This is a genomic window from Salipiger marinus (genome assembly GCF_035481585.1).
Taxonomy (GTDB): Bacteria; Pseudomonadota; Alphaproteobacteria; order Rhodobacterales; family Rhodobacteraceae; genus Salipiger; species Salipiger marinus.
This window is the reverse complement of the sequence record NZ_JAYKSL010000013.1, coordinates 1-111,458: the sequence shown is the minus strand read 5'-3', so window position 1 is coordinate 111,458 and position 111,458 is coordinate 1. Positions and strand designations below refer to the sequence as shown.

The following is a 111,458-nucleotide window of genomic DNA, read 5'->3' as shown; positions in this document are numbered from 1 at the left end:
GCGCTGTCGGGCTACGACACAGAGACCTTTTCCAGCGCCGAGGAGGCGCTTGGCGCGCTTGGGCCGGATTACCCCGGAATCGTGATTTCGGACATCCGCATGCCCGGCATGGACGGGATCCAGTTTCTGAAAAAGCTCATGGGCAGCGACAGCGCCCTGCCGGTCATCATGATCACCGGCCATGGCGACGTGCCCATGGCGGTGGAGGCGATGCGGATCGGCGCCTTTGATTTCCTTGAAAAACCGTTCAACCCCGACCGCATGTCGGAACTGGCCAAGAAGGCCACCAATGCCCGCCGTCTGACGCTGGACAACCGCGCGTTGCGGCGCGAGCTGTCCGATGGCGGCCAGCTGATGCGCAAGCTGATCGGCCAGAGCCCCGCGATGGAGCGGCTGCGCGAGGACGTGCTGGATCTGGGTCAGGCCGATGGCCATGTGCTGATCGATGGCGAGACCGGCACCGGCAAGACGCTGATCGCCCATGCGCTGCATGCGGTGGGATCGCGCGCGGGCAAGAAATTCGTGCTGATCTCTTGTGCCGCGATGGATCAGGACGCGCTGCTGCAGCGGCTGTTCGGCCCGATGCAGCCCGATGACAGCCGTCTGCCCGCCATCGAGGAGGCCCGTGGCGGCACGCTGGTGCTGGAAGACATCGAATCGCTGTCGGATGCGGCGCAGGCACGGCTGCTGTCGGTGATCAACGATCAGGGCACGCCGCCCGAAACCCGGATCATCGCCATCTGCAACCTGCAGGACGAGGGCCGCACCTGCGAAACCGCGCTGCGCCCTGATCTGTATTACCGGCTGGCGGCGCTGAAGATCACCGTGCCGCCGCTGCGCCAGCGCGGCGAGGACATCCTGACGCTGTTCACCCGGTTTTCCGACCAGTTTTCCGATGAATATGGCTGCGACGCGCCGCAGGTCAGCGCACAGGAGGCGGCACAGCTACTGCAGGCGCCATGGCCGGGCAACGTGCGCCAGCTCATCAATCTGGCCGAACGCGCCGTGCTGCAGTCGCGCCGGGGCACCGGCACCATCGCCTCGCTGCTGATGAACGACCACGAGGACATGCAGCCGGTGATGACCACCGAAGGCAAGCCGCTCAAGGAATATGTCGAGGCGTTCGAGCGGATGCTGATCGACAACACCATGCGGCGGCACAAGGGCTCGATTTCGGCGGTGATGGACGAGCTTTGCCTGCCGCGCCGCACGCTCAACGAAAAGATGGCCAAGTATAACCTGCAACGCGCCGATTATCTCTAGCGGCGCAGGGGGGCCGTTTACCCTTTCTTAAGGCCTCGTCCCGCAGGCTTGCCCCGCGACTGGGGTCGGGAGGGAAGGCAGGGATTTGGGCGGTTCAGGGGCATCGGGGCATCAGGCCGACGCGGCAGGCATGGCCTTTGCCGCGGCGGAGCTGGAGCGGCTGGCGGCGATGATTCAGGCGGCGGCGGAGCCTTTGTGCGGCGCGTGGTTCTGCGCGCTGCGCCTTGCGCCACAGCCGGACCGGCTCTGCGCGCCGGTCACCTCCCGTCTGCCCGACTGCGGCACGGGGCGCGCTCTGGAACAGATGCTGGATCAGGTCTGCGCGCAGCCCTGCGATGCCGACAGTTCCGGCCTTGTGGTGCGCGAGGATCTGTCGGGCCATCCCCGCGTGCTGGTGGCGCTGCCGCTTTGCAGCGCGCGGGGCCGCGTGCTGGGGGCCATGGCGCTGGTGTTCGAGGCGGCCCGCTGGGGCGGGCGGGGCAGCGTGATGTGTCAGGAGGTGGCGCGGATCGCGGCGGCGCTGCTGGACGCCACCGCAGTGCGGCTGCGGCTGGAACGGGAACTGCGGGACATGTCGCTGCGCGTCGCCCGGCTGCAGCGGCTGTCACAGATCGACCCGCTGACCGAGCTGGAAAACAGCGCCTCTTTCGAGCGCAAGGTGCGGGACCGTCTGGGGGAGACAGCACAGCCTGCGGTGCTGATCCTGCTCGACATCGACCATTTCAAGCAGATCAACGATCTTTACGGGCATCAGTTTGGCGACCGCTACCTGCGGATGATTTCCGGCGCGCTGGCGGGCTGCGCGCCCGAAGGCGCCGTGGTGGGACGGATCGGCGGGGATGAATTCGGGGTCTTTGCCGATCTGGATCCCGGCGCGCTTGGCTGGTCCGAAGCGCTTATGCTGCGGCTGCGCGATGCGGTGCAGCGTGCGGCAAGCCTGACCGGCAAGCCCGATCTGGGGCGCGTCAGCATGGGGGCGAGCCTGTTTCCCGCGCAGGCCACCGACTATGTGACGCTGTTCAAGCTGGCGGATGCGGCTCTTTATGCGGCCAAGGATGCGGGGCGGGGCACCCATGCGATTTTTGACGCGCTGGCGCCGCAGCCTTTCGTGCCCCGGGATCTGTCGCGCCGCTTTGCCCGCGCCATGGCCGGGGACGAGGTGCTGCCGCATTTCCAGCCCATCGTCGACCTGCAGACCGGGCGCTGCACCGGCTACGAGGTGCTGGCGCGCTGGAAACAGCCGGGCCGCGATCCGCTGGCCGCCGGATCCTTCGCCGCCGTGTTCGAGGATCAGGATCTGGCCGCGACCCTGACCCGCAGCATGCTGCTGCAGTCGCTGGAGGCGGTGCGCGGCACGCCGGGATTCTGCGCCAAGGACCAGCGGCTGAGCCTCGGGCTCAACGTCACCTCTTTTGACCTGCTGAACCCCGGGTTCCTGTCCGATCTCGACACGGCTCTGGCCGCCGCCGCCATGGGCTGGGAGGCGCTGACCATCGAGGTGACAGAACGCATCATGCTGGGCGAACCCGAAGGGCAGGTGTTCCGCGCGCTGGCCGATCTGCGCCGCAGGGGCGCGCGCATCGCGCTGGATGATTTTGGCATGGGCTATGGCGGGCTGCGCCATCTGGCGGGCTGGCCGGTCGACGTGCTGAAGATCGACCGGCATTTTGTGCGCGATCTGGGCCGTACCCCGCGCGACGGCGCGGTGATCGAGGCGGTGCTGGGGCTGGCGCGGCGCATCGGCTGCCGTGTCGTGGCCGAAGGCATCGAAACCCCGTCACAGCTGGCCTGTCTGCGCCTGATGGGCTGCGATGCCGGGCAGGGCCATGTCTTTGCCGCAGCGCTTGACGCCGCAGCCTTGGCCACGGCGCCGCTGAGTTACGATCTGGACCGGCTGTCAGACCTGATGACGGCGGCTCAGTAGCCGCGCCAGATCCAGCCGCCGCCAAGGATGCGGGTGCCGCCGGTCTCATAAAACACGCAGGCCTGACCGGGGCTGACGCCTTCTTCCGGGGTCAGCAGTTCGACCTCGGCGGTGCCGTCGGGCCGCGCGCGGAGGATCGCCTCCCGCGGGGGGCGGGTGGAGCGCACCTTGACGGAGACATGCCATTCGGCGCGCGAGGCGAGCGGCACGTCGCCCAGCCAGTTGATCTCGCGCACGGGGACGGTGCGGGTCGACAGCATCTCCTTGGGGCCCACCACGACGCGGCGGCTGTCCACGTCCAGCTTGACCACGTAAAGCGGCTCGTCCAGCCCGCCGATGCCCAGCCCGCGGCGCTGGCCGATGGTGTAATGGATCACGCCCTTGTGATGGCCCAGCACCCGCCCGTCGGCATGCACGATCTCGCCCGGGGCCACCGAGCCGGGGCGCAGCTTCTCGATCACCCCGGCATAATTGCCGTCGGGGACGAAGCAGATGTCCTGACTGTCGGGCTTGTCCGCCACCGTCAGCCCGTATTTTGCCGCCAATGCGCGGGTTTCAGCCTTGCTCTGCAGATGGCCCAGCGGGAATCGCAGGAACTCCAGCTGGTCGGGCGTGGTGGAAAACAGGAAATAGCTCTGGTCGCGATTGGCATCGGCGGCGCTGTGCAACTCCGGCCCGTGCTCGCCCAGCTTGCGCTGGATGTAGTGGCCGGTGGCCATGCAGTCGGCGTCCAGATCCTTGGCCGTCTCCAGCAGATCCTTGAATTTCACCCGTTCGTTGCAGCGGATGCAGGGCACGGGCGTGGCGCCGCCCAGATAGCTTTCGGCAAATTCCTCGATCACCGCATCCTTGAAGATGTTTTCGTAATCAAGCACATAGTGCGGAAAACCCATCTGTTCGGCCACGCGCCGCGCATCGTGAATGTCGACCCCCGCGCAGCAGGCGCCCTTCTTGGCCAAGGCGGCGCCATGATCATAAAGCTGCAGCGTGACACCCACCACGTCATAGCCTTCTTCCGCCAGCATCGCAGCCACGACGGAACTGTCGACGCCGCCGGACATGGCCACGACCACCCGCGTTTCTGCGGGCGGCTTCGGCAGGCCGAGCGAGTTGAGCTTTTGCGTATCGAGGGGCATGGCAGTTACCTTTCGGGAATCCCGCAGGAATATAGGAAAATGCGTCCTACTCTCAAGAGTGGGTTTTAGACAGCGTTAAAGGCCGGGCGGTCAAATGACGTTCTGCGGGGCATCCCTGCATGAACAGGATGACGGCCATGTATCTGAAAAAAGTCGACGGTCCACGCGCGGTGACGCTGCCTGACGGCAGCATCATGACCCGTGCCGATCTGCCCCCGCCGGAGACGCGGCGCTGGGTCGCCTCGCGCAAGGCCGCCGTGGTGCGCGCGGTGCGCTACGGGCTGCTGTCAGAGGTGCAGGCGCAGGACCGCTACGGTCTGAGCGAGGAGGAACTGCAGGAATGGATGCGCGCCGTGACCGCCCATGGCGAGGAGGCGCTGAAGGCCACTCTGGTGCAGAGATTCCGCAGCGTTTCCGAGTAAATCGGCGCAAATCGGAAGGAAATCATTCCCGTCTCCGGTAAAGAAGCATTAACCTATTTCCGACAGGGTCGGCGTAACAGTTCAAAAGCGGAGACAGTCATGCGAATCCTCCTCGTTGAAGACGATCCGACCACGTCGAAAAGCATCGAATTGATGCTGACCCATGCCAACCTCAATGTCTATGCGACCGATCTGGGGGAAGAAGGCATCGATCTGGCGAAGCTCTATGATTACGACCTGATCCTGCTCGACCTGAACCTGCCGGATATCCATGGGCACGAGGTGCTGCGGCAGCTGCGGCTGGCCCGCATCAACACGCCCATCCTGATCCTGTCCGGCTCTGATGACACGGATAACAAGATCAAGGGCTTCGGCTTCGGCGCCGATGATTACATGACCAAGCCCTTTCACCGCGACGAACTGGTGGCCCGAATCCACGCCATTATCCGCCGCTCCAAGGGGCATTCGCAGTCGGTGATCCGCACCGGCAAGGTGTCCGTCAATCTCGACGCCAAGACGGTGGAGGTGGGCGGCAAGGCCGTGCATCTGACCGGCAAGGAATATCAGATGCTGGAGCTGCTGAGCCTGCGCAAGGGCACGACCCTGACCAAGGAGATGTTTCTCAACCATCTTTATGGCGGCATGGACGAACCCGAGCTTAAGATCATCGATGTGTTCATCTGCAAGCTGCGCAAGAAGCTGTCAGAGGCGACGGGCGACGAGAATTACATCGAAACCGTCTGGGGCCGCGGCTATGTGCTGCGCGATCCCGACCCGCGTGCCGACCAGCAGTTTGCGGTAAACGGCTGAGCGTCTGGACGCCGCGGGGCGCGCGCCCTATCACTCTGGCAAAACGACGTCAGCAAGGATGGGGCCATGGCGCAGGGAATGGCGGAAAAGCCGGTGGAGGCTCTGACAGAGGCCGAGGCGCGGGAAGAACTGGCCCGTCTGGCCCGGGAACTGGCGGAGGCGAACCAAGCCTATCATACCGAAGACGCTCCGAAGATCCCGGATGACGTCTATGACCGGCTGAAGCTGCGCAACCTCTCGATCGAGACGCAGTTTCCGCAGCTCAAACGCGAGGACAGCCCGACCGAACAGGTGGGTGCTGCTCTGGCCGAGGGCTTTGCCAAGGTGCGGCATGCGCAGCGCATGATGTCGCTCTCCAACGCCTTTGATGCCGAAGAAGTGCAGGCCTTTGATGCGGGTATCCGCCGCTATCTGGGCCTGTCTGGCAGCGACGCTCTCGCCTATACCGCCGAGCCGAAAATCGACGGTCTCTCGCTGTCGCTGCGTTATGAACAGGGCGTGCTGGTGCAAGCCGCCACCCGGGGCGACGGCGCCGAAGGTGAAAATGTCACCGCCAATGCCCGCACCATCGATGACATCCCCGAACGGCTCGACAATGCCCCTGACGTGCTGGAGGTGCGGGGCGAGGTCTATATGAGCCATGCCGATTTTGCCGCACTCAACGACCGGCAGGCGGCGGGCGGGGCCAAGACCTTTGCCAATCCGCGCAATGCCGCCGCCGGATCGCTGCGCCAGCTTGACGCCGCCATCACCCGCGACCGGCCGCTGCGCTTTTTCGCCTATGCCTGGGGCGAGCTGTCAGAGCCGCTGGCGCAGACCCAGATGGAGGCGATCGAGAGGCTCAACGCCTTGGGATTCCAGACAAACCCTCTGACCCGGATCTGCCCCGACACCGACGCGCTGCTGGCGCATTACGCCCGGATCGAGACGCAGCGCGCCACGCTCGGCTATGACATCGACGGCGTGGTCTACAAGGTCAACGATCTGGCGCTGCAGGGGCGGCTTGGCTTCCGCTCGACCACGCCCCGCTGGGCCATCGCCCATAAATTCCCCGCCGAACTGGCCTGGACCCGGCTGGAGGCGATCGACATTCAGGTGGGCCGCACCGGCGCGCTGTCACCGGTGGCGCGGCTGACCCCGGTGACGGTGGGCGGCGTCGTCGTCGCGAATGCCACGCTGCACAACGAGGATTACATCGCCGGGCGCGATGCCACCGGCACCCCGATCCGCGACGGCAAGGACATCCGTGTCGGCGACTGGGTGCAGGTCTATCGCGCGGGCGACGTGATCCCGAAGCTCGCCGATGTCGATCTGGCGCAGCGGCCCGCCGAGGCGGAACCTTACGTCTTTCCCGCCACCTGCCCGGAATGCGAATCCGAAGCGGTGCGCGAGCCCGGCGATGCGGTGCGGCGCTGCACCGGCGGGCTGATCTGCCCCGCGCAAGCGGTCGAAAAGCTGAAACATTTTGTCTCCCGCGCGGCGTTCGACATCGAAGGGCTCGGCGCCAAACAGGTGGAGCAGTTCTATCGCGACGGCTGGATCCGCGAACCGGCAGAGATTTTCACCCTGCAGGACCGCTATGGCTCCGGCATGCAGCAGGTGAAGAACCGCGAGGGCTGGGGCGAGAAAAGCGCGCAGAACCTGTTCGACGCCATCGAGGAACGGCGGCGCATCCCGCTGGCGCGGCTGATCTTTGCGCTTGGCCTGCGTCATGTGGGCGAGGTGGGCGCCGCCGATCTGGCCCGGCATTTCCGCAGCTGGGACGCGCTGCTGCTGGCAGTGGATGCCGCGCGCCCCGCGATGGAACGGCATCGCGCCGCCGAAGCCGCACTGCTGGAGGAACGCGCCGCCGCCGCCGCCGAAGGCCGTCGCGCCCGCATTGCGCCGGTGCGCGACGCGGTCTGGTCCGCCGATCCGCCGCTGCCCGAAGAGTCGCGCGCGGCTTGGGACGATCTGGTCGGGGTCGACGGCATCGGCACCGTGGTGGCGGAGTCGCTGGTGACCTCCTTCGCGCAGGAGGCGGAGCGCGCCTCCATCGCGCGGCTGGTCGCCCATCTGACCGTGGAGAAGGCCGAGCCCGCCGTCGCGCAGGACAGTCCGGTGGCGGGCAAGACCGTGGTCTTCACCGGCACGCTGGAAAAGATGAGCCGGGCCGAGGCCAAGGCGCGGGCGGAAGCTCTGGGTGCCAAGGTGGCGGGGTCGGTATCGAAAAAGACCGACATCGTCGTGGCGGGCCCCGGCGCGGGCAGCAAGGAAGCGAAGGCGCGGGAACTGGGCGTGCAGGTGCTGGACGAAGACGGCTGGCTGGCGCTGATCGGGTCATGAGCGGGCGGCCGGAACTGCTTTGGCCGCTTTTTGCCGAGCCGAAGGTGCTGGACGGCGTCGGTCCCAAGACGGCGCAGGCGCTGGCCGGGCTCGACATCGCCTCGCCGCGGGATCTGCTGTACACCCTGCCGCAGGGCTGCATCGACCGGCGGCCCCGCGCCAGCGTGGCGGGCGCCGATCTGCCCGGCGTCGCGACGGTCGAGGTGCAGGTGATCCGCCATCTGAAACCCGCCATGAAGGGCCGTCCATGGCGCATTCAGGTGGAAGATGCCGAGCAGAGCTTCCAGCTGGTCTATTTCCACGGGCGCGAGGAGTATCTGACCCGGCTGCTGCCCGAAGGGGCGCGGCGGCTGGTGTCGGGCAAGGTCGAATGGTTCGACGGCGCGGCGCAGATGGTGCATCCCGACCATGTGCTGCCGCTGGACGAGGCGGGGCGGCTGCCTGCCTTCGAGCCGGTCTATCCGCTGACCGGCGGGGTCACGCAGAAGCTGATGGCGCGCGCCGCCGCCGATGCGCTGGCCCGCGCGCCCGAACTGCCGGAATGGATCGACCCGGCGCTGAAGGCGCGCGAGGGCTGGCCGGACTGGCGCGCGGCGCTGGCGCTGGCGCATATGCCGCAGGGCGCGCAGGATCTGGCCGCCACCGCACCCGCGCGGGCGCGGCTCGCTTATGACGAACTGCTGGCGCATCAGCTGACGCTGGCGCTGGCGCGGCTCCACCGGCGGCGCGGCAAGGGGCAGACGACGGAGGGGCGCGGCCAGCTGCGCCGCCGCGTGCTGGCCGCGCTGCCGTTCCGCCCGACCGGCGCGCAGGCCCGCGCCATGGACGAGATCGCCGCCGACATGGCCGCGCCCGAACGCATGAACCGGCTGCTGCAGGGCGATGTCGGCTCCGGCAAGACGCTGGTGGCCTTCATGGCGCTGCTGATCGCGGTGGAGGCGGGCGGGCAGGGCGTGATGATGGCGCCCACCGAAATCCTCGCCCGCCAGCATCTGGACGGGCTCGCCCCGCTGGCCGAGGCGGCGGGCGTGGTGGTGGAGATCCTGACCGGGCGCGACAAGGGCGCCGAGCGCCGCGCCAAGCTTGCGGCGCTGGCAGCGGGTGACATCCAGATCCTCGTGGGCACCCATGCCGTCTTTCAGGACGATGTCGCCTTCCGCGACCTGCGGCTTGCCATTGTCGACGAACAGCACCGGTTTGGCGTGCGGCAGCGGCTGGAACTGGGGCGCAAGGGGCAGGGCGCCGATGTGCTGGTGATGACCGCGACGCCGATCCCGCGTAGTCTGGCGCTGGCGCAATATGGCGACATGGACGTGTCGGTGCTGGATGAAAAGCCGCCCGGGCGCAAGCCGGTGCGCACCGCGCTCGTCTCCACCGAACGCATGGAGGAGGTGGTGGAGCATCTGCGCCGCGCCGTGGCCGAGGGGCGTCAGGCCTACTGGGTCTGCCCGCTGGTGGAAGAAAGCGAGGTGTCGGATCTGACCGCTGCCGAAGACCGCTTCCGCCATCTGCGCGCGCTGCTGGGGGAGCGGGTGGTGGGGCTGGTGCATGGCCAGATGCCGCCTGCGGAAAAAGACGCGGCCATGGCGGATTTTGTCGCCGGGCGCACGCAGGTGCTGGTGGCGACCACGGTGATCGAGGTGGGGGTGAACGTGCCCAATGCCTCGATCATGGTGGTGGAGCGCGCCGAAATCTTCGGGCTGGCACAGCTGCACCAGCTGCGGGGCCGGGTCGGGCGCGGTGCTACGGACTCCACCTGCCTGCTGATGTACCAGCCGCCTTTGGGCGAGACCGGGCTGCGGCGCCTGACCACGCTGCGCGAGACCGAGGACGGGTTCCGAATCTCGGAGGTCGATCTGGAGATGCGCGGCGCGGGTGACCTGATCGGCACGGCGCAGTCGGGCCTGCCCCGGTTCCGGGTGGCGGATCTGGACCACCAGTCCGGGCTGATGGAACTGGCGCAGAGCGATGCGCGGACGCTGCTTGCCATGGATCCCGGCCTTGCGGGCGCGCGCGGCAAGGCGGCCCGGCTGCTGCTGTGGCTGATGAAGCAGGACGAGGCGATCCGGCTGATCAGCGTCGGCTGAATTTTTTCCTGTCTGACAGGCATTTGGCCGATTCTCCGCGACTGTTGTGTATTTGTTCGCGTATGTTCCTAAAAAGTGCTTTACAGCGGTTAAGAAATCTGGGAACAAAGGAGCAACAGGACCAGAGAGGACGACGCCATGCTCAAGACGATCAAATCCACACTCGCCCGTGACCACGCTTTGCTGGTGCAAGACCTCCTTGGTGTCGTTGCCCTGATTGTTCTTCTTTTGAGCGCGCTGCATCTGCCGCTGCTCTAGATCTGCCTGCGGTCTTGTTGCGATGCCGCCGCATCACCTGTCCGATGCGTGGCGCTGTCCCCGGTCCGGGCTGCCTGATCCCCGGACCCGCGCTGCGGCTCGCTGATCCCACAAGACTCGCACCTTGCCGCCGCCTCCCCCCGGAGTGCGGCGGTTTTTTTTCGGCCGGGCGGAAGTTCAGAACCGGTAGGCCAGACGCAGCCCGCCCCAGTGCCGGCTGTTGACGACGATGGGGGCGGAGAGATCCTTCATCATGGTGAATTTGCCGCCGCCCATGTCCCGGCGATAGACCTGAAGCAGGAAGGGCCGGGTGTTGCGCCCCGCCTTCAGCCCGACCCGGTCGTTGAACATCCGGCGGTTGCGGCAATGCGCGGCATTCCACAGCGGATCGGCGCTGAGCGGTCGGGAAAACTGCGCGTTATGGGTCGGCAGATAGCCGTTGCGGTCCACCGCCGCACAGAAGACAATTCGCGGATCCCGCGCCAGCACCGGCTCCTGCACGGCAGGCAGGATCTGGTCGGTGAGCCGGGTGAAGCCGGTCACGACCTGCGGCGGATCGCTGCCGGGCACGGGCCGGTAGCGGCTGTCGAAAAGATCGGCCTCGGTTATCCGCCGCTCTGCCAGCGCGGTGGCGAACAGGCCCGCGATCTGCCGCGCCAGATCCTGCACCAGCGTGATCATCGCGCTGTCGGCCCCGGTGCCCCCCAACGCCACCGCCTGCTGCAGGATCGCTTCGGAGAGGTCGATCAGCCCGTCGCAGCGGCGCGCGGCGTCATCGACGCCCTTGGCCACCCGTCCGATCGACTCATGGGTCGCATGCACCACCGGGCGCAGATGATCCACCGCCGCCCGCACCTCGCCCATATCCTCGGCCACCTGCCGCGTCCCCCGCCGCAGATGCCCGATCCCGTCACGGATGCCGCCCAGCGCGCGGTCGGCCTCCTCGGCCCCGGCGAGGATGCTTTCCGCCTCCCGCGAGGTGCGCAGCGCCCCGGTGTTCAGCCCGCCGATCCAGCCCGACATGCTGCGCACCGTTTCGGAAATGGCCGCCACCGCGCCGCTGGTCTGCTGGCTGAGATCGTTGATCGCCTCCGCCACGATGGCAAAGCCGCGCCCGGCTTCCCCGGCGCGGGCCGCCTCGATCTTGGCATTGACCGCCAGAATGTTCACCTGCGTGGCGATGGCGGAGATCTGGCCGTTCGACCGCTTCACCGCCTCCAGCATCTGCTCGACGCGGGCATTGTCGGCATGCACCGACTGCACCCATTGCGCCAGCGCGCGCGCTGCATCGCCGGACTGCGCCAGCAGGCCCAGCGATCCCTCGACCTGCTGCGCCGTCGCCTCCGCGCCTTCGGCCATGCTGGTGGTGGCGGCAAAGACCCGCCCGGTCAGCGCGGCGATCTGGTCGGTTGCGCTGGCGATCTCGGCCAGCCCGCCCAGCTGGTCCCGCGACCGCTGCTGCAGCGCCTGCAGGAAGGCGTCGATCTCCACCACCTTCTGGCCCAGCCCGCTGGCATCGCGGGTGATCTGTGACAGGGGATGCGAGCGCCCGGTCTTCGCCTGTTCCGCCTCGTCCTTCATGCTCTCCTCCGCGCTTGCCTCACGGGCATAGCGCGGGGAGGGTGAAGACAGGGTTTACGCGCGGGCGCGCGCCTCGATCTGCGCCGCGGCTTCTGTCGCGGCGTCAAGCGCCAGCAGGATCGAGGCATGGCGGTTCTTGTAGGCTCCCGCCGGGCGCAGCACCTCCAGCCCGTCAAAGGGCGCGGGCGGGGTGGGGCCATCCTCCTTGAGCAGCGCGCGCAGCGCATCGCGCGCCACAGCGATCTGATCCGCGCTGCAGCCGACAATCGCCGAGCCCACCACCGAGGCCGCCGCCTGTCCCAGCGCACAGGCCTTCACGTCCTGCCCGTACTCGGCGACCCGCCCGTCGCGCATCACCAGATCCACGGTCACGGTGGATCCGCACAGGGGCGAGCGCTTCTTCACCGTGGCCTCCGGCGCCTCCAGCCGGTCGGTCCGCGGGATGTCGGCCGCCAGCGCAAGAATGCGGGTGGAATAGAGCTTGATCAGATCGGTTTCGGCAGACATGGCTTTCCCTTTCGGCGCGTCCCCCATAGATAGGGTGCGCCCCCCGCTCCTGCAAAAGGGAATTTGCCATGACGTTTGATCCCGCCACCCTGACCTTCGACCAGAACGGCCTGATCCCCTGCATCGCGCAGGAGGCGGAGACGGGCGAGGTGCTGATGCTGGCCTGGATGAATGCCCAATCGGTGGCGCGCACGCTCGAGACGGGCCGCGTCACCTACTGGTCGCGGTCGCGGCAGGCATTCTGGATCAAGGGCGAAAGCTCCGGCCATGTGCAGACTCTGGTGGAACTGCGGCTGGACTGCGACCGCGACTGCCTGCTGGCGCTGGTGCAGCAGACCGGCCCCGCCTGTCACACCAACCGCCTTAGCTGTTTCTACACTGCCGTGCGCGACGGGCAGGAGACAGAGATCATGACCCCCCTGCGCGACGCCTGACCCGCCTGCGCGTTCCAGCGGCCCCAAATATCCCGGGGGAGTCCACGTCAGCGGACGGGGGCAGAGCCCCCTTTGACCTTACATGTCCGCCTGTGGCGGACGGGGGCAGAGCCCCCTCTGCCTGACCTCTCGGCGGCAGCCGAAACCGCGCTAGAGCCCGACCATGGCGCGGATGTCCTGTGGCGTGGCGCCTTCGGCCCGGAAACTGGCGATGGCGCGCGCGTCGTCGCGCTTGGCCAGCCGCTTGCCCCCGGCGTCCCGGATCAGCGCGTGGTGGTGCCATACCGGCTGCGGCAGGCCCAGCAGGTGCTGCAGCACGACATGGATGGCGGTGGCCTCGAACAGATCCCGCCCGCGCACCACATGGCTGATCTGCTGCGCCGCATCGTCAAGCACCACCGACAGGTGATAGGAACCGGGAAAATCGCGCCGCGACAGCACCACATCGCCGACCTCGGCCAGCAGGCGGGTGCGGGACAGGGCGATGCGCCCGGTCTGCCCTGATGGCCCCGCGCCGGTTTCGCAGAACCCGAGCCCGTCCCCCGCCAGATCCAGCGCGCGGGCCATGTGGAGCCGCAGCGCCACGCCGTCGGGGCGCGGCCCCGCGCCATAGCCGGGGGGCAGCAGGTCGCGGCAGGTGCCGGGATAGATCAGCCCGTCCGGGCCCATGGGCGGGGCCGCCCCTTCCTGCGGGGCGGAGGCTGCGGCGGCAATGTCGCGCCTTGTGCAATGGCAGGGATAGATCAGCTCGCGCCGCCACAGATCGTCGAGCGCCGCACCATAGGCGGCGCGCCTGTCGGACTGGCGCAGCACCGGCTCTGGCCAGTCGAGCCCCAGCCAGCGCAGGTCGTCGTAAATCTGCGCCTCCCATGCGGGGCGGGAGCGGGTGCTGTCGATATCCTCGATCCGCAGCAGAAACGCCCCGCCTGCCGCAAGGGCCATGTCCTGCGCCAGCAGCGCCGAATAGGCATGGCCCAGATGCAGCGGCCCGGTGGGCGAGGGCGCAAAGCGGGTGCGCATCGCTCAGTCGTCGCTGTCGCGCCGTCCGTAGCGCCGCGCCCGCCGGTCCTCGCGCGCCTGAAAGATCAGCACCCAAGCCAGCAGGATGAACATGGGATGCGTCAGCCCGCCCGAGAACAGGATTGCCGGAACCCAGATCACGAAGACGACGATGGACAGGAAAATCCGCCCTAGCAGCAGGATCGACAGCGGCGGCAGGAACAGGGCAAGCACATAGTTCATGCGGGGATCACCTCCTCCTGTGCCGCAAGCCAGTCGGCCCATGCGGCCTTGGCGCGGTCGGTATAGGCCTTGTAACGGTCCTTGCGGCCGCGTCTGCCGCCGCGCAGCCCGGTCAGCGGCTGGAACAGGCCAAAATTCACGTTCATCGGCTGAAAGCTCTTGGCCTCGGCGCCACCGGTGATGTGATGGATCAGCGCGCCATGGGCGCTGTCCTGCGGCACGGGCGGCAGCGGCTGGCCAAGGATTTCGGCCACGGCCAGACGGCCCGCGACCAGCCCCATGGCGGCGCTTTCCACATAGCCCTCGACCCCGGTGATCTGTCCGGCAAAGCGCAGATGCGGGCGCGAGCGCAGGCGCATCTGCGCGTCAAGCAGCGTCGGCGAGTTGAGGAAGGTGTTGCGGTGGATGCCGCCCAGCCGGGCGAACTGCGCGTTTTCCAGTCCGGGAATGCGGCGGAACACCTCGGTCTGGGCGCCGTATTTCATCTTCGTCTGGAAGCCCACGATGTTGTAGAGCGTCCCCAGCGCGTTGTCGCGGCGCAGCTGCACCACGGCATAGGGTTTCTGGTCGGGCTGGTGCGGATTGGTCAGCCCCACCGGCTTCATCGGGCCATGGCGCAGGGTTTCACGCCCGCGTTCCGCCATCACCTCGATGGGCAGGCAGCCGTCGAAATAGCCTGCGGTCTCGCCCTCGTGAAACTGGGTCTTTTCGGCGGCGAGCAGCGCGTCGATGAACGCCTCGTAATCGTCGCGGGTCATCGGGCAGTTGATATAGGCCTTCTGCTCGGCCTCGGTCTCGCCCTTGTCGTAGCGGCTCTGCAGCCATGCCTTGCCCATGTCGATGCTGTCATGGTGCACGATGGGGGCGATGGCGTCGAAAAAGGCCAGCGCTTCTGTGCCGGTTTCGGCCTGCAGCGCGCGCCCCAGCGCGTCCGAGGTCAGCGGCCCGGTGGCGATGATCCAGTGGCCCTGATCGGGCAGGGCGGTGATTTCCTCGGAGGAGACGGTGACATTGGGCAGCGCCCGCAATGTCTCGGTCACATGGGCCGAAAAGGCGTCGCGGTCCACCGCCAGCGCGCCGCCCGCAGGCAGGCGATGCGCGGTGGCGGCCTGCATCAGCAGCGAGCCCGCCTGCCGCATTTCCCAATGCAGCAGCCCTACGGCATTCTGTTCGTGATCGTCGGAGCGGAAGGAGTTGGAACAGACCATCTCCGCCAGATTGCCGGTTTGATGGGCGAAGGTTTCCACCTTGGGCCGCATCTCGTGGATGACCACGTCAAGCCCGGCCCGCGCCGCCTGCCAGGCCGCCTCGGATCCGGCCATGCCGCCGCCCACGATATGAAGTGTCTTGTCCATGAAGCGCAGATAGGACATCGCGCGGGCGCTGTTAAGAGGGCAGCGTGGCAAACGGGGGCTCTGCCCCCGCACCCCCGGGATATTTTCAGCCGAAGGAAGAGCCGGGATCAGTCGAGGCGGCCACCTTCGGGCAGGGCCTTGAGATAGGCGGCGACGGCGGCGCGGTCTTCGGCGGGAAGGGCGGCGAAATTGGTGATGACCTCGACCATATGGCCGCCCGCGCTGTCATAGTCAGGGGTGAAGCCCGATTCGAGGTAATAGGCGATGTCTTCCGCGCTCCAGTCCAGCTGGTCGGGGGTGAGGCCGGGGATGGTGCCGCGCCCCGACGGATCGGGCGCGCCGGTCAGCCATGCGCTGCGGTCGAGCCCGCCGAGCGCGGTGCGCGGGCTGTGGCATTCGCCGCAATGGGCCAGCGCTTCGGCCAGATAGCGGCCCCGGGTGAGGTCGGGCGTGCTGGGATCGGGCAGCACGAAGCCGCGATCCGCGTAAAGCAGTTTCCAGACGCCGACGCCGCGGCGGAGGCTGAACGGGAAGGGCAGATCATGCGGCTGGTTCGGGGTGGCATCGGCGGGCAGGGTCGCCATATAGGCCCAGAGATCGGCCAGATCCTGCGGCGCCATCTGCGCATAGGCGGTATAGGGGAAGGCGGGGTAAAGGTGCTGGCCTTCGGGCGAGATGCCGCGCGTCACCGCATTGGCGAATTGCGCGAAGCTCCAGCCGCCGATGCCATGGTTGGGATCGGGCGAGATGTTGGGGGCGCGGAAGGTGCCGAAATCCGACGGAAAGCTCTGGCCGCCCGCCAGCACCAGCCGGTCCTCGCTGTCGGGGGCATGGTGGCAGGAGGCGCAGCCTGCGGCGGTGAACACCGCCTCGCCCCGGGCGGCATCGCCGCTGAGCCCGGCCAGCAGTTCCTCTGGGACGGGATCGGGGGCTGTCAGCACCCATCCGGCCCCGGCGAGTGCGACACCCGCCAGAGCCACACCTGCAAGCAGCCTGCGCATGGCTTACTGCGGGGCGCGGTAGGTGTCGTGGCAGGCCTTGCAGGCGCCGCCAAGCCCGCCCATGGCGGGGCCGATCGCCTCCTGCCCGGTGGCGGCAACCTGCTGCATCGCGCTGGCCGCTTCGCCGAAGCCTGCCCATTTCGAGGCAAAATCGTCCATGTTGTCCCAGATCTCGGCCTTGGCCCGGGTGCCGTCCATGTCCATTTCCGACGAGCCTTCGGGCCAGAGCGGCGGCTGGTTGATGGTGGAGACGGCGACCAGCGTGTCAGCAGCGGCCTGGGCGGCTTCGGCGTCATATTCGGTCTTGCCCTGAGCCATGTCGCCAAGAATGCCAAGGTTGATGGCCATGATCCGGAACTGCCCCTGACGGGCCTTCACATTGCCGGACAGATCCTGTTCCTGCGCCAGCGCGCCCGTGGCAAGCAGCGCGACCCCCGCTGCGGCTGCAATCGTCATCTTCATCAGAAACTCCCTTGCTTGATCATGGCTGGGCGGGCGGATGCCCGGAAAAACCTTTGCCAGCGTAGCGTAACACCTTTGTGGATCAAGACTTTTGCGCGCGGCCCGCGCGGGCGACAGCCCGGCACGGGCGGCGGGAATTCCCTTTGGGAACAGGGGGGTTGCGGGGTGCTGCGGATCCTTTGGCACCGCGGTGGGGCAGGGGATCACGAAACCTTCATCATCCCCCTGCGGTCAGGGCCGCAGGGGCAGGCGCAGCCGGTCGGGCGACAGCGCCTCCGGCCAGCCGATCCAGCGTTCCACCGCGTAAAGCGCAAGGCAGAGCGCCAGCACGATCAGCACCAGCCTCACCCGCCCGGCAGAGGGCGGGTGGCGGACCCAGCGGGCCATGCGCAAAAGCCAGTGCAGCGGCATGTCAGGCGTCGGTGAAGCGCACCTTGCCGATGAAGGGCAGGTTGCGGTTGCGCTGCGCGAAGTCGATGCCATAGCCCACGACAAATTCATCGGGGATCTCGAAGCCGATCCAGTCGGCGCTGAGCTGCACCTCGCGCCGGGCGGGTTTGTCCAAGAGGGCGATGGTGCGCAGCTTGCGCGGCTTGCGGCTCTCGATCAGGTGGATGACATGGCTGAGCGTGAAGCCGGTATCGACAATGTCCTCGACCAGCAGCACGTCGCGGCCTTCGATGGGGGAGCGCAGATCCTTCAGGATCCGCACCTCGCGGCTGGTTTCCATGCCGTCGCCGTAAGACGAGGCTTCAAGGAAATCGACCTCCACCGGCAGGTGCAGTTCGCGCACCAGATCGGCGATGAACACGAAACTGCCACGCAGCAGCCCCACCACCACCAGCTTCTCGGTGCCGGCGAATTCCGCCTCGATGTCGCGCGCCAAGGCCTCGATCCGGGCGGCGATGGATTTGGCAGAAATCATCTGGTCTACCACATAGGGCTTGTCTGGCATGGTTCTCCCCTTGCAAAGCCGGGCGCAGCATAGGAAACCTGCGGGCGTTGTCACGCGATAAAGGGGCGTCATGCCAACCCATTCCGAGACGAAGCGCCTGCCGTATACGGCGCAGCAGATGTATGATCTCGTGGCCGATGTCGCGAATTATCCGCAGTTCCTGCCATGGACGGCGGCCGCGCGTATCCGCACGCGCGAGGACAAGGGCGATCACGAGGTGATGCTGGCCGATCTGGTCATCAGCTTCAAGGTGTTCCGCGAACGTTTCGGCAGCCGCGTCACGCTGTGGCCGGAGCCGAAAAAGATCGACACCGAATATCTGGACGGCCCGTTCCGGCACATGATCTCGAAATGGCATTTCGAGGATGCGCCGGAAGGCGGGGTGGACGTGCATTTCTTCGTGGATTTCGAGTTCAAGAACCGCATCCTGCAGGGCGCGGCGGGCATGTTCTTTTACGAGGCGATGCAGCGCATCGTGCGTGCCTTCGAACGGCGCGCGGCAGAGCTTTACGGCTGAGGCAGGGCGGCGAGGATCAGCGCCAGCGCGTGATCCGTGGCGGCACTGCGCACCTGCGCCCGGCCAATCGCGCCAAACTCCACCGTCTCGGTGCGGGTGCCGGTGGCGCTTGCCAGCGCGAAACACACCCGGCCTTCGGGCTTGAACTCCGACCCGCCGGGCCCCGCGATGCCCGAGATGGAGACGGCCAGATCGGCGCCTGCGGCGGCGCGCGCGCCTTCGGCCATCTCGCGCGCCACCTCCTCGGACACCGCGCCATGGGCGCTGAGCGTGGCGGGCGCGACGCCCAGCATGTCGGTCTTGGCGGTGTTGGAATACGTGACAAAGCCGCGCTGGAAGATCGCCGAGGATCCGGCGATGTCGGTCAGCGCCGCCGCCACCATGCCGCCGGTGCAGCTTTCGGCGGTGGTGACGGTCCAGCCTGCGGCGGTGGCGCGCTGCAGGATCCGGCTGGCAACTGTGTCGGTCACATCAGCACCCCATGCGCAAGCCCGGCCAGCAGGATGGTCACCACGGCGGCGAACACCCCCGCAATCGCGTCATCCAGCATGACCCCCATGGCGCCGCCCTGCCGGTCGGCCCAGCCCACGGGGCCGGGTTTCCAGATGTCAAAAAGCCGGAAGACCACGAAGGCCGAAATCCAGCCCGGCCACAGCCGCCACGGCTCCACCGACATCATCGCCGCGCCGTAAGCCACCGGAAAAAGGGCAATCCACTGGCCCGCGACCTCGTCAATCACGATCCAGGACGGGTCATGATTCACCATGCCCGCCGTCACCCGGTCCGTGGCGATCCAGCCCAGCACGAAGACCGCGACCGTGGCCGCCAGCAGCAGCCAGAACCCGCCCGCCAGCAGCAGCGCATAGGCCACGGGCAGCGCCGCAAGCGAGCCCCATGTGCCGGGGGCGGGCCGCAGCAGGCCCACATAAAAGAAGGTGGCGATCAGTTTCATGGCTTCACCAGCGTTGCGGTTGCAAGGGCGGCGATGCCTTCTTCGCGACCGGTGAACCCGAGCCGTTCCGAAGTGGTCGCCTTGACCGACACGCGCCCCACCTCCAGCCCCATGATCCGCGCCATTTCCGCCATCATCGCAGCGGCATGGGGGGTGATCTTGGGCTGTTCGCAGATCAGCGTCACGTCCACGTTGGAGATGGTGTAGCCGCGCGCTCTGGCAAGCTCTGCCGCGTGGCGCAGGAAAATCTCGGACGCGGCACCTTTCCACTGCGGATCGGAGGGCGGGAAATGCCGTCCGATATCGCCTTCGGCCAGCGCGCCATAGATCGCGTCGGTCACGGCATGCATGCCCACATCGGCGTCGGAATGGCCCTGCAGCCCGCGCCCGTGCGGCACGCGCAGTCCGCACAGCACCACATGGTCGCCGGGGCCGAAGCGGTGCACGTCAAAGCCATTGCCGAGGCGAATGTCCATCTTGGTCTCCAGTAAGGCTGCGGCGCGGGGGAAATCCTCCGGGCCGGTGATCTTGAGGTTGCGTTCCTCTCCCGGAACGATGGTGACGGGCAGGCCTGCGGCGCGCGCCACCTCCACATCGTCAAGCGCGCCGCCGGGATGGGCGGCATGGGCGGCGGCGATGGCGGCATAGGCAAAGCCCTGCGGGGTCTGCGCGCGCCAGAGCCCGCTGCGGTCGCGCGTGCCGGTGACCTGTCCCTGATCCCCGGTCCAGAGCGCGTCGGTCACCGCCAGCGCCGGGGCGGCACCGGGCGCGTCAGCCAGCGCCTCCAGCACGGCGCGGATCACCGTGCCCGACACGCAGGGCCGCGCCACATCGTGAATCAGCACATGGTCGGGCGGATCGCCTGCCAGCGCCGCCAGCCCCGCGCGCACCGATCCGGCGCGGTCCGCCGCCCCGTTCACCAGCGTGACGGGCAGGCCCTGCGCTGCGGCCTCGGCCTCGGGGCGGTCATCGGGATGGATCACCAGCACCATGGGGCCGAAGGGGGCAAACGCCTCCAGCGTCCAGCGCGCCACGGGCCTGCCTGCAAGCGGGCGCCACTGCTTGGGCACACCGCCCCCGGCGCGGCTGCCGCGGCCTGCGGCGACGATGATGGCGGCTGTTTTCATGCACGGTCCTCCGGCGTCCCTCTCTAGGCGCTGCATCGGGGCTGCGCAATCACCGGCGGGAAGCTGCCCATAAAACAGGCAAACGCGCTTGAGTGGCGCGCGGAATGGGGTCAAGAGATTGAACACCGGCAGGGGGCGCGTTACCTCCGAAGCATCTGCACAAGGAATAGGCGCTTGAGTTTCTCGCTGGGTGACAGGCTTGTCGATCCCCCGGTCCTGCTGGCTCCGCTGGCGGGAATCACCGATCTGCCCTTCCGCAGGCTGGTGGCGGGCTTCGGCGCGGGGCTGGTGGTGTCGGAAATGATCGCCAGCGGCGAATTCCTCACCGCGCGTCCCGGCACCCGCGAAAAGGCGGAACTGGGCGCGGGCATCGAAGGCACCTCGGTGCAGCTCGCGGGCCGCGCCCCCGGTCCCATGGCCGAAGCCGCGCGGCAGGTGGCCGACATGGGCGCCAAGGTCATCGACATCAACATGGGCTGTCCCGCCAAGAAGGTGACGGGCGGCTGGTCCGGTTCGGCGCTGATGCGCGAGCCCGACCATGCGCTGCGCCTGATCGAGGCGGTGGTGGGGGCCGTGGATGTGCCCGTCACGCTGAAGACCCGGCTGGGCTGGGATGGTGACTGCCTGAACGCGCCCGATCTGGCGCGCCGCGCCGAAGCGGCGGGCGTGCGCATGGTGGTGATCCATGGCCGCACCCGCTGCCAGTTCTACAAGGGCAGCGCCGACTGGGCGGCGATCCGCCGCGTGTCCGAGGCGGTGTCGGTGCCGGTGATCGCCAATGGCGACATCACGGATGCGGCAACTGCCCGCGCGGCGCTGGCGGCGTCGGGCGCGCAGGGGGTCATGGTGGGGCGCGGCGCACAGGGCGCGCCGTGGCGGCTGGCGCAGATTGCGGCGGAACTTTACGGAACACCGGCACCGAGCGTGCCGCAGGGAAAGGCATTTTTCCGAATGGTAGCAGAGCATTATGAGGCGATGCTAAGCTTTTACGGCAGCGATCTCGGAGGCCGTGTCGCGCGCAAGCATCTGGGCTGGTATATGGACCACGCCCATCCCGAACCCGCGCTGCGCAAAGAGGTGCTGACTGGTCGCGATCCGGCTCAGGTGCTGGCGCTGCTGGAACAGGCGCTGGACAGCGAACAGGCGGTGGCAGCATGAGCACCAATGCCGAACTGCTGATGCAGCTGTGGTCGTCGCTGCCGGTCCCCGCGATCCTGCTGGATGCCGAAGAACGCATCGCCGACATGAACCCCGCCGCCGAGGGGTTCATGAACAACTCCGCCAAATGGCTGGTGGGGCAGCCGATCTGGGACCGGCTGGCGGTGGACGCGCCGCTGGAGGAAAGTCTGGGCCGCGCCCGGCAGCATGGCACGCCGCTTTTTGTCAACGACGTGGATGTGGGCACCGGGGCCCGCCCGCCGCTGGTCTGCAACCTGCAGCTGGCGCCGGTGCAGAATTACCCCGGCTGGTTCATCATGCTGATTTCGCCGCGCGAACTGGCGGGGCGCATGACGCAGAGCCATTCGGTGAAATCCGCCGCCAAATCCGCCATCGGCATGGCCGAGATGCTGGCCCACGAGATCAAGAACCCGCTGGCGGGCATCGCGGGCGCGGCACAGCTGCTGTCCATGAGCCTGACCAAGGACGATCTGGAACTGACCGATCTGATCGTCGCCGAAACCCGCCGCATCGTGAAGCTGCTGGAGCAGGTCGAACAGTTCGGCAACCTGTCGGCGCCGGAAATGAAGCCCGTCAACATTCATGACGTGCTGGACCGCGCGCGGCGGTCGACCCAGCTGGGCGCGGGCGCGCATATGAAATTTGTCGAGGAATACGATCCCTCGCTGCCGCTGGCCTATGGCGATCCCGACCAGCTGCTGCAGGTGGTGCTGAACCTGCTGAAGAACGCCGCCGAGGCCGCCGACAGCAAGGCGGGCGGGGTGATCCGCCTGCACACCTTCTACGAACACAGCTTCCGGATGCGCCGCGCCGATGGCAGCACCCAGAAGCTGCCCCTGCAGGTCGAGGTGATCGATGATGGCCCCGGCCTGCCCGAAGACATCCGCGGCGACATCTTCGACCCATTCGTGTCGGGCCGCGAAAACGGCACCGGGCTGGGTCTGGCGCTGGTGTCCAAGATCATCTCGGATCACGACGGCTGGATTTCGGTGGATTCCGTCCCCGGCCGCACGGTTTTTCGTATTTCGTTGCCGCGCGCCCCGCGCGAGTCAGAGGAGAACAGGTAAATGGATGGCACGGTTCTTGTCGCCGACGACGACCGCACGATCCGCACGGTGCTGACACAGGCACTGACGCGGGCGGGCTGCAAGGTGCATGCCACCTCGTCGCTGACCACGCTCATGCGCTGGGTCAGCGAGGGCAAGGGCGACGTGGTGATTTCGGACGTGGTCATGCCTGATGGCAACGGTCTGGAAATGCTGCCGAAAATCCGCATGGACCGGCCCGATCTGCCGGTCATCGTGATCTCTGCCCAGAACACCATCATGACCGCCATTCAGGCCGCCGAGGCCGAGGCCTATGATTACCTGCCCAAGCCCTTCGATCTGCCCGACCTGATGAAGCGGACGGCCAAGGCGCTGGACAACCGCAACCGCACGCCGCGCCGCGACGAGCCGACGATCGGCGCCGATGCGCCGGACGAACTGCCGCTGGTGGGCAAGACCCCGGCGATGCAGGCGCTCTACCGGCTGGTGGCCAAGGTGATGAACACCGATCTGCCGGTGCTGATCTCTGGCGAAAGCGGCACGGGCAAATCGCTGATCGCGCGCGCCATCCACGACTTTTCCGACCGGCGCACGCTGCCCTTCATCACCGTGACCGGGGCTGACCTGTCGGATCTCGAAGGCCCGGCGCGGGTGCTGGCGCGGGTCAAGGGCGGCACGCTGCTCATCGACGAGATCAGCGACATCCCCGACGAGATTCAGGCCCGCATCGTGCGCATGATGGACATTCCCGGCGAACATGTGCCGCGCTTCATGGCGACCAGCCAAGGCGATCTGGCACAGGCGATGGAAGATGGCCGGGTCCGGCAAGATCTGTATTACCGTCTGTCCGGCGCCACCATCACCGTGCCGTCCTTGCGCGAGCGGGTCGAGGACATCGCGCTGCTGACCGAGCATTTCCTTGCCCGGGCCGAACGCGAGGGCGCCTCGAAACGCTGGCTCAGCAAGGATGCGGCGGAGCTCTTCCGCGCCTATAGCTGGCCCGGCAACGTGCGGCAGCTGGAAAACGCCGTGCGCCGCCTGAGCCTGACCAGCCGCACCGAAGAGATCACCCGCACCGAGGTGGAGGCCGTGCTGGGCAACCAGCCCGAGACCGGCCCGATCCTGCGCGGCGGTGACAGCGAAAAGCTGGGCACCTCGGTGGCGCGTCACCTGCGGCGCTATTTCGACCTGCATGGCAACATGCTGCCGCCGCCGGGGCTTTACACCCGCATCCTGAAGGAGGTCGAAGGCCCGCTGATCGAGATCGCGCTGGAGGCCACCGGCGGAAATCAGGCGAAATGTGCCGATCTTCTGGGAATCAACCGCAATACTCTGCGCAAGAAGATCACCGATCTGGATATTCGCGTGACACGCCGCCGCAAGCTGATGTAAAAGCGTCACAGGCCTGTGGCCGTTCTGCGTCGCTTCGGCGGCGCAGGGCGAAACGCCACAGCATATGGCGGTTGGCTGCATCCTGCAGCACATCAATGGTGAGGTGGGTCTGTGGCCACCAAGGCACGGAGCACGACTTGGGCGCGGCTGAACAGGCTGCGCCGGCAGAGACGCGTGCAGAACGTGGCCACGCTGGGACTGGTGCTGCTGGGGCCGGTTCTGGCCGGGCTGACCTTCATGGTGCTGGGGCCGCTGGATGGCGGCTCGGCGCCGCTGACCAGCCTGCGGCTGGTCCTGCTGGCCGATCTTGTCTATGTCCTGCTGATCGCGGCGCTGGTGCTGTTCCGCGTCGCGCGCATGATCGCGGACCGGCGCGCGCAGTCGGCGGGTTCGCGCCTGCATCTGCGGCTGACCGGGGTGTTTGCGCTGATGGCGCTGCTGCCCACGGTGACGGTGGCGGTCTTTGCGGTTCTGACCATCAATATCGGGCTGGAGACGTGGTTTTCCAGCCGGGTGCAGAACGTGGTCGGCGCCTCGCTGGCCGCTGCGGAAGCCTATGAACAGGAACAGCGCGAAGGCCTGACCGAGGATGTGGCCGCCCTTGCGCGCTTTCTGAACGCGGCGCGGCGGGCGAATTTTGCGCTGGATGACGGCGATCTGCGGCAGGTGCTGGCGCAGGGGCAGGGGCAGATCCAGCGCGGGCTGCGCGAGGCCTATGTGATCGACGGCGCCGGAGAGATCCGCGCGCGCGGCGAACGGTCCTATCTCTTCAACTTCGAACGCCCGGCGGAGCCGGATTTCCTGCGCGCCGAGGCCGAGGGCGCCGCGATGATCCCCGACTGGGACAATCACGAACTGCGCGCGCTGGTGCCGCTGGCCGCCTTTCCCGACCGCTATCTTTACGTCAGCCGCGAGGTGGACGGCAACCTGCTGAACCTGCTGGACGAAACGCAGGAAACCGCGCGCTTCTACCAGCAGCAGGAAAGCGAACGCGGGCGCAGGCTTTTCGATTTTGCGCTGCTTTATCTGGGCTTTGCGCTGCTGCTGATCCTTGCCGCCACATGGCTTGGCCTGTGGTTCGCCGAACGGCTGGCGCGGCCCGTGGGCCGTCTGGCCGGGGCGGCGCAGCGCGTGGGGGCGGGCGATCTGGACGTGCAGGTCATCGAGGAAGAGGGCGATGACGAAATCGCCATGCTGGGCCGCTATTTCAACCAGATGACCCGCCAGCTGAAAGGCCAGCGCGAGACGCTGCTGGAAAACACCCGCCAGATCGAACGCCGCCAGCGGCTGTTCGATTCCGTGCTGTTTTCGGTGACGTCCGGCGTGGTGGGGCTGGATGCGGATGGCAAGGTCGCCTTCGTCAACCGGTCTGCGCAGCGGCTGCTTGGCTGGTCCGAAACGCGGGCGGCGGTGCCGATCCCGGTGGCGGTGCCGGAGTTTGGCCCGCTCTTCACCCGGCTGCGCGAGGCGCGGCTGGAAACCGCGCAGGAAGAGGTCAAGGTCAGCCGCGAGGGGCGGCTGGAGCATCTGCTGGTGCGGCTGTCGGTGCGGCGGCGCGATGACGGCACGCTGGAAGGCTATGTGATGGCCTTTGACGACGTGACCGATCTGGTCAGCGCGCAGCGTATGGCGGCATGGGGCGACGTGGCCCGCCGCATCGCGCATGAGATCAAGAACCCGCTGACGCCGATCCGGCTCTCTGCCGAACGCATCCGGCGCAAGTTCGTGCGGCAGGTGCTGCCCGAGGATGCCGAGAAGCTGGAGCAGATGACCGAGGTGATCGTGCGCCAGACCGAGGATCTGCGCCGCATCGTCGACGAGTTCAGCAAGTTCGCCCGTATGCCCGAACCCGAACGCAAGCCCGAGGATCTGCGCGCGCTGCTGCGCGGGGCGGTGCTTTTGCAGGAAACCGGCCAGCCCGGCGTGCGCTTCGTGACCGATCTGCCGGACGAGGCAATGCCCGCCGAACTGGACGCCACCATGATCGGGCAGGCGCTGACCAATCTTATCAAGAACGCGGGCGAAGCCATTGAAAGCCTTGTGGAACATGGCGCGCCCGAAGGTCACGCGCCGGAAATCCGCATCAGCCTTGCCGCCGAAGATGACCGCGCCGTGATCCGTATTGCCGACAATGGCGTGGGCCTGCCCGAAGACCGGGCGCGGCTTTTCGAGCCCTATGTGACCACCCGCGACAAGGGCACCGGGCTTGGCCTGCCCATCGTCAAGAAGATCATCGAGGAGCATGGCGGCACGCTTGCCCTCGACGACGCGCCGCTTTTTGGCGGTGCGGTCCGTGCCGGAGCCATGGCGGTGGTGCGCCTGCCGCTTGGCGCCGCCGGGACGCGGCCGGATCAACTGCACAAGACCCATTCGGAACTGGAGAGGCAGACATGAGCGACATTCTGATCGTCGATGACGAACGTGACATTCGCGAACTGATCGGGGACATTCTCGAGGACGAAGGCTACACCACACGGCTTGCCGGGAATTCCACAGAGGCCATGGCCGAGGTCAACGCCGAACCCCCGGCCTTGATGATCCTCGACATCTGGCTGAAGGACAGCAAGATGGACGGGATCGACATCCTGAAAACCGTCAAGCGCGACAATCCCGATATTCCCATCATCATCATCTCGGGCCATGGCAATATCGAAATCGCCGTCGCGGCGATCAAGCAGGGCGCTTACGACTTCATCGAAAAGCCGTTCAACATCGACCAGCTTCTGGTGGTGATCCGGCGCGCGATGGAAACCTCGCGGCTGCGCCGGGAAAACCTGAAGCTGAAGCGGCGCGATACCGAAGTGGCACAGATGATCGGCGAAAGCGCTGCCTTCCGCGCGCTGGTGGGCCAGCTTGACAAGGTGACGCGCTCCAACGGGCGGGTGATGCTGACCGGTCCCGCCGGCAGCGGCAAGGAGGTGGCGGCGCGCTACATCCACGCCCATTCGGGCCGCGCGCAGGCGCCGTTCATCACCGTGAACTGCGCGGGCGTGGAACCCGAGAACATGGAAACCGTGCTTTTCGGGCGGGAAACGGCGGATCGCGGCGTAGAGCCGGGGCTGCTGGAACAGGCGCATGGCGGGTTGATCTATTTTGACGAAGTGGCCGACATGCCGCTGGGAACACAGTCGAAAATCCTGCGGGTGCTGGTCGACCAGAGCTTCACGCGGGTGGGCGGCACCGACAAGGTGCGGGTCGATCTGCGCGTCATCTCCTCCACCAACCGCGATCTGGACGAAGAGATCACGCTGGGCCGTTTCCGGCAGGAGCTGTTCCACCGGCTGAACGTGGTGCCGATCGCGGTGCCGTCGCTGGCCGACCGGCGCGAGGACATCCCCGTGCTGGCGCGGCATTTCATCGAAAGCTTCAACCGCAGTCAGGGCCTGCCGCTGCGCAGCCTGTCAGAAGATGCGGTGGCGCTGCTGCAGACCATGGTCTGGCCGGGCAATGTGCGCCAGCTCAAGAACCTGATCGAACGGGTGCTGATCCTTGGCGACAGTTCCGGCCCGATCGAGGCGCGGGAACTGCCGCAGGACGGTCCGGCCAGCGGCGACGAGGAAGGCCGCGTGGTGCTGTCGGGCACGCTGGCGACGCTGCCGCTGCGCGAGGCGCGCGAGGCGTTCGAACGCGAATACCTGCTGACCCAGATCAACCGGTTCGGCGGCAACATCTCCCGCACGGCGGCCTTTGTCGGCATGGAACGCTCGGCCCTGCACCGCAAGCTCAAGTCGCTGGGGGTGGTGACCGGGGCGAAATCCGGCGGGCGGCTGGCCTTTCTGGACGATGACGCGGTGCAGGAGGCGGGCTGACCGCCCGCACCGCCAATACGCCGCGCCTAGTGCGGGCGCGGGTCCTGCCGCCATGTCAGCAGTTCGCGCCCCTCGAAGATCCATGTCTTCTGCGGTTCGGGGCGCGGCCCGCGCGGCACCTTGGCCAGCAGCATCACCGGCGGGTCGATCAGCGGCAGCCCCCCCCGGCGGGTCAGCGCCTGACGCGCCGCCATGCAGGCGGCCAGCATCTCGTGCCGGTGATGCCCGCCGCCATCGTTGAGCCCGAAGCTGTGCCAGCCCCGTCCGGCTGCGCGCGCGACAAGCGCCAGCAGCACCGGCACGGCGGGATCCTCTGGGTCGCAGCTGTTGGCGGTCACGCCGCAATAGCGCCAGCCTTCGAGCCTGCAGAACGTGTCGGCGGCAATCGCCTCGGGGCAGAGCGGATGGCGCAGGATCCAGACCAGCAGCTCGGCATTGCCGGGCAGGTCCAGTGACAGATCCGCCGCAGTCTGGAACCAGATCTGCGGGTCTGGATGGTCTTCGAGCCAGTCGCGGGCACTGCCCTCGAACGTTAGCTGAAACAGAAAATGATGCGCAAAGGCGCTGCGGGGATCGGTCATAATGGGCACTCGTATACAGGTTTACAGCTTGGGTTTCCAGCATGGAGTTATGGCAGAAATCTGTCCGAACTGCGGTATTTTTGGGCGCGCCGCATTCTGCCGGGGCGAGGCGGGGCAAAAGCCCGCGCGGGCGGGCGGATTGACCGCTGCCGCAGGGCGTGTCATGCGGGTCGGACGTCTGGGGCCGAAGGGCAGGAGCGCATGAAAGTCATCATCTGCGGCGCGGGACAGGTGGGCTGGCAGATCGCCCGCCATCTGTCCGGGGAACGGAACGACGTGACCGTGGTCGACAGCAACGCCGATCTGGTCCGCCGGGCCACGGATTCGCTGGATGTTCAGGGGATCGCGGGCTTTGCCTCCTATCCCGACGTGCTGGAACGGGCAGGCGCCCGCGATGCCGACATGATCATCGCCGCCACCCATTCCGACGAGGTCAACATGGTCACCTGTCAGGTGGCGCATTCGATCTTTTCGATCCCGCGCAAGATCGCGCGGCTGCGGGCGCAGAGCTATCTGACCGCGATCTATTCCGATCTGTACCGCCGCGACCACCTGCCCATCGACGTGGTGATCTCTCCCGAGAAGGAGGTGGCAGAGGCCGCGCTGCAGCGTCTGTCGGCGCCCGCCGCCTTTGACACGGAGGTGTTTCTGGACGGGCGCGCGCAGCTTCTGGGGCTGACCATCGATGCCAACTGCCCGGTGGTGAACACGCCGCTGCGGCAGCTGACCGACCTGTTTTCCACCCTGCGTTCGGTGGTGGTGGGCATCCGGCGCGACGGATCGCTCTTCGCCCCCGAACCGCGCGACCAGCTGTTCGAGGGTGACAGCTGTTATGTGCTGGTCCATGCCGAGGACATCCACCGCACCATGGAGATCTTCGGCAAGGCGCAGCGCAAGCAGGAGCGGGTGGTGGTGCTGGGTGGCGGCAATGTCGGGCTTGCCGTGGCCCGCGCGCTGGAAGGCCGCGCCGACCGCATCCGCGCCAAGGTCATCGAAAAGGACCGCCGCGCCGCCGAACGTGCCGCCGACGCGCTGGAACGCACCATCGTGCTGCATGGCGACGGGCTGGATACCGCGCTGCTGCGCGAGGCGGGCATCGACAAGGCCGATGCAGTGCTCTGCGTCACCGATGACGAAAAGACCAACCTGCTGGCCGCCGTGCGCGCCAAGGCCGAAGGCTGCCCCATGGCCATCGCGCTGATCAACGATCCCACGCTGGTGCCGCTGATGGAGCCGCTGGGGGTGGACGCGCATATCAACCCGCGCTCCACCACGGTCAGTTCGATCCTGCGCCATATCCGCCATGGCCGGGTGCGGTCGGTCTATTCCATCGGCGATGCCGAGGCCGAGGTGATCGAGGCGGAGGTGCTGTCCACCTCCTCCATCTCCGGGCGCATGATCCGAGAGATCGACTTCCCCGAAGGCGTGCTGGTGGGCGCGGTAATGAAGCAGGGAAAGGTGGTCAAGATCACCGGCAATCTGCGCATCGAGGAAGGCGACCGCATCGTGCTGTTTTCCCTGACAAAAGACGTGCCGGAGGTCGAGCGGCTCCTGCAGGTCAGCATCGATTTCTTCTAGATCATGACGTCGCTGGCCCGCATGCCGCTTCTTCTGCTGCTGGCGGGGCTTGCCAGCGCGTCGATGATCGCGCCCGCCGCCGTGGCGCTGGCGGAGGAAAGCTTTCACGACGCGCGCAGCTTCTTTTATGGCGGCATCGTCGGGCTGGTGCTGACCACGCTCATCACCATCGCGCAGGCGACGCGGCGGCACAACCGCACCGCCTCGCGGCAGCTTCTGGCGCTGCTTGCCGCCTTCGTGGTGCTGCCCGCCGTCTTTGCTGTGCCGTTTCACGAGGCGGTGCGCACCACCAGTTTTCTCAACGCCTATGTGGAGATGGTGTCGAGCTTCACCACCACCGGATCCACGCTGTTTGCCCCCGACCGGCTGTCGGCGGCGGAACATCTGTGGCGCGCGCAGGTGGGCTGGCTGGGCGGGCTGCTGATGTGGGTGGCCGCTGCCGCCATCCTTGCGCCGCTGACCCTTGGCGGGTTCGAGGTGACGGCCTCGGGCGAGCCGGGGCAGTCGGTGGCCGCAGGCAGCGCGCGGCGCGACATGTTCGATCCGTCGCAGCGGCTGGCCACCACCGCCTCGCGGCTGGTGCCGGTCTATGTCGGGCTGACCGGGGCGCTGTGGCTCTTGCTGCTGATCGCGGGCGATCCGCCGCTGCTGGCGCTGATCCATGCCATGTCGACGCTGGCCACCTCGGGGATCTCCGCCGTGGCGGGGCCGTCGCAGGCGCCAAGCGGCATGGCGGGCGAGATGATCATCTTCTGCTTCCTGTTCTTTGCGCTGTCGCGGCTGACCTTTTCCGGCGACACGCGCGGCCTGACCCGGTCGCGGCTGCGCGACGATCCGGAATTCCGCATGGGGCTGCTGATCGTGCTGGCGCTGCCGCTGACGCTGTTCCTGCGGCACTGGATCGCGGCCTTTGACGTGGGCGCCGAACAGAACCTTGGCGCGGGGCTGCGCGCGCTCTGGGGCGGGCTTTTCATGTCGCTGTCCTTCCTGACCACCACCGGCTTTGAAAGCGGCGACTGGAGTGCCGTGCGCTTCTGGTCGGGGCTGGAAACGCCGGGGGTGATCCTGATGGGGCTTGCCATCATCGGCGGCGGTGTGGCCACCACGGCGGGCGGGGTGAAGCTGCTGCGGATCTATGCGCTTTATCTTGCGGGCGTGCGCGAGATGGAAAAGCTGGTGCATCCGCATTCGGTGGGCCGGTCCGGGGTGATGGCGCGGCGCATCCGGCGGCAGGGTGCCTTCGTGGCTTGGGTGTTCTTCATGATGTTCGCCATGAGCATCGCCGCCATTTCGCTGGCCTTCGCGCTGACCGGGCTGGATTTCGAGAATGCCATGGTCATGACCATCGCGGGGCTGACCAATTGCGGCCCGCTGATCCGGGTTGCGGCAGAACAGCCGGTTATCCTGAACGAACTTGGCGCCACGGCCAAGATGATCTATGCCGGAGCCATGGTTCTGGGGCGTCTGGAGCTGCTGGCGATCTTTGTGCTGCTGACCCCCGGCATCTGGCGCGACTGACTGCCCGGCGGTTGGGCACCCCCTGCCGCGCGGCGCAAGTTGCGTGATTTCGGGGATTTTTGCTCTGGAAGTTCCCTGACCCGCAAGACATACTCCCCCAGACGGGGGAATGCCGAGACCGGCAAAGACAAGAACAAAGGCTAGACTCAATGGCTTCGGACAGACAAAATCTTCAGGACGCCTTTCTCAATCACGTCCGGAAGACCAAGGTTCCGGTGACGGTTTTCCTGATCAATGGCGTGAAATTGCAGGGTGTCATCACCTGGTTTGACAATTTCTGCGTTCTGCTGCGCCGTGATGGCCAATCGCAGCTTGTGTACAAGCACGCGATTTCCACCATCATGCCGTCGCAACCCATCAACCTTTATGACGGCGACGACGCTTCTTGAAGGAACATGACACGCATGTGACCCGCGCATGGGTTCTGCATCCCGACCTCAAGGGGGACCGGGACCGTAGGGATGCCGACATGGCGCTGGAAGAGGCGGTGGCGCTGGCCGCCGCCCTGCCGGATCTGGAAGTGGTGGGCGCCACCGTGGTGCCGCTGCGCGATCCGCAGCCGGGGACGCTCTTTGGCTCCGGCAAGGTGGCCGAGCTGAAATCCGTGCTGAAAGAGGCCGAGGCCGAACTGGTGCTGGTCGACGGCCCGGTGACCCCGGTGCAGCAGCGCAATCTGGAAAAGGAATGGGGCGTCAAGCTTCTGGACCGGACCGGGCTGATCCTTGAAATCTTCTCCGACCGTGCCGCCACCCGTGAAGGGGTGCTGCAGGTAGAGATGGCGGCCCTCAGCTATCAGCGCACGCGGCTGGTGCGGGCATGGACCCACCTTGAACGCCAGCGCGGCGGGCTTGGCTTTGTCGGCGGCCCCGGCGAGACGCAGATCGAGGCGGACCGCCGCGCCATCGACGACCAGTTGGTGCGGCTGCGCCGTCAGCTCGACAAGGTGGTGAAGACCCGCGAACTGCACCGCAAGGCGAGGGCCAAGGTGCCGTTCCCGATCGTGGCGCTGGTGGGCTATACCAATGCCGGAAAATCGACGCTGTTCAACCGCCTGACCGGGGCGGAGGTGCTGGCCAAGGACATGCTGTTCGCCACGCTGGATCCCACCATGCGCGCGGTGCGTCTGCCCACCGGGCTTGACGTGATCCTGTCCGATACGGTGGGCTTCATCTCGGATCTGCCGACCGAACTGGTCGCCGCCTTCCGCGCCACGCTCGAAGAAGTGCTGGCGGCCGACATCATCTGCCATGTGCGCGACATCTCGCATCCCGCGACCGAGGAACAGGCGCAGGATGTGGCGACCATCCTGCGCTCGCTTGGCGTGGACCGCGACGTGCCGATGATCGAGGTCTGGAACAAGATCGACCTGCTTGATCCCGAAGAGCATGATGGCGCGCAGGCGCGGGCCGCACGCGAGGAGCATATCTTTGCCACCTCCGCGCTGACCGGCGAAGGGCTGGACGTGCTTCTGGAGGCGGTCACCGAAAAGCTGCAGGGCGCCGCCATCGAGGAGGATCTGCGGCTTGGCTTCAGCGAGGGCAAGCGCCGCGCCTGGCTCTTTGAGAAAGGCTTCGTGGTGTCCGAACAGCAGGACGAAGACGGCTATCTGCTGCATCTGCGCTGGACGGTGCAGGACCGATCAAAGTTTGAAACCGTCTGAGCTTCTGTCTGTAACGGATTGATTTACCTAGATAAGTGGCGCGTCTGAGTCGATGATCAGGCGCGCCGCTGCCAGTTTCAGCGCCTGCCGCTGCGACGGCTGCGCGGGGGTGCGGCACCAGAGCCCCAGCGCATAGGCGCGCTGCAGGAACAGCCGCAGCTCTGCAGGCGTGTCGCGGTCGTCATAGCCGGAGGCCAGCGCCGCCGCCATCGGGGCAATGTCGCCGCCCAAGGCCACGGCATCGATCAGCAGCGCCACCAGATCGCGCGCGGGATCATCCTCTGCCGCATTCTCCACATCCAGCCCCCAGAGCGCGCCGTCGCTCACCACAAGGTTCGACAGATGCAGGTCGCGATGGGTGACCGCGCGCGGCACCGGCAGGCCGCGCAGCTTTGGCACCAGCGCCTCAAGCTGCGCCAGAGCCTGCGCAAATTCCGCCATCTCGGGGAAGGGGCGCAGACCATCCCGCGCCTCGGTCAGGCGGCGCGCAAGCCAGCCCATCTGCCGCGCCGGGCGCATCTTGCCCTGCCTGCGGCTGAGCCTATGCAGGGCGGCAAGCCAGCCGCCCGCCCGGGTCATCAGGGCCGCCTTCGCACCGGGATCGAGCCCGGGCCAGAGGGCCGCGAGGGTGGCACCGGGGGCATAGTCCATCACCAGCACCAGCCGGTCGGCGTCAAAGCCCAGCACCTGCGGCACCCGCCATGGGCCCGCCGCCAGTGCGCGGCCCAGCTCGGCCTGCCGTGCCGCCTGTGCTGCTGCGCGCGCCGCCTCTGCCGGGGCATAGACCTTGGCCACCAGATGCCGGTCGGGATGGGCGGCGCAGAACACCTGCGCGCGCAGCGGCTGGTCAAGGTTCTTCAGACAGCCCAGACCCCAGTCCCGCCCCGGAAACATGTCCGCCAGCGTGGCGCGGGCCAGCGCCTGCGCCTCTGCCCGCGTCAGATGCGTGGTCACGGTGTGACAAGCCGGGTGATGCCGACCGAGGCCGCCCGTGCCAGATCCTGATCCAGCGACATGGGCAGATATTCGCCGCGCCGCCACAGCGTGCCCAGATCGTCGTAATGGCGCGACAGGAAATGCCCCGACTCGCCGGTGGACAGGATGTAGACCGAACTGTCGGGATCGGCGAAATCATAGACGCCGCGATAGGTTGCGCCATGCACGTTGCTGAACGGCTGCGGATCGCGCCCCGAGGTGCGCCCGCGCTGCAGGGTGAAATCCCCGCCCGAGGTGCTTTGCCGGATGTTCACGAATGACCGCAGCAGCGGCACGTTGCCCAGAACCGGGTGTTCGTGCTTTGCCTGATGCGCATCGCCCCAGCGCAGCGATTCCAGCGCCGTGCCATGGCGTTCGCCGACCCAGACCAGCGCATCGTCCAGCGCCATGCGCGCGATGTCGGAACAGGTTTCCACCACCACCGATCGGATCACGTCGCACCACACGCCCGCGCCGTCGATGTCGCGGAACACCCTTTCGATGAACAGCGGCTCCACATGGGTGTAATTGTCGGCAAGCGGCCCGATCTCGTCCCGGATCAGCCGGTCCTGCAGCGCCCGCAGCCATGCCGCATAGAGCAGCGGCTCGGGCAGGTGCTCGTTCATCTCGCCGTTCCAGTTGGCCAGCAGATCAAGCGCACGCTGGCGCTGGCGTTCGGGCGTGCCTTCGGGGGCGGCCTCGCCGGTATACCACAGGTCGCGCCCGATCAGCGGCAGCAGGGTGCGCGCGGCGGGCGACACGGTGTCAAGCTGCGCCTCGATGAAACTGTCGCGGGTATGGACCTGCCGCCCGGTCATCAGGCTCTGCCAGCGCATCACCCGCTGGCTGTCGCCCCAGTCAAAGCTGACATGTTCGGGGAAGGGCCGGTCGATGACCTTGTTGTTGGTGTTGCCGACGATGCCGCCGGGCGGGTCCAGAAACAGCGGATTGGCGCTGTCGGGCAGGCGGCCCTGCCAGCGGTTGGCTTCGATCCAGCCGGGGCTGGGCAGGCGGCCCTGCGACTGATGCGCGGGATCGCGCGCGGGCATGGTGCCGATCAGCTTCATGGCGATGCGCTCGCCGTCGATCAGCGTCAGCATCTGCGAGGGCGCGACATAAAGCTCGGAGGCCGCCAGCGCCTCGTCGACGTCCTGCGCCCGCATCAGCCGCAGCGCGGCAGAGAGCGAGGTATCGGCCCCGTCCAGCGCCGTCCATGCCAGCGAGACCACATCGCCCTGCGGCGTGATCGAGCCCAGATCGAAGGCGCTGCGCGGCAGCACCGGGCCGTTTTCGGTCCAGCGCAGGGTCAGGGTGACGGGCGCCTCGTTCTTGATGTCGACGATGGTGCGGCGCGTCTCGAAGGCGGCGAAGCCGTCGGGCGTGCGGTAGCGGTCGGGATTGTCGGGATCCAACTCCTCGATGAACAGATCCTGATCGTCGAGATAGGAGGAGGTCAGCCCCCATGCCAGATGTTCCGACCGGCCCAGCATCACCGCCGGAACCCCCGGCACGGTGCCGCCGATGACCCCGCCCGAGGACAGCTCCAGCCGTGCCAGATACCACGTGGAGGGCGCGGTGAAGCCCAGATGCGGGTCATTGGCCAGCAGCGTGCCGCCCCCGGCAGAGCGGGCGGGGCTTGCGGCCCATGCGTTCGAGGCCCCGGCAAGGCCGCGTTCGGGGAAGGGCGACAGCGCGTCCATCTCATGCGCCGCCGTGGCGAAGGGCTGCAGGGTCTTGCCGGGGAAAAGCTGCGCGTAATCGGGCAGGGCGGCGGTGCCCGCGCCGGGAATGTCGGGCAGGATGTCCTGCAGCCGCGCCGGATCGGGCAGCGCCAGCGAAGTCTGGGCGCGCAGGATTTCCTCGCGGAACTGGCCAGAGAGCTGCAGCGCCATCAGCTTGACGATGGCAAGGGAATCCGCAGGCTGCCATGGCGCGATGGGGGCGTTGAACAGGAAGAATTCCGGCGCGCCACGGCCAAGGCTTTCGGCATTGATCTCGGCGATGCGGGCATTGACGCCTGCGGCATAAGCCTCCAGCGCCTCCAGTGCCTGCGGATCCTGCGCTGCCACCGACCGCACGGCCAGCGGATAAAGATCAAGCCTGCGCATCAGCGTATCGGTTTCCAGCGTGCGGCGGCCAAAAAGCTCCGACAGGCGCCCCTGCGCGGTGCGGCGCAGCAGGGTCATCTGCCACAGCCGGTCCTGCGCATGGGCATAGCCCAGCCCGAAATAGGCGTCGCTGTCATTTTGCGGGAAGATATGCGGCACGCCTGCATTGTCGCGCACGATCTCGATCTCGGCGCGGCTGCCCTCCACGGCAAGCACCTTGTCATAATCCGGCAGCGAGCGCGCGGCGAGGTAATAGACCAGCCCAAGCCCCAGCACGGCGAGCAGGATCGCAGCGCTGGTCAGCCTGAGCAGCCATCGGAAAAGTGTCGCCATGTCGCGCTCCGCCTCTGTCAGCCTGTCGGGGGATTACCGGAGCCCCGCCCCCTTGCCAAGGGGCGGGCAAGAGGGGAGAACAGGGACAATTGCAGCGGTAACGGGAGCTTGAACCATGGCAAAATGCGCATTTCTGGGGCTGGGGGTGATGGGCCATCCGATGGCGGGGCATCTGGCCCGGGCCGGTCACGAGGTCGCCGTCTACAACCGCACCGCCGCCAAGGCGCAGGCCTGGGTCGAGGAATTCGGGGGCCGCATGGCGCCGACCCCGCGCGAGGCGGCGGAGGGCGCGGAGTTCGTCATGGCCTGCGTCGGCAATGACGATGACCTGCGCGCCGTCTGTCTGGGCGCCGAGGGCGCCTTTGCCGGCATGTCCGAGGGGGCGGTGTTTGTCGATCACACCACGGTCAGCTCCAGGGTGACGCTGGACCTGTATAAGGTGGCCAAGGAAAACGGGCTGGGCTTTGTCGACGCGCCGGTCTCTGGCGGGCAGGCGGGCGCGCAGAACGGCCAGCTTGTGGTGATGTGCGGCGGCGACCAGCCCGATTACGACAGCGCCGAGCCGGTGATCGACGCTTATGCCAAGCTCTGCCGCCGCATCGGCGAGAGCGGCGCCGGGCAGACCTGCAAGATGGTGAACCAGATCTGCATCGCGGGGCTGGTGCAGGGTCTGTCCGAGGGGCTGGCCTTTGCCGAGAAGGCAGGCATCGACGGGCGCGCGGTGGTCGAGGTGATCGGCGGTGGCGCTGCGGGGTCGTGGCAGATGATGAACCGTTACGAGACGATGCTGGACGACAAGTTCGAGCATGGCTTCGCGGTGGACTGGATGCGCAAGGATCTGGCGATCTGCCTTGCCACCGCCGAGGAAAACGGCGCCGCACTGCCGGTCACGGCGCTGGTGGACCAGTTCTACAAGGACGTGCAGAAGATGGGCGGCGGGCGCTGGGACACCTCGAGCCTGATCAAGCGGCTGAAGGCCTTCGACTGAGCGCTGCTGACGGGGCGGCGCGCCGCCCCGTCTTCCTGCAGCGATCCGGGCGCGGCGGGAACCGTCCGTCAGGGGGCGGACAAATATAAGGAAGGGGGGGCTCTGCCCCCGTCCGTCACAGACGGGCAAAGACAGAGTGACAGGGGGCTCTGCCCCCGTCCGTCACAGACGGACAAAGGACGATTGACAGGGGGCTCTGCCCCCGTCCGCCTGTGGCGGACTCCCCCGGGATATTTGCAGCCAATGGAAACGCTGAGGTGGTGGCGGGCCGCGCCGCCGCGCGCGGGCTTTCTGCAGGCGCGGGGGTGGGGGCGGGTGCAGGTTTTCCACAGGCTGTCACATTCCATATTGTCATCCGGGGCGGGATGCCCCTATGGTAACTGTTAGGCCTGTTCCCCCGCGGGGGGAGGCCCCGAGAGTTTCGCTGCCCGGGCGCCGTCCGCAAGAGGACCCCAGGCAGACCGATCTGGCCGAAAGGCCAAGAATGCCGATCTGGCCGCGAGGCCATGAAAGACCGCCCGGACCGCAGCTTGCGGCGGGCCGCAACAAGGCGCAGCGGGCCTGTCCCGGAGGCGTCGGAGAAGAACCGCGATGAAGCGCGCGACGAGATACAGGCACCCGGCTGAAGACAGAGCGTCTTCCCGTGTCTGCGTGCCGCAACTCGCCCAGACAAGCCACGCCGCATCGCCCCCGGGTCCCGCGGGACCGGAGGCCCATGCGCCGTGCAGACGGATAACATGGCAAAGAAAATGCTCATCGACGCCACCCACGCGGAGGAAACCCGCGTCGTGGTGGTGGACGGAAACAAGGTCGAGGAATTCGATTTTGAATCGGAAAACAAGCGGCAGCTGGCAGGGAACATCTACCTTGCCAAGGTGACGCGGGTCGAGCCGTCGCTGCAGGCGGCTTTTGTGGATTACGGCGGCAACCGCCACGGCTTCCTCGCCTTTTCGGAAATTCACCCGGATTATTATCAGATCCCCGTGGCTGACCGTCAGGCGCTGATGGCCGAAGAGGCCGCCCTTGCCGCCGAGGCCGACGAGGAGGACGAGAAGTCCCGCTCCAAGCCGCAGCGTGGCCGCACCCGGCGTCCCGCCCGCAGCCGCAGCGCCGCCAAGGCCGAAAAGGCCGAGAGCGGCGACAAGACCGTGAGCGCCGAGGTCTCCGAGACCATCAGCGGCATGGAGACCATCGATCTGGAGACGGATGAGGCCGAAGCCTCGGCATCGCTGTCGGACAGCGAAGGCCTGTCGCCCATGGAGACGGTGGCCGAGGCCCCCGTGGCCGAGCCGCTGGATGACAGCGACGAGGCGCCCGCCGCCGGTGAGGCGCGCGGACCGCAGGACGATGCCGAAGAGGACGAGGGCGACGAGCCCCGCGCCGAGGACAGCATCGAATCCGTGGCCGATGATGACACCGAGGAAGACATTCGCCCGGCGCGCAAGCCGCGTCCGCGGAAATACAAGATTCAGGAAGTCATCAAGGTCCGCCAGATCATGCTGGTGCAGGTGGTCAAGGAAGAGCGTGGCAACAAGGGTGCCGCACTCACCACCTATCTGTCGCTGGCCGGGCGCTACTGCGTGCTGATGCCCAACACCGCACGCGGCGGCGGCATTTCGCGCAAGATCACCGTGGCCGCCGACCGCGCCAAGCTCAAGGAGATCGCGCAGTCCATCGACGTGCCGCGCGGCGCGGGGCTGATCATCCGGACGGCAGGCGCCAAGCGCACCAAGACCGAGATCAAGCGCGATTACGAATATCTGCAGCGGCTCTGGGAGCAGATCCGCGAACTGACGCTGAAATCCATAGCACCTGCGAAGATCTATGAAGAGGGCGACCTCATCAAGCGATCGATCCGCGATCTTTACAACCGCGACATCGACGAGGTTCTGGTGGAAGGCGAGCGCGGCTACCGCATCGCCAAGGACTTCATGAAGATGATCATGCCGTCCCATGCCAAGAACGTGAAGCATTACGTCGAAGGCATGCCGCTGTTCGCGCGCCATCAGGTGGAAAGCTATCTGTCGGGCATGTTCAACCCGGTGGTGCAGCTGAAATCCGGCGGCTACATCGTGATCGGCGTCACCGAGGCGCTGGTGGCGATCGACGTGAACTCCGGTCGCGCGACCAAGGAAGGCTCCATCGAGGAGACCGCGCTCAAGACCAACATGGAGGCTGCCGAAGAGGTGGCGCGCCAGCTGCGTCTGCGCGATCTCGCCGGGCTTATCGTCATCGACTTCATCGACATGGAGGAGCGCAAGAACAACGCCTCTGTCGAGAAGAAGCTGAAGGACAAGCTGAAGACCGACCGCGCCCGCATTCAGGTGGGCCGGATTTCCGGCTTTGGCCTGCTGGAGATGAGCCGCCAGCGGCTGCGTCCCGGCATGATCGAGGCGACGACCCAGCCCTGCACCGTCTGTCACGGCACCGGGCTGATCCGGTCGGATGACAACATGGCGCTGAACATCCTGCGCCAGATCGAGGAAGAGGGCGTGCGCCGCCGCTCGCGCGAGGTGCTGGTGAAATGCCCGGTGGGCATCGCCAACTACCTGATGAACCAGAAGCGCGAACATGTCGCCCAGATCGAGGCGCGTTACGGCATGGCCGTGCGCATCGAAGGCGACGTGCATCTGGTGTCGCCGGACTTCACCATGGAGAAGTTCAAGACCGCGACCCGTGCCGTGCCTGAGATGGTGACGCATGTGGTGTCGGTGGACACCACGCTGATGGATCAGGTCGACGAGGACGCGGCTGCCGAGGAAGAGGACGAGATCGAGGCGGAGGCCGAAGCCGACGTCGCGGCCCCGGCCGAGACCCAGCGCGCCGAGCCGGTCGAAGGCGACGAGGACGGCAAGCCGAAGAAGCGGCGTCGGCGTCGGCGGCGGTCGCGCTCCAAGGGCCGGGAGACCGGATCCGAGGGTGATGACAGCGATGACGACAGCGACAGCGACGACTCCGCCCGTGAGACGCCCGCGCAGCCGGTGACTGCCCCTGTGGACGCGGCCCCCGCCGAGGAGGCGCCCGCCGCCGCCGAGGCTGAGGCAGCGCCTGCCGAGACCGAGAAGCCGAAGCGGCGCACCCGTTCGCGCAGCCGCAAGAAGGTGGAGACGGTGACCGAGGAGGCTGCGGACGCGGCTCCCGAGGCGGCGCAAGCCGAAGCGCCCGCAGCGGCGGAAGTGGCGGAGCAGAGCCCGGTGATGACCGCGCTTCCTGACGAGCCGCCCGCGCCGATGCCGGTTGTCGAGCCTGAGGCCGAGGCGGCGCCCGCCGCAGAGCCCGTGGCAGCCGAGCCTGCCCCCGCGCCGCAGCCCGAAGTGGCGGCGGAGCCCGAGACCGCTGAACCGGCACCTGCTGCCGAGCCTGCGCCTGTTGCAGAGCCCGAGCTGGCCGCAGAGCCTGCGCCTGTCGCGGAACCTGCACCTGCTGCGGAGCCTGAAGCGGCAGCAGAGCCTGCGCCGGAGCCTGTGGCGGCTGAGGAGGGGTCTGACCCTGCGACTGCCGAAGACACCGAGGAGTCCGATGGGGACGGCTCGGAAGATGGCAAGCCCAAGCGGCGCGGCTGGTGGGCGATGAGCCGCTGAGCCCCGGCATGATATGACGACCCTGCGCCCCGGCCCTGTGCCGGGGCGTTTTTGCAGGTGGGGCAGGCGGCGGATACGGGGATGTGACCTTGCGCCGCGTGACGGCTGCGCCGGGATCGCCTAAAGGTTTGGCATGTTTGGAATCGAGATCATCGACGCGAGTCTGTTGCCCGCCATGGCCGTGGCCCTGCTGGGGGGGGTGATTTCCTTTCTCAGCCCCTGCGTGCTGCCCATCGTGCCGCCCTATCTGGCCTTCATGTCCGGGGTCAGCCTGTCAGAGATGCAGGCGGGCGGGCGGGCGCGGCTGCGCGCCTTTGTCACCGCGCTGTTCTTTGTCATGGGGCTGTCGACGGTCTTTCTGATCCTTGGCTTCACCGCCTCGTGGCTGGGCATGTTCTTTCTGCAGAATCAGGTGCTGCTGGCGCGGATCTCGGGCGTGGTGGTGATCGTGTTCGGCCTGCATTTCCTGCATGTCTTCCGCATTCCGTTTCTGGACCGCGAGGCGCGGATCGATACGGGCGACGCGGGCGGATCGGCTTTTGGCGCCTATCTGCTGGGGCTGGCTTTCGCCTTTGGCTGGACGCCCTGCATCGGGCCGCAGCTGGGGGCGATCCTGTCGCTGGCCGCCACCGAGGCTTCGGTGGCGCGCGGCACGCTGCTGCTGGGGGTTTACGCGCTGGGTCTGGGGCTGCCCTTCCTGCTGGCAGCGGTGTTTCTGAGCCGGGCCATGGGGCTGATGAACCGCATGAAGCGGCATATGGCCCTGATCGAGAAGGTCATGGGGCTGCTGCTGGTGGCGGTGGGGCTGATGCTGCTGACCGGCGCCTTCACCTCCTTTTCCTTCTGGCTGCTGGAGACCTTTCCGGCGCTTGGCGAGCTGGGCTGAGGCGCAGGCCGGGGCTCTGCCCCGGACCCCGGGATATTTCTGGTCAGAAGAAGCACAGGCACAAAAAGGCCCGGGCGCGCGCGGCGGCCGGGCCTTTGGTTTGTTCTGGGGCTGTTCAGCGGGTCAGAGCGAGGCCTGATAGATCTTGTCGATATTGCCGCCAAGCGCTGCGTTGAACTCTGCATCCGACTGCTGGCGGAACAGGCCTTCGGCCAGCGCGCGGCTGAAGGAGGCGATCATCCGGGGCTGACGCGCCAGCTTTTCGCAGGCATCGGCAGTGGAATAGCCGCCCGACAGCGCCACGACGCGGACCACGCGCGGGTGATCGGCAAGGCTGTCGTAAAGCCCGTCCTCGCTGGGGATGGTGAGCTTCAGCATCACGTCGCAGCCTTCGGGCAGGGCGTCGAGCGCGGCGGCGATCTCTGCCTTCAGCAGCGCTTCGGCTTCGGATTTGGTGGCGGAGTGGATGTCCACCTCCGGTTCGATGATCGGCACCAGACCGGCGGCGATCACCTGATGTGCCACCTCGAACTGCTGGGCGACCACGGCCTTGATGCCGTCGGCATTCGCCTCGTGGATCACCGAGCGTTCCTTGGTGCCGAAGATGCCGAAGGTGCCTGCGGCCTCGGCCAGCAGCGCGTCGAGCCCGGGCATCGGCTTCATCAGCTGCACGCCATCGGCCTTGTCTTCCAGACCCTTGTCGATTTTCAGGAAGGGCACGACGCCGCGCTTTTCCCACATGTACCGCGCCGAGGGGATGCCCTCGATCTCGGCCCGCATGGTGCGTTCGAACAGGATCGCGCCCAGCACCTTGGCGGAGGTGAAGTCCGGCGCGGTGATGATGCGGCTGCGCATCTTGTGGATCTCGCCATACATCTCGGCTTCGCCGGAATAGTCGCTTTCCTCGACGCCATAGAGCCGCAGCGCCTTGGGCGTGGACCCGCCCGACTGGTCGAGCGCCGCGATGAAACCTTTGCCGGTCGCCATCTGCTGCTTCTGCTGCGCAAACGTGGCCTTGTCCTGTGCCATGAGGAGTCCTTTTCCCATGCGGTGATCGTTCGCCTGAGGGATAGAGCAATCATGACGCGATGGGTAGATGGCGGAATCGCGTTTAACGCTAACGTCCGGCGCTAACGGCGATCGATGCGCAGCCAGATGCCGTCGCGGGCGCGCACGGTCAGGAAGGCCACCGGATCCGGGGTCCGCTCTGCCACCACGCTGAGCCGCAGATCGCGCAGGATGGCCGCCAGCAGCAGCACGCCTTCGGCCATGGCAAAGCTGGCGCCGGTGCAGACGCGCGGCCCGGCGGAGAAGGGCATATAGGCGGCGCGGGCCGAGGCGCGCCCGGCTTCGGTCTGCCAGCGCGCCGGATCGAAGCTGTCGGGATCGGACCAGAGCCGGTCATGCCGGTGCTGGTGCCACGGGCTGAGCACGACCTGCGCGCCGGGCCGGACGGCGCGGCCGCGAAAGGTTTCCGGCTGTGCCGCCTCGCGCACCATCATCGGCACCGGCGGGTAGAGCCGCAGCGTCTCGCGGAAGACATCGCGGGTCAGGCGCAGTTTCGACAGATCGGCCATGCCGGGGCGGTCGGGCAGGGCGCGCGCCTCGGCGGCAAGCTGCTCCTGCCAGTCGGGATGCGCGGCGAGCAGCCACAGCGCCCATGCCAGCGCCGAGGCGGAGGTTTCGTGCCCGGCCAGAAAGAAGATCGCCACCTGATCGACCATTTCGGCGGTGGTGAAGCGCTGTCCGGTCTCCGGATCGGCGGTGGTCATGATCTTGGTGGCCAGATCCTGCGGCGCGGTGCCCTTGGCGATCTGGTCCTGCCGCCTTGTGGTCAGGTCAGTGATCAGCGCGCGGATCCGCGCGGCAGAGGCGCTGGTGCCGCGCCGGTGCAGCCGGGGCATCCAGCGCGGCAGCGGCAGGAAGGCGGCAAGGTTCAGCAGCGGCTGGCTGCGCTGATAGGCGCGGAATTCGTGAAAGACCTGCTGCGCCAGCGCATCCTCGATCGGCAGGGAAAACAGCGTGCGGAAGATCACGTCGGCGGCGGCATGGCTGGTCTGTTCCTCCACCTCGACCGTGGATCCGGCATGGGCGGTCAGCCGGTCGCGGGCGGCGCAGGCGGCGTCCCACATGGCGGGCAGGCTGTCGCGCAGCCGTCCGCCTTCGAAGGCAGGGTCGATGATGCGGCGCTGGCGGGCCCAGACCTCGCCATTGGTCAGGAACACCGAATTGCCAAGCAGCGGGCGCAGGCCTTCGGCGATCCGGCTCGATTTGGGAAAATCGCGGGGGCGGTCCTTCAGCACCAGCTGCACCAGCGCCGGATCGTTCACCAGATAGGAGCGGAAGAAGGGCGTGCGGAATTCGGCCATCCACGCGCGGTAAAGCCGCTGCGGCTGCGCCGAGAGCAGATCCTGCCGGAAAAGCTTCATGTAGCGCCAGAGCGACACGCGGTCGGGGCGGGGCTTGGGCTTGGGCGGGATCATGCAGCGGTGGCGGTGAAGCGGTTGACCGGGGTTTCGATCCGGCTGGCCGAGGGCGGGCGCTGCGCGTAGCGGGCGGCCAGCGACAGCGGGCCTGCGGTGATGCGGAAGTAATCGTAATCCAGCGGCCGGTCGAAGGCGCAGAGATACTGGAAATGCAGCCGGAAGAAGCGCCAGCGCAGCGCCTTCCACCGTTCGGGGCTAAGGCTGCGGGTGAACTGCGCCGAAAACACCAGCGGCCAGCGTTTGCCGGGCGGCGCCACGCCCGACACCGCCACCGGATCGCAGAGCGCAAAGGCGCAGCCATCGCCGGGGGCGGTGACATCGATCCATGTCAGATCGGGCCGGGTGCTGAGAAAGGCCAGATCGGCGCGCAGCCGGTGCGCGTCGCGCAGGAAGGACACCATGGGCACCACCTGCCCGAGGCTGAGAAAGGCAAGCCTTGGACCATCGGCGGGCAGGGGTGTCTGCCGCAGCAGGTCGGCAAGGATCGACACCGCCAGATGCGCGCCGGAGGAATGGCCGACCACCAGCACCTCGTCCACGTCGCTGGCCAGCGCCGCCGCGATGGTGGCGCGGAACTCGGCCATGCGCGCCTCAAGCTCGGGCGGGTTGGCGCCGCGATGGCGCGCGGAATAGGCGTAATCATGCATCAGGTAATAGGCGAAGAAGCGGTTGTCATGGGCCTGACACCAGCGCAGCACGGCCCAGAGCGTGGCAAGCCCCAGCCCGGCCCCCAGCAGATCGGCGCCCCATCCCAGCACTGGCCGCGCCAGCCCCGCCAGCAGCAGCACGCCCCAGCCCGCCAGCACCGCCACGGCCAGCTGCGCCAGCAGCATCGCCACCGGATACAGCGCCGCGATCACCGGCCCCTTGCGCAGCCGCATCAGCCGGAAGAGCGCACCGGTGCCGATATATTCCCACGCGGTGCGCAGAAGCTGCAGATAGGTGGCGGGGATGGATCCGGACATGCTGTCGCGCACGATGTCGGACCAGACCAGCACCTCGATCTCGGCTTCGGTCTGCGCGCCCTCCATCACCGTCTGCACCTGCCAGCCATAGGGGCCGCGCGTGGTCTTGGGCTTCAGCGTCAGGGCATAACCCGACACGGCCGCCTGTGCCGCGCCTTCCTTGCGGTAAAGCTCGCGGTAGCGGCGCGGATGGATCGGATCATAGCCGGGGATGTAGACCACCCGCCGCCGCCGCACGTCCTGCTCTGTCGCGTCCATTGTCTGCCCTCTTGCCTTATCCTTGGCCTTAACCCTGTTTGAGGGCAAGACTGTGGCGAGTGTCTGGCGGGACTGGCTCTTGCGCCGCCCCCGCGCCGGGCTTAGCAGGGGGAACACCGCCGCGCCTGCCGCGTGGCATTCTGTCCCATCCGATGACGGGGGCCGCATGACCGGGTTCGTCAGTTTCGTGTCCAGCGGACCGGGAGATCCCGATCTGCTGACCGTCCGGGCGCTGAAGCGCCTGCAGCAGGCCGAGGCCGTGCTTTACGACGATCTGGCCTCTGGCCCGATCCTTGATCTGGCCCATCCGCAGGCGGAAATGATCGCCGTGGGCAAGCGCGCGGGCTGTCCCTCGCCCAAGCAGGAGGAGGTCAGCCGCCGTCTGGTGGAACAGGCCGGGATGGGGCGGCGCGTGGTGCGGCTCAAATCCGGGGATGCGGGCGTCTTTGGCCGTCTGGAGGAGGAGATCGCCGCCGTGACCGCAGCGGGTCTGCCCTTCGAGGTGGTGCCCGGCGTCACTTCCGCCGCTGCCGCTGCTGCTGCTGCGTCCATCCCGCTGACCCGGCGGCTGACCGCGCGGCGGCTGCAGTTCGTCACCGGCCATGACGTGACCGGCGCGCTGCCCGAGGCGATGAACCTTGCCGCCCTTGCCGATCCCGAAGCGGTGACGGCGGTCTATATGGGGCGGCGCACCTTTGCGGCGCTTGCCGCCCGGCTGATCGCGGCGGGGCTGCCGCCTGATACGCCCGCGCTGATGGCCGAAGAGGTGTCGAAGCCCGGCCAGCGCTTTGTCTCCGCCACCGTGGCGGATCTGGCCGAGGCGCTGCGCGAGGCGCCGTCGCGCGCGGTGGTGATGATCCTTTACGGCGCGCTGGCAGAGCCGCGCCTGCCCTGAGCGGCTGCGACCTTTGTCGGTGCGGCGCTGGCCCGCGCGACGCGGCAGAGTGGTGCGAGGCAGGGGAAAGGATCGCGGATGAAGGCACCCGCGCATGTGACCGCAATGTCGCTGCTTGCGCTGCTGGGGCTGTGGCTTGTCGCCGCCGCCTTTGCCGATCCCATGGTGCTGCCCGGCCCGGCCCGCGTCTGGGAGGTGCTGCTGCGCGAGGCGGGCAGCGGCAAGCTGTGGCTGCATCTGTCGATGACGCTGTGGCGGGTGCTGGCGGCCTTCGGGCTTGCCATGGTCGCGGGCTGCGCGCTGGGGCTGCTGCTGGGGCTGGCGCCGCGCGTCAACCGCTGGCTGGATCCGTGGGTGACGGTGCTGCTCAATCTGCCCGCGCTGGTCATCATCGTGCTCTGCTACCTCTGGATCGGCCTCAACGAGACGGCGGCGATCGTGGCGGTGTCGCTGAACAAGACCGCCATGGTCATCGTCACCATCCGCGAGGGCGTGCGCAGCATGGATCCCGCCGTGTCCGACATGGCGCGGGTCTATCGCATGTCGGGCCTTGCGCGGTTGCGCCATGTGATCTGGCCGCAGCTTGGGCCGTTTGTGGCCACCGCCACCCGCAACGGGCTGGCGGTGATCTGGAAAATCGTGCTGGTGGTCGAATTTCTGGGCCGCTCCAATGGCGTGGGGTTCCAGATCCACCTCTATTTCCAGATGTTCGACACCGCCGCCGTGCTGGCCTATGCGCTCAGCTTCACCGGGGTGATGCTGCTTTTGGAATATCTTGTCGTGCAGCCATGGGAACGGCGCGCCAGCGCGTGGCGCCACGCCTGAGCCTGCGCGGGGACGCAGCCCGGTCTGTGCGGCGCGGGGGGTGTCGCTGCCGCCTGCGGGTGCCTATATCAGCCTCCGACAAAGGAGATCCCCGATGACCGCCATCCGATACAGCCTGCTTGACCTGTCGCCCATTTCCGAAGGCGGCACCGCCGCCGAGGCGCTGGCGAACACCGTGGAGCTGGCCCGCCATGCCGAGGATCTGGGCTATAACCGCTTCTGGCTGGCCGAACATCACAACATGCCCGGCATCGCGTCTGCCGCCACCGCCGTGGTGATCGGGCAGGTCGCCGCCGCCACGCGGACGATCCGGGTGGGCGCGGGCGGCATCATGCTGCCCAACCATGCGCCGCTGATGATCGCCGAACAGTTCGGCACGCTGGCCACGCTGTTTCCGGGCCGCATCGATCTGGGTCTGGGCCGCGCGCCCGGGTCGGATCAGGTGACCGCCATGGCGCTGCGCCGCAACTTTTCCGGCCCCGACCGCTTTCCCGATGACGTGGTCGAACTGATCGGCTTCTTTCAGGATCCGCAAGCGGGGCAGGCGGTGCGCGCCATCCCCGGCGAGGGCACGCAGGTGCCGGTCTGGATGCTGGGCTCCTCGCTTTATGGCGCGCAGCTTGCGGCGCATCTGGGCCTGCCTTACGCCTTTGCCTCGCATTTCGCCCCCGACGCGCTGGAAGACGCCGCCGCCATCTACCGCCGCAACTTCCGCCCCGGCCTGACCGAAGCCCCGCATTTCATGCTGGCGCTGAATGTCTGGGCCGCCGATACCGAGGAAGAGGCGGTGCGCCTGCGCACCTCGCAGCAGCAGGGCTTCCTGAACCTGCGCCGCGGGCGGCCCGGCCCGCTGCCGAAACCTGTGGACGACATCCGCGAGGTGGCAAGCACGCCGGAGCTCGCCATGGTGGACCGCGCGCTGGCGGTGTCGGCCACCGGCACGCCGGGGCAGGTCGCCGACCAGATCGCCGGATGGGTGGACCGGCTGCGCCCGGACGAGCTGATCCTCACCGGCATGATCCACGATCCGCAGGCGCGGCGCCACAGTTTCCGGCTTGCGGCGGATGTGCTGCGCGCGGCTTAAACTCCTTTAAACCTCCCCGGGCGTATCACAGGGAATGCCTGTGCTGCGTTCGGGGAATCGCTGATGCTGTTTTTCGGGAAATCGAAGGTCAAACCTCCGGCGGATCTGTCCGGGGATGAAGCACTTTTGCAGATCCTCGACCGGACACAGGCGGTGATCCATTTCCGGCCTGACGGCACGATCCTGCAGGCGAATGACAATTTCCTGCGCGCGCTCGGCTATGCCGCGGCAGAGGTCGAGGGCCAGCATCACCGCATGTTCGTGCAGCGCGGCTATCGCGACTCCGCCGAATATGCCCAGTTCTGGGAGGATCTGCGCGCCGGCCAGTTCGTGACGGCGCAGTTTCCCCGCATCACCAAGGATGACCGGGTCATCTGGATCAGCGCCACCTATGCCCCGGTGCTGGATGCGCGCGGCAGCGTGGTGCGGGTGGCCAAGATCGCCACCGACATCACCAGCCAGCGCGAGATGATCAAGGATCTGGGCCGCGGGCTGGAGGCGCTGCGTCAGGGCGACCTGTCCTTCCGGGTCAGCCAGATCACCGATCCACATTTTTCCCAGCTTGGCACGGCCTATAATCTGGCCGTGGAAAATTTCGCCCGGCTGATCCTGCAGGTGCAGTCGGTCTCGGCGGCCATCGATCAGGTGGCGCAGGATATCGGCCTCACGTCGGAGGATCTGTCGCGGCGCACCGAAACGCAGGCCGCCACGCTGGAACAGACCGCCGCCGCAGTGGAGGAGTTGAACCAGAATGTCCGCTCCGCCGCCGAATATGCCGCCGAGGTCGGGCGGGAGGCGGAAGACACCAAAGCCGCCGCCGAAGGCAGCAACAAGGTGGTGGAGGATGTGATCGCCGCCATGAAACGGATCGAGACCTCGTCGGATTCCATCGGGCAGATCATCTCGGTCATCGATGACATCGCCTTCCAGACCAATCTGCTGGCGCTGAATGCCGGGGTGGAGGCGGCGCGGGCGGGCGAGGCCGGGCGCGGCTTTGCCGTGGTCGCCGCCGAAGTGCGCTCGCTGGCGCAGCGCTCGGCAGGATCGGCACAGGAGATCAAGGCGCTGATCGTGCAGAGCAGCCAGCATGTCAAATACGGCGTCGATCTGGTGGGCAGCGCCAGTGGCGAGCTGGGCAACATCTTTCAGGGGGTGGAGCGGATCTCGGGCCGCATCCGCGAAGTGGCCCGCGGCATCGGCGAACAGACCCTCACGCTGGGAGAGATCAACACCGCGATTTCGCATCTGGATCACGTCACCCAGAAAAACGCGGCGATGGTCAACAAGACAAGCGATGCCACGCGCGAGCTGGCTTCGAACAGCCGGACCCTTGCCGAAGGCGTGCGCGTGTTCCGGGTGGACGGGATCCCTCTCGGCCGCGACGGCCCCACGCACATGCCACAGGTCTCCGCCGCCTGAGCGGGGTGCTGGCTGTCCCAATGGCACTGCATCCACCGGGGGCTGAGTTCCCAAGCCCTGGCAGCGAAAGCCTGATCCCCGCAGTGTCCCGGTCGCCGAGTGATGCTGGCGCGGCGCAGGTCCGTCCCGTGGAGCGTCCCCCTCCGGTGGGCACAAAGCGCTGGCGCGGCGCGGTGCAGCGTCCCGGCTCCGGGTGGCACGAGGCGCTGGTGCTGCGCAGTGCAGCGTCCCCGCTCCGGGTGGCACGAGGCGCTGGTGCTGCGCGGTGCAGCGTCCCCCTCCGGTGTTCACACGGCGCTTGCGCCTCAGTGGCGCCCCGGATGGGTCGCGCGGCGCGGGGGTTTTCTTGCCCAAGCACGCTTCCGGTCATGGCGCTGGCCCACTGGCCATTGTGTTGGTCCGGCGACCTGCGAGCCCTGCGCTTTCCCTGTCCGGGCAGAGAACCCGCCTCAGGTGTCTGGTGGACCCAAAAGAGCAGCGTATAGCGCCCCGCACGGCACCTGCCTCTCTACCCGGTCAGGCACAGGCCGGCAGCACCCGCGGGATCGTCACGACGAAGGGGCGAACCCCCGCGTCGGAGCGCTGACCGTCGAGCTATAGCAGGGCCGACGGCGGGAAGGGCGAGCCACAAACACGGCGGATTTTGCCGATCGCCCCCTGCCACAGGGCAGCCGTTCCGGGGCAAGGGCGCGAGGGACGCCGTGGCTTCTGCCGGAAAGCCCCCCCGTCTGTTTCCGCCCGAGCGTGTCTGCAGTTTCCCTGACCGCGCCACGCCCGCCATGGCATCAGCATGGTGCGGCGCGGTGGGGCTCTTGACGTGGCCATGGCGCGTGCCATCTCTGGCCGGACCGACGCGGAGGCTGCCATGGCGCGCATGCGCAAGAAATCCGATCTGCCGCAGAAGATCTGTGCCTGCTGCGGCCTGCCGTTCAGCTGGCGCAAGAAATGGGCGCGCGACTGGGAACAGGTGCGCTTCTGCTCTGACCGCTGCCGCGCGCAGGGCCGTCGGGCCGGCGGGCGGGATCAGGACAGCGCGTGATCCTGCAGCGCACGGCGTCGCAGCTTGCCATTTGCGTTGCGCGGCAGCGTCTCCACCCGGATCCACGCGCGCGGCTGCTTGTAGCGGGCGAGCCGCTCTGCCGCCGCCTGCGCCAGCGCGGCCTCGTCCAGCGGCAGGGCAGAGATGCAGAAGGCCGCGATCACCCGCACGCCTTCCCTGACCTGCAGCTCTGTCACCGCCAGTTCGGTGATCCCCGGCAGACCGGCCAGCGCGGTTTCCACCTCCAGCGGCGAGACGCGGTAGCCGCCTGCGGTCATCATGTCATCCTCGCGGCCCAGATAGGTGACGGCGCCCTCGTCCGACATGCTGCCCAGATCGCCGGTCAGGAACCAGTCGCCCGCCATGCCCGCCGCCGTCGCCTCTGGCGCGTTGAGATAGCCCAGCATCAGCCCCGGATCGCTGCGCGCGATGGCGATGAGGCCGGGCTCTCCGCGCGGCACCGGCCTGTGATCGGGGCCAAGGATCGCCACGCGGCGCCCGGCCTGCGCAAAGCCCAAGGCGCCTTCGGGCGCGGGCCGGTCGGGCGCGCCGGAGAGGAAAGTGGAACATTCCGACATGCCGAAGGCTTCGTGGATCTGCGTGCCGGTGGCCTGTTCCCATGCGGCGCGCAGCGGAGCGGGAAGCTTCTCCCCCGCCGCGAGCCCATGCCGCAGCTTCGGCAGCGCGGGAAGCGGGAACTTCAGCAGCTGGCGATAAACACCCGGAACGGCTGCAAAAATCGTCGCGTCATTGCGTTTCATCAGCAGGGCGAGCTGCGCCGGATCGATGCCGGTGGCGGGGAACAGCGCGGTGGCACCGCGCGTCCACGGATCCATCAGCCCGGTGCCCAGCGTGAAGGTCCAGTTGAACGCCCCCGCATGCAGCAGCCGGTCTTCGGGGCGCAGGCCGGTCCAGCCCTCCATCATCATCTGGCGTGCCCAGATGGCGCGATGCGCATGGGCCACGGCGCGGGGCTGGCCCGAGGTGCCGGAGGTGAAGACCAGATAGGCCAGCCGGTCGGGATCGCCCATGGCATAGGGGGCGGCGGGCAGATCGCGCCATGGCAGATAGGTGTCGGGGCCGAAGACGGGCAGGCCAAGGTCGGGGCAGGCCACCTGCGGCGCGCGCAGCACGGCGGCGGGGCTGATCTCTGCCACCATCTTCGCCACTTCCGGCGCGGTCAGCTGTGCCGAGGTCGGCACCGGCACGATCCCTGCCGCGATGGCGCCCAGATAGGCGATCGGGAAATCCACCGTATCCCCCAGCCGCAGCAGCAGGATGTCGCCCGGGCTCAGCCCGGCCTGCAGCAGCCCCGCCGCCGTGCCGCGCACGGCAGCGATCAGCCTCGCATAGGACCAGCGTTCGGCACCGGTGAGGCGCAGGATGGCCAGCGCCACCTTGTCGGGGGTGGCGGCACCAGCCGCCAGAACATGCGCGGCCAGATTGAACGGTTCGGGGCAGGGCGCAAAGGCGCCTTCATCGCTGATCGACAACATGACCGCCGGGATAAGCGGGCGGCCCCTGCTCTGGCAAGGGCCACCTGCGCCGCAGTTGCAAGCGCCCCGAGCCAGCGCTATGGCGAAGCATGACTCGCGATCCGCAGACCCTGATCCGCATCGCCCGGGACACCGGGCAGGAGCAAGTGCCAGAACCGCTGGATCTGGGCCTGCGCGTGCGGGAATTGCGCAAGGCGCGGGACTGGACGCTGGAACAGGCCGCGAAACAGGCGGGGCTGGCGCGCTCGACCCTGTCGAAGATCGAGAATGGCCAGATGTCGCCCACCTATGAGGCGCTGAAGAAGCTGGCGGTGGGTCTGGGCATTTCCGTGCCGCAGCTTTTCACCCCGCCCAAGCGCGACCAGATTTCGGGGCGGATGGTGCATGTGCGCGACGGCGCCGGAGTGCGGCAGGTCACCACCACCTATGAACACGAGCTTCTGGCCGAAAGCCTGACCCGCAAGAAGATGCTGCCCTATCGTGCGCGGGTGCGGGCGCGGTCGATGGAAGAGTTCGACGGCTGGATCCGCCATGACGGCGAGGAATATCTTTATGTGCTGACCGGGGTCATCCGGCTTTACACCGAATTTTACGAACCCCTGGAGATGCGGCGCGGCGACAGCGCCTATTACGACGCGACCATGGGGCATAACGTGATCTCGCTGAGCCCCGAGGATGCGACGATCCTCTGGGTCACCTCGCTAGGCTGAGCCCCAAGGCTAGAGCCCGGCGGGGGTGCCGCCGCGCAGGGTCTGCGCAAACAGCCAGTCATCCAGTTCGCGCCGCGCCTCCCTGCGGGTCAGGTCGTGGCGTTCGGCCAGATGCGCCACCAGCCGGGCGCGGTCGGGCGGCTGCCTGCGCAGCCGCTCCGTATCAAGATTGGGAAAGCGCGCGCGCAGGGTGTCCAGCGCGCGGCTCCAGTTCCGGGTAAGGTCGTGCCATGTCAGGTGTCTCATGCCAGCGCAACGCAGGGATCGGTCGGGGGTTCCCGCCGATGCGCGACAGTCTCAGCGCTCCGGCAGCAGACCGCGCGGGGCAAAGCGCAGCACCAGCAGCAGGATCACCCCCATGGTCAGCAGCCGCATGTGCTGCACGCTGTCCAGCAGATGCGCCTTGAGCCACGAACCATCCGCCATGCCCGCCGTCAGCACCGCCATCAGCGCCTGCCCGATCGGTTCGACCTGCACCCACAGGAACCAGATCAGGAACCCGCCCAGCACCGCGCCAAAATTGTTGCCCGACCCGCCGACGATCACCATGACCCAGATCAGGAAGGTGTAGCGCAGCGGCTGGTAGGTGCCCGGGGTCAGCTGCCCGTCCAGCGTGGTCATCATCGCCCCGGCAATGCCGCAAAGCGCCGATCCAAGGATGAAGATCTGCAGATGCCGGGCGGTCACGTCCTTGCCCATGGCGCGGGCGGCGGTCTCGTTGTCGCGGATGGCGCGCATCATCCGGCCCCATGGCGAGTTCAGCGCCAGCTGCGCCAGCACCAGCAGCAGGACCAGCACCGCCGCGAACAGCAGGCCATAGCCCAGCTTCACCGTCAGCGTCGAGGCGGTGGTGGGGTCGATCCCCAGATCCGCCGCGCGGGCGACAAAGCCCGGATCCTGCTGCAGGTCGATCTCGTAGGGCACGGGCCGGGGCAGGCCGGTCACGTTCTTGACGCCGCGCGCCAGCCAGTCCTCGTTCTTGAGCACGGCGATGATGATCTCGGCGATGCCCAGCGTGGCGATGGCAAGATAGTCGGACCGCAGCCCCAGCGCGGTCTTGCCGATGGCCCAGGCCACGGCGGCGGCCAGCAGCCCGCCCACCGGCCATGCCAGCAGCACCGGCAGGCCGAGCCCGCCCAGATAGCCGGTGGCGGCGGGGTTCACCGCCTCCACCGCGGTGGCGGCAGGATCAAACAGCGCGCGATAGACGAAGAACCCGGCGACGAGCAGCGCCGCCACCCCCCAGCCGCGCAGCCGCTTCGGCAGGCGCCGCCAGACCAGCACCGCGCCCGCGATCACCGCCACGCCACATCCCAGCGCCGCCAGCAGCCGCGGGCCGCCTGCGGCCCATGCCTCGGGCACCGGCGCGGTGGAGGTCAGCACCACGGCGAGCCCGCCAAGCGCCACAAAGCCCATGACGCCCACGTTGAAAAGCCCGGCCAGCCCCCATTGCAGGTTGACCCCCAGCGCCATCACCGCGCTGACCAGCCCCATGTTCAGGATCAGCAGCGCCGAATTCCAGCTTTGCAGCAGCCCGGTGCCAAGGATCAGCGCCGCCACCAGCGCAAACAGGGCAAGCGTTCTCATACCGATTTCCCCCTGAAAAGCCCGGTGGGGCGGAACAGCAGCACGATCACCAGAATGACGAAGCTGACCGCGAATTTGTAATCCGTGCCCATGAGCTGCAGCAGCCCCTCGGGGGCAAGGCTCTCGGGCAGAAGGTAGGTCGCGACCTTTTTCCACGCATAGGTCAGCCCCACCTCGGAAAAGGCGATGACGAAGCCGCCCGCGATCGCCCCCAGCGGGCTGCCAAGCCCGCCGACGATGGCCGCGGCAAAGACCGGCAGCAGCAGCTGGAAATAGGTGAAGGGCTTGAAGCTTTTGTCGAGCCCGTAAAGCACCCCCGCCACGGTGGCGAGTGCGGCGACGATGATCCATGTCACCAGCACCACCCGTTCGGGATTGATCCCCGACAGCAGCGCCAGATCCTCGTTATCGGCATAGGCGCGCATGGATTTGCCGGTGCGGGTATGGGTCAGGAACCAGAACAGCAGCGCCACCACCAGCACCGCCGTCACCACGGTCAGCACCTGCGTGCTGCGCAGCGCCAGCCCCTCGGCAAGGCCGGTCATCTCGCGGAAATCGCGGGCATTGATGACGAAGCGCTCGCCATCGGCGAAATTCTGGTCATCGGGGCCGATCACGAAGCGTGTCAGCCCGTTATAGATGAACATCACCCCCATGGAGACGATGACAAGGATCACCGGCTTGGCCTTCTGCGCGCGGTAGAAGCGATAAACCATGCGGTCGGTGGCCAGCACCAGCAGTGCCGCGCCCAGAATGCCCGCAGGCAGCGCCAGCAGCGCGGTGGGCAGCGGCCCCAGCGTGATCCCCGCCGCCTGCAGCCCCCATGTGGCCAGAATGGTGCACATGGTGCCCCAGGCCATGGTGTCGCCATGGGCGAAGTTGGAAAAGCGCAGGATGCCGTAGACCAGCGTCACCCCCAGCGCCCCCAGCGCCAGCTGGCTGCCATAGGCCACCGCCGGGATCAGCACGAAATTGGCAAGCGCGACAAGCGCGTTCAGAACATCCATCAGGGCAGAATCCCGCAGCTCAGAAAGTCGATCTCGGGGGCAGCGCCCCCCGCGGCCTGACGCAGATAAAGCGCCGTGGTCTCGCTGCTCAGCACCAGCGTGTGGCGCGCGCCCCCGGGCAGGGTCCAGAGGAAGGGCCCGGCAAAGGAGACGCCCTGTCCCTCGCCCTGCGCCGCGCCGTCATGCCCTATGGCATAGCCGCCCGCCCCTTGCGCATCGACGCCAAGCGGCGCCAGCGTGAAGGCGACCGCCCCCTCCGCCGCCGTGCAGGCGCCCGCGCCGTCACAGCGGCTGAGCCGCGTGCAGGACAGCTCCAGCCGCGCGCCCTCTGCCGCCGCCATGGCGGGCAGCAGCAGCGCCAGCAGCCCCGCCCAAGCCCTTGCAGATGTGACCATCGCCTCAGCCCCCCAGAAAACTGCGCCGCACCTGCGGATCGGCCAGCAGATCCTGCCCGGTGCCGGTAAAGGCATTGCCGCCCTGCACCAGCACATAGCCCTTGTCGGCGATCTCCAGCGCCTGCCGGGCGTTCTGCTCCACCATCAGGATCGGAATGCCGGTGCGCGAGACCTCGATGATGCGGTCAAAAAGCTCGTCCATGACGATGGGCGACACCCCCGCCGTCGGCTCGTCCAGCATCAGCACCGACGGCTTGGTCATCAGCGCCCGGCCCACCGCCACCTGCTGGCGCTGCCCGCCGGAAAGCTCGCCCGCCGCCTGCCGCCGCTTGTCGCGCAGGATCGGAAACAGGCCATAGATCTGCTCCATCGTGGCGCGCAGATCGTCGCGGCGCAGGAAGGCGCCCATTTCAAGATTCTCTTCCACCGTCATCGACGGAAAGATGTTGCGGGTCTGCGGCACGAATCCCATGCCCTTGGCCACCCGCGCCTGCGGGCTGAGCGTGGTGATGTCCTCGCCATCCAGCACCACACGGCCCGTGCGCAGCGTCAGCATGCCGAAAAGCGCCTTCATGGCGGTGGACTTGCCCGCGCCATTGGGGCCCACGATCACCGCGATCTCGCCGCGCTCCACCGCGATGGTGCAGCCCTGCAGGATGTCGGCGCCGCGCCCGTAGCCCCCCGTCATCGCCTCGCCGATCAGGAACGGCGCCGGCGCCGCAGGGGTCGCGGCAGGCATCGTGGCGTTCTCGGTCATGAGCTTGCCCCTTCCAGCGGCTGAAAATATCCCGGGGGTATGGGGGCAGCGCCCCCATGGCGCAGCCCTGCCGTCATCCGACCATATCCTTGTTCTTGAGCCCGGTGCCCAGATAGGCCTCGATCACCGCCTCATTGGCCTTGATCTCCTCCACCGTGCCCTCGGCCAGCACCCGGCCCTCGGCCATGACGATGACCGGATCGCAGAGCCTGCCGATGAACTCCATGTCATGCTCGATCATGCAGAAGGTGTAGCCGCGTTCGCGGTTCAGCCGCAGGATGGCATCGCCGATGGTGTTGAGCAGGGTGCGGTTCACCCCCGCGCCGACCTCGTCCAGAAACACGATCCTCGCCTCCACCATCATGGTGCGGCCAAGCTCGAGCAGTTTCTTCTGCCCGCCGGACAGGTTGCCGGCCTTTTCATCCTTAAGATGGGAAATCGTCAGGAAATCAAGAACTTCATCGGCTTTCTTCAGCAGCGCCGCCTCTTCCTGCGCGATGCGTCCGCGCTGGAACCACGAGGCCCAGAGCCCTTCGCCAGTCTGCCCGCCCGGCACCATCATCAGGTTCTCGCGGCAGCTCATCGAGGAAAACTCATGCGCGATCTGGAAGGTGCGCAGCAGCCCCTTGTGGAACAGCTGGTGCGGGGCAAGCCCGGTGATGTCCTCGCCCTCCATCAGCACGCGGCCCGATGTGGGCGGCAGCGCGCCCGCGATCACGTTGAACAGCGTGGTCTTGCCCGCGCCATTCGGCCCCACCAGCCCGGTGATCGAGCCGGTCTTGATGGTCAGGCTGGCGCCGTCCACGGCGCGGAAGCCGCCAAAATGGCGGTGCAGGCTTTCGACCCGGATCACGTCCTTACTCCCCGGTGCGCCGCTTCGGCGCCTTTGTTCTTTGTAAAACAGCCCGGGCGCATCCGTCCCGGGCTGTCCAGTCGTCCTGTCGGAACGGTCTTACTTGAAAGAGACCGTCTCGAAAGTGGCGTCCTTGATCTCGTAATAGCGGTACGACCCGGCGGCTTCACCCGCCCCGATCAGTTCCACATTGGTGGCGCCCACGTAATCCACGTCGCCGCCGGAGGCAAGGATCTCCAGCGCCTTGCCCAGCTCGCCGGGCAGGATCGGCTCGCCGGGGGCATTGGCCACGTCCAGAAGATTGGCCGCAACCGCCGCCGAGGAGGGCTCGCCGCCCTTCATCATCGCCAGCGCGATCAGCGCCGCCGCGTCATAGCTTTCGCGCGTATAGGTGCTTTCCGCGACGATGCCTGCCGCTTCGGCAGCCTTGGCGAAGGCATCGGCGCCTTCCCCTTCGGCCCATGGCACCGACCCGAAGGATCCTTCAAGATCGCCGCCGAGATCGGCCAGCAGGGTTTCGGAATACATGCCGTCGCCAAGCGCAAACGTGTCGAAGGCGCCGGAATCGAGCGCTGCCTGAATCATGCCCTTGCCGCCGGAATCGGCGTAACCCAGCACGACCAGCGCGTCGCCGCCCGCAGAGGCCAGCGCCCCCACTTCGGCGGAATAGTCGGCCTTGTTGTCCTCATGCGGCGAGGTCAGGGTGATCTGCCCGCCGGTGCCGGTGAAGGCCGCCTCGAAGGCATCGGCAAAGCCCTTGCCGTAATCGTTGTTGGTATAGGTCACGGCGACCGAGGAGATGCCGCGCTCCTGCAGGATCCCGGCCAGAACCTCGCCCTGACGGGCATCCGACGGGGCGGTGCGGAAGAAGAGGCCATTGTCCTCGACCTCGGACAGCGCCGGAGAGGTGGCGGAGGGCGACACCATGGGCACGCCATTGGGCACGGCCACGTTGGACAGGACAGCACCGGTCACGCCCGAACAGTCGGCCCCCATGATGGCCACGATGCCATCGGTGGTGACCAGACGTTCCGCGGCGGCGGTGGCGGCGGCGCTGTCGACGCAGGTGCTGTCGGCGCGCACGGACACGAGGGTGACGCCCTCGAGGAACTTGCCGCTGTCATTGACCTCGATCATCGCCAGCTCTGCCGCGTCGCTCATGGCGGGGGTCAGCGATTCAATGGGCCCGGTATAGCCCATGATGACCCCGATCTTGGCATCATCCGCCATCGCTGTCCCTGCGGCAAACAGGGGCAGGGCGGAGGCCATAAGCCACTTTTTCATTTCAGTTTCTCCCTAGTGGAACTCGCGCTCTGGCCAGAGCCTATGCGCGTCATATGCAAAAGAAAAGGGCATTTGGTGGCGGCCCGGGCAGAGGGTCCGGCCGGGGTGCGGGGAAGGGAGAGGCCGCAGGGGGCGCTGCCCCCGAAGCCCGTTCCGGGCTTCTCCCCCGGGATATTTGTGGTCAGAAGAAGGTGGGGGCCGGGGTCAGTCCTCGGCGCGGGGGACGGATCCGGCGGGGCTGCCCTGACTGCCGCGTTCGCGATAGGGCGTGGTCTGGTAATGGGCGCGGTAGCATTTCGAGAAATGCGAGGGGCTGGCGAAGCCGCAGGCCAGCGCCACGTTGATCACGCTCATGTCGGTCTGCATCAGCAGGTTGCGCGCCTTCTGCAGGCGCAGTTCCATGTAATAGCGTTTCGGGCTGCGGTTGAGATAGCGGCGGAACAGCCGTTCGAGCTGCCGGGTCGACATGCCGACCTCGCGGGCGAGCAGCGCCGGGCTGAGCGGATCCTCGACATTGGCCTCCATGCGGTGGATGACCTGCGCGAGCTTGGGATGGCGCACGCCGATGCGGGTGGGCACCGACAGGCGCTGCGTGTCCTGATCGGTGCGGATCGCGCTGTAGATCAGCTGGTCGGCCACGGCATTGGCCAGATCCTCGCCATGGTCATCGGCGATGAGCTTGAGCATGAGGTCGATGGAGGAGGTGCCGCCCGCGGTGGAGAGCCGGTTGCCGTCCATGACGAAGACCTGCTTGGTCAGGGTGACCTCCTCGAATTCCTCGGCGAAGCTGTCGTGGTTTTCCCAGTGGATGGTGGCGCGCTTGCCGTCGAGCAGCCCGGCCCGCGCCAGCGTCCATGCGGCGGTGCAGAGCCCGCCGATGGTCAGCCCGCGCCGGGCCTCGCGGCGCAGCCAGTTCAGCAGCTTGCGCGTGGTGCCCAGATGCACGTCGAGCCCGCCGCAGACCAGCACCGTGTCGTCGCGGGAGAGTTCGGGCAGCGGGCAGTCCAGCCGCACCGGCACGCCCGCGGAACAGCTGATGCTGTCGCCCTCGGCGCCGGTCAGCACCCAGCTATAGAGCGTGCGGTCGGCCATGCGGTTGGCGATGCGCAGCGCCTCGAGGGCTGCGGAGAAGCTGAGCAGGGTGAAATCGGGCAGCAGAACGAAGACGAAGCGGCGCGGCCTCGGATCGGTGGCGGGGCGCGGGTCCGGCATGGGCAAGTCCTTGGCGGGGCTGGGGCGAAGCTGGCGGTCGGGCGGGCGGAGCGGCAGCCCCCACCGGGCGGGAAGGCCACGCAGCGTCAAGGCATGTCGGTTTTGTATCTTTTCCGCAAGCCTTCGCAGCGCCGGATCGGCGAATTCGTACTGGTCTTGACAGGTTGCCTTCTGTATAGGCGGGAGACGTTTTTGCGAAGACGTTTACGCTAACGGAGTGTCGTCGGGAGAGAGCCATGACCGAGTGGAGCAAGTCGAGCTGGAGATCGAAGCCGCGGATCCAGATGCCGGATTATGAAGATCAGGCAGATCTGGGAGCCGTGGAGGCGCAGCTGTCCAAGTATCCGCCGCTGGTTTTTGCAGGCGAGGCCCGCAGGCTGCGCGAGGAGCTGGGCAAGGCGTCGCGCGGCGAGGCGTTCCTGCTGCAGGGCGGCGACTGCGCCGAGGCCTTTGACCAGTTCTCCGCCAATGCGATCCGCGACACCTTCAAGGTGATGCTGCAGATGGCCATGGTGCTGACCTATGGCGCCAAGGTGCCGGTGGTGAAGGTGGGCCGCATGGCGGGCCAGTTCGCCAAGCCGCGCTCTGCCCCCACCGAGGTGGTGGACGGCGTCGAGCTGCCGAGCTTCCGCGGCGACATCATCAACGAGCTGGCCTTCACCGCCGAGGCGCGGCGTCCCAACCCGCAGAAGATGCTGCAGGCCTATACGCAGGCCGCCGCCACGCTGAACCTGATCCGCGCCTTTTCCACCGGCGGCTATGCCGACGTGCATCAGGTCCATGCCTGGACGCTGGGCTTTGTGGAGGGCGAGAAGGCGGCGCGCTACCGCGATCTGGCCAACCGCATTTCCGACACGCTGGATTTCATGAAGGCGGCGGGCATCGACAGCAACCGCTCCGCGGCGCTGCATCAGGTGAATTTCTACACCTCGCACGAGGCGCTGCTGCTGGAATATGAAGAGGCGCTGACCCGCGTCGACAGCACCTCCGGCAAGTGGCTGGCGGGCTCGGGCCATATGGTCTGGATCGGCGACCGCACCCGGCAGCCCGATGGCGCCCATGTGGAATATGCGCGCGGCGTGCTGAACCCGATCGGGCTGAAATGCGGACCTTCGATGACCACCGAGGATCTGAAGGTGCTGATCGAGAAGCTGAACCCGCAGAACGAGGCGGGGCGGCTGACGCTGATCTCGCGCTTTGGCGCGGGCAAGGTGGCCGAGCATCTGCCGCGGCTGATCCGCAGCGTGCGCGAGATGGGCGCCAATGTGCTGTGGGTCTGCGATCCGATGCATGGCAATACGATCAAATCGGCCTCCGGCTACAAGACGCGGCCCTTTGATGCGGTGCTGCGCGAGGTGCGGGAGTTCTTTGCCGTGCACAAGGACGAGGGCACGGTGCCGGGCGGCGTGCATTTCGAGATGACCGGTCAGGATGTGACCGAATGCACCGGCGGGCTTTATGCGCTGTCCGATGACAACCTGTCGGACCGGTATCACACCGCCTGCGACCCGCGGCTCAATGCCTCGCAGTCGCTGGAGCTGGCTTTCCTTGTCGCCGAGGAGCTGACCGCGCTGCGCGCCGAACGCCCGGCGGCGATGAACGGCTGAGGCGAGGCCGGGGGCGCTGCCCCCGGACCCCCGGGATATTTGGAGCCGAAGGAAGGGGCGGGGGCCGAGGGGCCGCCGCCCTTTTTGCGTGTCCGGCGCGGGCTGAGCGCTAGGTCCTGCTGGAGAACTGGCAGGAGGTTTGCGATGCGAGGGATGATGCGGACGGTGATGGCGGCGGGGCTGGTGCTGGCGGCGCAGGGCGCGCGGGCGGAGCCCGAGCCGGATCTGGCGGCGCTGCGCTGGCAGGCGCGCCCGCTGCTGGTCTTTGCTCAGGGGGCGTCGGATCCGCGCTATGTGGCGCAGATGGCGCAGCTTTCGGAGGCCGGGGGCGCGCTGCGCGCGCGCGACATGGTGCTGTTCGGGGATACGGCACCGGAGCGGCAGGGGGCGCTGCGGGCGCGGTTTGCGCCCGAGGGATTCCTGCTGGTGCTGATCGGCAAGGATGGTGGCGTGAAGCTTGCCACGGAGGAGGTGACACCGCCCGAGGCGCTGTTTGCGCTGGTGGATGCCATGCCGATGCGCCGCCGCGAGATGCGGCAGCAGGAGTGACGGGCGGCGCAGGGCGCGCGCCGCCCGGAACGAGGTGGCTCAGGCGGCTTCGGGCGCAAAATCCTTTGGCGAGAGCAGCGCCAGCTGGTCGCGGGCCCAGTGCCGGGTGTCGCGCTTGCTGACCGCGCTGCGCAGCAGGGCCATGCGGGCGCGGCGTTCCGGCTCCGGCATGTCCATGGCGAGATCGATGGCGAAATCCATGGCGCGGCTGGAGAACGGATTGGTCAGCACCGCCGCCCCCAGTTCCACCGCCGCCCCGGCAAATTCCGACAGCACCAGCACGCCGTCGCCATCCTTCCGCGCGGCCACATATTCCTTGCAGACAAGGTTCATGCCATCGGCCAGCGGCGTGATCCATGCCACATCGGCCACCTGATACCACGCCACCAGTTCCTCGAACGGGACGGCGCGGGAGATCAGCGCCACCGGCTGGAAGGTGAAGCTGCCGAAGCGGCCATTGATTCGGCCCGCGATTTCCTCCAGTTCCTTCTGGATCGGCTCGTAGACGGTCATGGCGCGGTTGGCAGGCACCGAGACATGCAGCAGCCGCACCTGTCCGCGCAGGTCGGCGCGGCGTTCCAGCAGCCGCTCGAAGGCCAGAAGCTGGTCGGCGCCGCCCTTGGTGTAATCGGTGCGCCCGACCGAGAGCAGCAGCTTGCCCTCGCCGATTTCAGAGCGGAAGCGGGTGGCGCGTTCGTCGGTGGCCTCGTTTTCGGCGAGCCCCTTGATGTAATCGGTATCGACACCCACCGGTGTCACGCCCAGATGCACCACATGCCCGGTGTCGAGATGGATCTCGGTGGGCATGGTGCGGTCCGACAGCGCCGAGCCTTCGGAGATCAGATCGGACGGCACGGGTTTGCGCGGCACATTGCCCACATCGCGCAGGCTGCGCACGCAGGAGACGAAGTTGGCGGCATAGCGCGGGATGTGGAAGCCCACCACATCGGCGGCCAGCAGCGAATCGATGATCTCGCCGCGCCAGGGCAGCACGTTGAACATGTCCGCCGAGGGGAAGGGCGTGTGGTGGTAGAAGGAGATGCGCAGATCGGGGCGCATCTGGCGCAGATAGCCGGGCACCAGCCACAGGTTGTAGTCATGCACCCAGACGGCGGCACCTTTGGCGGCTTCCGAGGCGGCGGCCTCGGCGAAGGCCCAGTTCACTTCCTTGAAGGTGGGCCAGTCCACCGGGTCGTAGTTATATTTTTCCTTGAAGCCGTGCAGGATCGGCCAGAACGCCTCCTTGGAGGTGATGTGGTAGAAGCTGCTGACCTGTTCGGCGGTCAGGGGCAGGCGCGACACGGTGTATTTGCCGAAGCTGTCCTCGATCTCCACCACCCGGTCGAAGCCGGGGTTGGAGGTGTCCTTGGCTTCTTTCCACGCCACCCAGGCGGCCTTCTCGACCGAGCCGAAAAAGCTTTTCAGCGTGGGCACGATGCCGTTGGGGCTTTTGTTCTCGCGGTATTCGGTTTTGCCGTCGACCACCACCTCTTCATAGGGCTGGCGGTGATAGACGATGACCAGATCACTGGACATGGGTCAGACTCCTTCGATGTCGTGCAGTCCGAAGGCGCCGATGGCCTCCAGAATGCCTGCGGCGCCGATGGCGCGCGCCGTATGGACATGGGGCAGGCCGCTGACCTCGGCCAGCAGGGCGGGCTCGGCGCCGCCCACGGCCACGGCGGGCAGCCCGCATTGCAGCATGGACAGATCGTTGAGCGTGTCACCGGCGGCCAGAACGCGGGTTTCCTCCAGCCCCAGATGGGCGACCAGACGGCGCAGCGACGGACCCTTGGAGATGCCGCGCGGCAGCACGTCGAAAAAGCGGTTGTCCGAAATCAGCGGATCATGGCCCAGATCCCGGACCTTGTCGCTGGCCGAGGGATCAAAAGTTTCGGCATCCAGATCATAGCTGATCCGGTAGCGGAACGGCGTCGGCTGCAGCGTCAGGCCGGGATGGCCGTCAAGGGCTGCGCGCACCGTCTCGCCGGCATCGCCCCATGTGGCGGCGATTTCTTCCTCCAGCGGCGCCAGCGGCGTGACCTCGCCGCCCTGCAGCCGGGCGATGGTGGTGCCGACGTCGCCCACCACATATTCCGGCCATGGCACGCCGCCTGCGCAAAGCTCGCGGATGAAACGCGGATCGCGCCCGGTGACGAAGATCAGCCCGACGCTGTCGCGGTTCGACTCGATCCAGCGATAGAGCCGCTGCCGGTCCTCCTCGCTGCCACCCAGAAAGGTGCCGTCCAGATCGGTGGCCAGCACCATGCGGGTGGTGGCGATGTCACGGGCGGGGAGCGCGTCAAGGCTCATGCGGGATCTCCTTCGGCGGGATGCAGGAACAGGTCAAGCGCGCGGGGCTCGCCCTCGATGGGCGCGGCCCAGAGCTGCTGAAAGGTTTGGGTCAGGGGGGCTGCCTCGTGCAGGACGGCATGTACCGCCTCGCAGATCGGCATGCGCACGCCCAGACGGCGGGCCAGATCCACGACCGAGACGGCGTTGACCTCGCCCTCGACCACAACCGGCTTGCCGTCGAAACATTCGGCGCGCGGCAGGCCGCGGCCCAGCTGCGTGCCAAGCGCCATGTTGCGCGAGGTGGTGGAGGAGCAGGTCAGCGTCAGGTCACCCGCCCCGGCAAGCCCGGTGACGGTTTCCCGTCTGCCGCCAAGGGCTTCGGCCAGAAACTTCATCTCGTCCATGCCACGCGTGATCAGCGCCGCGCGGGTGTTTTCCGCAAAACCGGCGCCGGTCATCATGCCGCAGGCGATGGCGATGACGTTCTTGACCGCACCGCCCACTTCGACGCCCACCAGATCGTCAGAGACATAGGGGCGGAAGGCATCGGTCTGCATCGTCATGGCAAGCCGCGTGGCGGGCGCCTGTTCCGGCGAAATCCGGTCGTTGTGACGGAAGGGAAAGGCCACGGTGGCGGCGGTGGGATGGCCAAGCGCGGTTTCCCGCGCAAAGGTCGGACCGGACAGCGCGCCGACCGGATGGCCGGGCAGTTCTTCCTCGATCACATGGCTGAGCAGATAGCCGGTGCCGCGTTCGATGCCCTTGCAGCAGAGCGCGATCAGCACGCCTGCGGGCAGATGCGGACGCAGGGCGCGGGCAATCTCGCGCAGCGTATGCGACGGCGTGACCAGCAGCACCGCCTCGGTGCCGTCCAGCGCCTGCGCCAGATCGGAAAAGGCGCGCAGGCCGTCGGGCAGCGGGATGCCGGGCAGATGGTCGGGATTTTCGCCCGTGTCCGTCAGGCGCTGCACCAGATCGGCGCGGCGGCCCCAGATCCGGGTCTCGCATCCGGCGCGGGCGGCGGTGGCGGCAAGCGCCGTCCCCCAGCTGCCCATGCCGATGACGGTGAGGCGGGAATAGGGAAGGACGCGCCGGGGGCCAGTCTGGCTGCCGGGATGCGCGGGCGGGGTGCGGTGGGTCTGTCCGTCCATGACTGTCTCAGGACCGCCGCCAAGCAAGGGCGGAACGGCCGCAAGGGCTTCTCCGTGGCTGTTTCAGGTGAGTTATAGGATAGGACAAAATGAGCGGATTTCCACCAGTTCCTTGGGCCTTTTCTGCGGGCGCAAAGACGGCGTTTGTGTAAGTCATTGACATAAATAAACCTTTTTATGCTGCGCTGCGGAATGAGAAGCGGGCGCGCATCTGGAAAGCGCATAACCTGTGGGCAATTGATGGAACAACGCGCAGTTTCGTCGGTTGTTCCCTCGTCAACTGCACGCATGGGGACCTGTTTTTGAGTGATCGTTTGACGAATGGCGAAAAGGCCATAACCTATTACCCAATTGCCGCGATGCAGCAGAGATCAGGTCAGTCAGAAGGAGACCCACCGTGAGCACGCCCGAACAGAAGACCCGCAAGGCCAAGGTCAGGACCGCGATCTTTCCGGTCGCGGGATTGGGAACGCGCTTCCTTCCGGCCACAAAGGCAACCCCCAAGGAGCTGCTGCCCGTGCTTGACCGTCCGCTGCTGCAGTTCGCCATCGACGAGGCGCGCGAAGCCGGGGTGGAACGGATCATCTTCGTGTCCCACCCGTCGAAAACCGCCATCGAACGCTATGTGCATGCCGATCCCGAGCTTTGCGCGACCCTGCGCGCCAAGGGCAAGGACGACATCGCCGACAGTCTGGATGCCGCGGCGCTGGATCCGGAACAAGATCAGGTGTTTTTCGTGATGCAGCCCGAACCGCTGGGGTTGGGTCATGCCGTCCTGTGCGCCGTGGATCACGTGCTGCCGGGGCCGGTGGCGGTGATCCTGCCCGATGATCTGATCATGGGCGAAAAAGGCTGCCTGTCCGAGATGCTCGACGCCTATGAGACGGCGGCGCCCGGGCACATGGTCGCCACCATGGCGGTGAAGCGCGACGAGGTGCATGCCTATGGCGTGCTGGTTCCCGAGGGCGAGGCCGAAGGCCGCCTTCTGCCCGCCTCTGGCATGGTGGAAAAGCCCGATCCCGACGAGGCCCCGTCGCTGCAGGCGGTGGTCGGGCGCTATGTGCTGGACGGGTCGATCTTTGACGATCTGCGCGGTCTGCCGCCGGGTCGCGGCGGTGAAATCCAGCTGACCGACGCCATCGCCAAAGGTGCGGAGCGCGTCGGGCTCTGTGGCTTCCGCTTCAGCGGCACGCGGTTCGACTGCGGGTCCAAGGTGGGCATGCTGCGCGCCACGCTGGCTTATGCGCATCTGCACAGCGAATATGACGCGGTGCTGCAGGAACAGCGGCCGGTGCTGGCGCTGGCGGCAGAGTAACAGCCCGAACCAAACCGCCCCAAGCTGCGGGCGGGGCAGGTGACAGACAAGGGCCTGCGCGGCGCATCCCGGATGCCGCGCAGGCCCTTTTTGCGGGTTCAGTCGTTGGACACGATCAGCCGCAGATAGGGCGCGCGCTTGGCAGGTGCTGCCACAGGTCGGATCGGTGCCGGGCTGAAGGTCGCGGGCGGTTCGGCAAAGCCCTGACGCTGCGGCGCGGGGGCCGGTGTCATCGTGGCGGACAGCCCCGGCGTGACCTCGGCATGGAGGATGCCGAACCGGCGCGGGGTGCGCCCGATCCGCCCCTGCGACACCAGCACGCCGATCATCCGCGTCATGTCCCCCATGTCGGAGCGCAGCGGCAGCAGCAGCATCTGCGCCTCGATCCTGCCCTTGCCGAAGCCTTCCTCGCCGCGCAGGTCGATCCGCGCCAGCGCGCCTTCGGCAAACACCCGGGCCACCGCCTCTCCCATGCTGTCGCGGTCCTCGGGCGCGATCAGCGCCGAAAGCGGCATTCCGGCGGTTTCCATCCCCATCAGATCGTTGAGATGGGTGCCCGCCACCCGCAGCTTGGCCAGAGAGGGCGCGATCCGTTCCGCCAGAAAGGCGTAAGGCAGCGCGCTTTCGATCCCGCGCGGGTCGATCTGGCTGCGCAGCGGCACCTGACCGTCACCTGCCAGCGCCCGCCAGTAGCTTTCCACCAGCCGCAGGGGCGCCGCGCGCCGTTCCTTTTCGCGATCGGTCATCGACACCACACCCTGTTTGTTGTCACCGCTTCCGCACATCCCGCGCACTCCTTCGCATCGCTTGCGCTGCCGGTCGGAGCCCCCGTTCCACCTTGCCCGCCTGTCTTCGTTCTGTCCTCCATATTAGTCAAATTGTGGCCGAAATCTGCCCCATTTATGGCCAAAAGGTTAACGCCTGTGGAACCCGCCCGGCTGGACACGCTGGCGTGCTGACTGTAGGCCTTTGATAAGAGGCGCATCCATGCAGAGAAGCGCGGTCTTAGCACATGAGGAGCAGAATGCGGCATTCCATGACCGGATTTGCGGCGCAGAGTGGCGAGTTCGCCGGGATGCGCTGGCTTTGGGAAGTGCGCGGGGTCAATGGCAAGGGGCTGGACCTGCGCCTGCGGCTTCCCGAATGGATCGAGGGGCTGGAGCCCGCAGTGCGTGCCGCCATCGGCGCACGGGTGGCGCGGGGCAATGTGCAGGTCACGCTGAAGCTTCAGTCGGGCGGCGACGAGGGCGCCTGCGATCTGGACGAGGCGGTGCTGGGGCGGATCCTGCCCGCGCTGCGCCGGATCGAGGCACAGGCGGCGGCGCAGGGTCTGGTGCTGCGCTCCTCCAGCGCGGCAGAGATCATCGCATTGCGCGGCGTGCTGGCCACCGGCACCACGGTTTCTGACGTGGCCGCCCTGCGCGAGGCGCTGATGGCGAATTTCCAAAGCGCGATGGACCAGTTCGCGGCGATGCGCGAGGGCGAGGGCGCGGCGCTTGCCACGGTGCTGGCGGCGCAGCTTGACGAGATCTCGCGGCTGACCCGGTCGGCTGCCGAGGCGGTGGAGGCCCGGCGCGACGATCAGGCCAAGAAGCTGGCGCTGGCGCTGGCGCGGGTCGGCGATGCCGCCCCCGGCATGGATCCCACACGCGTCGCGCAGGAGCTTGCGCTGATCGCCGTCAAATCCGACGTGACCGAGGAACTGGACCGGCTGGAGGCGCATGTGTGGGCGGCGCGCGAGCTTCTGGCGGCAGAGGGCGCGGTGGGCCGCAAGCTCGATTTCCTGATGCAGGAATTCAACCGCGAAGCGAACACGCTCTGCGCAAAATCTGCCTTCGCGGCATTGACGCAGATCGGTCTGACCCTCAAGACGGTCATCGACCAGATGCGCGAACAGGTGCAGAATGTGGAGTGAGACATGACCGACAGGCGCGGCCTGCTCATCATCCTGTCCTCGCCTTCGGGCGCGGGCAAATCGACCTTGGCCCGGCGGCTGCGGGCATGGGATCCGTCGATCATCTTTTCGGTCTCGGCCACCACCCGTGCGCCGCGCCCCGGCGAGGTGGACGGGCAGGATTACCATTTCATGTCGCAGCCCGATTTCAAACGCGCGGTTGGCGCGGGCGAGATGCTGGAACATGCGCATGTCTTCGGCAATTTCTACGGCTCGCCCAAGGGCCCGGTGCGCGAGGCGATCCTTGGCGGGCAGGATGTGCTGTTCGACATCGACTGGCAGGGCGCGCAGCAGATCACCAATTCCGAACTGGGCCTGCACACGCTGTCGATCTTTCTGCTGCCGCCCTCGATTGCCGAACTGAAACGGCGGCTGGTGTCGCGCGGGCAGGACGGCCCCGAGGTCATCGCCGGACGGATGCAGAAAAGCTGGGACGAGATCAGCCACTGGGGATCTTACGATTTCGTGCTGGTCAACAACGATCTGGACGAGACCGAAGCGCGGCTGAAAAGCATCGTCACCGCCTCGCGGCTGCGGCGCAACCAGCAGCCCGGGCTTCTGACCCATGTGCGCGCCCTGCAGGCCGAATTCGAGGAGAGCGGAGAATGACCCTATACGCCCTGGACGGCATCGCGCCGCAGATCGACGCCAGCGCATGGGTCGCGCCGGGGGCGCAGCTGATCGGGCGCATCGTGATGGAGGCCGACAGTTCGGTCTGGTTCGGCTGCGTGCTGCGCGGCGACAACGAGGAAATCCGCGTCGGTCAGGGCTCGAACCTGCAGGAAAACGTGGTCTGTCACACCGATATGGGATTCCCGCTGGTGATCGGGCCGGGCTGCACCATCGGCCACAAGGCGATGCTGCATGGCTGCACCATCGGGGAAAACTCGCTGGTGGGCATGGGCGCCACCATTCTCAATGGCGCGCGGATCGGGCGCAACTGCCTGATCGGTGCGGGCGCGCTGATCCCCGAAGGCAAGGACATCCCCGATGGCAGTCTGGTGATGGGCATGCCGGGCAAGGTGGTGCGGATGCTGGACGAGGCGGCCATCGAGGGGCTGCGCGCCTCCGCGCGGGGCTACCAGCAAAATGCCCGGCGCTTTCGCGCCGGGCTTAGCGAAGTCTAGGCCAAGGCGGCCCCGGTCTCTGGCGGTCAGACCGCCGCCAGAGCACTTTCCAGTTTCGCGCTGATCTCGGGCTGAAGGCGCCGGGTCAGCAGCGGAGTGGGGATGCCGCGCAGGGCAGGCTTTCGGTTCGGCGCGCGTTGCTTTTCCTGCAGGAAATCAAGGATCAGCTCGGCATGGGCCCGGTTGCGCGCGACAAGGTGATGGCCGCGGACGGTCCATTGCCAATACGCATCTTCGGGCCAGTTGATGGTTGCGGGTTCAAAACGTTTGCAGCCCTTGCACCAGACCATGCCTTCATGGTTCAGCCGATAGCCCACGCCGGGCTCGTCTGACTGCAGGAAGTTCGGTTTGGGCGAGTCGGGCTGCGTCCAGCTAAAATGGTCGGGGAACAGTTCTTCGACAACAACTCGTCCCCAGGAATGGGCGTTTTCCGGAATTTCCTGATGACGAATGACACAGGTAAAACGGAACGGCTCGAAGAACTGTGCTACATGTCCGCAAGCGGAGCAACGCACATCGAGAGGGTCGTTTTGCATCGTTATGACGCTCCTGTGGGTGATAGGCGCCCCCACCTATACCTTGGGATTAAGAATGAAACACTCACCTCTGGCAACCTACATTTCTGCAAGAAGCTACTTCCAGTTGTGCAATACGCTCCGCAAAGAGCGTGGCACAGAGGTCGTTGCAGAGGACTGGTTACCGAAGGAAAGACTGGAACACGCCGCGCGGGACCGAAACACCTGATCCTCGCGTTACCAGTTGTTACATAATAGACAAACATCCGCTGGTTGCAAGGCGGCATTCGCCCGCAAGTGCGCCAGATCGCCGCTGTCGTGACGTCATGCAGGGCGGCTTGTCTCGCTCCCGGGGCTGTGCAAATCCTTGCGCCAGCACAGGAGATTTCCATGGACATCCGCAAGACGCTTATCCGCCCGGTCGCTATGCCTGCCTCGTCTTCCTCGGCGGTGGTGACCCCGATCATGCCCGCCGTGGTCTATGCCTCCGACAGCCCGGACGCGCTGGATGCGCAGTATGAAGGGCGCAGCCCCGGCTACACCTATGCGCGCGAAGGCCATCCCAATGCCGATATCCTCGCCCGCCGCATCGACGCGCTGGAAGAGATGGAGGGCGGCATCGTCACCGGATCCGGCATGGCGGCGGTGGCGGTGGTGCTGATGGGGCTGCTGCGCGCGGGCGATCACGTTCTGGGGGCGGACCAGCTTTATGGCCGGTCGCTGCGGATGATGAAGGAGGATCTGCCGCGCATGGGCATCGCCACCTCGCTGGCCGATCCCACCGACGCCGCCGCGATGGAGGCGGCGCTGCGCCCCGAAACCAAGCTGGTGCTGATCGAACTGGTGTCGAACCCCACGCTGCGCATCGCCGATCTGGACGGCATCGCCGCCCTCTGCAAGGCGCGGGGCATCCTGCTGGCGGTGGACAACACCTTCACCACACCCGCCGCCATCGCCCCGGTGACGCGGGGCGCCGATATCGTGATCCACTCGGTGACCAAGCTGCTGGCAGGCCATGCCGATGTGACGCTGGGCTGGGTCGCGGCGCGCGATCCGGAGGTGGCGCAGCGGCTGCGGGTCTTTGCCGTCACCACCGGCATGACGGCGAGCCCCTTTGACTGCTGGCTGGCCGAACGCGGGCTGATGACCTTTCCGCTGCGGTTCGACCGCGCGCAGCAGACCGCGCAGCGGCTGTCGGAGTTTCTGTCCGGGCGGGCAGGGGTCGCGCGCGTGCTTTATCCCAGCCGCGCCGACCATCCCGATGCGGCGCGGGCCCAGTCGGTGCTGCGCGGCAATCCCGGCACCATGCTCAGTTTCGAACTGGAGGGCGGGCGCGCGGCGGCCAATGCCTTTACCGAGGCCGCGAAGGGCATCGCCTTTGCGCCGACGCTGGGGGATGTGGGCACCACGCTGTCGCATCCGGCCTCGTCCTCGCATCGCGCGCTGACCGCCGAGGGCCGTGCGGCGCTTGGCATCTCGGAAGGGTTCTTCCGGGTGTCGCTGGGGCTGGAGGATCCCGATGCGCTGCTGGCCTGTTTCGCCGACGGGCTTGATGCCGCGCGGCAGGCGCGCGGCTGATGCGCGCCGAGGCCGGGGATCTGGTGGCGGCGATCCCGCTGCCTGCCGTGCTGATCCAGTGGGACGAGCGCATCGCCGCCACCAATATCGAGGCGGCAACCCTGCTGGGCGACGGTCTGGCGGGGCGGCATTTCATCACCGCGCTGCGCCAGCCCGCGCTGCTGGACGCCATCGAGGGCACGTTCCGGGACAGCGCGCCGCGCCGCACCCGCTACCACGCCACCGAGGACCGGCAGAATGCCAGCTTTGACGTGTCCTGCCGGGCGGTGAAGCTTGAATCGGGGGCGGGCGTGCTGCTGTGCTTTCAGGATGTGACCCATCTGGAGCAGGCCGGGCAGATGCGCCGCGATTTTGTCGCCAATGTCAGCCATGAGCTGCGCACGCCGCTGACGGCGCTTTTGGGGTTCATCGAGACGCTGCAGGGCCCGGCGCGCGAGGATGCGGGGGCGCGGGACCGGTTTCTGACCATCATGCAGACCGAGGCCACCCGGATGGAGCGGCTGGTGGGCGATCTGCTGTCGCTGAGCCGGGTCGAGGCCGAGGAGCGGGTGCGCCCGACCGAGCCGGTGGATCTGCCCGGGCTGCTGCGGTCGGTGCTGAACGGGCTGGCGCCGCTGGCCGCCGAAGCTGGGGTGACGCTGCGCCCGGAATTTCCCGAAACCCGGCTGGAAGTGCCCGCCGATCCCGACCAGCTGCGGCAGGTGGTGATGAACCTTGTCGAGAACGCGGTGAAATATTCCGGGCGCGGCGCCTCGGTGACGGTGCGGCTGAGCGGGCCGGGCTATCAGCCGCGGCTGCGGGTCGAGGGGGTGGAGATCGCGGTGACCGATACTGGTCCCGGCTTTGATCCGATGCACATTCCCCGGCTGACCGAGCGGTTCTACCGCGTCGACAACCACCGCTCGCGCGAGATGGGTGGCACCGGGCTGGGGCTTGCCATCGTCAAGCACATCGTCAACCGGCATCGCGGGCGGCTGCGCATCGAAAGCGAGCCGGGACGCGGCAGCAGCTTCTGTGTCATCCTGCCGCTGCGCGCGTGAGACCGGGAGCACGGAGGGGGCGCTGCCCCCTCTGCGGCTGCGCCGCATTCACCCCCGGAGTTCAGGGGCAAGATGAAGGGGCGGCGGGCGGCGGGGCTTGTGCCCGGGGCAGAAGGCAGGTATAGGCGCGCGCACTGAACCCCGCAGGCGGGGTCGGGCCCTTGGGGGAGACATCCCCATCCGGTCCACCGGTTGTCCCCCATATGGGATGAGCCCCCGCCGAGGATACCGAAACCGGAAAGGAAAACGGACATGGCTCTTCCCGAGTTCAACATGCGTCAGCTGCTTGAAGCTGGCGTGCATTTCGGCCACCAGACGCAGCGCTGGAACCCCCGCATGGGCGAGTTCATCTATGGCGCGCGCAACGGCATCCACATCATGGATCTGACGCAGACCGTTCCCATGCTGGACGCGGCTCTGAAGGCCATCCGCGACACTGTCGCACGTAACGGCCGCGTGCTGTTCGTCGGCACCAAGCGTCAGGCGCAGCAGCCCATCGCCGATGCCGCAGAGCGTTGCGCGCAGTATTACATGAACCACCGCTGGCTGGGTGGCACGCTGACCAACTGGCAGACCGTGTCGCAGTCCATCAACCGTCTGAAATCCATCGACGAGCGCATGGAATCCGGTGCCGAAGGCCTGACCAAGAAAGAACGGCTGGGCATGGAACGTGACCAGACCAAACTGCAGGCGTCGCTGGGCGGCATCCGCGACATGGGCGGCCTTCCCGACATGCTGTTCGTCATCGACGTGAAAAAGGAAGCGCTGGCCGTGGCGGAAGCCAACAAGCTGGGCATCCCCGTCGTCGCGATCGTGGACACCAACTGCTCGCCGGATGGCGTGGATTACATCATCCCCGGCAACGATGACGCGGCCCGGGCCATCGCGCTTTACTGCGATCTGGTGTCGCGCGCGGCGCTGGACGGCATGACCGGCCAGATGGAAGCCGCCGGTGTCGACCTTGGCGCGCTGGAAGATGCGCCCGCCGAGGAACTGCTGGCCGGCGCCCAGCAGAACTGAGCCTGAGGCGGCGGTCCTGCGGGGCCGTCGCGCCAGTGTCACGAAAGCATGACAGGAGCGGGTGGCCCGGGGCGGGGCCGCCCCCAACGAATTTGAGATGAGGAGAGCCGAGATGGCGATCACTGCTGCACAGGTGAAAGAACTGCGCGAGATGACCGGCGCAGGCATGATGGATGCCAAGAAGGCGCTGACCGAGACCGATGGCGACATGGAAGCGGCGGTCGACTGGCTGCGCACCAAGGGTCTGGCCAAGGCGGCGAAGAAATCCGGGCGCACCGCGGCCGAAGGTCTTGTCGCCGTGCAGGTTCAGGGCGGCACGGGTGTCGCCGTCGAGGTGAACGCCGAGACCGATTTTGTCGCCAAGAACGCCGATTTCCAGGACATGGTGGGCAAGATCGCCGCGGCAGCGCTTGGCGCGTCGGACACGGCCGCGCTGGCCGATGCCGAAGTGGACGGCAAGAAGGTGTCGGACATCATCACCGACAAGATCGCCACCATCGGCGAGAACATGACCCTGCGCCGGATGGTGAAGATCGAAGGCGGTCAGGTCGTGACCTATGTGCACAATGCCGCAGCCCCCAACATGGGCCAGATCGGCGTGCTGGTCGCGATGACCGGCGGTGACGAAGCCTTTGGCCGTCAGGTTGCCATGCACATCGCTGCGGCCAACCCCGCTGCCCTGAACTCCGACGCGCTGGATCCAGCGGTGATCGAGAAAGAGCGTCAGGTCCAGATCGACATCGCGCGCGAATCCGGCAAGCCGGACGCCGTGATCGAGAAGATGATCGAAGGCCGCATGAAGAAGTATCTGGCCGAGATCACGCTGCTGGGCCAGCAGTTCGTGGTCAACCCCGACATCACCGTCGAACAGGCGGCCAAGGAAGCGGGCGCCGAGATCACCGGTTTCGTGCGTCTGCAGGTCGGCGAAGGCATCGAGAAGAAAGAAGAAGATTTTGCTGCAGAAGTGGCGAAGGTCGCGCAGGGCTAAGCCCGTGCGCGGGCCGGGTCATCTTGGCCGGGCCCGCGTCTGTCTGCTGAAAAATCCGGAGCCGCCCCTCGGGGCGGCTCCGTTTTCCTTTCCCGGCCCCCCGTGAACATTGGGGATGAGGCAGGGTGCCGAGGCGGGGGTGCCGGGCGGTCGAGGCGGTAATTGCCCCGGTCCGGCCCGACTCCGGCCTAAACCGGCGGAGACGCAGCGCCCCAAAATCAGAGGGGATGCGCGCCCGTTGCTCCATGGCCAAAGCCACCACTCACGGAACGTAACGTAATCTCTCAATTTCTCTGGAACATTGAAAGTCCGGGGCGGTTAATTCATGCCAATTTTGCGGGGTTTCCGGTAACGTTTGCGCGGATTTGCGCCCACTTTCCGGTTTTTGGAAACCAACTCTCGCGATTCATAAAGTTGCAAACCCGGTTTTCCCGTAATGCGGGTATTGCGCTAACATGGATCACCGGAATTTTGCGGCGATCCGAATCGCGGCGCGGGGCAGGGGGCGGATCGAAGCCTCAGATATCCAAGACAAACATCTGGTTCTGGAACGCCGCCTTGGCCACGGCCTGTGCCGTGGTGTCGACATTCAGCGCCTCGCGCGCCAGCCGCAGGTGTTTTTCGACCGTGGCCTGAGTGAGTCCCATGATGATGGCGATGTCCTGCATGGTCTTGCCGTCGCCGACCCATTCCAGCGCCTCGCGCTGGCGCTTGGTCAGCGACTGGTTCGGCGGCACATAGGGCAGGGTGAGCACCTTGAGATGCAGCAGGTTGTTCATTAGCACGATCAGGTCGCCTTGCGCCTGCCAGAGCGCATCGACCGCGTCCTGATCCATGCCGGGGCGCGCGGTCAGCGCGATGGCGCCCTTGGCGCGGCTCGACACGGTGCGGAAGCTGACCGAATAGCCCGCCACCACGTTGCGGCTGCGGTTGAAGTCGATCACCCGGCGCTGGTCCGGGGTCAGGCTGCCGCTGGTCATCATCTCGGCCAGCACCCGCCATGAACAGGCGCCGTCGTGATCCAGCGCCCAGCGGACCATCGGCGCATGGCGGTAAAGCCCGTCGCCGATGAAGACATCGGTGTAGTCGCGGCTGTGATTGGTCAGCAGCAGGAAATCGGCGGGATCGCCCAGCGAGCTTTGGGTGCGGTAGCGGGTGAAGCCATAGAACAGCCGGTCAAAGCCGAATTCGGCCATACGCGCCACATGCAGGGCCCACGCGCATTCGATACTGGGCGCGTGGGTAAGATCAAGCAGCCAGTCGCGATCCGCGGGCGTCACGTCCGGCTCTCGTGGTGATGCAGCAGCGCGTCCATGGCCAGCGTATAGCCGCGCGGGCCGAAGCCGCAGATCACGCCCACGGCCACGCGGGCGATGTAGCTGACATGGCGAAATTCCTCGCGCGCGTGGACATTGGACAGGTGCAGTTCGATCGCGGGCACTTCGGCGGAACTGATCGCGTCCATCAGCGCGAGCGAGGTATGGGTATAGGCGCCCGCATTGAGGATCAGCCCGTCCTTGGTGCCACGGGCGGCGTGGATGGCATCGACCAGCGCGCCTTCGTGGTTGCTTTGCTGGAAATCCAGATCGACCCCCAGCGTTTCGGCATGGGCGCGGCACATCGCCTCGACATCGGCCAGCGTGGTGCGGCCATAGACCTCGGGCTGGCGCAGGCCCAGCAGGTTGAGATTGGGGCCGTTAAGGATCAGAAAGGCGGGCATGTCAGCGATCTCCGTAAGGTGATCCCAGATAGCGTTGATCCTGCGGTTTTGTCCAGAAAACTAAGGCTCCCGGGGGGATCTGTCCCTCATATTTTACCATAATACTGATTATAGGATAACTGTCTTCTTATCCTGCCCCGGGCAGATGCGCCACTCTGGCGGCGGTTTCGTAAAGGATTTCGCGCAAGGCACCGCCCGGTTCCCAATGCGCGGTCTGCACCGGCAAAGGCAGATGCTCGGGATCGGCGCCCAGACAGACCCGCGCCAGCGCCTGACCCAGCACTGTGCCCGGCGCAATGCCCCGCCCCGAATATCCCGTGATCGCATAGCCCTGCGGGCCAAGCTGCAGGATTTTGGGGATATGGTCGCCGGTCATGGCAATGCGGCCCGACCACCAGCAGGCAAAGCGCTGACCGGCAAGATGCGGATAAAGCCGCGCCAGTTTGCGCCGTGCCCAGCCCAGATGCAGTCTCTGGCCCAGCACATCCTCGGGCCGTCCCATGGCACCAAGGATCAGCCGGCCGGTCCTGTCGCGCCGCCACGAGGTCATGATTTTTGCGGTATCCCAGCAGCCTTCATGGCCCGGCAGCACGGGATCAGGCAGCGGATCGGTGGCGGCCTGAAAATAATACACGGCAGGAATTTTAGGAATATCAATGCCTTGAGTGCTGATGTGATAGGCATTTGTAGCGACCAGCAGTGCGCGCGCACGGATCTGGTGCCGCCCTGCCTGCAGCAGCCAGTCCGCGCCGTCCCGGCGGACGCTGCGCACCGGGGTCTGGCCGCAGAGCGTGGCGCCCGCCGCCTGCGCCGCGCGGGCCAGACCGCGCAGATAGGCCAAGGGCTGGATCGTGCCCGCGCGTGGATCGTGAAGCGCGCCCCGCAGGCCAGCCACGCCGCTGCGCGCCTGCGCGTCTGCTGCGGAGAGCAGCACCACCGGCGCGCCTGCCGCGGTCAGCTGGCGGTGCCGGTCGCGCAGATCGGCAAGCCCGCGCGCGTCCGGGGCGCAGTGCAGCGTGCCCGCACGCTGCGGCTCGCAGGCGATGCCATGGCGCGCGATCAGATCAAAGACCAGCCCCGGTCCCTGCCCCAGCATTTCGGTCAGCCGCGCCGCCCGCGCAGGCCCCAGCCCGCGCGCCAGCGCCTCTGGCGGCAGCCACAGCCCGGCATTCACCAGCCCGACATTGCGTCCCGATCCGCCATGTCCCGGCGCCAGCGCCTCACAAAGCAGGACCGAAGCGCCCGTCTCTGCCGCTGCCAGCGCCGCCGCGCAGCCGGTAAAGCCGCCGCCCAGAAGGACCAGATCGCAGCTGCGATCGGTATCGAGCGGCGGTGTCTCCAGCCGCTCCAGCGCTGTTTGCTGCCACAGGTTGTCCGCGCGCATCTGGTCTCTCCCCCGGAGTCGCGGCCAGCAAAGCGCGCGCGCGGCGGCATCGCAACGGAAACCTGCGGCGCCACGCGCAATCCGCTTGCCGCGGCGCGGGGCTGCGGGCAAAACACCGGCATGACCACACGTCCCGACATTCTCTGTATCGGTTCCGTCCTCTGGGACGTGATCGGCCGTTCCGCCAGCACCATGCGTCAGGGATCCGACGTGCCGGGCCGCATCACCCGGCTGCCCGGTGGCGTGGCGCTGAACATCGCCATGACGCTGACCCGGTTCGGCCTGCGCCCCGGCCTGCTCAGCGCCGTGGGCCGCGATGCCGAAGGCGAAGATCTGGTGCGCGCCTGCGACCGGCTGGGCTGTCTGACCGGCGATCTTTACCGCTCCGACGATCTGCCCACCGATGTCTATATGGCGGTCGAGGGCGCCAATGGCCTGATCGCCGCCATTGCCGATGCGCATTCGCTCGAACAGGCGGGCCCGCGCATCCTCGCGCCGCTGCGTGATGGCCGTCTGGGCAGCGATGCAGCACCTTGGGCCGGGCCCGTGGCGCTGGACGGCAACCTGACAACGGCGCTGCTGGAAGAGATCCTGCACATGCCGGCGCTGGCCGCCGCCGATCTGCGCATCGCCCCTGCGAGCCCCGGCAAGGCCGACCGGCTGCTGCCCTTCCTCCGCGCCGGGCGTGGCGCGCTTTATGTGAACCTCGAAGAGGCCGGGCTGCTCTGCCAGCACGACTTTGCCACCGCGCCCGAGGCGGCGCAGGCGCTGCTGGCGCGGGGGGCGGCGCGTGCCGTGGTCACCGCAGGCGGCGCCCCTGCCGCCGATGCCACGCCCGAGGGCGTGCTGACCGAAAGCCCGCCCGAGGTGCTGGTGACCCGCGTCACCGGCGCGGGCGACACCTTCATGGCGGCCCATGTGGCCGCCGAACTGCGCGGCGAAGACCGCGCTGCGGCGCTGCACCGTGCGCTTCAGGCCGCCGCCGCCTATGTTTCCGGAGATATCCCCTCATGAGCCTTCCGCATCTTTCGCCCGATGTCGCCCGCGCGCTCAAGGATCGCGCGCCGGTCGTGGCGCTGGAATCCACCATCATCACCCATGGCATGCCATGGCCGCAGAACCTCGAGATGGCGCGCTCGGTCGAGGCCGCGATCCGCGACGCGGGCGCCACCCCCGCCACCATCGCCGTGCTGGAGGGCAAGCTCTGCGTCGGGCTTGATGATGCGCAGCTGGAACAGCTGGCCCAGACCAAGGGCGCGGCGAAGCTGTCGCGCGCCGACATGGCGGTGTGCATGGCGCGCGGCGGCACCGGCGCCACCACCGTGGCCGCCACGATGATCGCCGCGCGTCTGGCCGGGATCGAGGTCTTTGCCACCGGCGGCATCGGCGGCGCGCATCGCGGCGCCGAGACCAGCTTCGACATTTCCGCCGATCTGCAGGAACTGGCGCAGACCCCGGTGACGGTGGTGGCGGCGGGCGCCAAGGCCATTCTCGATCTGCCGAAGACGCTGGAGGTGCTGGAAACGCTTGGCGTGCCGGTCATCGCCTATGGTCAGGCGCAGCTTCCGGCCTTCTGGTCGCGCGATGCAGGCCTTGCCGCGCCGCTGCGCGCCGATACCGCCGCCGAGATCGCCCGCGCCCAGCGGATGCGCGCCGCACTTGGCCTGCCCGGCGGCCAGCTTGTCGCAAATCCCATCCCGGTCGAGGCCGAGATTCCGCGCAGCGAAATGGACCCGATCATCGCCCGCACCATGGCTGATGCCGCCACCCATCGCATCACCGGCAAGGCGGTGACGCCCTATCTGCTGCAGCGCATCTACGAGCTGACCGGGGGCCGCTCGCTGGAGGCCAACATCGCGCTGGTGCTGAACAATGCCCGTCTGGGGGCCGCCATCGCCCGCGAACTGGCCAGCCTGCCCGCCACCTGACCCGATGCGCGCGGCGGCCCATTGTGGAACGCCGTGCGACCGCCTACCTTACGTCAGACATCTGCGGCTTCCGGGAACCCCATGACCAGCCCATTCGACGAGAAACCGCGCCGCCCCGGACTGTTTGCCGGACTGCGCGCCAGCTTCCTGACCGGCCTTGTGGTCATCATGCCGGTGGGGCTGACCATCTGGCTCATCTGGTCGCTATTCGGCTTCGTGGACGGGTTCGTGCTGCCGCTGGTGCCGTCCCGCTTCAACCCCGAAGCCTATATCGGCATCAACCTGCGCGGCGTGGGCGTGATCTTCTTCCTCGTCTTCACCATCGTGGTGGGCTGGATCGCCAAGGGGCTGATCGGCCGCTCGCTGATCCGCTTTGGCGAGAGCCTCGTGGACCGCACGCCGGTGGTGCGCTCGATCTATTCCGGGCTGAAGCAGATCGCCGAGACGGTCTTTGCCCAGTCCGAACGCAGCTTCGAAAAGGCCTGCCTCGTGCAGTATCCGCGCAAGGGCATCTGGGCCATCGGCTTCATCTCCACGCAGGCCCGCGGCGAGATCCGCGACAAGTCGGCGGTGATGGGCGATCTGCTGTCGGTCTTCGTGCCGACCACGCCCAACCCGACCTCGGGCTTCCTGCTCTATTTCCCCGCCGAAGACGTGGTGGAACTGGACATGACCATCGAAGACGCGGCCAAGCTCATCATCTCTGCCGGGCTGGTCTATCCACCCGACCGGGTGCCGCGCCCGCCGCAGGTCGAACCGGTGCGCAAGGCCTCCTGACGCTCAGCCGAACATCCGGCGCAGATCGACGGTCTGGCGCACGCCCAGACTGTCGCGATGATCCGACAGGAACGTGCCCGCCGCGCGCCGACCCGCCTCGCGCAGCTGCGCGATGACCGAGGGCAGCGCCACCATCTTGGTGGCCACCGACAGCTGGTTCATCAGCGCGTCATCGGAAATCATGTGCACCCGCAGCTTCTTCATCGCGCCCTCTTCCACCACGCCCGAGCCGATCAGCCGCTGCACAAAATCAATGGCACGCAGATCGCGCAGCAGCGAGGAGTTGAAGCTGATCTCGTTGATGCGGTTCTGGATTTCCGGCGGGGTCACCGGCACCGCCTCGCGCACCACGGGATTGATGTTCACGATGACAAGATCGTTGGGCAAATGCTTGGCATATAACGGAAACAGCGCGGGATTGCCGGAATAGCCGCCATCCCAGAACGCTTCCATCGCGCCGGTTTCCGGATCCTCGATCTCCACCGCCTGAAACAGCGTCGGCAGGCAGGCCGAGGCCATGATCGCCTTGGGGGTCAGCCGGTCGCCCGAAAACACCCGCACCTTGCCATCGCGCACCGACGTGGCGCAGACAAAAAACTCCGGCCCCTCCGCCGAACAGATGCCGCTGAAATCCAGCCGCTCCACGATGCGCTCCAGCGGGTTGCGGTAAAACGGCCCCCAGGCATAGGGCGACATCATGCGCCCCACCGCCTCGCCCGCAGCGAAAGGCACCGAATATTGCAGCGACCGGCTGATGAAGCCGGGATCGGGCAGGAACGGATGCATCCATTCCGGCACCGCCAGATCGCGCATCCCCGCCACCTCGGACCAGAGCGTGTCAAGCACCTCGCGCGCGCCCTCGCGCCCGCCCCGCACCATCCCCGCCTTCAGCGCGGCACCGTTCAGCGCCCCCGCCGAGGTGCCGGTGATCGCCGCAATCTCCAGATCCTCCTCCTGCAGCAGCCGGTCCAGCACGCCCCAGGTAAAGGCGCCATGCGCGCCGCCGCCCTGCAGGGCCAGATTGATCTTCACCATGCTCTCGGCTCCCTGCCCTTCATCTTGCCCCTAAACTCCGGGGGTGAGCCCCGCAGGGGCGAGGGGGCAGCGCCCCCTCACCCGGTCACAGCGCGGTCCAGCCGCCATCCACGGAAATCGTCGTGCCGGTGATCTGCTCCGCCGCGTCCGAACACAGGAACACGGCGGTGCCGCCGATCTGCTCCACCGTCGCGAACTGCTTCGAGGGCTGGCGGTCGAGAATCACCTTCTCGATCACCTCCTCCTCGGTCATGTCGTATTTCTTGGCGGTGTCGGGGATCTGCGCCTCCACCAGCGGGGTCTTCACATAGCCCGGGCAGATGGCATTGGCGGTGATCGGCTCTTTGGCGGTTTCCAGCGCCACGACCTTGGTCATGCCGACGATGCCGTGCTTGGCCGCCACATAGGCGGATTTATAGGGCGAAGCGGTCAGCCCATGCGCCGAGGCGATGTTGACCACCCGGCCCCAGCCCGCCTTGCGCATCAGCGGCAGCGCGGCGGCGGTGCAGTGAAAGGCGGAGCTGAGATTGATGGCGATGATCGCATCCCATTTTTCCACCGGAAACTCGTCCAGCGGCGCCACATGCTGGATCCCGGCATTGTTCACCAGAATGTCGCAGGCGCCCGCCTGTTCGACCAGCGCGCGGCATTCGTCGCCCTTGGACATGTCCGCCTTGATATAGCGCACCTCCACGCCGAATTCCGCCGCCATGTCACGGGCCAGCGCATGGTCCTCCTCGCGGTCGGTGAAGGAATTCAGCACCACCGCCGCACCGGCGCGGGCCAGTTCGCGCGCCACACCCAGCCCGATGCCGGAATTGGACCCGGTGACGATGGCCGTCTTGCCTTTCAGGGACATAGGAAACACTCCTCATTGCTGCAGGTGCAACATAGCACGCTGCATCGCAAAAATAAGGGCTTGTGGCTGCTCACGCCATGCCGCTATGGGTGTTGCCTTCGCTCCACAGTGGCAGAAAAACCGCTCTGGCCAAAAAAAAACGCCGGCGCAAGGCCGGCGTCAAGTCGTTGAGGCAGGTTTCATACAGGCAAGAAACCTATCGAGCAGTGAGACTGTTATACGCGCTTTACCGCTGGAGTCCAACCTAAAAGTTTGAAAAGACGTGAAAGCCCGGATAGGCTCAAATGCCAAGAAAACAAGGGCAGGGCATGACTGTTGCATTTTTGGATACAATAAGTTTCCGCAATTCCGGGGTGGCATTTGTTGCTCTGGCGTTATCTTCATTTGTTGGAATCAGTGCGTCCGCAGACCCTGCTCATGCCATATCCATGTATGGTGCCCCTGCCCTCCCCCCAGATTTTGACTCCCTGCCCTATGTGAACCCGGATGCGCCCAAAGGTGGCCGCGCGGTCAGCGGTGAAGTGGGCAGCTTTGACAGTCTCAATCCGCACATCCTGAAAGGCAGCCCGCCCTGGCAGCTGCGTTTCCTTGCATATGAATCACTTATGGGGCGAAGCTGGGACGAAGCCTTCACGCTTTACTGCCTGCTCTGCGAGACGATCGAGACCGGACCGAATCGGTCTTGGGTGGAATTCACCCTCCGCCCCGAGGCGCGGTTCTCTGATGGCTCCCCCGTCACCGTCGAAGACGTGATGTGGAGCTACGAGACCTTGGGCACGCAGGGGCATCCTCGCTATCATGCGGCATGGGCGCGCGTCGCCGCGATGGAACAGACCGGGCCGCGCAGCCTGCGCTTTACCTTCACCGAACCCGACCGGGAACTGGTGCTGCTGATGGGGATGCGCCCCATCCTCAAGAAAGCCCAGTGGGAGGGGCGCGATTTTGCGCAGAGCGGGCTCGACGTGATCCCGATCACCACCGCGCCGTATGTGATCGATCAGGTGGTGCCGGGGCGGACGCTGGTGCTGAAACGCGACCCCGAGTATTGGGGCCGCGACCTGCCCTTCATGCGCGGACAGGCCAATCTTGACGAGCTGCGCATGGAATTTTTCGCCGATGGCACCGCGATGTTCGAGGCGTTCAAGGCCGGGCTGCTGAACGTGAACCGCGAGAACAACGCGGAAAAATGGGCCACGCAATATGATTTCCCGGCGGTGCGCGGCGGCGATGTGGTGCTGTCGGAGATCCCGCATGGCCGCCCCTCGGGCATGACCGGTTTTGCCATGAACCTGCGCCAGCCCGCCTTTGCCGACTGGCGGGTGCGCGAGGCGCTGCTGCAGGCCTTCAACTTCGCCTATATCAACGAGACGATGACCGGCGGGCGCCAGAAGCGCATCACCTCGTATTTTTCCAACTCGACGCTGGCCATGGATCACGGCCCCGCCTCGGGCCGGGTCCGCGCCCTGCTGGAGCCCTATGCAGAGGATCTGCTGCCCGGGGCGCTGGAAGGCTACAGCCTGCCCGAAGGCGATGGCACCGCGCGCAACCGTGACGGGCTGCGCCGCGCGCTTGATCTTTTTGCCGAAGCCGGGTTCACGCTGGATCAGGGCCGCATGATGGATCCGTCCGGTCGCCCCTTCCGGTTCGAGATCCTGCTGCCGCAGGGCATGGGCGAGGAAGCCTCCATGCTCGACATCTATGCCCGCGCGCTGGACCGGCTGGGCATCGGCGTCACGATCAGCAGCGTCGATCCCGCGCAGTTCAACATCCGCACCGCCGAGTTCGATTTCGACATGGCATGGACCCGCATCGGGCTGTCGCTGTCGCCGGGCAACGAGCAGCGGCTTTACTGGGGCAGCGCTGCCGCCGACCAGCCCGGGTCGCGCAACCTCATGGGCATCGCCTCGCCTGCGGTGGATGCGATGATCGACCAGATGCTGGCCGCCGAGGAGGAAGCAGAGTTCACCGCCGCCGTGCAGGCGCTGGACCGGGTGCTGACGACGGGGCGCTATGTCATCCCGCTGTATCAGTGGGACAGGACATGGATCGCCCATGCCAAGGAATTGACCTATGATGCGGCGCGTACGCCGGTCTATGGCGATTGGGTGGACTGGATGCCCAATGCGTGGTGGTGGCAGGACTGACCGCCGCGCTACAGTCCAGAGACAACAAAAACAGCAACAACGAGCAGATCGATGAAACAGGCCCTTCTTCTTTCCCTTCTCGCGGCTCTCGCCGCCTGCGGCACGGTTGATGGCGTAGGCCAGGACATCTCTTCCGCCTCGCGGACGGTGCAGGGCTGGTTCTGAGCCCGCCTTCGACCTTTTGACACAGGACTCGGCTCCGCCCCCGCGCTAGTCTGGGGCGGAAGCTAACAAGAGGCGTCATGGCCATGGACCACCGGGCAACCCTCCTGTCCCCGACCGGAGACAGCCGCGCGCTGGTGGTGGATGACCATCCGCTGTTCTGTGACGCGCTGACGCTCACGCTGCAGTCGCTGGCGGGCTTTGCCCGGATCGACACCGCCGGCACGCTGGAGCGGGCGCTGGAGCTTGTGTCCGACGGGGACCCGCCGCATCTGGTGATCCTTGATCTGACCCTGCCCGACGTGACCGGGCTGGACGGGCTGCTGCGGCTGCGGCGCGCGGTGCCGCGCGCGGCGCTGCTGATCGTCTCCTCCATGGCCGACAACCGCATGGTGTCGCATGTGATGAAGGCGGGCGCGGACGGCTTCGTGCCCAAACATGCCCAGCGTTCGGTGTTCCGCCGCGCCTTCGAGGCGGTGGCGCGGGGCGAGCCCTTCCTGCCCGACGGCTATATCGACCCGCAGGCGCCCGGCAGCGGCAGCGGCGCGGCAGAGGCGCTGGACCGGCTGGCCACGCTGACCGCGCAGCAGGCGCGCATCCTGTCGCTGCTCTGCGAGGGCAAGCTGAACAAGCAGATCGCCTATGAGCTTGCCATCGCGGAAACCACGGTAAAGGCGCATGTGACGGCGATCATGCGCAAGCTGGGGGTGCACAGTCGCACGCAGGCGGTGCTGATCGCGCAGGAGGCGCGGTTTGCGCAGGTCTTGCCAAGGGAGGCTGGCAGTCCCTAATCTGCATCACCACGCGAAAGGACAAGGATTTGGACGGAGCAGGCCATGGCTCCGGGGGGGAGGACAAGGGGCGGGCCGGTGCCCTCTGCGTCGCGCAGGTTGCCTGCGACGCGCCGGACCCGATCAGCGCGATCCACGCCCAGCTGGGACCGGGGCCCTTTGCGCTTGTCTGTCTCTTTGCCAGCCCCCGCGCCGACTTCATCGCCCTGACCCGGCAGGCGCAGGGCCGGTTCGGCGCGGCAGAGGTGCTTGCCTGCACCACAGCCGGAGAGATCGGCCTCAACGGCTATGAGGATGGCCAGATCATCGCCACCGGCTTTCCCGCCGATCTGTTCGCCGTGGACAGCTACGCCATCGACGGGCTGGACCAACTGGAAGCGCAGGCCACCATCGACGAGGTGATCCACCGGCGCCGGGCGCTGGCCGCGCGCGCGCCGCAGATGCCCTATGATTTCGCCTTCCTCATGGTGGATGGCCTGTCGCTGCAGGAAGAGAACCTGACCTCGGTGCTGGCCTCGGGCATGGGGTCGACGCCGCTTTTTGGCGGCTCCACCGGGGATGGCACCAGTTTCTGCAGCACATGGGTGGCGCATAACGGCGTGATCCGGCGCAATGCCGCCCTGCTGGCGCTGGTGCGGTCGCATTGCCCGGTCAAGGTGTTCAGCCTTGACCATCTGGTGCCGACAGAGGTGCGCATGGTGGTCACCGCCGCCGACCCGGACCGCCGTCTGGTGCAGCAGATCAACGCCGAACCCGCCGCCGCCGAATATGCCCGGCTTCTGGGCAAGGATCCCGGGCAGCTGGACGCCTTCACCTTTGCCGCGCATCCCGTGGTGGTCCGGCTGGGGGACAGCCACCATGTGCGGTCGATCCAGCGCGTCGACGAGGAGGGCCATCTGGTGTTCTTCTCGGCCATCAACGAAGGCATGGTGCTGACGCTGGCCCGTCATCAGGACATGGCCCGGCATCTGGAGGAGGGGCTGCGCGCCCTGTCGCATCCGGTGATGCCGCAGCAGATCCTTGGCTGTGACTGCCTGTTCCGCCGGATCGAGGCCGGGCAGTATCAGCAGACGCGGCGCGTCTCCGACATCCTGTCGCGGTTCAACGTGGTGGGGTTCAACACCTATGGCGAACAGTATGGCGCGCTGCATGTGAACCAGACCCTGACCGGGGTGGCCTTCTACCCGCCCGAGGGCCGTGGCTGATGTCGCTGGTCAACCCGCTGGATTCGCTGGAGCGGCAGAACGAAAAGCTGCTCAAGATCGCCGAGGCGCTGATGCGGCGGGTGGAATATGGCACCGCGCCTTCGGGGGCCGCCTATGCCCAGTTCGAACGCGCCGCCCTGCTGGAAAAGCGCGTGCGCGAGCGGACGCTGGAACTGGAACGCACGCTTGAGCTGCTGCATCAGTCCAACAGCCAGCTGGCGCAGGCCCATCACGACACCGAGGCGGCGCGGCGCAATCTGGCCGATGCCATCGAGACCGTCTCCGAAGGTTTTGCGCTGTTTGATCCCGGCGACCGGCTGGTGCTGTGCAACGCGCGCTTCTGCCGGGATTTCCGCGACACGGTGCATGATCTGCGCCCCGGCCTGCCCTTTGCCGATTATGTCGAAAGGATCAGCCGCTCGCGCCGTCTGGTGCTGCCCGAGGGGGTCAGCGCCGCAGGCTGGGCCGAGCAGCGCCTGCGCCGTCATCAGGACCGCAGCGTGATGTTCAACGTGCGCCATACCGTCGACCGCTGGCTGCAGGTGTCAGAGCACCGCACCGGCAATGGCGGCACGGTGGTGGTGCAGACCGACGTCACCGACATCATCCGGCTGGAGCGGCAGGAACGGCTGAAGCTGCGCGACAAGCAGACCCGGATGATCCGCGCCACGCTGGACCATCTGGATCAGGGCGTCTGCATCTTTGACGAGACGGCGCGGCTGGTGGCGTGGAACCTGCGCATCGGCGCGCTGCTGGGCCTGCCGGTGCGGCGGCTGCATCTGGGCGCCTCCTTTGCGGCGCTGCTGGCGCGTCTGGACGAGGAATTCACCTTCGCCCGGGGCGAGGAGCGCGCAGGCTTCGCGCGCTGGGCGGCGGCCTCTGGCCCGCGCGATCCGATCCGGGTCGAGGTGATGCGCCGCGACGGTACGGTGCTGCGGATCTTTGGCAGCGACATGCCCGATGGCGGCTTTCTGTTTTCCTGCACCGATGTGACGGCGGAACGGGAATCGGCCCGCAAGCTGACGGAACTGAACGAAATTCTGGAACAGCGCGTGATGGAGCGCACGCTGGAGCTGGAGGATGCGCTGTCGGCGGCGGAACGGGCCAATGCCTCCAAATCGCGCTTCGTCGCGGCGGCGAGCCATGACCTGCTGCAGCCCCTGTCGGCGGCCAAGCTGTTCCTGTCCTCGCTGGCGGACCGCTGCGCCGACCCGCGCGAGGCGTCGGTGCTGGCCAAGGCGGAAAGCGCCATCTGTTCCGCCGAACAGATCATCGACGCGCTGCTCGACATCTCGCGGCTGGAATCCGACGGGCTGCGCTTCGACATCCGTCCGGTGGCGCTGTCGGACATCCTGCGCCCGCTGCGCGACGAGATGGAGGTGCTGGCGGCGCGCAAGGGGCTGGTGCTGCGCATGGTCGACAGCAGCCTGACCGTCAGCACCGATCCCGCCTTCCTGCGGCGCATCCTGCAGAACCTGATGGCCAATGCCATCCGCTATACCGACCGGGGCCGGGTGCTGGTGGGGGTGCGGCGCCATGGCGGTGCGGCCCGGATCGAGGTGCATGACACCGGCCCCGGCATCGCCGCCGAGGACCAGTCCGCCATCTTCGAGGAGTTCCGCAGGCTCGATCCCCGCGCCAGCCGCAATGACGGGCTGGGGCTGGGGCTGGCCATCGTCGAGCGCGCCTGCATCCGGCTTGGCCATCCGCTGGGGCTGCGGTCCGAGCCCGGGCGCGGATCGTGTTTCATGGTCAGCGTCGGGCTGGCCGGGGCGGTGGCGCCGGTGCGGCAGGCCGCCCCCGGCCCCGCCCGGCCTGCGGGGCTGGCGCAGGCCGGGCTGATCGTGCTGCTGGTGGAAAACGAGCCGCAGCTGCGCCGTGCCATTTCGGTGCTGGTGGAAAGCTGGGGCGTCAACGTGATCGAGGCCGGGGATGCGGCGGCGGCGCTTGATCTGCTCGACGATCTCGATCTGACCCCCGACGCGCTGCTGCTGGATCACCAGCTGGGATCCGGCCTTTCCGGCACGGCGCTTTTTGAGGAGATCAGCGCCCGGCTGGGCCGCCTGCCCTGCGCCATCCTCTCCGCCGACCGGTCCTCGGCGCTGCGCGACACCTGCGCGGCGCTGGCGGTGGAGCTGCTGCCGAAACCGCTGGACCGCCACAGGCTGGGGCAGTTTCTGGATGCGGCGGCACGGCGGATGGCGGCGGAGTAGCTTTTGTCCGGCGCCGCAGGGGGCTCTGCCCCCGTCCCCCTGCGGGGGACTCCCCCGGGATATTTGCAGCCGCTGGAAGCACAGGGCAAGGCACGGTGGCGCGGACGTCAGCGTGCCCTGAAGAGCGATCCCAGAATGCCGCGCACCAGACGTTTGCCGGTGGTGCCGGAAAGCTCCTTGAGCACGGCCTGCCCCAGCGCCTCGGTCAGGGTGGCGGGGGTGGCGGCGCGGGCCGGGCGGCGGTCTGCAGGCGTGTAGCGGCGGGCGCGGCTGCCGGGGCTGTCGGCGTCGGGGGCTGGCGCGGGGTCGGCGGCGCGGGCGGCGGCCTCGGCCCGGGCGGCCAGCAGTTCATGCGCCGAGGGCCGGTCGAGGGGCGTGTCATACTTGCCTGCGACGGGCGAGGCGGCCATGGTCTCGGCCCGCTCTGCGTCGGTGATCACGCCAAGGCGCGAGGCGGGCGGGCGGATCAGGGTGCGCTGCACCATGCCCGGCTCGCCCTTTGTCTGCAGGAAGGAGGTGACCGCCTCGCCGGTGCCGACCTCGCGGATCGCGGTTTCGGTGTCGAAGGCGGGGTTGGGGCGGAAGGTCTCCGCCGCCTGCCGCAGCGCGCGGGCCTCGCGGGCGGTGAAGGCGCGCAGCGCGTGCTGCACCCGGTTGCCCAGCTGGCCAAGGATGTCCTCGGGGATGTCGGCAGGGGACTGGGTGACAAAATACACCCCCACGCCCTTGGAACGGATCAGGCGGGCCACCTGTTCCACCTTGTCGATCAGCGCCTTGGGTGCATCGTCAAAAAGCAGATGCGCCTCGTCGAAGAAGAACACCAGTTTCGGGCGGTCGGGATCGCCGACCTCGGGCAGGGTTTCGAAAAGCTCGGAGAGCAGCCAGAGCAGGAAGGTCGCGTAAAGCCGCGGCGCCGCCATCAGCGCCCCGGCGGCGAGGATATTGACCTGCCCCAGACCTTCGGGCGTGACGCGCAGCAGATCGGCGAGATCCAGCGCCGGTTCGCCGAAGATCTGCGCGCCGCCCTCGTTTTCCAGCACCAGCAGGCGGCGCTGGATCGCGCCCACCGAGGCGGCGGAGATATTGCCGTAGCGCAGCGACAGGTCGCGGGCATTCTGCCCCAGCCAGACCAGAAGCGCCTGCAGATCCTTGAGATCAAGCAGCGGCAGCCGCTGTTCGTCAGAGATCCGGAAGGCGATGTTCAGCACGCCCTCCTGCGCCTCGGAGAGATCAAGCAGCCGGGACAGCAGCAGCGGCCCCATTTCGGCCAGGGTCGCGCGCACCGGATGCCCGTCGCGGCCAAAGAGATCCCAGAACACCGCCGGAGTTGCGGCATAACGCAGATCCGGCAGCCCGATTTTTGCGCTGCGGGCGGCAAAGGCCGCGTGCAGCGGGCCCTCTGGCGATCCGGGGCGCGACAGCCCGGCCAGATCGCCCTTCACATCCGACAGGAAGACCGGCACCCCTGCGGCGGAAAACCCTTCGGCGAGGATCTGCAGCGTCACGGTCTTGCCGGTGCCGGTGGCGCCCGCGATCAGCCCGTGCCGGTTGGCCAGCCGCAAAAGCAGATGCTGCGCCTCGGCATGATCGCTGCCACCACCGCCTACAAAAACGCCGCTCCGCATGGCATCCTCCCGCACCGCACGCAGGCTACCATACATCCTTAACCTTTTGGTGCCAGTGTGAAATCTGCCCGGGGTGACATGTCCTCTCCTGCTCCGGGCGGACTTCCTCCCTGTCTGACTGGCCGCGCCCCTCACAAGGCGCGGTCTTTTGTTCAAAAGTGAAGCTGCGGACTTGCAAACCCTGTTGACCGTTCCCAAAGGGTTTCGTAACGTCTCGGCAATGACATAGTCGGCCGGTCCGACAGGGAGCAAGGGAAAGGGGGTCGCAAGGCCCCTTTTCTCTTTCGTTTGAAGCGCTTCGCAGCTTTCCGCCGGTGTCGCGGCGGGTCCGGAATTTCCGGCCTGACACTGCGTGGGGCGCATGCTAAGCGGGCACCGAGACCGTTTCCAGAGCTCAGGGAGTTTCCATGACCAGACCTCTTACCTTGCTTCGTCTGCTGCCGCTGGTGGCGGGGCTGGCTGCCCTGCCCGCGCAGGCGCAGGAAGCCACCCAGACCGAGCCCCCCGAGGCGGCGCAGAGCGCGCAGACGCCGTCCCCCGCTGATACCAGCGTCGGTGGAGGTCTGACGCTGGGCGAGCCGGCAGAGGGCGAGGCGGCGGCGCCCGCCCCGGGCCAGCAGCAGCCCGAGACCTATGTGAAGTCCACAAATGGCGACTGGGAGCTGCAGTGCCTGCGCGTGCCCGAAGGCACCGATGCCGAAGACCCCTGCCAGATGTATCAGCTGCTGCAGGACGGCAATGGCGGCAACGTGGCCGAGGTCAGCATCTTCCGCCTTGCCAATGGCGGTCAGGTCACGGCGGGCGGCACCTTTGTCGTGCCGCTGGAGACGCTGCTGACCCAGAAGCTGAGCATCGCCGTCGATGGCGGTCAGCCCAAGCGCTATGATTTCTCGTTCTGCACGCAGGTGGGCTGTTACGCCCGCGTCGGCTTTACCGAAGAAGACGTGGCCCGGTTCAAGGCCGGTCGCGGCGCCACGATCACCATCGTTCCGGCCATGGCGCCGGACCAGCAGGTGACGCTGGACATGTCGCTGTCGGGCTTCACCGCGTCTTTTGACGAAAGCTCCGCCCTGCGGCAGTAAGCGCTGCCCTCAAGGCTGGACATCCGCCCCCGGAGCCGCGGCTCCGGGGGTTTTTTATGGCAGGGGCTTTGGGGTATTGAGCCCGTCCAGAACGGCCATGGCGGCGCGGGTGCCGGGGGCGGCGCCACCCTGCCCCAGCCTTTGCATGGTCAGCGCCATGGCGGCGCGCTGCGGCTCCGGCGCGTCCAGCACCTGCAGCAGGGCGGTGGCGATGGGGTCGGGGCGGCAGGCCTTGCCGATGAATTCCGGCACGCTGCGCGTCTCTGACACCAGATTGACCAGCGTCACCGTATCCACCCGCAGCATCCGCCCGATGATCTGCCGGGAGAGCCAGCCCATGTCATAGGCGATGACCATGGGCGTGTCCGCAGCCGCCAGTTCCAGCGACACGGTGCCCGACGCGGCCAGCGCCACATCGGCGGCGGCAAAGGCTGCCCGTTTCTCCGCCCGCCCCGCCTCGCCCGCGCCGCGAGGATCAAGGATCAGCGGCGCGCCGGGCCAGCCCGTGCAGAGATCGCTCACCAGCCCCGCCACCGGCGAGGCGGCGGGCAGCACGAAGCGCAGATCGGGGCGGGCTGCGTAGAGCCGCGCCACCACCTGCGCAAAGACCGGGGCCAGCCGCGTCACCTCGGACCGGCGCGAGCCCGGCAGGATCAGGCAGAGCGGCGCCTGCCCCAGCCCGTGCCGCGCCCGGAACTCTGCCGCCTGCTGCGGGCTGGCCTGCGGGTCGGTCACCACGGGATGGCCGACAAAATCGCAGCGCATGCCCGCCGCTTCCATATAGGGCGGCTCGAAGGGCAGCAGCGCCAGCACCTGATCCACATGGCGCGCCATCTTGACGGCGCGGCCCGGACGCCATGCCCAGACGGTGGGGGCGACGTAATGCACCACGCGGATGTCGGAGCGCGCCTTGACCAGCGCCGCGACGCGCAGGCAGAATTCCGGCAGGTCGATGGTCACCAGCACATCGGGGCGCGCGGCGATGATCGCGTCAGCGGTCTGGCGGATGCGGGCCTTGAGCGCACCATACTGGCGCAGGATCTCGGTGATGCCCATGACGCTGATCTCGTCCATGGGAAACAGGCTGTTGAGCCCCTCGTCCAGCATGCGTTCGCCGCCGATGCCGTCGAAGCGGATGTCGGGGACCATCCCGGTCAGCCCGGCCATCAGCGCGGCGCCCAGCTTGTCGCCCGAAGGCTCGCCCGCGATCAGAAACACCTTCATGCGCCGCGCTCCCGCACCCAGAGATACATGCCCGCCGCGTCCAGATCGCGCAGCACGCGGTCGCGGTCCAGCACCATGACGCCGCCCGCCTCGATCACCAGCCCGTCAAGCCCGGCACGGGCGGCGCCCGCCACCGTCGCGGGGCCGATCACCGGCAGATCGGCGCGGCGGTCCTGTCCGGGCTTGGGCGCCTTGTAGAGCTGCCCGCCCTGACCGGGTGCGAGGCGGGCCAGCATGGCATCGGTGCCCGCGTCATCCTCCTGCGCCGCCACCGTGCCGCCACGCAGCACCGCCGCCTGCCCCAGATCGGCCCGGCCCTGCGCCGCGCTGACGCTGTCGCCCAGCAGGGCAAGGGCTGCGGCCTCCGGCCCGGGCTGGGCCCCGGTGAGGATGCCAGCGGGCGGCAGCAGATCGGGGGCGGCCTCATGCGCGCCCAGCACCTGAAACCCCGCGCCTTCAAGAATGCCGATCACGATGCGCAGCGCGCCATCATCGCCGCGCCGCAGGGCACGCACCACCCGGGGCAGCAGCCGCAGCGTTGGCAGATCCAGCGCCCGCAGCGACAGCGCAGGCCGGGTCACCCGCCCGCACATGCAGATGCGCGTCACGCCCCGGCGGCGCAGGGCGCGCAGAAAGCCGCCCAGCCGTTCCAGCCGGAACACCAGATCGGGCTCCACGCGGTCGGGCAGCGCATGGGCCAGCGCGCAGACCAGCACCGGCTCCGGCGCGGCCTTGGCCACGGCGCGCGGCAGATCGCCCTGCCCTGCGATCAGCGCCAGCACGGGCTTAGCCCGGGGTCAGGAAGTGGCGGTCGCTGTCGCCAAGGATGAACTCGACGATCTCGCGCACATATTCGCTTTGCGTTTCGTCCCCCAGCCGCTTTGCCCGGTCGGCAAAGGCGCCTTCGCCCTGCGCCAGCATCTGGAAGGCGGCGCGCAGCGCGGTGATGTCGGCGCGGCTGACGCCCCGGCGTTTCAGCCCGACAAGGTTCAGCCCGTCGAGCTTGCCGCGCGGCGCCTGCACCAGCCCGTAGGGGATCACGTCATTGGTGACCATGGTCAGCGCGCCGATGATGGCACCACGCCCGATGCGCACCCATTGGTGCACGCCGGACAGCCCGCCCACGATCACGTCATCCTCCAGCACGCAATGCCCCGCCACGGCGACATTGTTCACAAGGATCACGCGGTCGCCGATCTGGGCGTCATGGGCCACGTGGCAGCCCGCCATGAACAGCCCGTCATCGCCGACCCGGGTGACGCCGCCACCCCCTTCGGTGCCGCAGTTCATCGTCACATGTTCGCGGATGCGGTTGCGGGCGCCGATCTGCAGTCTGGTCTTTTCGCCCCGGAATTTCAGATCCTGCGGAATCTCTCCGATCACCGCGAAGGGAAAGACCACGGTGTCTTCGCCGATCTCGGTCATGCCGGTGACGATGACATGGGATTTAAGCTCCACCCGCGCGGCCAGCACCACCTCGGGACCGATATGGCAGAAGGGGCCGATGCGGCACCCCTCGCCGATCTGCGCCCCCGGCTCCACGATGGCCGACGGATGGATCACGGTGCCGGTCAAGACGGCAGATCCATCATCGCGGTGAATTCGGCCTCTGCCGCCATCTCGCCCTCGACCTCGGCCATGCCGGAGAATTTCCAGACCTTGGCGCCCGGCTTGCCGCGCTTGGTGGTGATGCGCATCTTCAGCACGTCACCCGGCACCACCATGCGGCGGAACTTGGCGCTGTCGATGGCCATGAAATAGACCTTCAGATCCTTGTCCGCCAGATCCAGCGCCGTCCCCACCATGACCGCGGCGGTCTGCGCCATGGCCTCGATGATGGTGACGCCGGGCATGATCGGCCGTCCGGGGAAATGTCCCTGGAAATGCGGTTCGTTCATGCTGACATTCTTGATCCCCAGCGCAGAGGAGAAGCCGTCGATCTCCACCACCCGGTCCACGAGCAGGAAGGGATAGCGATGCGGCAGGATGCGCTGGATGAGGTCGATATCCGCGCGCAGCAGGGTCTCGGTCATCGGCGGCCTTTCTTCTGAAAACAACGCCCCGTCCCTAGCAACCGGCGGGCGGCGGGGCAAGGCACCTCAGGGATCGGTGCCGGGCGCCGCAGGGTCAGGCAGCGGCGTCTCGGGCAGCAGATCCGGCCCTTCGCCGATTTCGGCATCAATCCGCGAAATGGCGGTTTCGGTGATGTCGATGACCTCGGCGGCCAGCAGCACCTGCCGCTTGTCGAGGATGACCGCAGCCCCCGCCTCGCGCATCAGCTCGGCCAGCACCGGCTCCGCCTCGGCCAGAAACTGCCGCCGCCGGTTGTCGGACAGATCCCCCAGCATGCGCGCCTTGGCATCCTGTTCGCGGCGCAGCGCCTGCACCTTCTGGTCGAAATCGTCGGCCAGCGCGCGGAATTCGGCAGGCGGCAGGCTGCGGCGCTGCTCGGTCAGGCGGCGTTCCTCTTCGGTCAGATCGCTTTCGATGCGGCGGTTCTCGGCTGCCAGATCGGCGCCCTGCTCCTCCAGCGCGGCGGTGACCTTGCGGCCATAGGCGCTGTCCGCATAAAGCCGGTCGACCTCCAGCGTCAGGATCGGGCTTTGCACCACGCCCGCCCGCGTGGCGTCCTGCGCGCTGGCGGCACCTGCCGACAGCACGCAGGTCAGGGCCAGCAGCAGCGCGCGGACCCGTCCCGCCATGTCAGAACTGGCTCGACAGCGACAGGCTGAAGTTCTGCTCTTCGTCGTATTTTTCCTTCTTCAGCGGCTGCGAGAAGTTCAGCCGCAGCGGCCCGAGGATGGAGTCCCAGAAGACCGACACGCCGATCACATGGCGCGCGCTGGCCTCTTCATAAAGGATGGAGTTGCTGCCCGCCGCGGCAGCGGTCGAATCCGACAGCCCCCAGACCGAGCCCACATCGTAAAAGACGCCGCCGGACAGCCCGTATTCTTCGGGCAGGCCCAGCGGGAATTCCGCCTCGAACCGGGCGACGGCGAAATAATCGCCGCCGATGGAATCGTCCACATCCGCCGCATCCGAATATTCGCGCGGGCCGATGCCACCATAGGCAAAGCCGCGCATCGTGCTGTCATTCAGCAGGAAACGGTCGGTGACCCGGCTTTCGCCGCTGGAATAGTTCAGCGCCCCCGCCTCGAACGAGGCGCGCAGCGTGACTTCTTCGTTCCAGACGGTGGTCTGGGCCACGGCGCGCAGGTTGGTCTTGATGAAGGTGGTGTCGCCGCCGACCCCGCCGAAATCCTGACCGAATTCCAGCAGCACGCCGGAATTGGGATCAAGCCCGGTGCGCCGGGTGTCATAGCTGAGCGTGTAGCCCACCGAACTGTCGATGCGTTCGCCCAGATCCTCTTCGGACCGGATGACATTGCCCGCATCGCCATCATAGGCGTCGGAAATGTCGCTGAGCCGCGCGGTGTAGCGCAGGCCAAGCCGGGCACGTTCCGACACCGGGAAGGTCAGGCTGGGCCGGAACACGCCTTCGGTGGTGTCATACTGCGTGTTGCTGTAATCGGTGGTGTTGTAGGCAAGGTTCAGGCCAAACGCCACGTCACGGCCCAGAAACGCCGGTTCCACGAAGCTGAACGTGTAGGACTGGGTCGAATCCGAGGTGTTGATGCCGAAGGACAGCCGCTGCCCCCGCCCGAGGAAGTTCTGTTCGGCAAAGCTGATCGCGGCGCCAAACCCCGAAGAGGTCGAATAGCTGCCGCCAAAGCCGATGGAGCCGGTGGGCTGTTCGGTCACGTTCACGTCGACGATGACCTGCTGCGGCGTCGTGCCTTCGCGGGCTTCCACCTCGGCATTTTCGAAATAGCCAAGCGCGCGGATGCGTTCGGCGGCCTCGCGGATGGCGCGGGGGTTGAACGGATCGCCTTCGGCGGTGTCGAACTGCCGCCGGATCACCCGGTCGAGCGTGGTGGTGTTGCCTTCGATGTCGATGCGTTCGACAAAGATGCGCGGGCCGCGGGTCAGCTGGAAGGTCACGTCCAGCGTCAGGTCGCGGTCATTGCGGGTGATCTGCGGATCGATCCGCACGAAGTTCAGCCCCTGCTGCACCGCCAGACGTTCCAGCCGCGCGATCTCGTCCTCGACATCCGAAGGCGAATAGGTCCGGCCCGACCGCAGCGACAGCACGTCACGGAACGACTCCACGTCCACCTCGGCCAGATCGCTGGCAACATCGATCTGTCCGAAGGAAAACTGCTGGCCTTCCTCGACGTTGAAGGTCAGGAAATAGCCGTCCTGTTCGTTGGCGAATTCCGAATTCACGCCGGTGATGCGGAAATCCACATAGCCGCGCGAGGCATAGAAATCCTGCAGAAGCTGGCGGTCAAAGGCCACGCGGTCTTCGATGAAGGTGTCGCTGCGGATGATGGCGCGCAGCAGCCCGGCCTGTTTGGTCTGCAGCACGCGGCGCAGGCGGCGGTCGGAAAAGGCCTGATTGCCGACAAAGCCGATCCGCTCGATCTCGCTCACGCCGCCTTCGAAGATCTCGTAAACCAGATCGACGCGGTTGTCGGAGCGGCGGATCAGCTTGGGCTGCACCCTTGCTGCCAGACGGCCCTGCTGCACATAGGCTTCGGCGATCGCCTGCGCATCCTGTTCGGCGACACGCGGGCTGTAGACGCGGCGGGACTGCGCCCGCACGATCGTGGCCAGTTCCTCGTCATCGATGCGGTCATTGCCTTCAAAGGCGATGCGGTTGATGGTGGGATATTCCCGCACCTCGATCACCAGACGCGACCCCTGCGGGGTGATCTCCACCGTTTCGAACAGGCCGGAGGCGAGAAGCCGCTGATAGGCGTCGTTCAGTTCCGCAGCGCTGACCGTCTGGCCCCGTGCGATCCCGGCGTAGCTGAGAATTGTGCCCGCCTCGATCCGCTGGTTGCCTTCGATGGCCACGCTGTCAAAGGCGTAGGACTGCGCAAGGGCCCGATCCGGCACCCCCGCAAAAGCCATTGTCAGTGCTATGGAAACCGCCGCCGCAGACACGCCTGCCCGGTAACCGCACCCTTTGCGAGGGGGGGTGACCCCCGTGAGCAATTTGCCCATGCCAGTATCCACTCCGCCACGTTTTAGGAGTGACTACCGGGAACGGCTGGACTTGTCAAAACCGGATCCGGTCCCCGGTCAGAGCGAGCCCAGAAAGGCGCCCAGATACAGCGCCGCCAGAATGGTCAGCGGGAACAGCAGCCTGTCCCAGTTGATCGTAAAAAGAAGGCTGAGGCCCTGATAGCCGTGCTTGAGCGTCTGCATGGGATCACCCGGACTCCGGTTGCGTTTCCCGTGCAATAGTCTGGGAATATGGCCGAAATTGGGCTGCGGGGCGGGGTTTCCTTGGCGGTTGTCCCCGCCCGCGCAACGATCAGGGGCAGAACAGGTCGTTTGTCAGCGCAAAGACCATCAGCGACAGGATCAGCGCCAGCCCGACCGACATGAGAATCCGCAGCGCCTTGTCCGAGGGCGGCTTGCCGGTGACCGCCTCGTAGCCGAAGAACACCAGATGCCCGCCATCCAGCACCGGCACCGGGAACAGGTTCAGAAGCCCCACCGCCGTCGACAGCACCGCGATGAAGGTCAGGAAGCTTTGCCCGCCCTGCGAGGCCATGGCGCCCGAGGTTTCCGCGATGCCGATCGGCCCCGACAGGTTGCACGAAGAAATATTGCCCGCCACCATGTGCCAGAGTCCCGACAGCGAGCCCTGCGCGATTTCCCATGTGCGCGACACCGCTGCCCCTGCCGCCGTCAGCGGCCCGGTGGTTTCGGTGGCAGGCTCGAAGAACAGCCCGCCGACGATGCCGATGCGATAGACGGTGCGGAAGCCGCCTTCGGGCAGCGGCTCGTCGGTGCGTTTGGGGGTCAGCGCCAGATCCAGCACCTGCCCGTCGCGCCAGACCTCCAGTCCCAGCGTTTCGCCATTGGAGCCTTCGACCCGCTGGCGCAGCTGTTCGAAGGCAAAGATCGGCACGCCGTCGATGCCGGTGATCACGTCGCCCGGCTCCACCCCGGCGGCGCTGGCGGCAGAGCGCGGCGCGATGGAGGTCGCAAGCGGCGGATAGACATAGGGGCCCGCCACCACCTCTTCGCGACCGTCGCGGGACACGGTATAGTCCAGCGTCGCCTGCATCGGCAGCGCCTTCAGGAAGGCGTCAAAGCCTGCCGCATCCTCGAAGGCGGGCGGCGCTGCGCCCTCGATTTCAAGGATCACGTCACCCTGCTGCAGTTCCTGCACCGAAGGCATTGGCCGCAGGTCGCCCACCGTCAGCGGCTCGGCGATGACGCCGCGGAACATGAAGAGCCCGGTGAACAGCAGGATGGTCAGCGCGAAGTTGAACACCGGCCCCGCCGCAACCGTGGCGGAGCGCGCCCAAAGCGGCGCACCGTTCATGGTGCGGCGCAGTTCTGCCGGGGTCATCTGCGACAGCGTTTCGCCATCCGCCCCGCCAGAGGCATTGGCATCGCCCTTGAATTTCACATAGCCGCCAAAAGGCAGCGCGGCGAGCTGCCAGCGCGTGCCGCGCCGGTCCACCCGCGACAGCAGCACCGGCCCGAACCCCAGCGAAAACACCTCGGCATCGATGCCGGACCAGCGGCCCACGATGTAATGGCCATATTCATGGATCGCCACGATCACCGACAGGGCAATGACAAAGGCCAGAAGCGTCCAGAGGACGCCCCCGAATTGCGGGATCAACTGGGGGATGTCCAAGTGCTCTGCCTCTCAGGTTGGTGTCATGATCTCGTCGGCGGATCTACGCGCGAAATGGTCGGCCTGACGGACGTTATCAAGGGTGATCCCGGCCTGCAGCAGCCCGGGCTCGCCCGTGGCGCGGTCCAGCACCTGTTCCACCACCTCCGCCATCTGCAGAAACCCGATCTGCCGCGCGATGAAGGCATCCAGCGCGCGCTCCTTGGCGGCGTTGAACACCGCCCCCGCAAGCCCGCCCGCAGCCATCACCTCGCGCGCCAGCCGCAGCGCGGGCCAGCGCGTCTCGCAGGCGGGGCGGAAGGTCAGCTGCGCCAGCTTGGCGAGATCAAGCCGTTCTACCGGCAGCGGCGCGCGCCCGGGATGGTTCAGCGCAAAGCCGATGGCATGGCGCATGTCCGGCGCGCCCATATGCGCCATCAGCGCGCCGTCGCAGAACCCCACCAGCGCGTGGATCAGGCTTTCAGGATGCACCACCACATCGATCTGATCGGGGCGCAGGTCAAAAAACTCTTTGGTTTCGATGACTTCCAGCGCCTTGTTGAACATGGACGCGGAATCGATCGTGATGCGCTGCCCCATGGCCCAGTTGGGATGGGTTGCGGCCTGTTCCGGCGTGGCGTGGGCCAGATCCTCGGCGGGCCAGTCACGGAAGGCGCCGCCGCTGGCGGTCAGGATCACCCGTTCGACGCAGGCGATGTCTTCGCCGATCAGCGCCTGAAACACCGCCGAATGTTCGCTGTCCACCGGCAGCACCCGCCCGCCATGGGCCGCGGCAGTGGCCAGCACCAGAGGCCCGGCGCAGACCATGCTTTCCTTGTTGGCCAGCGCCAGCGTGGCCCCCTGTTCCAGCGCGCGCAGACCGGGCGCCAGCCCCGCCGCGCCGACGATGGCCGACATGACCCAGTCGGCGGGCCGCAGCGCCGCCTCTTCCAGCGCCTCTGCGCCAGCGGCGGCGGCGATGCCGCTGCCCGCCAGCCGGTCACGCAGATCGGGCAGCAGCGCGGGATCGGCGACCACAGCCAGTTCTGCGCGGAATTTCAGTGCATCTTCAGCCATTTGCGCGACGTTCCTGCCACCGGTCAGCGCCACGACCTGATAGGCCTCGGGCGCGCGGGCGATCAGGTCCAGCGTGTTCTGTCCAATGGATCCGGTGGCCCCCAGAACGGAAACGCGCCTCATTGCAACCCCGGCGGGAAGTCCACGATCTGCCCGGCGATCAGCAGGAACAGCGCCGCCCCCAGCATCCCGTCAAAGCGGTCCAGCAGCCCGCCATGGCCCGGCAGCAGGTTGGAACTGTCCTTGACCCCGGCGCGGCGCTTGACGGTGCTTTCGGCCATGTCACCGATCTGGCTTGCCATGGAAATGGCGATGGACACGCCCACAAGGCCAATGCCGACCTGCGACACGTTCATGAAGGCGATCCCAACCAGTGCCGCACCAACCCAGCCCGCCACGGCGCCGGACCATGTCTTTTTCGGGCTGACCCGCGGCCAGAGCTTCGGCCCGCCGATGGCCCGCCCGACGAAATAGCCCGCCACATCGGTGATGACGACGACAGAGGTCAGCCACAGCATCCAGACCAGCCCGAATTCGGCCCGCAGCGCCATGATGCCATACCCCGCCAGCAGGATCATCGCGGTAAAGACGGCATAGGTCACGCCGCCCCGCTCCATCTGGCCGAATCCGGCCATGGAGGGCAGCAGCAGCAGCGGCAGCGCGAACAGTTCCAGCGGCGCGGGCAGCTGGATCGAGGCCAGCGCGCAGCCCCCCGCCACCAGCGCCAGAATCCGGGCGGAGCGGCGGCGGTTGGTGTCCACCATGTTGACCAGTTCCCAGACCATCACCCCGCAGAACAGCGAGATCAGCCCGCGCCACCAGATGCCGCCCAGCCAGACCGCGATCAGGCTGATCACGATCAGCACCGAGGCCGACAGCATCCGGGGCCCCAGATCGGTCCAGCGCTGCGTGCTCATGCGATCACACCGCCGAAGCGCCGCTCGCGCTTGCCATAGGCGCCGACCAGACCGGCAAATTCCTCGGCGGTGAAATCCGGCCAGAGCGTGTCGACAAATTCATATTCCGCATAGGCGGACTGCCAAAGCAGGAAGTTGGAGATGCGCGCCTCGCCACTAGTGCGGATCACCAGATCGGGATCGGGCAGCACGCAGGTGTCGAGGTACTTCGGCAGCGTCTCCACGTCGATCTCCTCGGGGCGCAGGCGGCCTTCGGCCACGTCCTGCGCCAGCCGCCGCGTGGCGCGCGCCACCTCGTCGCGGCCACCGTAATTGATCGCGATGGTCAGGTTGACCCCGGTGCAATGCGCGGTCATCACCTCCAGCTCGTCCATCAGCGTGATCAGCTTGCGGTCAAGCCGCACCCGGTCGCCGATGAAGCGCACGCGGACGTTTTCGCCCATCAGCGCGCGGGCTTCCTTGGTGATGTAGCGGCGGAACAGGCTCATCAGCCCCGCCACCTCGGTCTGGGTGCGTTTCCAGTTCTCGGTGGAAAAGGCGAAGATGGTCAGATAGCGCACGCCCGCATCCGGGCAGGCCTCGACAATCTCGCGGACGCGCTTGGCGCCTGCATGATGGCCGAAAAGCCGGGGCCGGCCCCGGCTCTGCGCCCACCGGCCATTGCCATCCATGATGATGGCCACATGGCGCGGGCCGGTGCCCTCGCGGATGGGTTTGGGCATCGGCCCCCTCCTCCTGTCAGGCTCAAGCCCGATCAGACCTGCATGATCTCTTCTTGCTTGGTCTCCAGCGCGGCATCGATCTTCTTGATGTAGCTGTCGGTCATCGCCTGAACTTCGGATTCCCAGAACTTCTGGTCGTCTTCCGACAGCCCGTCGGCCTTGGCCTTCTTGATCTGGTCCATACCGTCGCGGCGCAGGTTGCGGATCGCCACGCGGCAATGCTCGGCATACTGGCCCGCCACCTTGGTCAGATCCCGGCGGCGTTCCTCGTTCAACTCGGGGATCGGCAGCATGATGATGGTGCCGTTAAGCTGCGGGTTGATGCCCAGCCCCGACTCGCGGATCGCTTTCTCGACCTTGCCGACAAGGCCCTTGTCCCAGACGTTGATCGTGACCATCCGCGACTCGGGCACGTTGACCGTACCCACCTGGTTGATCGGCGTGGGCGAGCCATAGGCATCCACCATCACCGGCTCCAGCATGGAGGCCGAGGCGCGCCCGGTGCGCAGCGAGGCAAATTCCGTGCGCAGATTCGCCATGGCGCCATCCATGCGGCGCGTGAGGTCTTCGGTGTCGAGTTCAAAATCGTCAGACATGGTCATGCTGCCCGTTCAGGTCGTTCCATTCGAAAGGCGTTCTATGACAGGTGCGCCCGGATGTATAGCCTGCAGCGCCGCCGTTCCCGCCCTGCGGCGGCTCAGGCCGCGTCGGCCTCGGCCCGGATCCGCTCTACCATGGCGCGCAGACCGTTCGATCGCTGCGCCGAAAGATGCTCGTTGAGCCCCAGCCGCCCCAGTTCGGCGCGGGCATCGGTGGCCAGAACCTCCTGGGCCGACAACCCGTCATAAAGCCGGTGCAGCACCGCGATCAGCCCGCGCACGATCATCGCGTCGCTCTCGCCCTGAAAGCGCAGCCGCGGGCCGTCCCATGTCACATGCAGCCAGACCTGACTGGCGCAGCCTTCCACCTTGGTGGCAGGCACCTTCAGCGCCTCGGGCAGTGCGGCCATGTCGCGGCCCATCTCGATGACCATGCGGTAGCGGTCTTCCCAGTCCTCAAGGAACTCGAAATCCCCCACCAGTTGCTCGAAGCCAGCCTGTGCCATGCGCCCTCCTGTTCCGGCCCCAGAGGTAGGCGGCGCCCGCCCAAAGGTCCAGTGCCCGCGAAGGATGCTTTTCAACTTCGGCAAAACAGGCTAGTCCCGGAGGCGACAAGACGGGACCAAATCGCATGTTCAAACCCTTCACGGTGCTGGTGATCTCTGCGGGACTGCTTGCGGGCTGCGCCAGCGTGCGCGACTCGCGCGTCAATCCGTTCAACTGGTTCGGCGGCGGCAGCGGCCCCGTGCGCTCTGCCGGGGCCGAAACCGGCAGCGCCAATCCCCTGATCCCCGAACGCAGCCGCGTCAGCCTGCTGACCCGCGAGGCGCCCGACTATGCGGGCCGCCCCGTGGAGCAGATCAGCGAAGTGCTGCTGGAACGCCGTCCCGGCGGCGCCATCCTGCGCGTCACCGGCGTGGCCGACCGCGTGGGCCCCTTCGACGTGCGGCTGGTCGAGGACGAGACCGCGCGCGGCACCGGCACGCTGGCCTATACGCTGGCCGCGCTGCAGCAGGCAGGTCCGCGCAGCACCGGCACGCGCGCCCGCATGGTCACCGCCGCCGTCTGGCTCACCGATCAGGAACTGGCCAGCGTCGGCGCGATCCGCGTCGCAGGCCGCAGCAACGCGCTGGAAACCCGCCGCTAGAGGCCCTCGCGCACGGCGCGCCGCGCCGGATCCGAAAGCGCGCGCGGCTCCTGACCCCTGCGCGCGCCGCAAGGGCTCTGCGGCACGTTCCGGTTTCCATTGGCCAGAAATATCCCGGGGGAGTCCGCGTCAGCGGACGGGGGCAGAGCCCCCATCTTGCTTCGTCCGACCCTCGCGCAGGGCGTCCGCCCCTGACGGACGCTTCCCCATGGCGGAGGAGGGAGACAGCCCCCTCCTCCGCCCCCGCCAAGCGGCTCAGATCTCGATCACCGCCACGGTCTTGCCCTTGGCCGCCAGCGCGATGCGCCCCTCGCAGAGCCGCAGCGCATCGGCGCCGAACACCTCGTGCCGCCAGCCCTGCAGCGCCTTCACGTCGCGCTGACCGGCGGCGATGGCGTCAAGCTCCGCCGCAGGCGCGATCAGCCGCGAGGCCACGCCCGAGCTTTCGGTCTTGGCCTTCAGCAGCACCCGCAGCAGATCGGCCAGCGCGGGGTTCACCTGCAGCTGGTCGCGCTCGTCCTCGGCCTGCGGCAGCTGCTCCTTGGGGCAGTCGAGCCCCGCCTGCACCGCTGCAAGGATGCCCTCGGCGATCGGACCCTTGCGGGCCTCGCGCAGCAGCAGGCGCGACCGGCCCAGATCGTCCAGCGTCGCGGGCTTGGTCGAGGCCAGTTCCACCAGCGCGTCATCCTTGTAGACCCGGGTGCGCGGGATGTTGCGCGACTGCGCATAATCCTCGCGGAAGGCGGCCAGCGCCCGCACCAGCGCCAGAAAGCGCGGGCTGGAGGACCGGGTGCGGATCTTCTGCCACGCCTCGTCGGGGCGGGTGATGTAGGTCTCCGGATCGGTCAGCACCGCAAGTTCTTCGGTCACCCAGCGGGCGCGCCCGGTCTCGGCCAGCTTGTCGGCCAGAAACTCGTAGATCACCCGCAGATGGGTCACATCGGCCAGCGCGTATTTCTTCTGGGCATCGGTCAGCGGGCGGCGCGACCAGTCGGTGAAGCGCGAGGACTTGTCGAGCTGCTGCTTGGCGATGCGCTTGACCAGCGTCTCGTAGCCCACCTGTTCGCCAAAGCCGCAGACCATGGCCGCGACCTGCGTGTCGAACAGCGGCTCCGGGATCACGCCGTGATCGATGTAGAAAATCTCCAGATCCTGCCGCGCGGCGTGAAAGACCTTGATCACGTCGGTGTTGCGGAACAGCTCCAGCAGCGGCTCCAGCGACAGGCCGGTGTCCAGCGGATCGACCAGCACCGCATCCTCTTCGGCGCTGCCCGGAATGGCCAGCTGCACAAGGCAGAGCTTGGAATAATAGGTGCGTTCGCGCAGGAACTCGGTGTCCACGGTCACATAAGGGGCGGAGGCCGCCCGCGTGCAGAACTCTGCCAGATCTTCCGTCGAGGTGATTGTCTTCATGCGGGCTCCGGCCATCTTGCGTGACATAACTGTTCGCGCCTCCTACACCCGCAGGCGCGCAAGATCAAAGACCTCCGCGCGCGGCAGCCGCGACCTGTGGCGGAATGGGCAGAAACGCTGCAGGCTGCGGTCAGGGCAGCAGCAGCGGGCTGCGGTCGCCTTGGGCAAAGCGGCGCAGCACGGCGGGATAAAGCTGATGCTCCATCGCCAGCACGCGCGCCGCCAGCGTGTCGGGCGTGTCGTCCTGTGCCACCGCCACCCGCGCCTGCCCAAGGATTGGGCCCTCGTCCAGTTCCGGCGTCACCTCATGCACGGTGCAGCCATGTTCGGCATCCCCTGCCGCCAGCGCCCGGGCATGGGTGTCGAGCCCGCGATATTTCGGCAGAAGCGACGGATGGATGTTCAGCATCCGCCCCGCCCATGGCATCACGAACCCCGCCGTCAGCACCCGCATGAACCCGGCAAGGCACAGGATGTCGGGCGCGGCGCGGTCAAGCTCGGCCTGAAGCGCTGCCTCGAACCCGGCCCGGTCACCCTTGAAGGGCCGGTGATCCACCACCGCCGTGGCGATGCCGCGCGCGGCGGCAGCGGCAATCCCGCCCGCATCGGCGCGGTTCGATAGCACCAGCACGGGCCGGGCCGGGTGATCGCCGGTCATGCTGTCGACCAGACGGAGCATGTTCGACCCGCCGCCCGAGATGAAGATCGCGACGCGCTTCACCCCAGCTGGCCCTCGTAGCGGATGCCCTGCCCTTCGGTCACGGTGCCAAGCGTCACCACCGTCTCGCCTTCGGCGCGCAGCAGATCGGCCAGCGCGGGGGCACGGTCCGCCGCCACCACCAGCACCATGCCGATGCCGCAGTTGAAGGTCTTGAGCATTTCCGCCGCTTGCATGCCGCCGGTCTGTGCCATCCAGCCGAACACGCCGGGCAGCGCCCAGCTGTGCAGATCGATCGTGGCGCCGCAGCCTTCGGGCAGCACGCGCGGCAGGTTTTCGGTCAGGCCGCCGCCGGTGATATGCGCCAGCGCATGCACGCCCCCTGCCCGCACCGCCGCCAGCGCCGGCTTGACGTAAAGCCGCGTCGGCGTCAGCAGCACCTCGCCAAGGCTGCCTTCGGTCCAGGGGCAGTCCGCCTCCCAGCCCAGCCCCGAGATCTCCACAAGCTTGCGCACGAGGCTGTAGCCGTTGGAATGCACCCCGTCAGAACCAAGCCCGAGCAGCACGTCGCCCGCGCTGACCTCGCGCGGCAGATCCTGCCCGCGCTCCATCGCGCCCACGGCAAACCCCGCAAGGTCGAAATCCCCCGCCGGATACATGCCCGGCATCTCTGCCGTCTCGCCGCCGATCAGCGCGCAGCCCGACCGCACGCAGCCTTCGGCGATGCCCTCGATCACCCGCGCGGCGCTGTCGGTGTCGAGCTTGCCGGTGGCGAAGTAATCCAGAAAGAACAGCGGCTCCGCGCCCTGACAGACCAGATCGTTGACGCACATGGCCACCAGATCGATGCCCACCCCGTCCAGATGCCCGGTGTCGATGGCGATGCGCAGCTTGGTGCCCACGCCGTCCGTGGCCGCCACCAGCACCGGATCGCTGTAACCCGCCGCCTTCAGGTCGAAGAGCGCGCCGAAGCCGCCCAGCCCCGACATGGTGCCGGGACGGTTGGTGCGCTTGGCGGCAGGCTTGATCCGCTCTACCAGCGCATTGCCCGCGTCGATATCCACCCCCGCATCCGCATAGGTGATGCCGTTCTTGCTGTCGGTCATGCCGCCCTCCAGGCCAGTTTCGCGCGGCTTTAGCGCAAGCCGTGCGCGAAGAAAAGCGTCCATCCCCCTCCTGACCCGCCCTCCGCCGTGCCGCCCGTCTTGACCCGCGCGCCGGGAATGGTAGTGAACCCCAAGGTGGGCCTGTAGCTCAATCGGTTAGAGCAGGGCGCTCATAACGCCTTGGTTGGGGGTTCGAGTCCCTCCGGGCCTACCAGAAATCGCAAAAAATCCAGTAAAATCAATGGCCACGTGGACCACAAAACGGGTCGCGTGGTCCAATATGAATCAATGGCTTACAAGCAATGTGGACCACGCTTCGCGGCGGGCCTGCGCGCGGATTCTGCGGAGGGTCAAGTCATGGGTGATTTGATCGCGGCGCTGACCGGCTTCTTGGCCATCGTCTATTTCGTCATCGGGCTCGCGGCGGGCCTCAGCTGACCGCTCTGGCTGATCCTGTGGCTGGCGAAGGGGTGACCAGGCCACAATCTAGCGTTGCGTGCCCCCTAAGAAAGCTCTATCACCAACACCAATTTTCAAGTTACAGCCCTATCGGTGATACGTTGATTACCTTGACTCCAAGTTTCATAATTAGAAACCTATTTGGTTCGCGAAGGAAGAGTCTTCCCTCACGTATCGATGGAGCTGCTAGAAGAAAAAGACGTGCACTCATCAAAGCGTGGAATGTGCGTGGACAAAAATCAAAGACCAGGCAGGGCACCAAAAGGGCTATAGAAAACGTAGTTCGGAAGAATAGAGTATACAATCCAAATAGAGCCAAGATTGGTACTCACGATTATCTTCTTCTATCTCGAAGCATGCGACCGTCGCTAGTGTTGGATGGGCTACACCCGCAGCGATCTCTACCAAATACTTGGAAGAAACTTGCAGAAAGAGACCGCCAGCAAGAGACCGTCGGTATAAATTTATCTAATTTTAGCTTCCTAGATCATCCAGAAGAAACGCTAACTTCAATAAAAGAAATTGCTATAGCAGAAGCGCATGCCCTATCAGCTCGCCTGAATTTTAAAGACAAAAATTGCCTTGATGTGGCGCCTTTTATGACGCTTATGGAATTCTGGTCAGATATGGTTCCAATTTTTGAGGGTGGGGAAATGGATTTCCCGATGCAAAAGGTTTTAGCCGCTACCGGTGTGAGCCAAGCAATGGGAATTGGCCTAGGGGGCGTTTCAGATTTTGACGATGTTTGGGCGTTTCCCTTAACCCGCCGCAGGAGACCTGGGTCAACCGTCTCTCGCACGCGTTTTGTGGATGTTCCAACAAGGGACACGGCAACCACTCGCTTCTGCACAGCTATGAATGATTGGCTGGGTCAACCGGACATCAGCCTAGAGCTGTCCGATTCCGGTGCAGCTAAGCTGATGAACCTTCTTGGAGAAGTATTAGAAAATGCTGAACGACATTCTGATGGAGCGCGTCGGGACGGGGCTTGGTCGGTCTCTGGATTTCTTACCCGAGACAGTTCAGACCTAGAAGGTGAATGGAAATACAGAGCAAGCATTGGAATAATATCTGTCGGAAACACTTTTAGTGAGAGCCTTTCGCGCGCCCACCCGAATCAACTTGAGAAGATAGACGAGTATGTCAAGGCCGCACGTCGCGACGGCGCTCGTCAGTCTGACGAAACCCTTCGAACCGTATGTGCACTTCAAGATACCGTGACCTGCGTGTCCGAAGCGGAGGAGGAAAGCCGTGGTGGCTATGGTCTCATGGACATACTAGATTTTGTGGACGGCTTGGGCCAGACCGATGATCCTGCGCTACTACCCCGAGTAACCATCATCTCAGGACGCTCTTGTATTCGCTTGTTCGGATCATACATTTCTGGCAAGGAAGTACCCGGCGAGGTGCACAGTCCGCGGGTTCAATGGTTTAATAAGGAAAACTCTGCTAAGGTCCGTCCTGACGAAAACCATGTTTTTGACCTAAGCGCCTCGTTTCCTGGGACCGTAATCAGCATTGGGTTCTGCTTAGATCCCAGCTACCTCAGTAGAATATTCAATGATGCTTGAAACAGTGATGCAGATCAACCTTGGTGAACTTACGGACGTGCGGGTCAGGAGTATTTCTGGTCATGAACGCGGCTTGGAAGCTCGGCGTCGCTTTAAGCTTGACGATTTAGATGACTGTGGCGGCAGTGTAAGTGTTTTAGTTCCTGACAATATTGAAGCGATTGCGACTTCATTTTTTCAAGGGATGTTCGCAAAAAGTGTTCGCAGACTGGGATCAAAGGAAAAATTTCTCGATCATTACCACTTTGTTGCACATCCGTTTGTGGTTGAGCAAATCTTAAGAAGCGTCGATCGAAGCTTGACGCGTAGAAGCGGCGCTGCCTTTGATCACTAGATGAATAATGCTGAATTGCCTTCTGAACTTGTAAAGACCAGCTACGTCTGGGGAGACGATTTTCGTTTGTGGCTGGCTTTAGCCATCTCAATTTTGTCATTAGTTTGGAATGAGTACAATCGGCGCCAGCTAAAGCGAGCGACATCTAAGATTCGCCTAGAAAATGTGCGACTTGAGGAATTTAAAGCGGCTGTGAAAGATCCGATCAGGAAGTCTTTGGATGAATTAGAAGTCATCTCAGTTAGATCTCAGGCGATTTCCATTAGCGGGAAGGAAATCGACCAGCTCCAAGATGAAATTAAAACTCTTTTCAGCCAAGCAATTTCTGCGATTGCCTCCCTAGAACATAAACTTGGGGATGCGGAAGCTAGCGCCTTTGCACAGCGATCAGACTGGAGCTTAGGCTTTGAGGAACTTCAGGACAGCGTTCTGCAAAAATTTGATCTTGCGCTCAATAATTTGAGATCAGATGCCGATCGCAGAGACTCGCTGATTCAAATAAAAGCCCGCTTACTCGCTTACCGTCGAGAGTTGTTATCGAGAATAGATCTAGAGATAACGTCTATTCTAAATATTAAGTAGCTTTCAGGTGCTTACCTTCTACGCTGAAAATGACTGTAGCCCGTGCAAACGCATCTCTCGCCTGTCATCGTCGCCGATCCACATCCGTCTCCGGCAGATCGTCCGTAGCCCCCTGCCTGACCCGCTCCAGCGCCTCCTCCAGCGTCGGCTCGTAACCATGCACTGACGGATAGGTCCATGTGCCCCACCACCAGACCAGATCCCCGCCAGCGCTCATTCCGAGACGTTGCTCCATCACCCGGCCCACGTCGCGCCCGTCGCGCTTCACCACGAAATCGTTCGGGCGTGACGTGCCAGCGATGATGCAGGGGCGATAGGTCCAGCGGGTCATGCGCCGGAGGTAGGGCGCAGGCACAAAAAAAGAACCCCGCGCCGGGTCGGGCGCGGGGTCAACACGATCAGAACAGTGCGAGCTGCGCCGGAGGCGGCGCGCGGCGTGGCGGATCACGGGGGCAGCATTTCGGGCACCGGCAGAACTGCCCGTTGCGCTCCAGCCACTGCCGCGCATCCTCCAGATCTATGGCGCCCCAGCCCTTTTCCTCCATCACCATGACCGCGAACGCCTCGCCCTTCGTAAGCGGGAAGGGAACCCCGTGGCTTAAGCTCGTGGCCGGT

107 protein-coding genes and 1 tRNA gene (1 of these 108 running past the window's edge) are annotated in these 111,458 nt (G+C 66.8%); 51 read left to right on the top strand and 57 right to left on the bottom strand.

Features of this window, described 5'->3' with window-relative positions:
• Window positions 1-1,263: the 3' portion of a sigma-54-dependent transcriptional regulator gene (locus VK682_RS17240; RefSeq protein WP_089851748.1), read on the top strand. Its footprint begins 72 nt before the window's first position; 1,263 of the gene's 1,335 nt are visible here — the last part of the coding sequence; its start codon lies off the left edge, out of view; it ends in the stop codon at window positions 1,261-1,263.
• A 130-nt stretch (window positions 1,264-1,393) separates the two neighbouring features.
• Window positions 1,394-3,187, top strand: a complete 1,794-nt coding sequence (locus VK682_RS17235) for a putative bifunctional diguanylate cyclase/phosphodiesterase (protein ID WP_324782270.1) — start codon at window positions 1,394-1,396, stop codon at window positions 3,185-3,187.
• On the opposite strand, the gene mnmA is transcribed toward VK682_RS17235, so the two are convergent.
• Window positions 3,181-4,323, bottom strand: coding sequence for a tRNA 2-thiouridine(34) synthase MnmA (gene mnmA / locus VK682_RS17230; protein ID WP_324782269.1), 1,143 nt, complete (start codon window positions 4,321-4,323; stop codon window positions 3,181-3,183). The genes VK682_RS17235 and mnmA overlap by 7 nt on opposite strands.
• A gap of 137 nt (window positions 4,324-4,460) precedes the next feature.
• Here mnmA and sciP point away from each other — a divergent pair, with 137 nt between their 5' ends.
• The 4 genes from sciP (at window position 4,461) to recG (ending at window position 9,967) form a co-directional block, all read left to right on the top strand.
• Window positions 4,461-4,745 (top strand): CtrA inhibitor SciP, encoded by a 285-nt coding sequence (gene sciP, locus VK682_RS17225; protein ID WP_089851754.1) that lies wholly within the window; start codon window positions 4,461-4,463, stop codon window positions 4,743-4,745.
• 99 nt (window positions 4,746-4,844) lie between these two features.
• Window positions 4,845-5,555 carry a response regulator transcription factor CtrA gene (gene ctrA, locus VK682_RS17220; RefSeq protein ID WP_089851756.1) on the top strand — a complete coding sequence of 237 codons (711 nt, stop codon included), beginning with the start codon at window positions 4,845-4,847 and terminating at the stop codon, window positions 5,553-5,555.
• A gap of 66 nt (window positions 5,556-5,621) precedes the next feature.
• On the top strand, window positions 5,622-7,880 hold the full coding sequence (ligA, locus tag VK682_RS17215; RefSeq protein ID WP_230797088.1) for an NAD-dependent DNA ligase LigA: 2,259 nt from the start codon (window positions 5,622-5,624) through the stop codon (window positions 7,878-7,880).
• On the top strand, window positions 7,877-9,967 hold the full coding sequence (gene recG, locus VK682_RS17210; RefSeq protein WP_230797087.1) for an ATP-dependent DNA helicase RecG: 2,091 nt from the start codon (window positions 7,877-7,879) through the stop codon (window positions 9,965-9,967). Before ligA ends, recG begins: the two co-directional genes overlap by 4 nt.
• 435 nt (window positions 9,968-10,402) lie before the next feature.
• Here recG and VK682_RS17205 read toward each other — a convergent pair whose 3' ends face one another.
• Together VK682_RS17205 and VK682_RS17200 are read right to left on the bottom strand one after the other, a co-directional pair.
• On the bottom strand, window positions 10,403-11,806 hold the full coding sequence (locus tag VK682_RS17205; protein ID WP_230797086.1) for a methyl-accepting chemotaxis protein: 1,404 nt from the start codon (window positions 11,804-11,806) through the stop codon (window positions 10,403-10,405).
• A gap of 54 nt (window positions 11,807-11,860) precedes the next feature.
• Window positions 11,861-12,313 (bottom strand): iron-sulfur cluster assembly scaffold protein, encoded by a 453-nt coding sequence (locus VK682_RS17200; RefSeq protein ID WP_230797085.1) that lies wholly within the window; start codon window positions 12,311-12,313, stop codon window positions 11,861-11,863.
• A gap of 68 nt (window positions 12,314-12,381) precedes the next feature.
• Between VK682_RS17200 and hisI the strand changes: the two genes are divergently transcribed.
• Window positions 12,382-12,747: a phosphoribosyl-AMP cyclohydrolase gene (hisI, locus tag VK682_RS17195; RefSeq protein ID WP_230797084.1), complete on the top strand. Its 366-nt coding sequence runs from the start codon at window positions 12,382-12,384 to the stop codon at window positions 12,745-12,747.
• Window positions 12,748-12,897: 150 nt separating this feature from the next.
• Here hisI and gluQRS read toward each other — a convergent pair whose 3' ends face one another.
• The 7 genes from gluQRS to hpt all read right to left on the bottom strand — a co-directional run bounded on the left by gluQRS (window position 12,898) and on the right by hpt (window position 17,762).
• Window positions 12,898-13,767, bottom strand: a complete 870-nt coding sequence (gene gluQRS / locus VK682_RS17190; protein WP_324782268.1) for a tRNA glutamyl-Q(34) synthetase GluQRS — start codon at window positions 13,765-13,767, stop codon at window positions 12,898-12,900.
• A gap of 3 nt (window positions 13,768-13,770) precedes the next feature.
• The gene (locus VK682_RS17185; protein ID WP_089848542.1) at window positions 13,771-13,989 is read right to left on the bottom strand and encodes a hypothetical protein; all 219 of its coding nucleotides are present in this window, start codon (window positions 13,987-13,989) and stop codon (window positions 13,771-13,773) included.
• Entirely contained in the window at window positions 13,986-15,344 is a 1,359-nt protein-coding gene (gene trmFO / locus VK682_RS17180; RefSeq protein WP_089848824.1) for a methylenetetrahydrofolate--tRNA-(uracil(54)-C(5))-methyltransferase (FADH(2)-oxidizing) TrmFO, read from the bottom strand. The genes VK682_RS17185 and trmFO overlap by 4 nt, the downstream gene beginning before the upstream one ends.
• A 107-nt stretch (window positions 15,345-15,451) precedes the next feature.
• Window positions 15,452-16,345, bottom strand: a complete 894-nt coding sequence (locus VK682_RS17175; protein WP_230797081.1) for a c-type cytochrome — start codon at window positions 16,343-16,345, stop codon at window positions 15,452-15,454.
• A 3-nt stretch (window positions 16,346-16,348) separates the two neighbouring features.
• The gene (locus VK682_RS17170) at window positions 16,349-16,807 is read right to left on the bottom strand and encodes a c-type cytochrome (RefSeq protein ID WP_089848546.1); all 459 of its coding nucleotides are present in this window, start codon (window positions 16,805-16,807) and stop codon (window positions 16,349-16,351) included.
• A gap of 231 nt (window positions 16,808-17,038) precedes the next feature.
• A complete protein-coding gene (locus VK682_RS17165) occupies window positions 17,039-17,194 on the bottom strand; it encodes a hypothetical protein (protein WP_311135844.1) in 156 nt (51 codons plus the stop codon).
• A 25-nt stretch (window positions 17,195-17,219) separates the two neighbouring features.
• Window positions 17,220-17,762: a hypoxanthine phosphoribosyltransferase gene (gene hpt, locus VK682_RS17160; protein WP_230797080.1), complete on the bottom strand. Its 543-nt coding sequence runs from the start codon at window positions 17,760-17,762 to the stop codon at window positions 17,220-17,222.
• Window positions 17,763-17,832: 70 nt separating this feature from the next.
• Here hpt and VK682_RS17155 point away from each other — a divergent pair, with 70 nt between their 5' ends.
• On the top strand, window positions 17,833-18,279 hold the full coding sequence (locus tag VK682_RS17155; protein ID WP_089848552.1) for a type II toxin-antitoxin system RatA family toxin: 447 nt from the start codon (window positions 17,833-17,835) through the stop codon (window positions 18,277-18,279).
• On the opposite strand, the gene VK682_RS17150 is transcribed toward VK682_RS17155, so the two are convergent.
• From VK682_RS17150 to VK682_RS17140, 3 genes are read right to left on the bottom strand one after another with little or no spacing between them, the layout of a single operon-like run.
• Window positions 18,270-18,749 (bottom strand): CinA family protein, encoded by a 480-nt coding sequence (locus tag VK682_RS17150; protein ID WP_230797079.1) that lies wholly within the window; start codon window positions 18,747-18,749, stop codon window positions 18,270-18,272. The two genes, VK682_RS17155 and VK682_RS17150, sit on opposite strands and share 10 nt — an antisense overlap.
• Entirely contained in the window at window positions 18,746-19,231 is a 486-nt protein-coding gene (locus VK682_RS17145) for a phosphatidylglycerophosphatase A family protein (RefSeq protein WP_230797078.1), read from the bottom strand. Before VK682_RS17145 ends, VK682_RS17150 begins: the two co-directional genes overlap by 4 nt.
• The gene (locus tag VK682_RS17140) at window positions 19,228-20,358 is read right to left on the bottom strand and encodes a bifunctional 2-C-methyl-D-erythritol 4-phosphate cytidylyltransferase/2-C-methyl-D-erythritol 2,4-cyclodiphosphate synthase (protein ID WP_230797077.1); all 1,131 of its coding nucleotides are present in this window, start codon (window positions 20,356-20,358) and stop codon (window positions 19,228-19,230) included. Before VK682_RS17140 ends, VK682_RS17145 begins: the two co-directional genes overlap by 4 nt.
• Before the next feature lie 174 nt (window positions 20,359-20,532).
• Here VK682_RS17140 and dusB point away from each other — a divergent pair, with 174 nt between their 5' ends.
• The 5 genes from dusB (at window position 20,533) to ntrX (ending at window position 27,784) form a co-directional block, all read left to right on the top strand.
• The gene (gene dusB / locus VK682_RS17135; protein WP_230797076.1) at window positions 20,533-21,516 is read left to right on the top strand and encodes a tRNA dihydrouridine synthase DusB; all 984 of its coding nucleotides are present in this window, start codon (window positions 20,533-20,535) and stop codon (window positions 21,514-21,516) included.
• Window positions 21,513-22,604 (top strand): two-component system sensor histidine kinase NtrB, encoded by a 1,092-nt coding sequence (locus tag VK682_RS17130; protein WP_089848562.1) that lies wholly within the window; start codon window positions 21,513-21,515, stop codon window positions 22,602-22,604. The genes dusB and VK682_RS17130 overlap by 4 nt, the downstream gene beginning before the upstream one ends.
• Window positions 22,605-23,975: a response regulator gene (locus VK682_RS17125; protein ID WP_089848564.1), complete on the top strand. Its 1,371-nt coding sequence runs from the start codon at window positions 22,605-22,607 to the stop codon at window positions 23,973-23,975.
• Between the two features lie 111 nt (window positions 23,976-24,086).
• A complete protein-coding gene (locus tag VK682_RS17120) occupies window positions 24,087-26,369 on the top strand; it encodes a sensor histidine kinase NtrY-like (protein WP_089848566.1) in 2,283 nt (760 codons plus the stop codon).
• A complete protein-coding gene (ntrX, locus tag VK682_RS17115) occupies window positions 26,366-27,784 on the top strand; it encodes a nitrogen assimilation response regulator NtrX (protein ID WP_089848568.1) in 1,419 nt (472 codons plus the stop codon). The genes VK682_RS17120 and ntrX overlap by 4 nt, the downstream gene beginning before the upstream one ends.
• A gap of 26 nt (window positions 27,785-27,810) precedes the next feature.
• Here ntrX and VK682_RS17110 read toward each other — a convergent pair whose 3' ends face one another.
• Entirely contained in the window at window positions 27,811-28,365 is a 555-nt protein-coding gene (locus VK682_RS17110) for a hypothetical protein (protein ID WP_230797075.1), read from the bottom strand.
• Window positions 28,366-28,566: 201 nt separating this feature from the next.
• On the opposite strand from VK682_RS17110, the gene trkA reads away from it, so the two are divergent.
• The 4 genes from trkA (at window position 28,567) to hflX (ending at window position 33,121) form a co-directional block, all read left to right on the top strand.
• Window positions 28,567-29,943 (top strand): Trk system potassium transporter TrkA, encoded by a 1,377-nt coding sequence (gene trkA / locus VK682_RS17105; RefSeq protein WP_089848572.1) that lies wholly within the window; start codon window positions 28,567-28,569, stop codon window positions 29,941-29,943.
• 3 nt (window positions 29,944-29,946) lie between these two features.
• Window positions 29,947-31,461: a TrkH family potassium uptake protein gene (locus VK682_RS17100; RefSeq protein ID WP_089848574.1), complete on the top strand. Its 1,515-nt coding sequence runs from the start codon at window positions 29,947-29,949 to the stop codon at window positions 31,459-31,461.
• 149 nt (window positions 31,462-31,610) lie between these two features.
• The gene (hfq, locus tag VK682_RS17095) at window positions 31,611-31,850 is read left to right on the top strand and encodes an RNA chaperone Hfq (RefSeq protein ID WP_089848576.1); all 240 of its coding nucleotides are present in this window, start codon (window positions 31,611-31,613) and stop codon (window positions 31,848-31,850) included.
• Window positions 31,851-31,867: 17 nt separating this feature from the next.
• Window positions 31,868-33,121 carry a GTPase HflX gene (gene hflX / locus VK682_RS17090; protein WP_324782275.1) on the top strand — a complete coding sequence of 418 codons (1,254 nt, stop codon included), beginning with the start codon at window positions 31,868-31,870 and terminating at the stop codon, window positions 33,119-33,121.
• 27 nt (window positions 33,122-33,148) lie between these two features.
• Here hflX and VK682_RS17085 read toward each other — a convergent pair whose 3' ends face one another.
• On the bottom strand, window positions 33,149-34,075 hold the full coding sequence (locus VK682_RS17085) for a phosphotransferase family protein (RefSeq protein ID WP_324782267.1): 927 nt from the start codon (window positions 34,073-34,075) through the stop codon (window positions 33,149-33,151).
• Window positions 34,072-36,537 carry a penicillin acylase family protein gene (locus VK682_RS17080; RefSeq protein ID WP_230797073.1) on the bottom strand — a complete coding sequence of 822 codons (2,466 nt, stop codon included), beginning with the start codon at window positions 36,535-36,537 and terminating at the stop codon, window positions 34,072-34,074. The genes VK682_RS17085 and VK682_RS17080 overlap by 4 nt, the downstream gene beginning before the upstream one ends.
• Before the next feature lie 115 nt (window positions 36,538-36,652).
• Between VK682_RS17080 and VK682_RS17075 the strand changes: the two genes are divergently transcribed.
• The 3 genes from VK682_RS17075 to VK682_RS17065 all read left to right on the top strand — a co-directional run bounded on the left by VK682_RS17075 (window position 36,653) and on the right by VK682_RS17065 (window position 41,992).
• Window positions 36,653-37,525, top strand: coding sequence for an NAD(P)-dependent oxidoreductase (locus VK682_RS17075; RefSeq protein WP_230797072.1), 873 nt, complete (start codon window positions 36,653-36,655; stop codon window positions 37,523-37,525).
• Window positions 37,526-38,262: 737 nt separating this feature from the next.
• Entirely contained in the window at window positions 38,263-41,106 is a 2,844-nt protein-coding gene (locus VK682_RS17070) for an Rne/Rng family ribonuclease (protein WP_324782266.1), read from the top strand.
• Between the two features lie 133 nt (window positions 41,107-41,239).
• Window positions 41,240-41,992 (top strand): cytochrome c biogenesis CcdA family protein, encoded by a 753-nt coding sequence (locus tag VK682_RS17065; RefSeq protein ID WP_089848586.1) that lies wholly within the window; start codon window positions 41,240-41,242, stop codon window positions 41,990-41,992.
• A gap of 123 nt (window positions 41,993-42,115) precedes the next feature.
• Here the strand turns inward: VK682_RS17065 and VK682_RS17060 are convergent, their stop codons facing one another.
• The 3 genes from VK682_RS17060 to VK682_RS17050 form a co-directional block, all read right to left on the bottom strand.
• Window positions 42,116-43,021 (bottom strand): fructose bisphosphate aldolase, encoded by a 906-nt coding sequence (locus VK682_RS17060; protein ID WP_230797070.1) that lies wholly within the window; start codon window positions 43,019-43,021, stop codon window positions 42,116-42,118.
• Between the two features lie 101 nt (window positions 43,022-43,122).
• Window positions 43,123-44,475, bottom strand: a complete 1,353-nt coding sequence (locus VK682_RS17055) for a cytochrome P450 (RefSeq protein WP_324782265.1) — start codon at window positions 44,473-44,475, stop codon at window positions 43,123-43,125.
• Window positions 44,472-45,701, bottom strand: coding sequence for a hypothetical protein (locus VK682_RS17050; protein WP_324782264.1), 1,230 nt, complete (start codon window positions 45,699-45,701; stop codon window positions 44,472-44,474). The genes VK682_RS17055 and VK682_RS17050 overlap by 4 nt, the downstream gene beginning before the upstream one ends.
• A 166-nt stretch (window positions 45,702-45,867) precedes the next feature.
• Between VK682_RS17050 and cobA the strand changes: the two genes are divergently transcribed.
• The 5 genes from cobA to VK682_RS17025 all read left to right on the top strand — a co-directional run bounded on the left by cobA (window position 45,868) and on the right by VK682_RS17025 (window position 50,963).
• Entirely contained in the window at window positions 45,868-46,596 is a 729-nt protein-coding gene (gene cobA, locus VK682_RS17045; protein ID WP_089848594.1) for a uroporphyrinogen-III C-methyltransferase, read from the top strand.
• A gap of 78 nt (window positions 46,597-46,674) precedes the next feature.
• Complete coding sequence (locus VK682_RS17040) at window positions 46,675-47,421, top strand: ABC transporter permease (protein ID WP_089848596.1); 747 nt, start codon at window positions 46,675-46,677, stop codon at window positions 47,419-47,421.
• 94 nt (window positions 47,422-47,515) lie between these two features.
• Window positions 47,516-48,505: an LLM class flavin-dependent oxidoreductase gene (locus VK682_RS17035; RefSeq protein ID WP_324782263.1), complete on the top strand. Its 990-nt coding sequence runs from the start codon at window positions 47,516-47,518 to the stop codon at window positions 48,503-48,505.
• Between the two features lie 63 nt (window positions 48,506-48,568).
• Window positions 48,569-49,924, top strand: coding sequence for a methyl-accepting chemotaxis protein (locus VK682_RS17030; RefSeq protein WP_230797064.1), 1,356 nt, complete (start codon window positions 48,569-48,571; stop codon window positions 49,922-49,924).
• An 865-nt stretch (window positions 49,925-50,789) separates the two neighbouring features.
• Window positions 50,790-50,963: a DUF2256 domain-containing protein gene (locus VK682_RS17025; RefSeq protein WP_230797109.1), complete on the top strand. Its 174-nt coding sequence runs from the start codon at window positions 50,790-50,792 to the stop codon at window positions 50,961-50,963.
• On the opposite strand, the gene VK682_RS17020 is transcribed toward VK682_RS17025, so the two are convergent.
• Window positions 50,948-52,459, bottom strand: a complete 1,512-nt coding sequence (locus VK682_RS17020; RefSeq protein WP_230797063.1) for a class I adenylate-forming enzyme family protein — start codon at window positions 52,457-52,459, stop codon at window positions 50,948-50,950. The genes VK682_RS17025 and VK682_RS17020 overlap by 16 nt on opposite strands.
• Window positions 52,460-52,548: 89 nt before the next feature.
• On the opposite strand from VK682_RS17020, the gene VK682_RS17015 reads away from it, so the two are divergent.
• Window positions 52,549-53,169, top strand: coding sequence for a helix-turn-helix domain-containing protein (locus VK682_RS17015; RefSeq protein WP_230797062.1), 621 nt, complete (start codon window positions 52,549-52,551; stop codon window positions 53,167-53,169).
• Between the two features lie 9 nt (window positions 53,170-53,178).
• On the opposite strand, the gene VK682_RS17010 is transcribed toward VK682_RS17015, so the two are convergent.
• The 8 genes from VK682_RS17010 to VK682_RS16975 all read right to left on the bottom strand — a co-directional run bounded on the left by VK682_RS17010 (window position 53,179) and on the right by VK682_RS16975 (window position 60,264).
• Window positions 53,179-53,415, bottom strand: coding sequence for a hypothetical protein (locus VK682_RS17010; RefSeq protein WP_230797061.1), 237 nt, complete (start codon window positions 53,413-53,415; stop codon window positions 53,179-53,181).
• A gap of 51 nt (window positions 53,416-53,466) precedes the next feature.
• Window positions 53,467-54,756 carry a branched-chain amino acid ABC transporter permease gene (locus tag VK682_RS17005; protein WP_089848608.1) on the bottom strand — a complete coding sequence of 430 codons (1,290 nt, stop codon included), beginning with the start codon at window positions 54,754-54,756 and terminating at the stop codon, window positions 53,467-53,469.
• Window positions 54,753-55,763 (bottom strand): branched-chain amino acid ABC transporter permease, encoded by a 1,011-nt coding sequence (locus VK682_RS17000; protein WP_089848610.1) that lies wholly within the window; start codon window positions 55,761-55,763, stop codon window positions 54,753-54,755. Before VK682_RS17000 ends, VK682_RS17005 begins: the two co-directional genes overlap by 4 nt.
• Window positions 55,763-56,158 (bottom strand): hypothetical protein, encoded by a 396-nt coding sequence (locus VK682_RS16995; protein ID WP_324782262.1) that lies wholly within the window; start codon window positions 56,156-56,158, stop codon window positions 55,763-55,765. The genes VK682_RS17000 and VK682_RS16995 overlap by 1 nt, the downstream gene beginning before the upstream one ends.
• A 4-nt stretch (window positions 56,159-56,162) precedes the next feature.
• Window positions 56,163-56,915: an ABC transporter ATP-binding protein gene (locus VK682_RS16990; protein WP_324782261.1), complete on the bottom strand. Its 753-nt coding sequence runs from the start codon at window positions 56,913-56,915 to the stop codon at window positions 56,163-56,165.
• Window positions 56,916-56,988: 73 nt separating this feature from the next.
• Window positions 56,989-57,768, bottom strand: a complete 780-nt coding sequence (locus tag VK682_RS16985; protein ID WP_324782260.1) for an ABC transporter ATP-binding protein — start codon at window positions 57,766-57,768, stop codon at window positions 56,989-56,991.
• A 99-nt stretch (window positions 57,769-57,867) separates the two neighbouring features.
• Window positions 57,868-59,052, bottom strand: coding sequence for an ABC transporter substrate-binding protein (locus VK682_RS16980; protein ID WP_089848618.1), 1,185 nt, complete (start codon window positions 59,050-59,052; stop codon window positions 57,868-57,870).
• A gap of 204 nt (window positions 59,053-59,256) precedes the next feature.
• Complete coding sequence (locus VK682_RS16975; protein WP_230797057.1) at window positions 59,257-60,264, bottom strand: GlxA family transcriptional regulator; 1,008 nt, start codon at window positions 60,262-60,264, stop codon at window positions 59,257-59,259.
• A 236-nt stretch (window positions 60,265-60,500) separates the two neighbouring features.
• Here VK682_RS16975 and VK682_RS16970 point away from each other — a divergent pair, with 236 nt between their 5' ends.
• The gene (locus tag VK682_RS16970) at window positions 60,501-61,871 is read left to right on the top strand and encodes a class II 3-deoxy-7-phosphoheptulonate synthase (protein WP_089848621.1); all 1,371 of its coding nucleotides are present in this window, start codon (window positions 60,501-60,503) and stop codon (window positions 61,869-61,871) included.
• 144 nt (window positions 61,872-62,015) lie between these two features.
• The gene (locus tag VK682_RS16965; RefSeq protein WP_230797056.1) at window positions 62,016-62,420 is read left to right on the top strand and encodes a DUF4174 domain-containing protein; all 405 of its coding nucleotides are present in this window, start codon (window positions 62,016-62,018) and stop codon (window positions 62,418-62,420) included.
• A gap of 39 nt (window positions 62,421-62,459) precedes the next feature.
• Here VK682_RS16965 and ggpS read toward each other — a convergent pair whose 3' ends face one another.
• Genes ggpS through VK682_RS16950 form a run of 3 tightly spaced genes read right to left on the bottom strand, consistent with a single transcriptional unit; the run spans window position 62,460 to window position 65,866 of the window.
• The gene (ggpS, locus tag VK682_RS16960; protein ID WP_089848625.1) at window positions 62,460-63,956 is read right to left on the bottom strand and encodes a glucosylglycerol-phosphate synthase; all 1,497 of its coding nucleotides are present in this window, start codon (window positions 63,954-63,956) and stop codon (window positions 62,460-62,462) included.
• Between the two features lie 3 nt (window positions 63,957-63,959).
• Complete coding sequence (locus VK682_RS16955) at window positions 63,960-64,733, bottom strand: HAD-IIB family hydrolase (protein ID WP_089848627.1); 774 nt, start codon at window positions 64,731-64,733, stop codon at window positions 63,960-63,962.
• Window positions 64,730-65,866 (bottom strand): NAD(P)H-dependent glycerol-3-phosphate dehydrogenase, encoded by a 1,137-nt coding sequence (locus VK682_RS16950; RefSeq protein ID WP_269062040.1) that lies wholly within the window; start codon window positions 65,864-65,866, stop codon window positions 64,730-64,732. Before VK682_RS16950 ends, VK682_RS16955 begins: the two co-directional genes overlap by 4 nt.
• Window positions 65,867-66,263: 397 nt before the next feature.
• Here VK682_RS16950 and VK682_RS16945 point away from each other — a divergent pair, with 397 nt between their 5' ends.
• Window positions 66,264-67,181 (top strand): UTP--glucose-1-phosphate uridylyltransferase, encoded by a 918-nt coding sequence (locus VK682_RS16945; protein WP_230797055.1) that lies wholly within the window; start codon window positions 66,264-66,266, stop codon window positions 67,179-67,181.
• 98 nt (window positions 67,182-67,279) lie between these two features.
• Here the strand turns inward: VK682_RS16945 and VK682_RS16940 are convergent, their stop codons facing one another.
• Window positions 67,280-67,927, bottom strand: a complete 648-nt coding sequence (locus VK682_RS16940; protein ID WP_230797054.1) for a PAS domain-containing protein — start codon at window positions 67,925-67,927, stop codon at window positions 67,280-67,282.
• Between the two features lie 278 nt (window positions 67,928-68,205).
• Between VK682_RS16940 and VK682_RS16935 the strand changes: the two genes are divergently transcribed.
• From VK682_RS16935 to VK682_RS16925, 3 genes are read left to right on the top strand one after another with little or no spacing between them, the layout of a single operon-like run.
• Window positions 68,206-69,096, top strand: a complete 891-nt coding sequence (locus VK682_RS16935; protein ID WP_324782259.1) for a YicC/YloC family endoribonuclease — start codon at window positions 68,206-68,208, stop codon at window positions 69,094-69,096.
• Window positions 69,097-69,099: 3 nt separating this feature from the next.
• Window positions 69,100-69,744, top strand: coding sequence for a guanylate kinase (gmk, locus tag VK682_RS16930; RefSeq protein ID WP_230797052.1), 645 nt, complete (start codon window positions 69,100-69,102; stop codon window positions 69,742-69,744).
• Window positions 69,741-70,262, top strand: coding sequence for a gamma carbonic anhydrase family protein (locus VK682_RS16925; RefSeq protein ID WP_089848639.1), 522 nt, complete (start codon window positions 69,741-69,743; stop codon window positions 70,260-70,262). The genes gmk and VK682_RS16925 overlap by 4 nt, the downstream gene beginning before the upstream one ends.
• 26 nt (window positions 70,263-70,288) lie before the next feature.
• Here VK682_RS16925 and VK682_RS16920 read toward each other — a convergent pair whose 3' ends face one another.
• A complete protein-coding gene (locus VK682_RS16920; RefSeq protein WP_230797051.1) occupies window positions 70,289-70,798 on the bottom strand; it encodes a hypothetical protein in 510 nt (169 codons plus the stop codon).
• Between the two features lie 369 nt (window positions 70,799-71,167).
• On the opposite strand from VK682_RS16920, the gene VK682_RS16915 reads away from it, so the two are divergent.
• From VK682_RS16915 to tsf, 4 genes are all read left to right on the top strand, one after another.
• Window positions 71,168-72,355, top strand: a complete 1,188-nt coding sequence (locus VK682_RS16915; RefSeq protein WP_230797050.1) for a trans-sulfuration enzyme family protein — start codon at window positions 71,168-71,170, stop codon at window positions 72,353-72,355.
• A complete protein-coding gene (locus VK682_RS16910; RefSeq protein ID WP_089848643.1) occupies window positions 72,355-73,395 on the top strand; it encodes a sensor histidine kinase in 1,041 nt (346 codons plus the stop codon). The genes VK682_RS16915 and VK682_RS16910 overlap by 1 nt, the downstream gene beginning before the upstream one ends.
• 252 nt (window positions 73,396-73,647) lie before the next feature.
• A complete protein-coding gene (rpsB, locus tag VK682_RS16905) occupies window positions 73,648-74,415 on the top strand; it encodes a 30S ribosomal protein S2 (RefSeq protein WP_089848644.1) in 768 nt (255 codons plus the stop codon).
• Between the two features lie 112 nt (window positions 74,416-74,527).
• Window positions 74,528-75,403: a translation elongation factor Ts gene (tsf, locus tag VK682_RS16900; protein ID WP_089848645.1), complete on the top strand. Its 876-nt coding sequence runs from the start codon at window positions 74,528-74,530 to the stop codon at window positions 75,401-75,403.
• A 518-nt stretch (window positions 75,404-75,921) separates the two neighbouring features.
• On the opposite strand, the gene VK682_RS16895 is transcribed toward tsf, so the two are convergent.
• From VK682_RS16895 to VK682_RS16885, 3 genes are all read right to left on the bottom strand, one after another.
• Entirely contained in the window at window positions 75,922-76,683 is a 762-nt protein-coding gene (locus VK682_RS16895) for a LuxR family transcriptional regulator (protein ID WP_089848650.1), read from the bottom strand.
• A complete protein-coding gene (gene aroQ, locus VK682_RS16890; protein ID WP_230797049.1) occupies window positions 76,680-77,123 on the bottom strand; it encodes a type II 3-dehydroquinate dehydratase in 444 nt (147 codons plus the stop codon). Before aroQ ends, VK682_RS16895 begins: the two co-directional genes overlap by 4 nt.
• Window positions 77,124-77,250: 127 nt before the next feature.
• Window positions 77,251-78,507, bottom strand: a complete 1,257-nt coding sequence (locus tag VK682_RS16885) for an NAD(P)/FAD-dependent oxidoreductase (protein WP_230797048.1) — start codon at window positions 78,505-78,507, stop codon at window positions 77,251-77,253.
• A 120-nt stretch (window positions 78,508-78,627) separates the two neighbouring features.
• Between VK682_RS16885 and VK682_RS16880 the strand changes: the two genes are divergently transcribed.
• The 3 genes from VK682_RS16880 to VK682_RS16870 all read left to right on the top strand — a co-directional run bounded on the left by VK682_RS16880 (window position 78,628) and on the right by VK682_RS16870 (window position 81,212).
• Window positions 78,628-79,521 carry a PfkB family carbohydrate kinase gene (locus VK682_RS16880; protein ID WP_230797047.1) on the top strand — a complete coding sequence of 298 codons (894 nt, stop codon included), beginning with the start codon at window positions 78,628-78,630 and terminating at the stop codon, window positions 79,519-79,521.
• Window positions 79,518-80,435, top strand: a complete 918-nt coding sequence (locus tag VK682_RS16875) for a pseudouridine-5'-phosphate glycosidase (protein ID WP_324782257.1) — start codon at window positions 79,518-79,520, stop codon at window positions 80,433-80,435. The genes VK682_RS16880 and VK682_RS16875 overlap by 4 nt, the downstream gene beginning before the upstream one ends.
• 81 nt (window positions 80,436-80,516) lie before the next feature.
• Window positions 80,517-81,212 carry a DUF502 domain-containing protein gene (locus VK682_RS16870; protein WP_089848660.1) on the top strand — a complete coding sequence of 232 codons (696 nt, stop codon included), beginning with the start codon at window positions 80,517-80,519 and terminating at the stop codon, window positions 81,210-81,212.
• Between the two features lie 3 nt (window positions 81,213-81,215).
• Here VK682_RS16870 and VK682_RS16865 read toward each other — a convergent pair whose 3' ends face one another.
• Both VK682_RS16865 and VK682_RS16860 read right to left on the bottom strand, forming a co-directional pair.
• On the bottom strand, window positions 81,216-82,247 hold the full coding sequence (locus VK682_RS16865) for a patatin-like phospholipase family protein (RefSeq protein ID WP_089848662.1): 1,032 nt from the start codon (window positions 82,245-82,247) through the stop codon (window positions 81,216-81,218).
• A gap of 85 nt (window positions 82,248-82,332) precedes the next feature.
• Window positions 82,333-83,106, bottom strand: coding sequence for a 3-hydroxybutyrate dehydrogenase (locus tag VK682_RS16860; protein WP_230797045.1), 774 nt, complete (start codon window positions 83,104-83,106; stop codon window positions 82,333-82,335).
• 308 nt (window positions 83,107-83,414) lie between these two features.
• Here VK682_RS16860 and VK682_RS16855 point away from each other — a divergent pair, with 308 nt between their 5' ends.
• The 5 genes from VK682_RS16855 to VK682_RS16835 all read left to right on the top strand — a co-directional run bounded on the left by VK682_RS16855 (window position 83,415) and on the right by VK682_RS16835 (window position 89,621).
• The gene (locus VK682_RS16855; RefSeq protein ID WP_380715554.1) at window positions 83,415-85,250 is read left to right on the top strand and encodes an extracellular solute-binding protein; all 1,836 of its coding nucleotides are present in this window, start codon (window positions 83,415-83,417) and stop codon (window positions 85,248-85,250) included.
• A gap of 51 nt (window positions 85,251-85,301) precedes the next feature.
• On the top strand, window positions 85,302-85,415 hold the full coding sequence (locus VK682_RS16850) for an entericidin EcnA/B family protein (RefSeq protein ID WP_230797043.1): 114 nt from the start codon (window positions 85,302-85,304) through the stop codon (window positions 85,413-85,415).
• Window positions 85,416-85,498: 83 nt separating this feature from the next.
• A complete protein-coding gene (locus VK682_RS16845; RefSeq protein WP_089848833.1) occupies window positions 85,499-86,203 on the top strand; it encodes a response regulator transcription factor in 705 nt (234 codons plus the stop codon).
• A gap of 29 nt (window positions 86,204-86,232) precedes the next feature.
• Entirely contained in the window at window positions 86,233-87,408 is a 1,176-nt protein-coding gene (locus VK682_RS16840) for an FIST N-terminal domain-containing protein (RefSeq protein WP_324782256.1), read from the top strand.
• Entirely contained in the window at window positions 87,408-89,621 is a 2,214-nt protein-coding gene (locus VK682_RS16835) for a sensor histidine kinase (RefSeq protein WP_089848671.1), read from the top strand. The genes VK682_RS16840 and VK682_RS16835 overlap by 1 nt, the downstream gene beginning before the upstream one ends.
• A gap of 107 nt (window positions 89,622-89,728) precedes the next feature.
• Here VK682_RS16835 and VK682_RS16830 read toward each other — a convergent pair whose 3' ends face one another.
• Complete coding sequence (locus tag VK682_RS16830) at window positions 89,729-91,246, bottom strand: helicase HerA-like domain-containing protein (RefSeq protein ID WP_230797041.1); 1,518 nt, start codon at window positions 91,244-91,246, stop codon at window positions 89,729-89,731.
• Window positions 91,247-91,653: 407 nt separating this feature from the next.
• Between VK682_RS16830 and VK682_RS16825 the strand changes: the two genes are divergently transcribed.
• Window positions 91,654-92,328, top strand: coding sequence for an invasion associated locus B family protein (locus VK682_RS16825; RefSeq protein WP_230797040.1), 675 nt, complete (start codon window positions 91,654-91,656; stop codon window positions 92,326-92,328).
• A 54-nt stretch (window positions 92,329-92,382) separates the two neighbouring features.
• On the opposite strand, the gene lpxB is transcribed toward VK682_RS16825, so the two are convergent.
• From lpxB to VK682_RS16760, 13 genes are all read right to left on the bottom strand, one after another.
• Entirely contained in the window at window positions 92,383-93,552 is a 1,170-nt protein-coding gene (gene lpxB, locus VK682_RS16820) for a lipid-A-disaccharide synthase (protein ID WP_230797039.1), read from the bottom strand.
• Window positions 93,549-94,334, bottom strand: coding sequence for an LpxI family protein (locus tag VK682_RS16815; protein WP_324782255.1), 786 nt, complete (start codon window positions 94,332-94,334; stop codon window positions 93,549-93,551). The genes lpxB and VK682_RS16815 overlap by 4 nt, the downstream gene beginning before the upstream one ends.
• A 4-nt stretch (window positions 94,335-94,338) precedes the next feature.
• Complete coding sequence (gene lpxA, locus VK682_RS16810; protein ID WP_230797037.1) at window positions 94,339-95,127, bottom strand: acyl-ACP--UDP-N-acetylglucosamine O-acyltransferase; 789 nt, start codon at window positions 95,125-95,127, stop codon at window positions 94,339-94,341.
• Entirely contained in the window at window positions 95,124-95,585 is a 462-nt protein-coding gene (gene fabZ / locus VK682_RS16805) for a 3-hydroxyacyl-ACP dehydratase FabZ (RefSeq protein ID WP_089848682.1), read from the bottom strand. Before fabZ ends, lpxA begins: the two co-directional genes overlap by 4 nt.
• Before the next feature lie 66 nt (window positions 95,586-95,651).
• On the bottom strand, window positions 95,652-96,254 hold the full coding sequence (locus VK682_RS16800) for an OmpH/Skp family outer membrane protein (RefSeq protein ID WP_230797036.1): 603 nt from the start codon (window positions 96,252-96,254) through the stop codon (window positions 95,652-95,654).
• A gap of 1 nt (window position 96,255) precedes the next feature.
• A complete protein-coding gene (gene bamA / locus VK682_RS16795; RefSeq protein WP_089848685.1) occupies window positions 96,256-98,529 on the bottom strand; it encodes an outer membrane protein assembly factor BamA in 2,274 nt (757 codons plus the stop codon).
• A gap of 171 nt (window positions 98,530-98,700) precedes the next feature.
• On the bottom strand, window positions 98,701-98,826 hold the full coding sequence (locus VK682_RS16790; RefSeq protein WP_269062039.1) for a hypothetical protein: 126 nt from the start codon (window positions 98,824-98,826) through the stop codon (window positions 98,701-98,703).
• 109 nt (window positions 98,827-98,935) lie between these two features.
• Window positions 98,936-100,279 (bottom strand): RIP metalloprotease RseP, encoded by a 1,344-nt coding sequence (gene rseP / locus VK682_RS16785; protein WP_230797035.1) that lies wholly within the window; start codon window positions 100,277-100,279, stop codon window positions 98,936-98,938.
• Between the two features lie 12 nt (window positions 100,280-100,291).
• On the bottom strand, window positions 100,292-101,458 hold the full coding sequence (dxr, locus tag VK682_RS16780) for a 1-deoxy-D-xylulose-5-phosphate reductoisomerase (protein WP_324782254.1): 1,167 nt from the start codon (window positions 101,456-101,458) through the stop codon (window positions 100,292-100,294).
• Window positions 101,455-102,252, bottom strand: a complete 798-nt coding sequence (locus VK682_RS16775; protein ID WP_230797033.1) for a phosphatidate cytidylyltransferase — start codon at window positions 102,250-102,252, stop codon at window positions 101,455-101,457. The genes dxr and VK682_RS16775 overlap by 4 nt, the downstream gene beginning before the upstream one ends.
• Window positions 102,249-102,974 carry an undecaprenyl pyrophosphate synthase gene (locus VK682_RS16770; protein WP_089848692.1) on the bottom strand — a complete coding sequence of 242 codons (726 nt, stop codon included), beginning with the start codon at window positions 102,972-102,974 and terminating at the stop codon, window positions 102,249-102,251. The genes VK682_RS16775 and VK682_RS16770 overlap by 4 nt, the downstream gene beginning before the upstream one ends.
• Before the next feature lie 32 nt (window positions 102,975-103,006).
• Window positions 103,007-103,570: a ribosome recycling factor gene (frr, locus tag VK682_RS16765; protein WP_089848837.1), complete on the bottom strand. Its 564-nt coding sequence runs from the start codon at window positions 103,568-103,570 to the stop codon at window positions 103,007-103,009.
• A 101-nt stretch (window positions 103,571-103,671) separates the two neighbouring features.
• Complete coding sequence (locus VK682_RS16760) at window positions 103,672-104,079, bottom strand: SufE family protein (RefSeq protein ID WP_230797032.1); 408 nt, start codon at window positions 104,077-104,079, stop codon at window positions 103,672-103,674.
• A gap of 125 nt (window positions 104,080-104,204) precedes the next feature.
• Here VK682_RS16760 and VK682_RS16755 point away from each other — a divergent pair, with 125 nt between their 5' ends.
• The gene (locus VK682_RS16755; RefSeq protein ID WP_324782253.1) at window positions 104,205-104,720 is read left to right on the top strand and encodes a hypothetical protein; all 516 of its coding nucleotides are present in this window, start codon (window positions 104,205-104,207) and stop codon (window positions 104,718-104,720) included.
• Window positions 104,721-104,975: 255 nt separating this feature from the next.
• On the opposite strand, the gene rnd is transcribed toward VK682_RS16755, so the two are convergent.
• From rnd to purM, 3 genes are all read right to left on the bottom strand, one after another.
• Window positions 104,976-106,133, bottom strand: a complete 1,158-nt coding sequence (gene rnd / locus VK682_RS16750) for a ribonuclease D (protein WP_230797030.1) — start codon at window positions 106,131-106,133, stop codon at window positions 104,976-104,978.
• Between the two features lie 130 nt (window positions 106,134-106,263).
• A complete protein-coding gene (purN, locus tag VK682_RS16745) occupies window positions 106,264-106,854 on the bottom strand; it encodes a phosphoribosylglycinamide formyltransferase (RefSeq protein WP_230797029.1) in 591 nt (196 codons plus the stop codon).
• Window positions 106,851-107,897, bottom strand: a complete 1,047-nt coding sequence (gene purM / locus VK682_RS16740; RefSeq protein WP_230797028.1) for a phosphoribosylformylglycinamidine cyclo-ligase — start codon at window positions 107,895-107,897, stop codon at window positions 106,851-106,853. Before purM ends, purN begins: the two co-directional genes overlap by 4 nt.
• A 137-nt stretch (window positions 107,898-108,034) precedes the next feature.
• Between purM and VK682_RS16735 the strand changes: the two genes are divergently transcribed.
• The 5 genes from VK682_RS16735 (at window position 108,035) to VK682_RS16715 (ending at window position 110,843) form a co-directional block, all read left to right on the top strand.
• Window positions 108,035-108,111 (top strand) — tRNA-Ile (locus tag VK682_RS16735).
• 74 nt (window positions 108,112-108,185) lie between these two features.
• Complete coding sequence (locus tag VK682_RS16730) at window positions 108,186-108,335, top strand: hypothetical protein (RefSeq protein WP_324782252.1); 150 nt, start codon at window positions 108,186-108,188, stop codon at window positions 108,333-108,335.
• A 395-nt stretch (window positions 108,336-108,730) separates the two neighbouring features.
• Complete coding sequence (locus tag VK682_RS16725; protein WP_324782251.1) at window positions 108,731-109,927, top strand: hypothetical protein; 1,197 nt, start codon at window positions 108,731-108,733, stop codon at window positions 109,925-109,927.
• A complete protein-coding gene (locus tag VK682_RS16720; protein ID WP_324782250.1) occupies window positions 109,917-110,261 on the top strand; it encodes a hypothetical protein in 345 nt (114 codons plus the stop codon). Before VK682_RS16725 ends, VK682_RS16720 begins: the two co-directional genes overlap by 11 nt.
• Window positions 110,262-110,843, top strand: a complete 582-nt coding sequence (locus VK682_RS16715) for a hypothetical protein (protein WP_324782249.1) — start codon at window positions 110,262-110,264, stop codon at window positions 110,841-110,843.
• A 64-nt stretch (window positions 110,844-110,907) separates the two neighbouring features.
• Here the strand turns inward: VK682_RS16715 and VK682_RS16710 are convergent, their stop codons facing one another.
• The gene (locus VK682_RS16710; RefSeq protein WP_324782248.1) at window positions 110,908-111,174 is read right to left on the bottom strand and encodes a hypothetical protein; all 267 of its coding nucleotides are present in this window, start codon (window positions 111,172-111,174) and stop codon (window positions 110,908-110,910) included.
• Between the two features lie 67 nt (window positions 111,175-111,241).
• A partial coding sequence (locus VK682_RS16705) for a hypothetical protein (RefSeq protein WP_324782247.1) occupies window positions 111,242-111,458 on the bottom strand: 217 nt, incomplete at its 5' end.

Excerpts from the sequence above, each read along its gene's own strand:
- VK682_RS17235 (WP_324782270.1), top strand. The coding sequence starts at position 1,394 with ATGGCCTTTGCCGCGGCGGAGCTGGAGCGGCTGGCGGCGATGATTCAG.
- mnmA (WP_324782269.1), bottom strand. The coding sequence starts at position 4,323 with ATGCCCCTCGATACGCAAAAGCTCAACTCGCTCGGCCTGCCGAAGCCG.
- sciP (WP_089851754.1), top strand. The coding sequence starts at position 4,461 with ATGTATCTGAAAAAAGTCGACGGTCCACGCGCGGTGACGCTGCCTGAC.
- ctrA (WP_089851756.1), top strand. The coding sequence starts at position 4,845 with ATGCGAATCCTCCTCGTTGAAGACGATCCGACCACGTCGAAAAGCATC.
- ligA (WP_230797088.1), top strand. The coding sequence starts at position 5,622 with ATGGCGCAGGGAATGGCGGAAAAGCCGGTGGAGGCTCTGACAGAGGCC.
- recG (WP_230797087.1), top strand. The coding sequence starts at position 7,877 with ATGAGCGGGCGGCCGGAACTGCTTTGGCCGCTTTTTGCCGAGCCGAAG.
- VK682_RS17205 (WP_230797086.1), bottom strand. The coding sequence starts at position 11,806 with ATGAAGGACGAGGCGGAACAGGCGAAGACCGGGCGCTCGCATCCCCTG.
- VK682_RS17200 (WP_230797085.1), bottom strand. The coding sequence starts at position 12,313 with ATGTCTGCCGAAACCGATCTGATCAAGCTCTATTCCACCCGCATTCTT.
- hisI (WP_230797084.1), top strand. The coding sequence starts at position 12,382 with ATGACGTTTGATCCCGCCACCCTGACCTTCGACCAGAACGGCCTGATC.
- gluQRS (WP_324782268.1), bottom strand. The coding sequence starts at position 13,767 with ATGCGCACCCGCTTTGCGCCCTCGCCCACCGGGCCGCTGCATCTGGGC.
- VK682_RS17185 (WP_089848542.1), bottom strand. The coding sequence starts at position 13,989 with ATGAACTATGTGCTTGCCCTGTTCCTGCCGCCGCTGTCGATCCTGCTG.
- trmFO (WP_089848824.1), bottom strand. The coding sequence starts at position 15,344 with ATGGACAAGACACTTCATATCGTGGGCGGCGGCATGGCCGGATCCGAG.
- VK682_RS17175 (WP_230797081.1), bottom strand. The coding sequence starts at position 16,345 with ATGCGCAGGCTGCTTGCAGGTGTGGCTCTGGCGGGTGTCGCACTCGCC.
- VK682_RS17170 (WP_089848546.1), bottom strand. The coding sequence starts at position 16,807 with ATGAAGATGACGATTGCAGCCGCAGCGGGGGTCGCGCTGCTTGCCACG.
- VK682_RS17165 (WP_311135844.1), bottom strand. The coding sequence starts at position 17,194 with ATGGCCCGCTGGGTCCGCCACCCGCCCTCTGCCGGGCGGGTGAGGCTG.
- hpt (WP_230797080.1), bottom strand. The coding sequence starts at position 17,762 with ATGCCAGACAAGCCCTATGTGGTAGACCAGATGATTTCTGCCAAATCC.
- VK682_RS17155 (WP_089848552.1), top strand. The coding sequence starts at position 17,833 with ATGCCAACCCATTCCGAGACGAAGCGCCTGCCGTATACGGCGCAGCAG.
- VK682_RS17145 (WP_230797078.1), bottom strand. The coding sequence starts at position 19,231 with ATGAAACTGATCGCCACCTTCTTTTATGTGGGCCTGCTGCGGCCCGCC.
- VK682_RS17140 (WP_230797077.1), bottom strand. The coding sequence starts at position 20,358 with ATGAAAACAGCCGCCATCATCGTCGCCGCAGGCCGCGGCAGCCGCGCC.
- VK682_RS17130 (WP_089848562.1), top strand. The coding sequence starts at position 21,513 with ATGAGCACCAATGCCGAACTGCTGATGCAGCTGTGGTCGTCGCTGCCG.
- VK682_RS17125 (WP_089848564.1), top strand. The coding sequence starts at position 22,605 with ATGGATGGCACGGTTCTTGTCGCCGACGACGACCGCACGATCCGCACG.
- ntrX (WP_089848568.1), top strand. The coding sequence starts at position 26,366 with ATGAGCGACATTCTGATCGTCGATGACGAACGTGACATTCGCGAACTG.
- VK682_RS17110 (WP_230797075.1), bottom strand. The coding sequence starts at position 28,365 with ATGACCGATCCCCGCAGCGCCTTTGCGCATCATTTTCTGTTTCAGCTA.
- trkA (WP_089848572.1), top strand. The coding sequence starts at position 28,567 with ATGAAAGTCATCATCTGCGGCGCGGGACAGGTGGGCTGGCAGATCGCC.
- VK682_RS17100 (WP_089848574.1), top strand. The coding sequence starts at position 29,947 with ATGACGTCGCTGGCCCGCATGCCGCTTCTTCTGCTGCTGGCGGGGCTT.
- hfq (WP_089848576.1), top strand. The coding sequence starts at position 31,611 with ATGGCTTCGGACAGACAAAATCTTCAGGACGCCTTTCTCAATCACGTC.
- VK682_RS17080 (WP_230797073.1), bottom strand. The coding sequence starts at position 36,537 with ATGGCGACACTTTTCCGATGGCTGCTCAGGCTGACCAGCGCTGCGATC.
- VK682_RS17075 (WP_230797072.1), top strand. The coding sequence starts at position 36,653 with ATGGCAAAATGCGCATTTCTGGGGCTGGGGGTGATGGGCCATCCGATG.
- VK682_RS17070 (WP_324782266.1), top strand. The coding sequence starts at position 38,263 with ATGGCAAAGAAAATGCTCATCGACGCCACCCACGCGGAGGAAACCCGC.
- VK682_RS17065 (WP_089848586.1), top strand. The coding sequence starts at position 41,240 with ATGTTTGGAATCGAGATCATCGACGCGAGTCTGTTGCCCGCCATGGCC.
- VK682_RS17060 (WP_230797070.1), bottom strand. The coding sequence starts at position 43,021 with ATGGCACAGGACAAGGCCACGTTTGCGCAGCAGAAGCAGCAGATGGCG.
- VK682_RS17055 (WP_324782265.1), bottom strand. The coding sequence starts at position 44,475 with ATGATCCCGCCCAAGCCCAAGCCCCGCCCCGACCGCGTGTCGCTCTGG.
- VK682_RS17050 (WP_324782264.1), bottom strand. The coding sequence starts at position 45,701 with ATGGACGCGACAGAGCAGGACGTGCGGCGGCGGCGGGTGGTCTACATC.
- cobA (WP_089848594.1), top strand. The coding sequence starts at position 45,868 with ATGACCGGGTTCGTCAGTTTCGTGTCCAGCGGACCGGGAGATCCCGAT.
- VK682_RS17040 (WP_089848596.1), top strand. The coding sequence starts at position 46,675 with ATGAAGGCACCCGCGCATGTGACCGCAATGTCGCTGCTTGCGCTGCTG.
- VK682_RS17035 (WP_324782263.1), top strand. The coding sequence starts at position 47,516 with ATGACCGCCATCCGATACAGCCTGCTTGACCTGTCGCCCATTTCCGAA.
- VK682_RS17030 (WP_230797064.1), top strand. The coding sequence starts at position 48,569 with ATGCTGTTTTTCGGGAAATCGAAGGTCAAACCTCCGGCGGATCTGTCC.
- VK682_RS17025 (WP_230797109.1), top strand. The coding sequence starts at position 50,790 with ATGGCGCGCATGCGCAAGAAATCCGATCTGCCGCAGAAGATCTGTGCC.
- VK682_RS17020 (WP_230797063.1), bottom strand. The coding sequence starts at position 52,459 with ATGTTGTCGATCAGCGATGAAGGCGCCTTTGCGCCCTGCCCCGAACCG.
- VK682_RS17015 (WP_230797062.1), top strand. The coding sequence starts at position 52,549 with ATGACTCGCGATCCGCAGACCCTGATCCGCATCGCCCGGGACACCGGG.
- VK682_RS17010 (WP_230797061.1), bottom strand. The coding sequence starts at position 53,415 with ATGAGACACCTGACATGGCACGACCTTACCCGGAACTGGAGCCGCGCG.
- VK682_RS17005 (WP_089848608.1), bottom strand. The coding sequence starts at position 54,756 with ATGAGAACGCTTGCCCTGTTTGCGCTGGTGGCGGCGCTGATCCTTGGC.
- VK682_RS17000 (WP_089848610.1), bottom strand. The coding sequence starts at position 55,763 with ATGGATGTTCTGAACGCGCTTGTCGCGCTTGCCAATTTCGTGCTGATC.
- VK682_RS16995 (WP_324782262.1), bottom strand. The coding sequence starts at position 56,158 with ATGGTCACATCTGCAAGGGCTTGGGCGGGGCTGCTGGCGCTGCTGCTG.
- VK682_RS16990 (WP_324782261.1), bottom strand. The coding sequence starts at position 56,915 with ATGACCGAGAACGCCACGATGCCTGCCGCGACCCCTGCGGCGCCGGCG.
- VK682_RS16980 (WP_089848618.1), bottom strand. The coding sequence starts at position 59,052 with ATGAAAAAGTGGCTTATGGCCTCCGCCCTGCCCCTGTTTGCCGCAGGG.
- VK682_RS16975 (WP_230797057.1), bottom strand. The coding sequence starts at position 60,264 with ATGCCGGACCCGCGCCCCGCCACCGATCCGAGGCCGCGCCGCTTCGTC.
- VK682_RS16970 (WP_089848621.1), top strand. The coding sequence starts at position 60,501 with ATGACCGAGTGGAGCAAGTCGAGCTGGAGATCGAAGCCGCGGATCCAG.
- VK682_RS16965 (WP_230797056.1), top strand. The coding sequence starts at position 62,016 with ATGCGAGGGATGATGCGGACGGTGATGGCGGCGGGGCTGGTGCTGGCG.
- ggpS (WP_089848625.1), bottom strand. The coding sequence starts at position 63,956 with ATGTCCAGTGATCTGGTCATCGTCTATCACCGCCAGCCCTATGAAGAG.
- VK682_RS16955 (WP_089848627.1), bottom strand. The coding sequence starts at position 64,733 with ATGAGCCTTGACGCGCTCCCCGCCCGTGACATCGCCACCACCCGCATG.
- VK682_RS16950 (WP_269062040.1), bottom strand. The coding sequence starts at position 65,866 with ATGGACGGACAGACCCACCGCACCCCGCCCGCGCATCCCGGCAGCCAG.
- VK682_RS16940 (WP_230797054.1), bottom strand. The coding sequence starts at position 67,927 with ATGACCGATCGCGAAAAGGAACGGCGCGCGGCGCCCCTGCGGCTGGTG.
- VK682_RS16935 (WP_324782259.1), top strand. The coding sequence starts at position 68,206 with ATGCGGCATTCCATGACCGGATTTGCGGCGCAGAGTGGCGAGTTCGCC.
- gmk (WP_230797052.1), top strand. The coding sequence starts at position 69,100 with ATGACCGACAGGCGCGGCCTGCTCATCATCCTGTCCTCGCCTTCGGGC.
- VK682_RS16925 (WP_089848639.1), top strand. The coding sequence starts at position 69,741 with ATGACCCTATACGCCCTGGACGGCATCGCGCCGCAGATCGACGCCAGC.
- VK682_RS16920 (WP_230797051.1), bottom strand. The coding sequence starts at position 70,798 with ATGCAAAACGACCCTCTCGATGTGCGTTGCTCCGCTTGCGGACATGTA.
- VK682_RS16915 (WP_230797050.1), top strand. The coding sequence starts at position 71,168 with ATGGACATCCGCAAGACGCTTATCCGCCCGGTCGCTATGCCTGCCTCG.
- VK682_RS16910 (WP_089848643.1), top strand. The coding sequence starts at position 72,355 with ATGCGCGCCGAGGCCGGGGATCTGGTGGCGGCGATCCCGCTGCCTGCC.
- rpsB (WP_089848644.1), top strand. The coding sequence starts at position 73,648 with ATGGCTCTTCCCGAGTTCAACATGCGTCAGCTGCTTGAAGCTGGCGTG.
- tsf (WP_089848645.1), top strand. The coding sequence starts at position 74,528 with ATGGCGATCACTGCTGCACAGGTGAAAGAACTGCGCGAGATGACCGGC.
- aroQ (WP_230797049.1), bottom strand. The coding sequence starts at position 77,123 with ATGCCCGCCTTTCTGATCCTTAACGGCCCCAATCTCAACCTGCTGGGC.
- VK682_RS16885 (WP_230797048.1), bottom strand. The coding sequence starts at position 78,507 with ATGCGCGCGGACAACCTGTGGCAGCAAACAGCGCTGGAGCGGCTGGAG.
- VK682_RS16880 (WP_230797047.1), top strand. The coding sequence starts at position 78,628 with ATGACCACACGTCCCGACATTCTCTGTATCGGTTCCGTCCTCTGGGAC.
- VK682_RS16875 (WP_324782257.1), top strand. The coding sequence starts at position 79,518 with ATGAGCCTTCCGCATCTTTCGCCCGATGTCGCCCGCGCGCTCAAGGAT.
- VK682_RS16870 (WP_089848660.1), top strand. The coding sequence starts at position 80,517 with ATGACCAGCCCATTCGACGAGAAACCGCGCCGCCCCGGACTGTTTGCC.
- VK682_RS16865 (WP_089848662.1), bottom strand. The coding sequence starts at position 82,247 with ATGGTGAAGATCAATCTGGCCCTGCAGGGCGGCGGCGCGCATGGCGCC.
- VK682_RS16860 (WP_230797045.1), bottom strand. The coding sequence starts at position 83,106 with ATGTCCCTGAAAGGCAAGACGGCCATCGTCACCGGGTCCAATTCCGGC.
- VK682_RS16855 (WP_380715554.1), top strand. The coding sequence starts at position 83,415 with ATGACTGTTGCATTTTTGGATACAATAAGTTTCCGCAATTCCGGGGTG.
- VK682_RS16850 (WP_230797043.1), top strand. The coding sequence starts at position 85,302 with ATGAAACAGGCCCTTCTTCTTTCCCTTCTCGCGGCTCTCGCCGCCTGC.
- VK682_RS16845 (WP_089848833.1), top strand. The coding sequence starts at position 85,499 with ATGGACCACCGGGCAACCCTCCTGTCCCCGACCGGAGACAGCCGCGCG.
- VK682_RS16835 (WP_089848671.1), top strand. The coding sequence starts at position 87,408 with ATGTCGCTGGTCAACCCGCTGGATTCGCTGGAGCGGCAGAACGAAAAG.
- VK682_RS16830 (WP_230797041.1), bottom strand. The coding sequence starts at position 91,246 with ATGCGGAGCGGCGTTTTTGTAGGCGGTGGTGGCAGCGATCATGCCGAG.
- VK682_RS16825 (WP_230797040.1), top strand. The coding sequence starts at position 91,654 with ATGACCAGACCTCTTACCTTGCTTCGTCTGCTGCCGCTGGTGGCGGGG.
- lpxB (WP_230797039.1), bottom strand. The coding sequence starts at position 93,552 with ATGAAGGTGTTTCTGATCGCGGGCGAGCCTTCGGGCGACAAGCTGGGC.
- fabZ (WP_089848682.1), bottom strand. The coding sequence starts at position 95,585 with ATGACCGAGACCCTGCTGCGCGCGGATATCGACCTCATCCAGCGCATC.
- VK682_RS16800 (WP_230797036.1), bottom strand. The coding sequence starts at position 96,254 with ATGGCGGGACGGGTCCGCGCGCTGCTGCTGGCCCTGACCTGCGTGCTG.
- bamA (WP_089848685.1), bottom strand. The coding sequence starts at position 98,529 with ATGGCTTTTGCGGGGGTGCCGGATCGGGCCCTTGCGCAGTCCTACGCC.
- VK682_RS16790 (WP_269062039.1), bottom strand. The coding sequence starts at position 98,826 with ATGCAGACGCTCAAGCACGGCTATCAGGGCCTCAGCCTTCTTTTTACG.
- dxr (WP_324782254.1), bottom strand. The coding sequence starts at position 101,458 with ATGAGGCGCGTTTCCGTTCTGGGGGCCACCGGATCCATTGGACAGAAC.
- VK682_RS16775 (WP_230797033.1), bottom strand. The coding sequence starts at position 102,252 with ATGAGCACGCAGCGCTGGACCGATCTGGGGCCCCGGATGCTGTCGGCC.
- VK682_RS16770 (WP_089848692.1), bottom strand. The coding sequence starts at position 102,974 with ATGCCCAAACCCATCCGCGAGGGCACCGGCCCGCGCCATGTGGCCATC.
- frr (WP_089848837.1), bottom strand. The coding sequence starts at position 103,570 with ATGTCTGACGATTTTGAACTCGACACCGAAGACCTCACGCGCCGCATG.
- VK682_RS16760 (WP_230797032.1), bottom strand. The coding sequence starts at position 104,079 with ATGGCACAGGCTGGCTTCGAGCAACTGGTGGGGGATTTCGAGTTCCTT.
- VK682_RS16755 (WP_324782253.1), top strand. The coding sequence starts at position 104,205 with ATGTTCAAACCCTTCACGGTGCTGGTGATCTCTGCGGGACTGCTTGCG.
- rnd (WP_230797030.1), bottom strand. The coding sequence starts at position 106,133 with ATGAAGACAATCACCTCGACGGAAGATCTGGCAGAGTTCTGCACGCGG.
- purM (WP_230797028.1), bottom strand. The coding sequence starts at position 107,897 with ATGACCGACAGCAAGAACGGCATCACCTATGCGGATGCGGGGGTGGAT.
- VK682_RS16730 (WP_324782252.1), top strand. The coding sequence starts at position 108,186 with ATGGCTTACAAGCAATGTGGACCACGCTTCGCGGCGGGCCTGCGCGCG.
- VK682_RS16720 (WP_324782250.1), top strand. The coding sequence starts at position 109,917 with ATGATGCTTGAAACAGTGATGCAGATCAACCTTGGTGAACTTACGGAC.
- VK682_RS16715 (WP_324782249.1), top strand. The coding sequence starts at position 110,262 with ATGAATAATGCTGAATTGCCTTCTGAACTTGTAAAGACCAGCTACGTC.
- VK682_RS16710 (WP_324782248.1), bottom strand. The coding sequence starts at position 111,174 with ATGACCCGCTGGACCTATCGCCCCTGCATCATCGCTGGCACGTCACGC.